The sequence below is a fragment of the Micromonospora saelicesensis genome, from assembly GCF_900091575.1.
GTDB classification, from domain to species: Bacteria; Actinomycetota; Actinomycetes; order Mycobacteriales; family Micromonosporaceae; genus Micromonospora; species Micromonospora saelicesensis.
Genome location: NZ_FMCR01000002.1, coordinates 216719 through 330574, shown reverse-complemented (window position 1 = coordinate 330574; position 113856 = coordinate 216719). Strand labels below are relative to the sequence as shown.

Here is a 113856-nt window from a genome sequence, read left to right as displayed (position 1 = left end):
GCTACGGCTCCGGCGCCTGCGACGTGGCGATGAACGTCGAGGGCGCGGCGGTGGAACGGCGGCTGGGCCGTACGATCATGCCCCGGTTCCACGCCGGGTGGAGCCTCGGCTCGGTGGCCGGAGCGGCGCTCGGCGCCGGGGCGGCCCGGTTCGACGTCTCGGTCGGCGCGCATCTCGTCGCGGTGGCGGTGGTCGTGTTGACCGGCACCGCGCTCGCCGCCCGGACGTTCCTGCCCGTGGGCAGCGATCACACCGGCGACCCGGCGGACGCCACCCCGGCCGCCCGTCGCCGGGCGCAACTCGCCGCCTGGCGGGAGCCGCGCACCCTGCTGATCGGGCTGTTCGTGCTGGTCGCGGCGTTCACCGAGGGCGCCGCCAACGACTGGCTGGCCGTCGCGTTCATCGATGGACGGGACCTGAGCGAGGCCGCCGGCGCGGCGGTCTTCGCGGTCTTCGTGGTGGGCATGACCGTCGGACGCACCGTCGGCACCATCGCGCTGGACCGGTGGGGTCGGGTGGCGGTGCTCAGCGGCACCATCGGCCTCGCCGTGGTCGGCGCCGGCCTGGCCGTGCTGGCGGGCTCCGGGCCGGTGGCCGTCATCGGTGTCGCGCTGTGGGGCCTGGGTGCGTCGCTGGGCTTCCCGGTCGGGATGAGCGCGGCGGCCGACGACGAGGCGCACGCGGCGGTGCGGGTGAGCGTGGTCGCGGTGATCGGCTACACCGCGTTCCTCGGTGGCCCGCCGTTGCTGGGGCTGGTCGGCGACGAGGTCGGCACCCTACGCGCGCTGCTGGCGGTGCCGTTGCTGCTGCTGCCGACCCTGCTGCTGGTGCCGGTGCTGCGCCCGCCGCACTCCGCTGAAACTGCTCCGTCGGTAGTTAAAAACTAACCCACTTCGCCGCCGGGCGGTATCGGGTGCGCGGCCGACTGCGCCGCGCACCCGCACTGGTTACGGTCGCCCGATGCCAACCGATGAGATCACCGCCGCCGCGGCGGGCACCTGGACCCTGGGCGACCGCACCGTGCACCGGATGGGCTTCGGCTCCATGCGGATCACCGCGAACCCCGAGCCCGACCGGGCCGTCGCCCTGCTGCGCCGCGCCGTGGAGCTGGGTGTCAACCACATCGACACTGCCGCGTTCTACGTCTCGCCCGGCGGCACCCTGCGCGTCGGCACCGGCCCGGCCCGCTACGCCACCGAGCTGATCCGCGCGGCGCTCGCCCCGTACCCGGAGGATCTGGTGATCGCCACCAAGGTCGGTTTCGGGTACGACCCGGAGGCGGGCTTCACCGAGGCGCTCACCCCGGCGCAGTTGCGGGCCCAGGTGGAGGAGAACCTTCGCCGGCTCGGCCGCGACCAGCTCGACGTGGTGAACCTGCGCCTCGGCCGGGGGCCGGGTGCGGTGCCGGTGGCCGACCGGTTCGGCGCGCTCGCCGAGTTGCGGACCGCCGGGCTGATCCGGCACCTCGGGCTCTCCAACGCCCGGCCGGAACAGCTGGACGAGGTGGCGGGCATCGCTCCGGTGGTCTGCGTGCAGAACAACTACGGGGTGGACGCCTACCGGGAGCAGGACGCGCTCGTCCGGCTCTGCGGTGAGCGGGGCATCGCCTACGTGCCGTTCTTCGCGCTGGCCGGCACCGGACGGGAGACGGGCGCGAGCACCGCCCAGGGCGAGGCCGTGGAGGCGGTCGCCCGCGCCCACGGCGTCACCCCGCAGCAGGTACGCCTCGCCTGGACCCTGCACCAGGGCCCCCACGTGCTCGCCATCCCCGGCACCTCGGACCCGGAGCACCTGGCGCAGAACGTCGCCGCTGGAGCCCTACGCCTGACCCCGGAGGACCTGACCCGTCTGCACTGATCGTCCACCCCGTCACCGCTCAGGCCCGCACGACGTGCACCACAACCTCCTGACCGTCGCCCACAGTGCCGGAGAACCCCTCCGACAGTGCGTCCACAACCGTCAGCTGGAGCGCGAGGGTCTCGTGTGCGATGAGCTTCTGATGTGTGGAGATCGCCGCCGCGACGTCCGCGGGGGCGGCGATCGACACCGTGATCCGGTCGGAGACCTCGAAGTCGGCGTCGCGGCGGGCCTGCTGGATGATCCGGACGACGTCGCGTGCGACGCCCTCGGCTGCCAGCTCGGGAGTGATCTCGGTGTCCAACGCGATCGTCGCGCCGCGCTGGGACTCCACGACCCAACCGGTGCGCGGCACCTCCGTGATCAGGATGTCGTCCAGGCCCACCTCGACCTGCGCACCGTCGACCGACAGCGGGTACGTCCCGTTCGCCCGGACGCCGTCGACCAGGTCCCGGGGGGCCACGGCGGCGATCGCCTTCGCGACGTGCTGGGTGCGGTTGCCGAACCGGCGGCCCAGGGTCCGGAAGTTCGCTTTGACCTGCACGTCGATGATCCCGCTCTGGGGATCGAGCGGCTGGAGGACCTTCACGTTCAACTCGTCGCCGATGTCGTCCAGCAACGCCTGCGGGAGAACGGTGCCGGTCGGCAGCCCCACGAGCGCCCGGCTCAACGGCTGACGGATCCGCAGACTGCTCGCCTTACGCGCGGACCGCCCCGCCTCAGCCAACGCCCGCGCCGTGGCCACCTGGGCCGACAACTCCGTGCTGATCAGTGTGGTGTCGGGTGTGGGCCAGGTCGCCAGGTGCACCGACTCCGGAGCCGACTCCGCACCGCGCCGGACGAGCTGCTGCCACACCTCCTCCGTGACGAAGGGAATGAACGGCGCCAGTAGCCGCGTGAGAATGTCGAGGCACTCGTACAGGGTGGTGAGGGCGTCGGGGTCGCCCTCCCAGAAACGCTGCCGCGACCGCCGTACGTACCAGTTCGACAGGTCGTCGATGAAGTCGGCGAGCAGTCGGCCGGCGCGCGCCGTGTCGTAGTTCTGCATTCGTTCGTCAACGGCGGCCGCGAGGGCGTGGACCTCGCCGACGATCCACCGGTCCAACACCGGTCGCTGGGCGACCGGCTGCGCCAGGTGCGGCGCCCACGTCGAGTTCGCCGCGTAGAGGGAGAAGAACGCCGCGGTGTTCCAGTAGGTCATCAACACCTTGCGGACGATCTCGTCGAGCGGGCCGGGCCCGATCCGGCGCGGCGACCACGGTGAGCCGGAGCACGCCATGAACCAGCGCACCGCGTCGGCGCCGTGCGTGTCCATCAACGGGATCGGCAGCAGGATGTTGCCCAGGTGTTTGCTCATCTTGCGGCCGTCCTCGGCCAGGATGTGCCCGAGGCAGACGACGTTCTCGTACGGGGACCGGTCGAAGACCAGCGTGCCCACCGCCATCAGCGTGTAGAACCACCCCCGCGTCTGATCGATCGCCTCGCAGATGTACTGGGCCGGGTAGGTGCGCTCGAAGATCTCCTTGCTGCCCGGCACGTGGGGGTAGCCCAACGACGCGAACGGCATCGCCCCGGAGTCGTACCAGGCGTCGATCACCTCGGGGACGCGGGTGGCGATCTGGCCGCAGTCCGGGCAGGCGAAGGTGATCTCGTCGACGTACGGGCGGTGCGGATCCAGCTCGGACAGGTCGGCGCCGGCCAGCTCCCCGAGCTCCGTACGGGAACCAACAGCTGTCACGTGGTTGTCCGGGCATCGCCACAGCGGCAGCGGGGTGCCCCAGTACCGGGCGCGGGACACCGCCCAGTCGATGTTGTTCTTCAGCCAGTCGCCGTAGCGGCCGTGTTTGATGTGCTCCGGGAACCAGTTGGTGTTCTCGTTCTCCCGCGTCAGCTCGTCGCGGACCTCGGTCGTCCGGATGTACCAGGACGGCTGCGCGTAGTACATCAGCGGCGTGTGGCACCGCCAGCAGTGCGGGTAGGGGTGCTCGAACGGTTCGTGCCGGAACAACCGACCAGACTTCTTCAGGCGGTCGATGAGCAACGCGTCGGCGTCCTTGAAGAAGACCCCACCGACCAGGTCGATGCCGTCGTTGAACCGCCCGTTCGGGGCGACCGGGTTGACCAGCGGCAACCCGTACGCGCGGCAGACGGCGAGGTCGTCCGCGCCGAAGGCCGGCGCCTGGTGCACCAGGCCGGTGCCGTCCTCGGTCGTGACGTACTCCGCGAGGACCACCTGGTGCGCGTCCGGGATGTCCACCAGGTCGAACGGCCGCTCGTACCGCAGACCCTCCAGGGCCGACCCCGGTACGGTCGCCAGGATCTCCGCGTCGTCGCCGAGGACCCGCTGGGTCAGCGGTTCGGCGACGACGAACGTGCCCTGCCCGGTGCGGGCGACGGCGTACGTCACAGCGGGATGTACGGCGACGGCGGTGTTGGACACCAGGGTCCACGGGGTGGTGGTCCAGACCAGCAGATCGACGCCGCCGTGGCCGGCTACGTCCCCGCGCAACGGAAACCGCACGTACACGGAGGGGTCGGTGACGGTCTCGTACCCCTGCGCCACCTCGTGGTCGGACAGGGTCGTGCCGTCGCGGGTGCAGTACGGCGCGACCCGGAAGTCCTCCACCAGTCGCCCGCCGTCGTGGATCTGCTTCAGTGACCACCAGACGCTGTCCACGTACTCCGGGGACATGGTCTGGTACGGATGCTCCAGGTCGATCCAGTAACCCATACGTTCGCTGAGCTGGACGAACTCGTCCACGTGCCGCAGCACCGAGGTGCGGCACAGGGCGTTGAACTCCGCGACGCCCATCTTCTCGATGTCGGGCTTGCCGCTGAGCCCCAGTTCCTTCTCCACCGCGAGCTCAACGGGCAGGCCGTGGCAGTCCCACCCGGCACGGCGCGGCACCGAGAAGCCCCGCATCGTCCGGTACCGGGGAAAGAGGTCCTTGAAGACCCTCGCCTCGATGTGGTGGGTGCCCGGCGTGCCGTTGGCGGTCGGCGGCCCCTCGTAGAACACCCACGGCGGGCCGTCGGCCGTCTGCTCCAGACTCCGGTTGAACACGTTGTTGGCCTGCCACCAGTCGATGACCGCACGGTCCATCCCACCAAGGTCGATCTTGGTGGGCAGTGGCACGAATGGTGACTTCAACGGACCGTCCGGCACCGACGTTCTCCCTACACTCCACGTCCGCTCGCGCGGGCATCAGCTCACTGCCCACGCGGGGACGAAGTGCCGGGCGTATGGCCAGGACTCCGCGGTACCACCCCGCTTGCGCCTCGATGGTGCAGGCGCCGCTCAATTTCGCGACGTGACGTGCCGCTACGTCCGGTTCTACTGGGGCGGCGGAGCTGCCCGTTCTTCCGGAGGCTCCCCGGTGATGGCCGGATCGGTGCCGATGCCGCCCAGCATAGCTGTCCGTGCGCGGAGCCCGTGGCCGGAGCGCTAGGCGTGCAGCCAGATGCGGAGAGGGCCGGTGGTGGTGAAGCCGGCGGAGAGCGCCGGCGTCAGGTCCGCTGTGGTTTCGTAGCCGACCAGCGGTGCGTCGGGCACTGTGGCGCACACCGCGCGCCAGATGTCCCGGGAGCTGTCGGTGCGGGTGAACAGGTTGGAGACGCCGTACGGGCCGTCGCCGCTGAGCACCGCTCCACCGATGATCACGCCCTGGTCGTCGCGGCGGGCGAGAACCCGTACCCGGGGGTCGGCCAGGAGCGCGGGGCGGAACAGCTCCCCACCACCGTGGGCCGCCGCCCAGGCCGCCAGCTCGTCGGGTGTGGTGACCGGGGCCAGCGGTGTGTCGACAGGTGGTGCCGACGGCGGCCGGTGGATCCACTGGGCGTCGAAGAGCACCCGGAACCCGTACCCGGACAGGTCGAGGTCGGCGAAGCTGTCCTTCACCGACGCGCCGGGCCCCGCGTCGATCCGGGCCAGCAGGGCCTCGGCGTCGACGCCCGGCCGCACTGTGACCGCGTCCGGGTACCACTGTGGCGAACGGTGGGGGACCGACCAGGCGTCGGCGTCGGTACGGCCGGTCAGCCCCTGGCTGCCGCAGACGATGTCGCACCATTCGGCGTTGTTGCGGGCCGCCGTCCGCACGTCCTCCAGCACGCCGGGCAGCCTAGCCGACCGGGGCACTGGCTCAAGGGGCGTAGACCAGGTCCATCGTGTCGGTGTGCCCGGACCAGCGCAGGTCGAGGCGCCAGCAACCGGCCTGCGGCAGGTCGATGATCGACGGACCGGGGCCGCCGGCGACCTCCCGGATCACCCGGGTGTCGGTGCCGTCCAGCCTCGCGGTGATCACCAGGGTTGCCGGTGCGGTCGGGTCGGGCGAGGTCGTGGCGGCGCGAGCCACCCAGAGGATCTTGTTGTTCGACCCGTCCGTCCGGACCTGCCGCAGGGGATGGGCGAACAGCACCGCCACGATGTCACCCTTCGCGCCGAAGACGTGCGGAACCCGCGCGTCCCCGCTGAACCCGGCGTCCGCCCAGTCGGGCAGGGACCCCGTCTCGACCCGCGCCGCGCAGGCGGTCGCGGTGCTCGCCGTGGTGGCCGCACCCGCCGTCGGCGCCGCGCCGCTGGTGGTGGTCGTGCACCCCGCCAGCAGGACCACCGAGGATGCCAGCATCAACCTGCCCCAGGAACCCATCTCGCCCCTTCCGGTATGCGCCGAGGACTCGTCGCACCTTTCCGACACCGCCCAGGCCCGCCGGGTTCCTAGTGCTCTGACCGGAAACGTTTACCGGCTTGGCCGCGGCGAGGCCAGAGGGGGCCGACCCTCACGGGCGCATGTGAGGATGCGTGGGTGGAACAGACACTGGGTCGGCAGGCGGCCTCGGACGCGGTCAGTGACCAGGGATGGCGGTACTTGCTGGGCGCGTTGCGCACGTCGGTCCGCGTCGGCTCATTGGTTCAGGCAACCGAGGTGGCGGCGCGTGTGGTGGCGGCGTGCGGTAGCGACGCCGACGGGCACCTACGCGCTGATATCCGGCCAGAGCGGGTCGTCCTGACCCTGCAGTCGTCGGATCGGGCGGCGCTCACCGCTCGCGATATCGATCTTGCGCATCGGATTTCCGCCGCCATGCGGAACGTCGGGCTACGGACGGAGCCTGAGATTGGTACGGGAGCGCCGCGGTCGGTGCAGCTCGTGGAGATCGCTCTCGACGCGCTCGACATCGCAGCGGTCCGGCCGTTCTGGAAGGCCGTGCTGGGCTACACGGACGAGGCGGGAGCCGACGGTCCCAAGGACCCGATCGTCGACCCGGTCGGACAGGGTCCGGCGCTGTGGTTTCAGCAGATGGACCAGCCACGCCCGGACCGGAATCGCATCCATCTCGACATTTGTGTCCCGCACGACGAGGCACCACGGCGGATCGAAGCCGCGCTGACGGCCGGTGGCCGACGTGTATCCGCGTCCCATGCTCCCGCCTTCTGGGTTCTCGCCGATATCGAGGGTAACGAGGCTTGTGTGACGACCTGGCAGGGCCGGGACGACTCGTAGACCGGGCTGACCGGCCAGGAACCACTGCTGTCCTGAGGCGTAAGTCAGGACGGCGCCGGGCGCTCGGCTGCCGACGCGTTCGTCCGACAAATTCGCTGTCCGGTGGCCGGAGCGTAGTGGTACACAACCGAAGTGCAGAACATGTTGGATTTCCCCGAGGTCCTGGGGCTGATCGAAGATCGCTCGGCCGCGGTCCGCGCCGCGATCGCGTCCGCCCCCGACCTCGACGTCCAGGTCCCGACCTGTCCGGACTGGACGCTGCGCGAACTGGCACAGCACCTCGGCGACGGCCGCCGCCGCCAGGCCGCCGTCATCGCGGCGGGCCCGGGCGCTGAACCCCCGGCGAGGACGGACCCCCAGGGCGCCCCGACCGCGCCCCGCGACCGCGAAGCCCTGGACGCCTGGCTCGCCGAGTCGACCGAGCTCATGCTCGACGCGATGCGCGCGGCCGGCCCGGACCGCGGCTGCTGGACCTGGTGGGGCCGCTCGCAGGCCCCGCAGACCAGCGGAGCTGTGGCCCGCCACCAGATCCAGGAGTTGGCCGTCCACACCTACGACGCCCAGCTCACCCAGGGGGCCGCACAGCCGCTGCCGACGGACGTCGCGGTCGAGGGCGTCGACGAGTTCCTGACGACCGTCGCGGCGACGACCGTCCCCTGGCCGTTCAAGCCGGCGACCATCGACCTGCACACGACCGAGGGCCGCTCCTGGCGCCTGACCCTCAACGCCGACGGCGTCCGCTGCGACGACCTCGCCGCCGACGCGGAGCCGGGCGACATGGCGATGCGAGGCGCAGCGAGCGACATGGTCCTCTACTTCTACGAGCGCGTCCCGCTCGACGACCTGGAGACCACCGGCGACATCCAGCCGATGGAGCAGCTCGCAGACTGGGACCCGAACGCGTACTAGGCCAGTGAGCGCGCGATCTCGATCGCCTCGGCCTTGGTGAGGGTGCCCTCAAGCCGGTAGCTCACGTCGTCGTCCTGCCAGATCAGGGTCGAGCCGGCAAGTCGGGCGGTCTCCCGGCGGATCCCGCCCGCCCGGTCCACGTAGGACAGGACGTGCGGGCCGTCGACCCAGACAGCGAAGTCGCCGTTGACCTGGACCCAGTTCGCGCCCGGCGGAGTGACCTCCTTGTGGAAGGCCAGGTCGAGGTGACCGTCGAACGCGTCGACGCGCAGCGCGCCCCCGTCGTAGAGCAGCGTCGCCACCCGGTACCGGCCCGTGGCGTCCGGGTCGGCGACCAGCACCTGCTCGGGCGTGCCCAGCATCGCCGGCAGGCGGATCGGAAACCGCACCGACCGTTGGGCCTCGTCCAGGGCGACGGCCCGCTGCCCGGGCAACGGCGACGCGGTGCTGCCGGGCGGCGTCGGGGCGGGTGAGGTGGCGATGCTGACCCCGGCGAAGCGCAGCAGCCCCGTGACGACGTCGGCGATCGCGGCCCGCGTCGGCGGCAACACCGCCACCAGCAGGGCGACGAGCGCCACCACGGCGAGCGACCGCCACCGGCGCCGCCGGGGCGCGGGCGTGCCGAGTCGTACGCGGACGCGGGCGGTCACGTCGGGCGGATCCGGGGTGTCCAGCCAGGCGGACAGGTCGCGCAGTTCCCGTTCGAGGTCACCCATGCCGGACCTCCTCACGGTCGAGCAGGCCACGAAGCTTCGCCAGCGCCCGGGACGTACGCGACTTCACAGTGCCCCGGGGCCAGCCCAGAGCCGCCACCGTCTCCTCCTCGGTGAGATCGAGGAAGAACCGGCAGACGATCACCTCGCGGTCCCGTACCGGCAGTTGCCGCAGGGCCTGCACCAGCGACGCCCGGCGCTCCCCGGCGAGGACCGCGCCGACCGCGTCGTCCTCGGCGATCTCGGACGTCGGGTCCGCTGCCGCCGCCCGCAGGACGAGCCCGTCGCGCCGGCCGCGGGAGCGGTGCAGGTTGCGGGTCTCGTTCGCGACGATCGCGAGCAGCCACGACCGGAAGGACGCGTCACCCCGGTAACGGGACAGCTTCCGGTACGCCTTCACAAACGCCTCCTGGATGACGTCCTCGGAGTCCGAGCCCGCGCCGAGCAGCACCGCGGTCCGGTACGCGGACGCGGTGTGCCGGGCGACCAGGAGGTTGTACGCCTCCAGGTCACCTGCCCGAGCGCGGGTGACGAGCGCCTCGTCGTCCAGGGGAGCCTCCGTTCGGATCACACTCATGACACCGCCCACCCGCCGGGGGTTCCACACGGATTTCCCAACGCAGGTCAGCTCTCTCCCATCCGGCGTGCAGCGTATTGCCAGGAACCGGTGCTGCACTGGAGGGACGTCGAGGAGAGGGGCGGGGCATGAGCTGGTTCAACCGCCGGTCACGGGGTGCCGAGGCGACCCCGACGAAGCTGGACCGGGAGGCGACCCGCGAGGACCTCGCGGCGCTGGAGGCGTTCGTGGCCACCCGCCGCGGGGTGGAGTTCTACCTGGAGCCGGAGACGACCGCGACGGACACCACGGTGGTGGCGATCGCCCACGACGGCGAGTGGATCCGCCGCCGTACCGGAACGCCCCGCGCGGCCGGGGGCATCGCCCGCAAGCACGCGGTGCCGCTGTACGAGGCGGCGCGCACCGGCTACCCGGAACGGATGCGGACCTGGAGCCGGGCCCACCCGGAACGCCACGCCCGCTGATCGGGGCGTCGACCGGTGTCGGTCGTCGCGCGTGGCGTGTTCGGTCCCGGGCATGTGCCGTTCGGCGCCTTTGGAGCTGAATCGTTGGCGACATCGCCGTAGGTCCGGACCTGAAGCCGAGGCGCGGACCGGGAGTCGAGGCGGCTGAATCGTCTACAACATCAGCTCCAAAGGGGCCGCGTGAACACTCCGCCCCCTGCCACGGGGCCAGTCCGCGTGGCCGATCAACCAGTTCGCCCAGCCCGCCATTGCGGCGAGAGGCATCCCCCGCGCGCCGATATTTTCGCAGGTCAATGTGGTGAGCGTGGTCGGGTGGGGGTGGGGTCCGCGTTGACCGGCGGCGCGACGGTGTGGCAGCATTCGCGGCCTGACGGCAGTGAAGGAAGTCGGTGCGAATCCGACGCGGTCCCGCCACTGTCACCGGGGAGCGATCCCCCCTCGTGAGTCACGGCCGTGTGTCTGCGGTTGGAAGGCCGGGGGAGAGCGTCGATCCGGAAGCCAGGATACTTCGGCCGTCGGGACGTACCCCAGGGCGTGGACACCCGAGGAGGACCCGATGACGCACGGCGTCTCATTCATCGACGATCATCGTCGTATAGCGCTCCAGGCAGTGCATTCCAAGGACACCGGCCACCGGCACCGCTGAGCTGATCGCTCGCGCTGACCGGCCCCGACCCATGCGTTGGTGCGCCGTTCGCTCGGGCCGTCGTACCGGCTGACGCCGCACCCACCCGCATCGCCCCGGTCGCCCCCGTGAGGGCCCAGGGCGTCACTTTCCGGAGCCTGCCGTGCGCATTCTGCTGCTGTCCACCGCCGACACCGACCTGCTGGCCGCCCGCGCCAGCGGTGCCGACTACCGGTTGGCCAACCCCTCCCGGGTCGCCGCCGAGGAGGTGCCCGCCCTGCTCGACGGGGTCGCCCTCGTCGTCGTACGCCTGCTCGGCGGGCGGCAGGCGTGGCCGGACGGCCTCGCCGCGGTGCTCGCCACCGGCGTGCCGACGGTCGTGCTCGGCGGCGAGGCGCTGCCCGACGCGGAGCTGATGGCCATCTCCACAGTGCCGTCCGGGGTCGTCACCCAGGCGCTGGCGTACCTGGTGGAAGGCGGCCCGGACAACCTCGGGGAGTTGGCCCGGTTCCTCTGCGACACGGTGCTGCTCACCGGCGAGGGGTTCGCCGCACCCGCGCCCACCCCGGCGTACGGCGTGCACGGCGAACACCCCGCCGAACCGGACCGGCCCACAGTGGGGATCGTCTTCTACCGGGCGCACGCCCTCGCCGGCAACACCGACTTCGTCGACGTGCTCGCGGACGCGGTCCACGAAGCCGGCGGCAACCCGCTGCCGATCTTCTGCGGCTCGCTGCGCGGGCTGACCGCGGGCGCCGGCCCACTCGGGCTCTTCGCCCGCTGTGACGCGCTGCTGGTCACTGTGCTCGCGGCCGGCGGTGCGGTCGCCGCGGACGCCTCCGGTGGCGGCGACGAGGACGCCTGGGACGTCGGCGCCCTGGCCGCCCTGGACGTGCCGGTCATCCAGGCGCTCTGCCTCACCAGCACCCGCGCGCAGTGGGCCGACAGCGACGCCGGCCTGTCCCCACTGGACGCCGCCATGCAGGTGGCCATCCCCGAGTTCGACGGCCGGATCGTCACCGTGCCGTTCTCGTTCAAGCAGATCGACGCCGACGGGCTCTCGGTCTACGCCGCCGATCCCGAGCGGGCCGCCCGGGTCGCCGGGATCGCGGTGCGCCACGCCCGGCTGCGGTACGTGCCGCACGCCGACAAGCGGGTCGCCGTGGTGCTCAGCTCGTACCCCACCAAGCACTCCAGGGTCGGCAACGCCGTCGGGTTGGACACCCCGGCCTCGGCGGTCCGGCTGTTCGCCGCGCTGGCCGAGGCCGGCTACGACCTGGGTGACACGCCACCGCCCGACGACGGCGACGCGCTGATCCACGCGCTGATCGCCGCCGGCGGTCACGACGTGGAGTGGCTCACCCCGGAGCAGTTGGCCGCCGCCGAGGCCCGGATACCGGGGCCGACGTACCGGCGCTGGTTCGACCAGGTCCCGGCCGAGCTGCGCGGGCGGATGCGGGAGCACTGGGGTGAGCCGCCGGGCGAGCTGTACACCGAGGGCGGCGACATCGTGCTCGCCGGGCTGCGCTTCGGCAACGTGGTGCTGCTGATCCAGCCGCCCCGCGGCTTCGGGGAGAACCCGATCGCCATCTACCACGACCCGGACCTGCCGCCCAGCCACCACTACCTGGCCGCGTACCGCTGGTTGACCGCGTCGGTCGCGGACGGCGGCTTCGGCGCGGACGCCGTGGTGCACCTGGGTAAGCACGGCACCCTGGAGTGGCTTCCCGGCAAGGGCCTCGGCCTGGCCGCCGACTGCGCGCCCGACGCGGTCCTCGGCGACCTGCCGCTGGTGTACCCGTTCATCGTCAACGACCCCGGCGAGGGCACCCAGGCCAAGCGGCGGGCGCACGCCGTGGTCGTCGACCACCTGGTTCCGCCGATGGCCCGCGCCGAAACCTACGGCGACCTGGCCAAACTGGAACAACTGCTCGACGAGTACGCGACAGTGCAGGCCCTCGACCCGGCCAAGGTGCCCACCGTGCGGGCCCAGATCTGGGACCTGGTGCGCGCCGCCGAGCTGCACCACGACCTGCACGCCGAGGCGATGCCCGACGCGGACGACTTCGACGACTTCGTGCTGCACCTCGACGGGTACCTGTGCGAGGTCAAGGACGTGCAGATCCGCGACGGGCTGCACATCCTCGCCGACGCGCCCACCGGCGAGCCCCGGGTCAACCTGGTCCTCGCGGTGCTGCGCGCACCGCAGATCTGGGGCGGCGCCCGGGCCCTGCCCGGCCTGCGACAGGCTCTCGCCGTCGCGTACTCCCTCGACGAGCAGGAGCTGCTCGCGTCGCCGGGACAGCGACTGGCGCTGCCTGCGGCGCTGACCGAGGTGGTGGACGGGCCGGCCGGCACCGCTGCCGACGCGATCGACCTCATCGAGGCCCTCGCGCGGCGGCTGGTCGTGGGCATGGAGACCCTGGACTGGGCCGTGGACACTGTTGACGCCGTGGTGAGGGAGGTGACCGGTCGGTCGATCCCGGACGTCGCCGCGGTGCTGCACTTCGCCGCCACCGAGCTGGTGCCCCGACTGGACCGGACCACCGACGAGCTGACAAACACCCTCGGGGCGTTGGACGGCAGGTTCGTGCCGGCCGGCCCGTCCGGCTCACCCACCCGGGGCCTGGTCAACGTGCTGCCCACCGGCCGCAACTTCTACTCCGTCGACCCGAAGGCCATCCCCAGCCGCAACGCCTGGGACGTCGGGGTGGCCCTCGCCGACTCGCTGCTGGCCCGGCACCTCGCCGACACCGGGGCGTACCCCCGCTCGGTGGGCTTGACAGTGTGGGGCACCAGCGCGATGCGGACCCAGGGTGACGACATCGCCGAGGTGCTCGCGCTGCTGGGCTGCCGGCCGGTCTGGGACGACAGATCCCGGCGGGTCACCGGAGTCGAGGTGGTGCCGACCGCGGAGCTGGGCCGCCCGCGCGTCGACGTCACGGTGCGCATCTCCGGGTTCTTCCGCGACGCGTTCCCGCACGTGGTGGCGCTGCTCGACGACGCCGTCCGGCGGGTCGCCGCCCTGGACGAGCCGGACGAGGAGAACTACCTGCGGGCGCACGTCGCCGCCGACCTCGCCGAGCACGGCGACGAACGGCGGGCCACCGCCCGGATCTTCGGCTCCAAGCCCGGCGCGTACGGCGCTGGGCTGCTGCCCCTGATCGACGCCCGGACCTGGCGCAGCGACGCCGACCTGGCCGAGGTGTACGCGGTGTGGGGCGGCTACGCGTACGGCCGGGGCCTGGACGGGCGGGAGGCGCGCGCCGACATGGAGCGCTCGTTCGCCCGGATCGCGGTGGCGGTGAAGAACCAGGACACCCGTGAGCACGACATCGTCGACTCCGACGACTACTTCCAGTACCACGGCGGGATGGTGGCGATGGTCCGCCACCTCACCGGCACGTCACCGCAGGCGTACGTGGGTGACTCGGCGATGCCGCACGACGTGCGCACCCGCACGCTGGGCGAGGAGACCCGGCGGGTGTTCCGCGCCCGGGTGGTCAACCCGAAGTGGATCGCCGCGATGCGCCGGCACGGCTACAAGGGCGCGTTCGAGCTGGCGGCCACAGTGGACTACCTGTTCGGCTACGACGCCACCGCCGGCGTGGTCGACGACTGGATGTACGAGCACCTGGCCGCCGCGTACCTCTTCGACGAGACCACCCGGGAGTTCCTGGAGCAGTCCAACCCGTGGGCGTTGCGCGGCATCACCGAGCGGCTGTTGGAGGCCGCCGACCGGGGGCTGTGGGCCAAGCCGGAGCCGGCCACCCTCGACCGGCTGCGCGACACGTACCTGGCCAGCGAGGGCGACCTGGAGGACCGGGCATGACCGCGATCACGACCTACCCGTTCAGCGCGGTGCTCGGCATGGCCGACATGCGGCTGGCGTTGCTGCTCAACGCGGTCTCCCCGGCGATCGGCGGGGTGCTGGTCCGGGGTGAGAAGGGGACCGCCAAGTCCACCGCCGTGCGGGCTCTCGCCGCACTGCTGCCCCCGGTGCGCCGGGTGGCCGGCTGCCGGTTCGGCTGCGACCCGGCCGAGCCCGACCCGGCCTGCCCGGACGGCCCGCACCCGGCCGACGCCGCCGCCGAGACTCGTCCGGCCCGCCTCGTCGAGCTGCCGGTGGGCGCCGCCGAGGACCGGGTGGTCGGCGCACTGGATCTGGAGAAGGCGATCGGCGAGGGGGTACGCGCCTTCGAGCCGGGCCTGCTCGCCGCCGCGCACCGGGGTGTGCTCTACGTCGACGAGGTCAACCTGCTGCACGACCACCTCGTCGACCTGCTGCTCGACGCGGCGGCGATGGGCCGCAGCCACGTCGAGCGGGAGGGCGTCTCGGTCAGCCACGCGGCCCGGTTCCTGCTGGTCGGCACGATGAACCCGGAGGAGGGGGAGCTGCGCCCGCAGCTGCTCGACCGGTTTGGGCTCACCGTGGAGGTGGGCGCCAGCCGGGACCCGGAGATCCGGGTCGAGGTGGTCCGCCGCCGGCTGGCCGCCGACGCGGACCCGGTCGGCTTCGCCGCCCGCTGGGCCGACGCCGACGCGGAGATCGCCGGCCAGGTGGCCGCCGCCCGCCGCCGACTTCCCGGGGTACGACTGCCGGACGCCGCGTTGCGGCAGATCGCCGAGGTGTGTGCGGCGTTCGACGTGGACGGGATGCGGGCCGACATCGTCACCGCCCGGACCGCCCTCGCCCACGCCGCCTGGCACGCCCGGGACCGGGTCACCATCGACGACGTCCGGGTGGCCGCCCGGCTGGCCCTGCCACACCGCCGCCGCCGCGACCCGTTCGACACCCCCGGGCTGGACGAGAAGCGCCTCGACGAGGCGTTGCAGCGCGCCCAGGACGCCCACCCCGACGACCCGGACGACGCCGGCCCGGACGACGCCGGCCCGGACGACCGCGGCCCGGACGACCGCGGCCCGGACGACCGCGGACCGGACGACCGCGGACCGGACGGCGGCCCGCAGAGCGGTGGCCCGGCCGGTGGCGGCGGCCCGAACGGGGGTGGACCAAACGAGGGCGGCCCGAGTGGCGGCGGCCCACAGGGCGGCGACGGCGGCGACCACTGTGAACCCGGGACGACCGGACACTCGGCGGCGCGTGACGGCGCTGGCCCCGACGGGCGCACCGACGGCCCGGACGGCACCGACGCCTGGCCGCAGCGCCAGCCGGGCGACCGGGGCGACGACGACGGCTGGCCGCAGCGCCAGCAGGGCGACCGGGGCGGCGACGGCCAGAACTCGCGCCCGCGCGGTGGCCGGCAGTCGGCGACCGGTGCCGACGACCCGACCGGCGGCGGGGAGTCCCAGCCGGTGGTCGTACCCCGGGGTGGACTGAAGGCGCGGGTGCTCACCGCGCCCGGCCTGGGTGACGGGGTGCCCGGCCGACGGTCGCGGGCCCGCACCGGACGGGGCCGCACCACCGGCGCCCGGGTGCCGGCGGGTCGGGTGAGCGCGCTGCACCTGCCGGCCACGATCCGCGCCGCCGCGCCGCATCAGGCGGCCCGGGGCCGACTCACCGGTCCACTGCGTCTGCGCCGGGACGACCTGCGCGAGGCGGTTCGTGAGGGACGCGAGGGCAACCTGGTGCTGTTCGTGGTGGACGCGAGCGGCTCGATGGGCGCCCGGCAGCGGATGACCACAGTGAAGGACGCGGTGCTCGCCCTGCTCACCGACGCGTACCAGCGGCGGGACAAGGTCGCGGTGATCGCGTTCCGGGGTGCCGGCGCCCGGACCCTGCTGCCGGCGACGTCGTCGGTGCTGGCCGCCTCGACCCGGCTGGCCGAGCTGCCCACGGGCGGGCGCACGCCGCTGGCCGAGGGGCTGCTCGCCGCCGCGGAGCTGTTGCGGGTGGAGCGCCTGCGCGACCCGAAGCGTCGCCCACTGGTTCTCGTCGTCACCGACGGGAGAGCCACGGCGGGCACCCGCCCGCTAGACCGGGCGGCAGCAGCCGCGAAGGTCCTGGCCGCCACCGGCGCCGCCTGCGTGGTCGTCGACTGCGAATCCGGCCCGGTCCGCCTGCACCTGGCGAACCGCCTGGCCACCCAGCTAAAAGCCCCCCGTCACCAACTAGAAGACCTAACCCAAGCCCCCGCCCCCGCCCCCGCCCGAGGAGATCTTGGAACGAAACGGCCCCTGGAAGGGCGGCTTCCTTCCAAGATCTCGACCGGCACCACCCTCACGCCCGACAGGAGCGTTGCCTGATGCCGCAGGGACAGCCGAGCAACGTGCCCGCTGACGGGTTGACGACCCGGCAGCGGCGGCACCGGCCACTGCTGATCGTCCACACCGGACAGATGAAGGGGAAGTCGACGGCGGCCTTCGGGTTGGCCCTGCGGGCCTGGACGGCCGGTCTGCCGGTCGGGGTGTTCCAGTTCGTCAAGAGCGCCAAGTGGCGGGTCGGGGAGGAGAACGCCTTCCGTGCGCTCGGCGAGGTGCACGAGCGCACCGGCCAGGGCGCGCCGGTGGCCTGGCACAAGATGGGCGAGGGCTGGTCCTGGATCCAGCGCGGCGGCGACGCCGACCACGCCGCCGACGCCCTGGAGGGCTGGCGGCAGATCCAGCGTGACCTGGCCACCGAGCGCTACGGGCTGTACGTGCTGGACGAGTTCACCTACCCGATGAAGTGGGGCTGGGTGGACGTCGACGAGGTGGTCGCCACCCTGGCCGACCGCCCCGGCTTCCAACACGTCGTGATCACCGGTCGGGACGCCGACCCGCGCCTGGTCGCCGCCGCCGACCTGGTCGCCGAGCTGACCAAGGTCAAGCACCCGATGGACGCCGGCCAGAAGGGCCAGAAGGGCATCGAATGGTGAGCGCGCACCAGTCGTTGCCCCGGGTGGTGGTCGCCGCCCCGGCCAGCGGCCACGGCAAGACCACGGTGGCCACCGGGCTGCTCGCCGCGCTGCGGCGACGGGGCCTGACGGTCAGCCCACACAAGGTCGGCCCCGACTACATCGACCCCGGCTACCACGCCCTCGCCGCCGGGCGGCCCGGGCGCAACCTCGACCCGTTCCTGGTCGGGGCCGACCGCATCGCCCCCCTGCTGCGACACGGCGCGAGCGTCCCCACGCCCGCCGACATCGCCGTGGTCGAGGGCGTCATGGGCCTGCACGACGGCGCGGTGGGCCGCCGCGACTACGCCTCCACCGCGCACGTCGCCCGGCTGATCGAGGCACCCGTGCTGCTGGTGCTGGACACCACCGCGCAGGGCCGGTCGGCCGCCGCGCTCACCCTCGGCATGGCCGCGTTCGATCCGGCGGTACGGATCGGCGGGGTGATCCTCAACCGGGTCGGCTCACCCCGGCACGAGACGCTGCTGCGCGACGCCCTCGCCGAGGTGGGCGTACCGGTGCTCGGGGCGGTCACCCGCGCCGCGGAGGTGGCCGCGCCGGCCCGGCACCTCGGACTGGTGCCGGTCGCCGAGCGGGCACCCGAATCCGTCGCGATCGTCACCGCGCTCGCCGAGCTGGTCGAGGCCACAGTGGACCTCGATGCTGTTCTCGACCTGGCCCGGACCGCCCCGCCGCTGACCACCCCGGCGTGGGATCCGGTCGCCGCCGTCGGCGGACCGGCCGGCGTCGAGCGCCCACGGATCGCCCTCGCCGGTGGTCCGGCCTTCACCTTCTCGTACGCGGAGACCGCCGAACTGCTCACCGCGGCCGGCGCGGACGTCGTCACCGTCGACCCGTTGCGCGACCCGGCGCTGCCCACCGGCACCCGGGCGGTGGTGATCGGCGGCGGCTTCCCCGAGGCGTACGCTCAGACACTGGCCGACAACACCGGGCTCCGCGCCGAACTGGCCGACTTCGACGGGCCGATCGTGGCCGAGTGCGCAGGGCTGCTCTACCTCGGGCGGTCCCTGGACGGCGTACCGATGTGCGGCCGACTGGACCTGACCGCCCGGATGACCGACCGGCTCACCCTCGGCTACCGGGAGGCCCTCGCCGTCACCGACTCCCCGGTGGCGCGCGCCGGCGAGCCGGTACGCGGCCACGAGTTCCACCGCACCACCACCGACCCGGGGCACGGCGACGCGCCGGCGTGGCGCTGGAACGACACCGAGCACGGCTTCGTCGCCGGCCGGGTGCACGCGTCCTACCTGCACACCCACTGGGCCGGCCACCCGGACGCTGCCCGCCGACTGGTCGAGGCGTGCCGATGAGCGCCGACGCCACGCTCACCGGGGTCGGCGTCGGCCCGGGCGACCCGGAACTGCTCACCGTCAAGGCGGTGCGGTTGCTGCGCGAGGCCGACCTGGTCTTCGTACCCGTGATGGCGGACCGGGTCGCGCCCACCGCGACCGCCGGTGCGACGCCGCCGGGTGCGGCCGCCGGGCGGGCCGAGGCGACAGTGCGTTCCCACGTCACGGCGGACCGGCTGCTCCGGCTGCCGTTGGCGCTGGACGACAGGGGTGGGGTCACCGCGCGCCGGGCAGCCGCCTGGGACGACGCCGCCCGGGTGGTGGTCGAGGCGATCGACGCGGGCGCACGGTCCCTCGCGTTCGCCACCATCGGCGACCCCAACGTCTACTCCACCTTCGGTTACCTGGCCCAGAGCGTCCGCGCGCTGCGCCCGGCGGTGCGGGTGGCGACAGTGCCCGGCGTCACCGCCATGCAGGAGCTGGCGGCCCGCAGCGGCACCCCGCTCTGCGAGGGACGCGAACCGCTCACCCTGCTGCCGGCCACCGCGGGCCTGGCGCTCTTCGCCGACGCCCTCGCCGGGCCGGGCACCGTGGTCGCCTACAAGGGCTGGCGGCGGCACCCGGAACTGCTCGCCGAGCTGCGCCGGCAGGGCCGCCTCGCCGACGCCGTGCTCGGACGCAGCCTGGGGCTCCCCGGTGAACGCATCGGGCCGGTCGACGACACCGAGCACGACCTGCCCTACCTGTCGACGCTGCTGGTTCCGGCCCGCCGCGAGCACCGAGGAGGAAAGCTGTGACCAGCGAGGGCAAGGTGTGGTTCGTCGGAGCCGGCCCGGGGGCGGCGGACCTGCTGACAGTGCGGGCCGCCCGGGTCATCGCCGAGGCGGACATCGTCATCTGGGCGGCCAGCCTGGTGCACGCCGACGTGCTCGACCACGCCCGCCCCGGCGCGGAGATCGTCGACTCGTCGCAGCTGCCCATCGAGGGGGTGCTGCCGCTCTACCAGCGTGCCGCCGAGCAGGGGCTGAGCGTGGCCCGGATCCACTCCGGAGACCCGGGGCTGTGGGGCGCGGTGCAGGAGCAACTGGATGTGTGCCGGGCGCTCGACCTGGCCGTCGAGATCGTGCCCGGGGTGTCCTCGTTCACCGCCGTCGCGGCGATCGTCGGACGGGAGCTGACAGTGCCCGAGGTGGCCCAGTCGGTCATCCTCACCCGCCTCGAAGGCGGAAAGACCCCGATGCCGCCCGGCGAACGGGTCCGCGACTTCGCCCGGCACGGCACCACCATGGCGCTGTTCCTCTCCGCCGCCCGCTCCGGGCAGGTGCAGGCCGAGCTGCTGGCCGGCGGCTACCCGGAGGACACCCCGGCCGTGGTGGCGTACCAGGCGACCTGGCCCGACGAACTGGTGGTGCGCTGCACGGTCGGCACCCTGGAGGCGACGGTCAAACAGCACAAGCTGTGGAAGCACACCCTCTTCCTGGTCGGGCCGGCCCTCGCCGCCGAGGGCACCCGCTCGCACCTCTACCACCCCGGGCACTTCCACACCTTCCGCAGGGCCGAGCCGGCCGCCCGCGCCGAGCTGCGCCGCCAGGCCGGCGCCCGCACCGGGGGGACAGCCACACCGGGGCACACACCATGACGTACGCCGAGCCGCCGCTGCGCGAGCCGGACCTGCCGCGCACCGCGAAGGTCCGGCCCACCGCGCTGCGCACCGGCTGGACCACCGGCACGTGCGCGACGGCGGCGGCGAAGGCCGCTGTCACCGCGCTGGTCACCGGCACCACCCAGCAGGAGGTGGAGATCGGGCTGCCCGCCGGACGTCGGGTGCGCTTCGGAGTGGAGCGCTGCGAGGTGACCGGCACCCCACCGGTCCGGGCCGAGGCGGTGGTGGTCAAGGACGCCGGGGACGACCCGGACGTCACCCACGGCGCCGAGTTGACCGCCACCGTGAACTGGACCGACGTGCCCGGCCTGCGGCTGGCCGGTGGTGCCGGCGTCGGCACCGTCACCAAACCCGGCCTCGGGCTCGCGGTCGGCGGCCCGGCGATCAACGACACCCCCCGCCGGATGATCGGCGAGGCGGTGGCCGAGGTGGTCGACCTCAGCGAGGTCGGGGTCCGGGTGGTGATCAGCGTGCCCCGGGGCGAGATCATGGCCCGCAAGACCACCAACCGTCGGCTGGGCATCCTCGGCGGCATCTCGATCCTCGGCACCACCGGGATCGTCCGTCCCTTCTCCACCGCGTCGTGGCGCGCCAGCGTCGTGCAGGCCGTGCACGTGATGGCCGCCCAGGGCGAGCCGACAGTCGTGCTCTGCACCGGAGGGCGTACCGAGCGGGCCGCCCGCGCGCTCCTGCCCGACCTGCCAGAGGTCTGCTTCGTCGAGGTCGGCGACTTCACCGGGGCTGCGGTGACCGCCGCCGTGGGTGACGCGATGACCGGGGTGGTCTTCGTCGGCATGGCCGGCAAGCTCGCCAAACTCGCGGCCGGCATCCTGATGACCCACTACACCCGCTCCAAGGTGGACCTCTCCCTGCTCGGCGCGGTGACCGCCGAGGCCGGCGGCGACCCGTCGCTCGTGGCCGCCGTGACCGAGGCGAACACCGGGCGGCACGCGTACGAGCTGTGGGAGGCCGCCGGGCTGCTCGCCCCGGCCGGCGACCTGCTCTGCCAGCGGGTCCGCCAGGTGCTGCGGCGCTTCGCCGGGCCGACGGTCACCGTGGACGTGGCGATGGTCGACTTCGCCGGAGCGCACGTCGTCGCCTCGTCCGGCCGGTGGCCCCGATGACGCGGACGGCCTCGGTGACGCCTGCGGCCCCGGTGACCGCCGTGACAGTGGTCGGCCTGGACGCGGCGGGCGCACCGCCGCACCCCGCACTCGCACCGGTGCTGGCCACCGCCGGGCTGGTTGTCGGGGCCGCCCGGCACCTGGCCGCGGTGCCCGTACCGGCCGGCGCGGACACCGTCACCCTCGGGCCGCTCGCCCCCGCCCTGCGCCGCCTCGCCGAGGCGGTCGACGCCGGGGTGCCGGCCGTGGTGCTGGCCAGCGGCGATCCCGGCCTGTTCGGCATCGTCCGACGGCTGCGCGCTGCCGGGCTTCCGCTGCGGGTGGTGCCGGCGGTGTCCAGTGTGGCCGCCGCGTTCGCCCGCGCCGGGCTGCCCTGGGACGGCGCCGCCGTGGTCACCGCGCACGGGCGCGACCCCCGAGCCGCAGTGAACGCCTGCCGGGCGCTGCCACTGGTCGCGGTGCTCACCGCGCCCGGCGCCGGCGCGGCCGAGCTGGGCGCCGGCCTGATCGGCTGGTCCCGCCGCCTGCTGGTCGCCGAGCACCTGGGCACCGCCGCCGAACGGATCCGCGCGGTGACCCCGGAACAGGCCGCCGCCGAGACCTGGGCCGACCCGCACGTCCTGCTCAGCCTTGCCGACCCCGTACCGGCCGGGTCCGCTCACGCCGACGCTGCGCCCGCCGACGCCGTTCTCGAGAGGGGCGCGGCCGGCGGGATGCGCGCCGACAACCAGCCCGCCGCCGCGCCGGCCGGAGGCTGGGCGCTGTCGGAGGCCCGCTACGCCCACCGCGACTCCATGATCACGAAGTCAGAGGTGCGCGCCCTCGTCGTCGCCCGGCTGCGCCCCCGACTGGGCCGGCTGATCTGGGACATCGGGGCGGGCAGCGGCTCGGTCGGCATCGAGTGCGCGCTGCTCGGCGCGGCCGTGGTCGCCGTCGAACAGGACCCCGAGGCCGTTGCCACCATCCAGGCCAATGCCGCCGCGCACGCCGTGCACGTCCGGCTGGTTGCCGGACGTGCCCCGGCGGCGCTGGCCGACCTCCCCGAACCCGACGCGGTCTTCGTCGGCGGCGGCGGCGTCGACGTCCTCACCGCCGTGGTGGCCCGCCGACCCGAGCGGGTGGTGCTCACCCTGGCCGCACTGGACCGGGTCGCACCGGCCGTCGGTCTGCTGCGCGCCGCCGGCTACACGGTCGAAGGCAGCCAACTCTCCGCCGCCCGCCTCGCCGACCTGCCCGGCGGGTCGATCCGCCTCGCGGCCACCAACCCGGTGGTCGTCCTCACCGGGGAGCGCCCGTGACCGACCAGAACCCGCCCGCCCGGATCGGCCTGGTGGCGGCCACCGCCGCCGGCCGCCGGCACGCCGACACCCTGACCGCCGCCTGGCCGCACGCCCGGCTGGTCGAGGCGCAGACCGTCGCCGACGCGCTGCGGACCGCCTGGGCCGGCTGTGACGCGGTCATCGCGTTCCTGGCCACCGGGGCGGTGGTGCGGATCGTCGCGCCGCTGCTCGACGACAAGCGCACCGACCCGGCGGTGGTGGTCGTCGACGAGGCGGCCCGGCACGCCGTGGCGCTGCTCGGTGGGCACGCCGGCGGGGGCAACGCGCTCGCCGAACAGGTCGCCGCCCTGCTGGACGCCCGACCGGTGATCACCACCGCCACCGACGCGGTCGACCTGCCGGGGCTGGACACCCTCGGCTGGCCCGTCCAGGGCGCGGTCGCCGCGGTGTCCCGGGCCATCCTGGACGGCGAGCCGGTCCGGCTGATCGCCGACGCCGACTGGCCGCTGCCCGCCCTGCCCCCGAACGTGCGCGCCGCCGACGAGGACTCGACGGACGACGGGTACCGGCTGCTGGTCACCGACCGGGTGGTGCCGCCCGACGAGCGGACCGCCGTGCTGCGGCCGCCGTCGCTGGTGGTCGGCGTGGGCGCGAGTCGCGGCGTACCCGCCGCCGAGGTGGCGGAGCTGCTGCACCGGGTGCTGGCCGAGGCCGGCCTCGACCCGGCGAGCCTGCGCTGCCTGGCCACCGCCGACATCAAGGCCGACGAGGCGGGCATCCGCAGCACCGTCGACGCGCTCGGCGTACCCCTGGTGACCTGGCCGGCGACGCGGCTGGCAGCGGTCGACGTGCCGCACCCCAGCGAGGTGGTCCGCGCCGCGGTCGGCACGCCGAGCGTGGCGGAGGCCGCGGCCCTGCTCGGCCCGGACGGCCGGGCCGACGACGCGACGCTGCTGGTGGGGAAGACCGCGACGGCGATGGCCACCGTGGCGGTGGCCCGGCACGCGCCGCGCGGCCGGCTGGCCGTCGTCGGCCTAGGGCCGGGCGCCGCCGACCTGCGCACCCCCCGCGCGGTCGCCGAGCTACGTCGCGCCGCCGTGGTGGTGGGCCTCGACCAGTACCTGGAGCAGGTCCGCGACGTGCTCCGCCCCGGCACCCGGGTGCTCTCCAGCGGCCTGGGCGCGGAGGAGGCGCGGGCGCGCGCCGCCGTCGCCGAGGCCGCCGCCGGCCGGGCGGTCGCGCTGATCGGCTCCGGCGACGCCGGGGTGTACGCGATGGCCAGCCCCGCCCTGGAGTACGCCGACGAGCGCATCGACGTGGTGGGCGTGCCCGGCGTCACCGCCGCCCTCGCTGCCGGGGCGCTGCTCGGCGCGCCGCTCGGCCACGACCACGCCTACCTGAGCCTGTCCGATCTGCACACCCCGTGGGACGTCATCGAGCGGCGGGTGACCGCCGCCGCCGAGGGTGACTTCGTGACCCTCTTCTACAACCCACGCAGCCGGGCCCGCGACTGGCAGCTCGGCAAGGCGCTCGGCATCCTCGCCACGCACCGGTCGCCGGACACCCCGGTGGGCGTGGTGCGCAACGCCAGCCGCCCCGGCGAACGGGTGCACCTCGCCACACTGGCCACGCTCGACCCGGCCATCGTCGACATGTACAGCGTCGTGGTCGTGGGCAGCAGCGACACCCGGTTGGTCGCCGGCCGGATGGTCACACCCCGGGGGTACCGGTGGCGTTCGTGACCATCGACGCCTGCCAGGGCTGCGGCGCCTGCCTGCTCACCTGCCCCACGCACGCGATCCGACCGGTCGCCGGTGGCCTCACGGTCCGCGCCGACCGGTGCACCGGCTGCCTGGAGTGCCTGGAGATCTGCCCGGTCGACGCGATCCGCGTCGTCGAGCCCGACCCCTGTAAAGGAGCCCGATGAGCCGGGTGGTGCACCCCATCGAGGCCGAGTCGTACCGCATCCTGCGCGAGCGCGTCGACCTGTCGCACCTGCCGCCGCTGAGCCGCGCGGTGACCGAGCGGGTGGTGCACGCCAGCGCCGACCTCGCGTACGTCGACGAGTTGGTCTGCGACGAGGCCGCCCTGGAATCGGGGCTGGCGGCGCTGCGCGCCGGTGCGCCAGTGGTCACCGACGTGGCGATGGTCGCCGCCGGCATCACCCGGGCCGGCCTGGAACTGGTCTGCCCGGTCGCCGAGCCGGCCGCCGCCGCGCTGGGCCGCTCGGCCGGGATCACCCGCTCGGCGGCGGCCGTCCGGATCGCAGTGGAACGGGTCGGGACCGGAGCGGTCTGGGTGGTCGGCTGCGCGCCCACCGCGCTCGTCGAACTGCTCAGCCTGGACGCCGCACCGGCGCTCGTCGTCGGCCTGCCGGTCGGCTTCGTGGGCGCCGCCGAGTCGAAGGCGGCGCTGCGGGCCAGCGGCCTGCCCGCCGTGTCCAACGTGGGGGAGAAGGGTGGCTCGGCGGTCGCCGCCGCCGCCCTCAACGCCCTGCTCTACGTCGAGGAGAAGTCATGACCGGGTTGGTCATCGTCGGGCACGGTACGCGCAGCGCGGCCGGGGTCGAGCAGTTCGCCGCTCTCGTCGAGCGGGTCCGCGGTCGCGGCGACATCGGCGACGTCGAGGGCGGCTTCATCGAGCTGGCCCGCCCACCGCTGACCGACGCGGTCGGCGCGCTCGTCGCCCGGGGGCACCGGGCGCTGGTGGCGCTGCCGCTGGTGCTCACCGGCGCCGGTCACGGCAAGGGCGACATCCCCGCCGCGATGGCCCGGGAGCAGCAGCGCCACCCTGGGCTGAGCTACCGCTACGGCCGCCCGCTCGGCCCCCACCCGCTGCTGCACGAAGCCCTCGAACAGCGCATCGACGCCGCACTGGCCGGGGCCGACCAGGCCGGCACGGAGCCGGCTGGTGCCGACCAGGCCGGCACATGGGTGGCGTTGATCGGGCGGGGGTCCACCGACCCGGACGCCAACGCCGAGGTAGCCAAGGTCGCCCGGCTGCTCTGGGAGGGACGCGGCTATGCGGGCGTGGAGCCGGGGTTCATCTCCCTGGCGTCTCCGTCGGTGCCGGCCGTGCTGGAGCGCCTGCGCCGCCTCGGCGCGCGGCGGATCGTGGTGGCGCCGTACTTCCTGTTCGCCGGGGTGCTGCCGGACCGGATCGTCGCCCAGTCGGCCGAGTTCGCCGCCGCCCACCCCGACCTGGACGTCCGGGTCGCCGAGGTGATCGGCGACTGTGACGCCCTCGCCGACCTCGTCCTGGAGCGGTACGCCGAGGCGCTGGGCGGGGACATCCGGATGAACTGCGACACCTGCGCGTACCGGGTGTTGATGCCCGGCTTCGCGGACAAGGTGGGTCGCCCGCAACGCCCGCACGACCACCCCGACGACCCGGTCGGCCACCATCACCACCACGGGCACGACCACCACGATCACGGGCACGACCACGGCTCGGTCGCCGTGGTCGGCGGCGGGCCGGGGCCCGACGACCTGATCACGGTACGCGGGAAGGCTCTGCTCGACGCGGCGGACGTCGTGGTGGTCGACCGACTCGCCCCGCAGGGGTTGCTCGCCGGGCTGCGCCCCGACGTGCTGGTGGTCGACGCCGCGAAGGTGCCCCGTGGCCCGTCGATGGCCCAGGAGGCGATCAACGAGGCACTGGTGTCGCACGCCCGCGCCGGTCGCCGGGTGGTCCGGCTCAAGGGTGGCGACCCGTACGTCTTCGGGCGCGGCCACGAGGAGGTGCAGGCCTGCGCGGCGGCCGGCGTCCCGGTGACCGTGGTGCCCGGGGTGAGCAGCGCGCTCGCCGCACCGGCCCTCGCCGGCGTGCCGGTGACGCACCGGGGCGTGGCGCACGACGTCACAGTCGTATCGGGGCACCTGCCGCCGGGGCACCCCGACTCGCTCGTCGACTGGGCGGCGCTGGCCCGGGCCCGGGGCACCGTCGTGCTGCTGATGGCCGTCGACACCATCGGCAAGATCGCAAGCGTGCTGATCGAGCACGGTCGCGCCCCGGAGACCCCGGTGCTCGCCGTGCAGGACGCCGGGCTGCCCGACCAGCGATCGGTACCCGCCCGACTGGACGAGATCGGCGCGGTCGCCGCCCGGGAGGGCGTCGGTCCGCCCGCTGTCTTCGTCCTCGGCCCGGTGGTCGCCCTCACCACCACCGGGCCGACGGCCTGACGACTACTCGCTGCGGGCGGTCTCCGGCCCGGTGATGCGTTCCAGCAACGGCAGGGTGGAGGCGATGACGCCCAGGCAGGCTGCCAACCCGACCACGACGATCACGTAGAAGCGTGGCTCCGGCGCGATCAGCGTGTAGCCCATCTGCGCCCGTAGGAACAGGTGGGCGGCGAGGAGGCCCATGCCGATGGCGACGGCCGCGACGGCGAGCATCGGCACGGCGCTCTCCAGCGCCACCACCCGACGCAGGACCCGCACCGGAGCGCCGCTGAGGCGCAGCAGGCTGAACGGGCGTCGGCGTTCGGTGAGACCGCCGATGACGCTGACCGCGAGGCTGCACCCGCCGAGCGCGAGGCTGGCGATGATGATGACGTTGGCCAGTTGTTCCCAGCCGCGCAGCGTGTCGGCGAAGTCCGACTCGAAGTCGCCGGGCACGTTCGGCCCCACCCAGAAGGTCGGGAAGGCGACCTCCAGCACGGTGCGGGTGCGCTCGATGGCGGCGGCGGAGCCGTCGGTGCCGACGACCATCGACACCACGGGTAGCCGCTGGAGTTCGTCGAGGGTGAGCGACGCGGCGGGCCAGACCGTCGCGGGCGATGCCGATTCCCGCCAGCGGCTGAGGCCCATCGGCACCTCGATGACGCTCGCGCCGTCGGCGCACCGGCCGTACGCGCTCGGCAGGTCGGTGCACGCGATCACCCCGACCTCGCCGGAGTCGGTCACCACCGGGTTCTCGCGGATGGCGGTCGCGGAGCGCACCCCGGTGATCGCCCGCAGATCGGCGAAGAGCGCGTCGGGCACCGACGGCACCTTCTCGTCGAAGACGGTGTTCACCGTGCCGGCATCGGTCGAACCGACCGGTGCCGGGCCGCGGTTGGCGACGATCGTGGTGATGACGCCGACGGCCACGCTCGTGACGAAGAGCGCGAGCATGATGCCGCTGATCGCCCGGAAGCCGGCCTTCGGATTGTCGGCGAGGCGTCGCGCGGCGATGAGCGTGGCCGGGCGGTTGGCGTACCGGGCCATCACCCGGGCACCGACCATCGTCAACCACGGGCCGGCGAAGACCAGACCGGCCATGATGAGCAGCAGACCGGGCAGGAACACCGCAGTCTGGCCGTCGGACGTTTCCGGTTTGAAGCCGATGGCGAAGACCAGCACGGCGACACCGAGCAGGGCCGGGATCAGCCGGTACGCGCGCGGCGCCCGGGGGGTGACCCGCCGGGTGACGCCCAGCGGCGAGATCCGTACCCGGCGTAGCGAGACCTGTGTCGCCACCGCCGCGCCGGCTGGCACGCCGAGCGCGACCAGCAGGACGTTCAGCACGCCTAGCGACATGTCGCTGGGGAAGAACGGCATGCCAGTGAACGGGATGCCCGCGAGCGGATCGCGGAAGGCGTAGAACAGGCCGAAGCCGACGGCGGTTCCGGCGACGGCGGCGGCGGCCGCCTCCACGGCGGCGACCATCGCGATCTGCCGGGGGGTCGCGCCGACCAGGCGCATCGCGGCGAAGCGTTGCTCCCGACGGGCGGCGCTGAGCCGGGTGGCGGTGCCGATGAAGATCAGCACCGGGAAGAGCAGCCCGCCGGCGACCACGCCCAGGATCAGGTTCACAGTGGTCTCGGGGAGGGCGGGGGTATCGCCGACGCTGGTGACCTGCTTCGCAGCGGGTAGCTTGGCGACCTGGTCGGGGGCGCCGCCGGCGATGACCAGCAGGGTGTCCGGCGAGGTCAGCGCGGCCGGGCCAACGGTGCCGAGGTCACGTCCGGGGTAGCGGTCGCCCAGTTGGTCGGCCGGGTGAGTGGCCAGCAGTTCTCGAAACGCGGGCGAGGCGTAGTACTCGCCGGGACCCGGGGTGGTCGGGATACCGACCGGGGTGGGCGCGGTCGAACCGGTCGCGGCGACATCGATCCGAATGATCTGCTCACCGTGGAAGTAGTCCTGCCGGGTCGACCACCACAGCGGGTCGGCGTCGCCGGTCGAGGCGTTGGGATACATCGACGCGTACCGGGTGAGCTGGGAGTTGACCGCGTTGACCCCGGCGAGGGTGGTCAGTAGCAGCCCGCTACCGATCGCGACGGCAGCGGCGATGACGACCAGCCGGGTGAGCGCCTCACGGCCACCGGCCACGGCGAGGCGGAGCCCGAAGCGGATCATGAGGCGATCCGGTCCGGCGCGTTCACGCGCCCGTCGCGGACCATGACCTCGCGGTCGGCGTACGCCGCGATCCTCGGCTCGTGGGTCACCAGGATGACGGTGGTGCCCTGCTCGCGGGCGGCGCCAACCAGCAGGTCCATCACCTGCTCGCCGGTGAGCGAGTCGAGCGCGCCGGTCGGCTCGTCGGCGAAGAGCACCTGCGGCTCGGCGACCAGGCCACGAGCCAGGGCCACCCGTTGCGCCTGCCCGCCGGAGAGCTCACCCGAGCGCCGCTGCTCCAGGCCGTCCAGCCCGAGGCGCGCGAACCAGGCTCCCGCCCGGGGGAGCGCCTGCTTGCGGTGTACGCCGCTGAGCAGCAGCGGCAGCGCGACGTTCTCCACAGCGGTCAGCTCGGGGACGAGTTGACCGAACTGGAACACGAAACCGAACCGGTCCCGGCGCAGGCTGCTGCGTTCGGTCTCGGCCATGGCGTGCACCCGGGCCCCGTCGAAGAGGATCTCGCCGGAGTCAGGCACCAGGATGCCGGCCAGGCAGTGCAACAGGGTGGACTTGCCCGAGCCGCTGGGGCCCATGACGGCGAGGATCTCGCCCGCCTCCACGGCGACGCTGGCACCGCGCAGGGCGGGGGTCTGACCGAAGGAGAACTCGACGTCGCGCGCTTCGATCACGACGCTCACGGCCGCACCTCTTTCCGTAGGGCGTCCAGTCGGGCGCCGGTCATCTCGATCCATCGGAGGTCCGCCTCCAGGTGGTAGAGGCCGTGGTCGGCGAGCAGCGCGTCGACCAGGCTGCCGGCGCGCTTGATCTCGGTCAGCTCACGCATCCGGTGCAGGTGCGCGCTGCGCTGCGTGTCGAGGTATTCGGCGGCCGGGCGGTCCAGCATCAGCGCGAGCACGACCTTGGCGAAGAGCACCGTCTGCAGGTGTGGTTCCGGGTCGACCGGTTGGGTCAGCCACTGCTCGACCTCGGTCGCGCCGACGTCGGTGATGATGTAGCGCTTGCGGTCGGGGCCGGAGCCCGGCGCGACATCGCTGATCACCACCTTGCCGTCGCGGGCCAGTCGGCTGAGGGTGGAGTAGACCTGGCCGAACGGCAGTGGCTTGCCCCGGCCGAAGAAGGCGTCGTAGTCGCGCTTCAGGTCGTAGCCGTGGCTGGGCTCGCGTTCGAGGAGTCCGAGGAGGGTCAGTGGCACGCTCATGCCAGGAGACTACACCGAGGGTATACCTCGCGTATATACCCTCGGTGTGTTCGTGGGGAACGCCTGGTCCAGGCGTTGCGGGGGATGGAGACGGACGCGGCGCGGCTGGTGCGCGGTCAGCCGATCAGGGCCCGGGCCAGGGCGTAGCCGGCGGTGGCCGCGGCGAGCCCGGCGGCCACGCTGCCGAGCGCGTTGGCCAGCGCGAGGAGTCGATGACCGCCAGTGGCCAGCCGTAGCGTCTCGTAGCTGAAGGTGGAGTAGGTGGTCAGCGCGCCGCAGAATCCGGTGCCGAGCAACGCGCTGACCGCCGGGCCGGCCGGCCACCCGACCAGGACGCCGAGCAGCAACGACCCGGCCACGTTGACGAGCAGTGTTCCCCAGGGGAACACCGAGCCGTGCCGGGACTGCACGGCCCGGTCGGTGAGGTAGCGCAGCGGCGCGCCGACGGCCGCGCCCAGGGCGATGAGCAGTACGGTCATCGGGTCGCCCGACGCAGCAGCCCGGCGGTGACGGCGTCGCCCACGGCGACCGCGACGAGTGCCCCGACCACCGTCGCGGCGAGATACGCCAGCGCGGTGCCCGGTGCGCCCACGACGATCGCCTGCTGGACGTCGACCGCGTAGGTGGAGAAGGTGGTGAACCCGCCGAGCACCCCGACCCCGAGGAACGGGCGAGCCAGCGGGGGGCCACCGTCGAGGTGCCCGAGCACCGCCATCAGCACGCCGATCAGCAGGCAGCCGGACGTGTTGATGGTGAACGTGGCCCACGGGAAGCCTGTCGGCGGATGCGGAACGGCGTGTTGCAGGCCGGCCCGGGCCAGCGCGCCGAGCACCCCGCCGGCCGCGATCGCGGCGAGGACCGTCGCGGGGCGCGCGGTCAGCTCGCGGCGGTCGGCGGGGACGCGCAGGTCGACGTCGGGGTCGGTACGCGGCTCGAACGGCTCTGGCACGGCTCCTGAGCGTAGTGCGGCGACGTCGGCGTCAGCGCACTGCTGGCGAGGGCGGCGTCAGCGGACTGCCGCGACAACGGCGTCCGGGCCACCTCGCCAGACCGTGCCGACCTCGCTGAAGCCCGCCGCGGTGAGCGCGGCCAGGTGCCAGGAGACCGGCGGGTTCCACTCGGGGCTGTGTCCGGTCGGGTAGATCTCGTGTCGCTGGGCGACCAGCGGGGCGAGCGCCGGATCGGCGCCGGCCCGCTCCCACCAGTCCGACCAGGAGAGCGTCGAGCCGGCGGCGTACCGGGCGTTGCGCCGGTCCCGGGCCCGGTCCATCAGCCGCTTGGTCAGCTCCGGCAGGGTGTCGTCGGGCATGTGGTCGGCGTTGACGAAGACGCCGCCCGGTCGGAGCACGTCACGCAGTTCGGCGTAGAGCTGCCCGAGCCGGTCGGCCGGCAGCCAGTGCAGGGCGGTGGCGGTGAGCACGGCGTCGTACTCCTGGTGGGGGAGCGTGGAACGCCACTCGGGGGTGCCGAGGTCGGCCGTGACGATGGTGGCCCGGCCGGCCAGCGAGGCGGCGGCGATGGCGAGCAGCGCCGGGTCGAGGTCGACCAGGGTCGGCTCCGCGGCGGGGAAACGCGCCAGCGTCCGCAGCGAGATGCTGCCGGTGCCGCCGGCCAGGTCGAGCACCCGCGGTGGCCGGCCGTCGAGGACCGCGTCGACGGTGTCGAGCATGGCGGTGAACCGGTGTTCCCGGTCCGGGAGGTAGGCCTCCTGCTGACGGTCCCAGCTCTCCTGCCAAGCCCAGGGATCCACAATGTAAGGACTCATGACGATCAGGCTAGTTACGGCACGAGCACGTTGTCGAGACCATGTTGCACATCTTTTGCAATTGCGAGACGATGGCAGGGCGATGATCAGAGCGACGCCGGGTCGGGCATCCGCCCGGCCCGGCGTCCTCCTTCCGGCGACGTCAGACCGGGGCGTCCACCAGGCTCGCGTCGGCCCGGGCCGGCTCGTCGGGGCGGGCCAGCCGCAGCGCGCCGAGGAGTACGCCCAGACCGATGAGGGTGAGTGCGGCCCCGGCCCAGATCGGCGAGGTGTAGCCGAGTCCGGCGGCGATGGTCACCCCGCCGATCCACGCGCCCAATGCGTTGCCGAGGTTGAACGCGGCGATGTTCGCCCCGGACGCCAGGGTCGGCGCCTGGTGGGCGTACCGCATGATCCGCATTTGCAGCGGCGGCACGGTGGCGAAGCCGAACCCGCCCATCAGCACCAGCGCGACGATGGTCAGCACCGGGTTCGTGGCGGTCAGCGCGAAGCCGACGAGCACCACGGTGAGCACCGCCAGGACGGTGACCAGCGTGCGCGACAGTGACCTGTCCGCCGCCCGGCCGCCGAGCAGGTTGCCCGCGAAGAGCCCCACGCCGAAGAGGACGAGCAGCCACGGCACGGTGCTGGTGGCGAAGCCGCTGACCTCGGTGAGCGTGTAGGCGATGTAGGTGAACGCGCCGAACATCCCACCGAAGCCCAGGACGGTGATCACCAGGGAGAGCCAGACCTGCGGGTGGGTGAAGGCCCGCAACTCGCCGCGCAGCCCGCCGGCCGGGCGGTCGGCGTTGGCGGTGGCGCCCGCCGGGATGAGCAGGGCCAGCCCGATCAGGGCGACCACCCCGATGGCGGTGATCGCCCAGAATGTCGACCGCCAGCCGAAGTGCTGCCCGAGGAAGGTGCCGAACGGCACGCCGAGCACGTTGGCGATGGTCAGGCCGGCGAACATCATGGCGATGGCGCCCGCCCGGCGGGCCGGTGCGACCAGACCGGCGGCGACCACGGCGCCGATGCCGAAGAACGCGCCGTGGCAGAGCGCGGCGACGATCCGACCGGCCATCATCACGGCGTAGTCGCCGGCGACGGCGGACAGCAGGTTGCCGATGATGAAGAGCACCATCAGGCCGAGCAGCACGGGTTTGCGCGGCAGGCGGGTGACCGCTGCGGTGAGGGCGACCCCGCCGACGGCCACGCTGAGCGCGTAGCCGGAGATCAACCAGCCGGCCACCGGCTCGGTGACCGCGAAGTCGGCGGCCACCTCGGGCAGCAGCCCCATGATCACGAACTCGGTGAGCCCGATGCCGAAGGCGCCGATGGCCAGCGCGATCAGGCCGGGCGGCAGGGACTTTGGGCGTACGGACATGGTCTTCCCATCGGGAGAGGGCAGATATGCGGCGCGTGCAACTACGCGCGCCGGCAACGAAATACTTGCACGCGCTTTATATCGGCGCAAGCGTGGTAGCCTGGGGTCCGTTCAGATCACACCGAGGAGGCCGGCATGGGCATCGCCGACGACGCGGTCGAGATCCGCGCGCAGGGCTGGCGCACCCTCGCCGCCCTGCACGGGCTGATCGAGACGTCCCTGGAGCGGGCCCTACAGGCCGGCCACGACCTCTCCGTCGTCGAATACACGGTGCTCGACGCGCTCTCCCGGCAGGACGGCTGGCACATGCGGATGAGCCAGCTCGCCCGCGCCGCCGCGCTGTCCGGCAGCGCCACCACCCGGCTGGTCACCCGCCTCGAACAGCGGGGGCTGCTCACCCGCATCCTCTGCGCCGACGACCGGCGCGGCATCTACACCGAGCTGACCCCGGCCGGCTCCGAGCTGCTCGCCCAGACCCGACCGACCCACGACCGGGTGCTCACCGACGCGCTCGCCCAGGCGGAGGCCACCCCCGAGCTGGCGCCGCTGGTCGACGCCCTGCACCGGCTGCCGGCCACCCGCTGACCGCCCGCCGGCCCGGGCGGCAGCGGGCGTACGGTACCCGCAGCCCCACCGGGACCGCCGCGCCAAGGAGGCAGCCGATGCAGGACCGCACCCCTCGTCCGGAGGAGCTGGAGCCGATCGAGCGCGCCGGCATCGACGAGCTGCGCGCCCTGCAACGCGACCGACTGCGCTGGTCGTTGCGGCACGCGTACGACAACGTGCCGCACTACCGACGGGCGTTCGACGCGGCCGGGGTGCACCCCGACGACTGCCGGGATCTCGACGACCTGGCGCGCTTCCCGTTCACCGGCAAGGCGGAGCTGCGGGAGAACTACCCGTTCGGCATGTTCGCCGTACCCCGGGAGCGGGTCGCCCGCCTGCACGCCTCCTCCGGCACCACCGGTAGGCCGACCGTTGTCGGCTACACCCGCGACGACCTGCGCACCTGGGCGCGGCTGATGGCCCGCTCGATCCGCGCCTCCGGCGGACGCCCCGGCGACCGGGTGCACGTCGCGTACGGCTACGGGCTCTTCACCGGAGGCCTGGGCGCGCACTACGGCGCCGAGGAGCTGGGCTGCACGGTCATCCCGGTCTCCGGGGGCATGACCGAGCGTCAGGTCATGCTGATCCGCGACTTCGAACCCGAGGTCATCATGGTCACGCCCAGCTACCTGCTGGCCATCGTCGACGAGATGCGCCGCCAGGGCATCGACCCACGGGCCACCTCACTGCAGGTGGGCATCTTCGGCGCCGAGCCGTGGACCGAGGACATGCGCCGCGAGATCGAGCAGCAGCTGGACATCCACGCCGTCGACATCTACGGGCTCTCCGAGGTGATGGGCCCCGGCGTGGCGACCGAGTGCGTCGAGACCAAGGACGGGCTGCACCTCTGGGAGGACCACTTCTACCCGGAGATCATCGACCCGGTCACCGGGGCCGTGCTGCCCGACGGCGAGCGGGGTGAGCTGGTGTTGACCTCCCTGACCAAGGAGGCGATGCCGGTCGTGCGCTACCGCACCCGAGACCTGACCCGGCTGCTGCCCGGGACCGCCCGCCCGATGCGCCGGATCGAGAAGATCACCGGCCGCAGCGACGACATGATGATCCTGCGCGGGGTGAACATCTTCCCCACCCAGATCGAGGAGCTGATCCTGCGCACCCCGCAGCTCTCGCCGCACTTCCAGTGCGTCCTCGATCGGCACGGCCGGCTGGACACCCTCACGGTGCGGGTGGAGCGGCGAGCCGACGTCGACGTGGACGCCGCCGAGCGGGCCGGCGACACGCTGGTTCAGCTGGTGAAGAACACCATCGGCGTGAGCGTGGCGGTCGACGTCCTCGCCCCCGACACCGTGGAACGGTCGATGGGCAAGATGCGCCGCATCGTCGACCAGCGGCCTGCCTCGATGTCGCCGTCGACATAGGATTCTGCCCATGCGCGTGCTGGTGGTCTCCGCCCCGCTCGTCGGGCACGTCTTCCCGCTGGTGCCGCTCGCGGTCGCCCTCCGCGACGCCGGCCACGACGTGCTGGTGGCCACCGGCGGCGGAGCTCTGGCCGCCGCCGACGCCGGTCTGCCGGTGCACGACATCGCGCCGGGCTTCGAGTTCGGCCGGATCGCGCTGCGGGTCTTTCCCCGCCATCCGCTGATCGCGCGGGCGGAAATGGCCGGCACCGCCGGCACCCGGGGCGCCGGCCTGCTGTTCGGCGCGCTCAACGACCAGCTCGTCGACCCGGTGGTCGCGCTGGCCACCCGGTGGCGGCCGGATCTGGTGCTGTACGAGCCGTTCGCGGTCGCCGGTGCGGTGGCCGCCGCGCGGCTCGACGTGCCGGCCGTACGCCAGGAGAACGCCCTCTTCGACGGCCGGGACCTGGTCCGCGCCACCGTCGCCCGACTCGGCGCGGCGCTGCGCCGCCACGGCCTCACCGAGCTGCCCGCGCCGGCCGCCGCCCTCGCCGTGGCCCCACCCAGCGTTGCCACCCAGGGCGGCTGGCCGATGCGCTACACGTCCTATGTCGGCGGCGGGAAACTGCCGGCCTGGCTGCGCGAGCCGGGTGAGCGCCCCCGGATCCTGGTCACCCGCAGCACCCTCACCGGCCCCGGCGACCGCGGGCCGATGCCCGCCGTGGTTGCCGCCGCAGCCGAGGTGGACGCCGAGATCGTGCTGGTCCGCCCCGACGAACGGTCGGCCCGCTCGGTGCCCGGCAACGTGCGGGTGGTCGACTGGATCCCGCTCGACGAGGCGTTGCCGGCGAGCGCGGCGCTGGTGCACCACGGTGGGGCGGGCAGTGCCCTCGGCGCTCTCGCCGCCGGCCTGCCCCAGCTGGCCACTACGGGTCCGGGGGACCGGCGCCACAACGCCGAACTGGTGGCCCGCCGGGGCGCCGGCCTGGCGTTGCGCCCCCGGGACATCACCGCGCGGGCACTGACCCAGCTGCTCACCGACGAGCGCCTGCGGACCGCTGCCGCGCAGGTCAGCCTCGAGATCGCCGAGATGCCGCCACCGACGGACCTGGTCGCGCGGCTGACGGCACTGGTCTGACTCGTAATCCGCGGGTCACGTCATGAGTCGACCCGGCTGGGACAACTGGAACAAGAGGAAGTAGCAGCCCCACCACGGAGCGCGCGGGGTGGCGTACCCACCCCGCACCCGTACAGGTTGAGGACACATGCGTACCACCGCGATCGGCGACGTGAAGGTTCTTCTGCCGGACCTCGAACCGGACGACCTCGACACCACGACGGACCTGGCCGGCGGCCTCACCGAGGCCCTCGTCGAGGGCGCGGCGTGGCACGGCTCGCACCTGGAGGACGCCCGCATTCGCAGCAGCCTGATCACCGGCGTGGACCTGAGCGAGAGCACCTGGGAAGCCGGCAGCCTCTATGGATGCGAGATAACCGGCACCGACTTCTCCGGCGCGACCCTGACCGGCATCACCATCGAACGCTGCGCCATTACCGGGTCCCGGTTCACCGGCACAAGGCTCACCGATGTACGCCTCAAGGACGTCCTGTTCGACGGCTGCCGCTTCGACTACGCGACCTTTCACCGCGTCGCCGCCGCCGGCTCGGTCGCGTTCACCGACTGCACGTTCACCAACGGCGCGTGGTCTTCCTGCCGACTACCTCGCATCGCGCTGCGGTCATGTGTCCTCGCCGGACTGGAGTTGGACTCCTGCCAGCTCGACGGCACCGACCTGCGGGGCAGCCGGCTGATGGGCCTCAAGGCGCCGTTGGACAACCTGCGCGGCGTCACCCTCGGCGAGGACCAACTTCCTGACCTCACCCAACTCACCGTGGCCGCCCTCAATCTCACAGTGCGCAACGACTGAAGCCGAGGTGGCATCGTGCTCGCTGAGCCCACTGGCAGCCCGGACACGATCCTCGTCTGCATTCGGGGCAACTCCGGCTCCGGCAAGAGCAGCATCGCCCGCGAGCTACGACGCCGGCACGGCCGGGGCTGCGCCCTGGTCGAGCAGGACTACCTGCGCCGCATCCTGCTGCGCGAGCGGGACAAGCCCGGCGGTGCGGCACCCGCGTTGATCGGGCAGACCGTCCGGCTAGCGCTTGACCACGGCTATCACGTCGTGCTGGAGGGCATCATGCACAGCAGCCGCTACCGAAGCATGCTGACCTCCCTGCGGGACGACCACCGGGGCCGGTCGCTGTTCTGCTATCTCGACGTGTCCCTGGCCGAGACCCTGCGCCGGCACCTCACGCGCCCGCAGGCCGGTGAGTTCACCGCCGAGGAGATGAGCGGCTGGTACGCCGCCCATGACGTCCTGGACTGGCCCGATGAACTCGTCCTGCCCGAGACCACCGGACTGAACGAGGCCGTCAAAGCCATCGCCGCTGTGGCTGGGATACCTCAGACCGGCCGCGACGACGACCTGCCTCCGAGCGTTCCGTCCCCGTAGAGCAGCTCAGCCGGCTACCTGTGTCGCCGCTCCGGCGCACCGTTCGCCAACATCAGTCCGGGTGGCTGCCCGATGACTCGACCATGATCATGCTTCCACCCCGCGTGGCCACCCCGGACGGCCGGTCGGCTGCGGCAGGATGACCGGATGCGACACGTCGTGCTGTTCCACTCCGTGTACGGGCTGCGACCCGCCGTGCGCGCCTTCGCCGACCGGTTGCGCGCCGCCGGGCACCAGGTCAGCACCCCCGACCTGTACGGCGTCCCGGCCACCGACACCGTCGAGGAGGGCTTCGCGCTACTCGACAAGATCGGCCAGGAGGTGGTGCTGGACCGGGCCCGCGACGCGCTGCGTGACCTGCCACCGGAGACGGTGCTCGCCGGCTTCTCGATGGGCGCCGGGGTGGCCGGGGCGCTGCTGGCCGAACGCCCGGACGCCGCCGGCCTGCTCCTGCTGCACGGCACCGGCGGCGCCCCCGACGCGGTCCGACCCGGGCTGCCGGTGCAGCTGCACCTCGCCGACCCCGATCCGTACGACGCGCCGGACGAGGTCGACGAGTGGCAGCAGGCGCTGACCGACGCCGGCGCTGACCTGACGGTCTTCCGATATCCGGGCGTGGGCCACCTGTTCACCGACCCGGACGTGGCCGAGTACTCCCCGGATGCCACCGCGGCGGCCTGGCCGCGCGTGCTGGCCTTCCTGGCCGCCCGCTGAGCACCCGTCCCGCACACCACGCTCGCGTGGTGCTCGCCCACCACACCGGATGGTTGGTCGCGCGGGCCCGGGTCAGGTGGACAGAGGTTGGGTGGGGCACCCTACGGCTTCAGCACGATCTTGCCTCGCGCATGGCGGGACTCACTCAACTCGTGGGCGGCGGCCGCCTCTTCCAAAGAGAACACGGACGCGACCGGCACTGTGAAACGAGCCCGCTCGGCGAGTTCGCCGGCGGCGGCGATTCCTTCGAGAGCCGGTGTGTCCGCGCCGGGGCCAGAGCCGCGCGACAGGTGCACGCCGTAGGCCGCGGCGTTGATGTCGGCGATGCTCACCACCCTGTCCGGGCTCGCGACCAGGCCGACCAGGTCTGGCATGGAACCAGAGCCGGCACAGTCGAGTACGACATCCACCCCGCCGGGCACCAGACTGTGGACCCGCTCGGCCAGCTTGGGGCCGTAGGTGGTCGGGATCGCCCCGAGCGAGGCGAGGAACTCATGGTTGCGGTCGCTGGCCGTGCCGATGACGGCCGCACCGCGAGCGACCGCGAGCTGGATCGCGGTCGTACCGACCCCGCCGGCCGCGCCCTCGATCAACAGCGTGGTGCCGTCCTTGACGCCCAACCGGTCGAGCACTCGGGTGGCCGTCTCGATGTTGCCCGCCGCGCCGCCGACCTGCTCCCAGGTCAGGGCGGTCGGCTTCGGTGCCCACGCGGCCAGGACGGCGTACTCGGCGTTCGCTCCGCCCATCCGGGCGTAGTCCGTGATCCCGAAGACCTCATCGCCTACCCGGGCCGTGGTCACCCCGTCACCGATCTCATCCACCACGCCGGCAGCGTCGACACCGGGCACGTGCGGCAGGCGGAGCGGAATCCACTCCTGGAATCGGCCGGCGCGCACGTAGGTGTCGGCCGGATTGACACCGGATGCCCGAACCGCCACCCGTATCTGGCCGGGTCCGGCGTGCGGTTCCGGCGCCTCCGAGACCTCAAGGACACTCGCGGGACCGTACTTCGAAAATTGCAAAGCCCTCATGCACACGGACGCTAACGCGCGCCGCTGTCCGCCTCGCTAAAGTGAGAGCCGTGACCGATCGTTTGCCTCACACTCTTCGCTCCGACGCCCTGGACAACCGCGAGCGCATCCTCGAGGCCGCCCGCGCGGTCTTCGCCGTTGACGGCCTGGACGTGCCGATGCGGGAGGTCGCCCGGCGTGCCGGGGTTGCACCCGCCACCCTGTACCGCCGATTTCCGACCAAGGAGATGCTGGTCACGGAGGCATTCACAGAACAGATGTACGCGTGTCGCGGCGTTGTCGACGAGGGCCTTGCCGATTCGGATCCATGGCGCGGTTTCTGTCTCGTGATCGAGAAAATGTGTGAACTGCACGCACGTGACCGAGGCTTTACCGCAGCTCTTATCTCGACCTTTCCCAAGGCAGTTGATTTCGAGGCGCGCCGTGAATATGCGCTCAGAGCGATCGACGAGCTGGCCCGCCGCGCGAAGGAAGCGGGTCGCCTTCGCCCCGACTTCGTCCTGGACGACGTCATCCTCGTGCTCATGGCCAACAGCGGTATCCACGCGACCTCGCCGACTACTCAGGTCAGCGCCTCCCGGCGCTTCGCCGCGCTCGCCATCTCGGCATTCCAAGCCTCCCCGGATGTCTCGCCGCTCCCGCCCGTGGCGCGGTTGGCACGCCCGGCGTCGGTTCCAGACGCGGCCAGGTGAGCTGGTGCTCCCGGCGACCCAGCCGGCCGGGATCCCGGCCAGCTGGGTCGATCATGTTCAGGGCGAGGTGAGATTTGGTCGCGAGGCCAACCAAGCGCGTCGGGCGAGCCGCCGACTCATCCGCGTCGGGCGAGCCGCCGACCTTGCTCAGCGGACGGTGGCGCCGATGCGCGGAGGCGTGGCGGTGCCGTGCACCCGCTTGGCGTGGCTGGCGAAGAGCCGGGGCGCGATGATCGGCATGAGCAGTCGGGCCGGCAGCGGAGCGTGCGCCAGCACCGCCTTGACCACCTCCGGGTCGCCCTCGTACATGGCCAGGCCGAAGGCCAGCGGGAGCTGCTTCTTCGGGGACTTGCTCATGCCGTGCTCGCCGAGCTGCATCCATTCCCGGGCGGTGACGTGCCGTTGCGCCAGCGGCAGGATCTCGCTCTCCTCCAGGGCCATGTGCTCGATCAGCGCGGCGCGGAGCTGCTCCAGGGCGTCCGCGAGCTGCTCACCGCCGCGTGCGGTGCGGCGCCACTGGGGGAGGAGGGCGACCACCGCCGCGTGGGCGTCCTCGATGGCGTGGTGCTGCGCCTCCATGGTGGGGACGATCGCCGCGGCCTCCGCACCGCCGCGCTCCAGCAGCCGGGGCCAGAGCAGCAGGTCCTCGCCCTCGTGGTGCAGGTGCAGGATGTGGCAGAGCATCTCGGCGTGGGCGCCGACGACCTCCGCGCGCGTGGCGTCGCCCGGGGTGACGTCGCGGACGAGCTGCGGCAGCAGGCTGAACTCGCGACGGAGCGCCGAGTGCGCCATGTACATGTCGCGTACGTCGGCCATGGCTTCGCGGTGGTTCTGGTTCACGGTGACCTTTCCGAGGGATCAACTGGCACAGATCTGTTGATCATGCTCGGTGCCACTTGGAACCGGCTTGGAACCCGCCAACCGTGACGGTCAGCGGGCCATCGCCGCCGTCGCCTCGGCCAGCCAGTGCGGCGACTCCCACCGGCGGGCCACCCGCGCGGCGAGGGTGAAGTGCCGGGTCGCCTCCTCGGTGCGGTCCACCAGCCGGAACAGCTCACCGAGCGTCAGCGCGACCGGCCGCACCACGGCCGCGGTGGTGGAGAAACCGGCCAGTTGGTCGCGTACCGGGAGCAGCGCGTCGATCACGGGTTGGGCCAGGTCCCGTCGACCCAGCGCCACGACGACCATTCCCCGTACGCTGAGCAGCGCCGACTCGAAGTAGTCCGGGCGGTAGGTGTGCCGCCCGATCGGCATGGCCCGCGCCTCGTCCAGGCGCCCGCTCCCGATCAGCGCCAGCGCCAGCAGGTCGTCCACGATCGGGCCCAACGACCCCCGTATCCGCCGGGTCGCCTCCAGGTGCTCACCGAACCGCCCCTGGCTGATCAGCAGGGTGCCCGTGGAGAAGTAGTGGAAGGCCTCGGCGTGCAGCGAACCCTGCCGCCGCATCTGCACCGCGACCTGGTCGTAGTGGCGCCGCGCGGCGGCGAAGTCGCCGGCGATGTGCGCGAGGGCGCCCAGCGAGCACAGGTTGATCGTCTGCGCCTCGTTCAGCTGGTACGTCTCGGCCAGCCATCCCTGCCGGGCAACGCTGAGGCGCAGTTCGTCCGGCTTGTTGAGCGCGGCAGCGCAGTGGCCCAGCGCCTGCTCGGCGACCGAACGGTAGGTCACCAGCGCGTGCTCGTCGGCGAGGTCACGCAGCTCGAGGGCGAAGGTCCGACGGTCGGGCGCCTCCCGCTCGTAGCTCATGGTGCGCAACCGTGCGGCCAGCCCGAGGGCGCGCAGCTCGGGGTCGTCCAGCCGCTGCGAGAGGGCCAGCGCCTCCCGTCCGGCCGCAACGCCGCGCGGATCGGACTCGCCGTCCAACTCCGTGGCCAGTGCCTCCAGCAGCCGGCAGCGGGCGACCGGGTCCAGGTCGTCGGCGCGCAGCAGCTGGGTGAGCAGTTCGACGACCCGGTGGTCCACCACGCCGTACTCGTGGGTCAGCCACGGGGTGGGGACGGTCCACGCGGTGAACGCCGCGACCAGCAGGTCGTCGCGGCCGGACGCCGCGGCGACGTCGATCGCCCGAGCGCGGGTCTGCCGGGCGGCCGCCACCGCGCCGGCCCGCGCCTGGGCGCGCAGCAGCCGCCCGAGCAGGTCGACCCGGAGCGCCTCGCGGTCACCGGCGACCGTGGCGGCGGCCTCGACAGCATTGCTGAGCAGCTCGATCGAGGCGTCGTACGCGTAGCGCCGCTCGGCCAGCTCGGCGGCCCGGATGGCGTAGTCGACGGCGAGCGGTGCGGTGTCGGCCGACGCGGCGCGGGCGTACTGGTGGGCCAGGGCGGGGTAGTCGTCGGGCCGCAGCCGGCGGGTGGCGTCGGCGATCCGCGCGTGCAGGCGGGCGCGGCGCAGCTGCGGCAGGTCGGTGTAGATGGTGTCGCAGACCAGGCCGTGCACGAACCGCACCCGCCCGGGCGCCGGTTCGGTGAGCAGCCCGGCGGCCAGCCCGGCTTCCAGTGCCCGCAGGACGGTGCCCTCGTCGGTGCCGGCGGCGTCGACGAGCGTTCGCACCTCGGCCTCCCGCCCCACGGCCGAGGCGAGACGCAGCACCGAGACGGCCGTCGACGGGAGGCGGGAGAGTCGCCGGCGCAGCACGTCGCGTACGCCCTCGGGCACGTCGGAGGTGGCCACGAGCGTGCCCTCGGCGGCGAGCAGTCGCGCCGACTCCCGGACGTAGAACGGGTTGCCGCCGGTCCGCTCGGCCAACGCGGCGACCGTTTCCGGGTCGACGGTGGTCCGGGCCAGCGCGCCGAGCAGCCGTTCGACCTCGGACGAGGTCAGACCGCCCAGCGGGATCCGATGCGGTGACCGACGGGCCAGGACGGCCATCGTGTCGGCGAGCCGCTCGGTGTTGTCGGCGGGCCGCAGCGCCGCGACGAACAGGACGGTGCCGGTGGTCATCTCGCTGACGCTCTGCAACAGCAGCAACGTCTCCGCGTCGGCGGCGTGCAGGTCGTCGAGGATCACGGTGACCGGCCTGCGGGCCGCGGCGGCGTCCAACCAGGCGCCGACGGCGCGGTGCAGCCGGAACCGGCCGGCGGTGACGTCGCCGCCGGGCTCGCCGTCGCCCCCACCGAGCAGCGGGGCGAGCGCCGGTGCGAGGTCACCCGGGGGTGCCTGTTCGGCGAGTTGCCGCAGCGCCTCGACCCAGGCCCAGGCCGGCGGGGCGCCCTCGGCCTCGGGGCAGCGGCCGACGGCGACCAGCCAGCCGTGAGCGGTGAGCTCGTCCCGAAACCGGGTGAGCAGGCTCGTCTTGCCGGCCCCGGCCTCACCGCTGAGCAGAGCGACTCGCGGCCCGCTCGCCACCGCCTCGGCGGCCGCCTGCCGGAGCGCCTCCAGCTCCGCCTCCCGGCCGACGAAGACCTCCTCCGACACCTGCCGCCGGCCACGTACCGCTGTCGCCACCACCGGTGGCAGCAGGTCGAGTCGCTGGCCCAGGATGGCGGACTCCACCTCGACCAGCGCCGGGCCGGGGTCCAGTCCGAGCTGGTCGGCCAGGGTCGCCCGGGCCCGGCGCAGCGCGGCGAGCGCGTCGCCCTGCCGCCCGGTACGCCACAACGCCAGCGCCAGCAGCCGCCAGCTCTCCTCCCGCAGCGGCGCCTGCCGGGTCAACAGCTCCGCCTCCGGCACCGCCTCGGCCGCGTCGCCGCAGCGCACCGTCACGTCGAGCAGCAGCTCGCGGGCACCGAGCCGCAGTTCCTCCAGCCGCAGCACCTCCGGCTGCGCCCACGGCTCACCGGCGAATTCGACGTACGCCCGACCGCGCCACAGATCGAGCCCGACGCTCAGCAACCGACGTGCCCGGCCCGGGTCGGCGGGTCCGACCGCACGCGCCTCGGCGAGCAGCGTCTCGAACCGACCGGCGTCGACGGCGTCGGCGGGCAGCCGCAGCGCGTAGCCCGGTGGCGCGGTGACCAGGACCCGGGCTGGCGCCCGGCGCTCGCGGGCCGGCTCCAGAAGGCGGCGCAGATGCGAGACGTACGCCTGGAGGGAGGCGATCGCCCGTGGCGGCGCGTCACCCCGCCACAGATCCTCGATCATCTGCCCGACGGAGAGCACCTCGCCGCGGGCCGCGAGCAGCAGCGCGAGCACGGCGCGTTGGCGGGGGCCGCCGAGGTCGACCGGCCCGCCTGTGTCGACCTCGACCTCAAGCGGCCCGAGCACCCGTAGCAGCATGGCGGACCAATCCTAGTCACCCTGGTCAGCGGCTCACCCGCTCCCACGGGACACCGGGCAGCCAGCTCGCGACAGATGCGGGCGGCGGCCCAGCAGCGCGCGGGGCTTGGAGACCCGGCCGGCGGCCATGATCAGCCGCATTCGTGCCCGTACGACGAGCTGACCGCCCGCTACCCGTGGCCCCGACGGCCTGCTCGCGCTGCCCACCGCGGCGCTGCTGGCCTCGGCGTCCGTACCGTAGCGGCCAGGGCGGCACCCGGCTCGCCTTCGATGCGGGGCATCCGGGGAGAATGCGGCGTGGAGTTTCTCTGTTACCACAGTGACCGGCCCGGCTCGGTGGCGTTGCGCGACGAGTTGCTGCCCGAGCACTGGTCCTACATGGACCGGTACGCGGCGGGAATGATCGCCCGTGGACCGACCTTCGTCGGGGACACGCCCACCGGCAGCGTGCACATCGTCGACGTGCCCGACCCGGCCGCCGCGCGGGCATTCGCGTTCGAGGAACCGAACTACCAGGCCGGCGTGTACCGGGACGTGCTGCTGCGTCGGTGGCGCAACACGCTGGGCCGCACCATGTGGGACTTCCCCGGCGGCCGGACCGGCGGCAACCGTTATCTGGTGCTCGGCCTCGGCGCCGGGCAGGCCGTCGACCTGGCCGTGCCGCCCGACCCGGACGAGCTGATCGCGTACGGGCCGCTGCTGGCCGACGACGGCGTCACCTGGCTCGGCACCGCCGCGCTGCTCCGGGCGCCGAACCCCGACGCGGCGCGCGCCATCCTCACGGTCGACCGGTACGCCGACATCGAGGTGCACAACTGGCAGTTCGGCGGGCGACCGTCCTGACCTTCCCCTGCTGACCACTCGTCGAGGGGCCGGTTCGGCTGCCGGGCATCAATTGATCATCGGAGTCAGGCGGAGGCGGGCAGGCCGTCCAGTGGGCGGATCAACGGTGGGCGGGGTATTGCCCGCACCACGCCCGGTGGAGTGCCGGCGTCGGCGAGTGTCCAGTGCACAGCCGAACTCGCCGGCGTGGGGCGGATCGGCGCTGCGGGCCGTCCGAGGTTCCGCAACGGGTTACCGCCCGCGCCGCGCGCAGGTCGGGACGCCACTGCGGCCGGCGTCGGCGGTACGTCGCCCGCCGAGGCGACGGCTCGGAGCCGGCGTGGGCCCGCCGTACGGTTGTCGTCGGGACCCGACGCGGCGGGACGGGTGGCCATCGTCGGGGTGGGGCTGCCTCGCCTCAGCGCGGTCGGGCCGGTGGCACCGCCCGGCCCTACCGTGGCCAGCGCCGCGAAGACGGCGTCGAGGCGGCCGGTCCGAGCGCCGACGGTGTCGAGCCGCACGATCTCCGCACTCCTCGCCGCCGAACCGTTGACCGCACCAGCGGGCGGGTTGGCGTCCCGGTGCACGGTGTCGAGGTGCGGCACACAGGCGGCCCGGCGTTGGAAGACGGCCCGTAGGGCGCGGGGCAACCGCTCGGCGGCGACCTGGCGCAGCGCCGGAGCGGCGAACGCGTACCCGTCGACGTGGTGGGGGAGCAGCAGCCCGCCGGCGACCAGCTTGCGGAGTGCGGGTGCGGACCGGCCGGGCGTCCAGCCGAGTGCCCGGTCCACGGTCGCCCCGGAGATCAGACCGCCGAGGGTGCCGGCGGCCATCAGCACCGCGCGCCGCTCACCGTCGAGGTGGTCCAGCTCCGCGCCGACGGCCCGGCGTACCGCCTCGGGCAGCGGGAGCGCCGCCGGGTCGGCGCCGTCCACCAGCGACGTGACGTACGCCGCCGCGTGCCCGGGGCGGCCTCCCACCAGCGGCAGCAGCCGGTCGACCAGGGCCACCGGCTGCCCGGCCCGGGTGAGCAGGTGGCGCAGCAGCCGTCCGGACTGCACCGTGGCCAGTGGTCCGATCGTCATCTGGCGGGCCGGACCGGGCCGGGTGTCGGCCCACTGCGGCTGGTGCACGGTGAGCAGGGCCAGCGGCAGTCCGCGCTCCGTCGCCGCGCCGAACAGCGCGTGCAGGAAGCGGCTCACCGCGGGCGCGGCCCGGTCCAGGTCGTCGACGGCCACGATCAGCGGCCGGTGGGCGGCCAGCCGCAGCAGGACCTCGCGGCAGATCGCCGCGCCGGCGAGAGCGGCGGCCGAGCCGTCCGGGGTGGTCAGCATCCGCTGGAGCGCCGGGACCGCTGTGGCCACCCGGGTCGGCGGAAACAGCGGCGTCAGGGCGGTGACGAGCCGGTCGTGGACCGCCGCCGGGCCGTCGCTGTGCCGGATCCCGGCGAGGCCGCGGAGCAGGTGCGCGACCGGCGCCAACACCTGATCGGGGTACGGCTGACAGGTCCCCACGCACCAGCGGACCGGCAATCCGTCCACCGTGGTCAGCCCACGGGTCAGCTCGTGCAGCAGCCGGCTGCGGCCACTGCCGGTGGGACCGACCAGTGAGATCCAACGTGGCGTCCGGTTTCGGATGGCCGCGCCCAACTGGTCGCGGATGGTGGCCAGTTCGCGGCGTCGACCGATCAACGGGCCGTCGTGCCGGTCGGCGCCGGGGCGTACCGGACCGACGGCGTGCCAGACCGGCACCGGCGGCACCCGGCCGGCGACCGGCACCGGCGTCAGCTGACGTTGGGTGATCAGGCCGGCGGTGGCCCGCGCGGTGGCCGCGCAGAGCGCGACGGCACCGGGTGCGGCGTACTCCTGCAGGCGGGCCGCGGTGGTGATCACCGCGCCGCTGGCCACGCCGTGCCCACCGGTGACGACGTCGCCCAGGTCGACCACGACCTCGCCGGTGGCGACACCGACCCGGACGCGCAGCCTGATGCCGTCGACCATGGGCCGTCGGTCCAGCGCGGCCTGGATCTCGAGCCCGGCGCGCACCGCCCGGTACGCGTCGAAGCCGTCAGAGTGCCGAGCGCCGAAGAGCGCCATCACGGCGTCGCCGACGTACTTCTCCACCACCCCGTGCCAGCGGTGCAGCACACCTGCGACGGTGTCGAAGTAGGCCCGCTGCAACGCTCGGACGTCCTCGGGGTCGAGCCGGTCCACCAGGGCCGTGGAGCCGACGATGTCCGCGAAGAGGACGGTGACGACGCGCCTCTCCTGAGGTACCGGCCAGAGCGGGGTGACGGTCCGTTGCGTGTCGACGATGATGCTGGTGGTCATGGGTGTCGCACCGGCCTTTCTCCCCGCTGTTGCCTGATCACCTCCGGAGATTGGCATTCCTGGGCCGACGGGGGATCTGCCGAACGACGTATGTCGGCCACCTGCAACCTTTAGTCGCAAAGTCGACGCGAGGAGTACCACAAGCGGCGGGCGGACGTAGAACGGTATGGGGCCCTGTGATTAGGCTGCGGGGCATGGCCAGCGATGTGGACACCGCACCGCTCGTGGGCCGAGCCGAGCTGGTGCAGACGGTTCGGTCCGCGTTGCTCGGTGACGCCGCGCACGGGCAGACCGCGGCGGTCTTCCTGACCGGCGAGAGCGGTGTGGGAAAGACCCGGCTGTTGGGCGAGATCGGCGACCGTCTACGGGACCGGGGCGCCGTGGTGCTCACCGGCAGCTGCCTGGACATCGGCGACGCCTCCCCGCTGCACCCGCTGTTGCAGGCGCTGCGCCGGTTCGACACCGAGGTGTCCACCTCGCCCGCCCGCACCTCCTCGGCGGTGCGGGGGCTGCTGCAGATGTTCGCCGACGAGACCGCCGGCCCGGACGGCGCTGGCGCGTTGCTGGAGCGGGTCTCCCGTGGCCTGCACCTGATCGCCGAGGGTCGCCCGCTGGTGCTGATCCTCGACGACCTCCAGTGGGTCGACCGCAGCACCCGGCAGCTCCTGCTCTATCTCCTCGCCGGCCTGGGTGATCTCCAGCTGTCGGTGCTGGCGGCGGTGCGTGCCGAGTCGTTGCAGGGCGCGCACCCGCTGCGCCGGGTGCTCACCGAGCTTCGTCGACTCCGCACGGTGCGGGTGCTCGACCTGGCGCCGCTGGGCCGGGCCGACACCGAGACACTGGCCGCCGCGGTGGTCGGCCGGACGCTGACCGCCGACGCGGCCGAGCAGGTCTGGCAGCGCAGCGGCGGCAACCCGTTCGTCATCGAGGAGCTGGCCCGGGATCTGCGCGACGGCCGCGACGGCCTGTCCGAGACGCTGCGGGAGATCTTCCTCGACCGGGTCGACGCGCTGCCCCAGCACGCGCACGCCGTGGTGCACGCGGTGGCCGCCGGGGTCGAGCCGGTGCAGCACTGGCTGCTGGCCGAGGTGCTGCGGATGCCGGAGGACGAGCTGATCGCCGCGGCCCGGGCCGCGGTGGCGCACCGGCTGCTGGTCGGCGCCGACGAGGGCTACCGGCTGCGGCACCGCCTCGTGGCCGAGGTGCTGGCGCACGAGCTGCTGCCGGCCGAGCGCTCCGGGCTGCACCGCCGCTACGCCGAGGCGCTGACCACCGCGCCGGGTGAACTGCACCAGGCCCGGCTGGCGCACCACTGGCGGCTGGCCGGCGAGCCGGCGCGCGCCCTGCCGGCGGCGGTGGCCGCCGCCCAGGAGGCCGAGCGGCTGCACGGTTACGCCGAGGCGCACCGGCACTGGTCGGCGGCGTTGCAGTTGGCCGCCGAGCCGGGCCCACTGACAGTGGACCGGGTCGAGCTGCTCGAGAACGCCGCCGAGGCGGCCCACCACTGTGGGGAGCACGCCCGCGCGTTGGCCCTGCTGGAGGAGTTGGCCACGCTGCGGGGTGGTGAGCCGAGCTGCGCGCTGCACATCCGCCGGGCCCGTTACCTGGCCGCCGCCGGTCGCTCCGCGCTGGCCGAGGAGGAATACCAGCGGGCGCTGAAGGCGGAGGACTGCTCCCCGCGGGACCGGGCCAGTGCCGCTGCCCGCCTGGCCGAGCTGCTGCTGCACCTGGGTCGCTACGCCGACGCCGGTGAGCGGGCCCGGGAGGCGTTGGCGTTGGCCGAGAACGTGGAAGGCTCGGCCACCGAGGTGGTGCTGGCCAGTTCGGCGTTGGGCTTCAGCGACGCCTGTCTGGAAGACCCGGACGCCGGTCTGGCGGTCATGCGCGACGCCCTCGACACCGCCGAGCGTGCCGGCCAGCCCGAGGACGTGGCCTGCGCGTACCTGCACCTGGCGGAGCTGCTGACCGGGCCGCTGAACGTCCTCGAAGAGGGCGTGGTGGTGGCCCGGCGGGGCGCCGAACGGGTGGCCGAGCTGGGGCTGGGCCGCACCTGGGGCACCCGGCTGCTGGCCATCGCCATCAACGGGCTCTTCCGGGTGGGCCAGTGGGCCGAGGCGGAGAAGGTGGTGGCCGCGGCCCTGCGGCACCGACCGTCCGGTGCGGACGCCGTGGAGCTGCTGTTGGCCCGGTGCCGGCTGTCGGTGGGCTACGGCGACATCGAGGCCGCCGGTCGGGACCTCGACGCGGTGGCGACCCTGCTCGCCGGCGGCGGGGCGCGACACGTCATTCCGCTGCTCACCCTGCGTTCCGGGCTGGCCATGTGGGAGGGCCGGCACGACGTGGCCCGCCAGGCGGTGCAGCGCGGTCTCACCGAGAGCCGTTCCGACGACGTGATGATCCTCTCCGCCCTGGTCTGGCACGGCCTGCGCGCCGAGGCGGAGGCGCACGCCAGCCGCACGGTGGAGGTGGACCCGACGGCGGTGCGCCGGCTGCGGGACGTGGCCGAGCGGGTGGCCCGCAAGAGCGCCGGGGCCGCCCGGCCGGTGCGCTCGGTGGTGGAGGGCTTCCTGGCGCTGTGCGCCGCCGAGGTGAGCCGCCTCGACGGCAGCGATCCGGAGCTGTGGGCCGCGTCGGCGGCCGAGTGGGACCGACGCAATCACCCCTATCCGGCGGCCTACTCGCGGCTGCGGCAGGCCGAGGCGCTGCTGGCTCGGCGCAGCCGGGTGGCCACCGCCGGCAAGCTCCTGCGGGAGGCGTACCGGGTGGCACAGGGGTTGGGCGCGGTGCCCCTGACCTCGGAGATCCGCGAGCTGGCCGGGCGGGCCCGGGTGTCGCTGGACGAGCGGGACAGCACGACCGGCACGCGCGGCGTCCCGGTCGAGGCGTCCGACGACGAGTTGGCGGCGCTCACCGCCCGGGAGCGGGAAGTGCTCGCCCTGGTCGCCGAGGGGTTGACCAACAGGGAGATCGGGCAGCGGCTCTTCATCAGCGAGCGAACCATCGGGGTGCACGTGTCGCACATCTTCGACAAGCTCCAGGTCCGTACCCGCGTGCAGGCCAGCGCGATCCAGTTGCGCAACCAACGGAGCTGACCGACCCGACCACTGACGTACGTATCCCGGCGCGTGTGCGCGCCGGGATACGTCGTTTTACTGATCCGGTGGCCCGGTGTCGGCTGAGAGGCTGGGCCGCGTCGACGACGGCACGGGGGATGCCGCCGACCACAATGGAGGAGAAATGATCGAACCGGTCTGGGGGCCCGTGCACCGGGACATCGTCGACCTGCTCGCCGATCACCCCGCGGACGTGCCGGCCGTGGTCGATCATCTGACCAAGCTCCAGGACATGCTGGTCCGGTTGCCACCGTTGGAAGCCAGTTGCCCCCTCGCTGACTTCAACAAGCTCTACCTGACCATCACCAGCAGTGTGCTGGACGGGCTGTACGACGACCGTTTCATCGATCCGGTCTTCCTCTCCCGGCTCGACGTCGAGTTCGCCGCCCGGTACTTCGACGCGATGCGGCTGTGGACCGACTCCAGCCCCGGCACCCCGAAGGCGTGGTCGTGCCTCTTCGAGCGGATGCGGGGGCCGGATGCCCGCCCGCTGCCGTCGGCGGCGGCCGGGGTGAACGCGCACATCAACTTCGACCTGCCGTTCGCCCTGGTGACCACGTTTGACCACCTGGAGTCGGAGCCGGTCGACGGTAGCGACCAGCACCACGACTACCTCGAGATCAACAACATCTTCGCGGACAAGATCCCCGGCCTGCGCCGGGGCTACCTGGAGCGGTGGCAACTGCTCATCGACATGCTCAATGGCGACATCGACGACTGGTACCAGGGGGAACTGGTCGAGTACACCCGCGATGTCGCCTGGCGTAACGCCCAGAAGATCTGGCGGTGCCGGCACGATCCGGACGCCCGCGAGTGTGAGCGCACACGGTTGGACGACAACGCCGCGGCGCTCGGCCGGTTGCTGCTCTCGCCCCTCGGGGCGTTCCTGCAGTAGCCGGGACGGGGGGCCCCCGCGCTCCGCCCCGTGGGGGGCGGCGGAGCGCGGGGGCGCGTCCCACCAGTTCCACCCCGCGTGGCCGCCCGAGGTCGGGTCAGTCACGCAGGGGACAGCCGGTCGGCCCGGGGGGTGTCGACCGTCTGCCACCGTCGGCCGGCCCGGGGGGTGCCGGCCGACGGTGGGGGAGCGCCGAACGGGGGGTACGTCGACGGCGTTCGGATCCGGGGGTGTCGGCGGGCTCGGATCGGGTACGCCCGCGCCATGACCGTCCTGGCCCGGCGCCGGCCCGCCGCCCGCCCCCGGCCCGCGCGGCCCGGCCCCCTGCGGCCGGGCGGCCCGGTGTCGCGACCCACCGCTCGGCCCGGCGCCCGATGACCGGCGTCGTGGCCCGGTTCCCGTTCCGCTTCGACCCGGTGTTCCGCCCGATGCTGGCGCTGCTGGGGGTCCGTCCGGCGACCGCCTGGGTCGTCGTCACCGAACGGGACCTGATGATCCGGTACGGCCCGTGGCGGCTGCGGACAGACCGGGACAACGTCACCGCCGTCGAACTGAGCGGGCCGTACCGCTGGTGGCGGGCGATCGGCCCGCACCTGTCGCTGGCCGACGGCGGCGCGACCTTCGGCAGCACTGCGGCCGGCGGGATCTGCCTGCGCTTCGGCGTACCGGTGCCGGCGCTGGTGCCCGGGGTGCGGCCCCGGCACCCGGCGGCCACGGTGACGATCGCCGACCCACCCGCGCTGGCCCGGCTGCTCGCCGTCACGGACCTGTCCTGAGCAGCCCGAACAGGTGCCCGGTTCCGCCGATCGGGCGCCGGGGCACCGCCTACCGTCAGATCAGGACCTGTGAGGGTGGGACTGGCGATGGCTGACGAGCACCAGGCGAAACCACGGCGCTGGAACGGGCGGCGCCACACGCCGAGCGGGCCGGACCCTGCGCTGCGGGCGGCCCGCGATCCAGCCCGCCCACACCGGGGCGGCCGGCAGGGCGTCGTGGTGCCCGAACGCGTGGCCACTCCGGCCCGCTCGGCGCCGCCGGCCAGCCCGCTGCGTCGGTGGCTCTTTCAGCACCAGGTGCAGCCGCCCGGCCCCGAGGCGACCGAGGGACAGAACCGCCGGCACGCCTGGTGGCAGGTGATGTGCCTGACCGGCGTCGACTACTTCTCCACGCTGTCGTACCTGCCGGGCATCGCGGCGGTGGCGGCCGGGGCGCTCTCCCCGCTGGCGACCCTGTTGATCGTCGTGCTCACCCTGTTCGGCATGCTGCCGATGTACCGGCGGGTGGCCCACGAGAGCCCGCACGGTCAGGGTTCGGTGGCGATGTTGGAGCGGTTGTTGCCGTTCTGGCGGGGCAAGATCTTCGTCCTCGTGCTGCTCGGCTTCGTGGCCACCTCCTGGATCATCACGATCACCCTCTCCTCGGCCGACGCCACCGTGCACCTGCTGGAGAACCCGTACCTGCCGGACGTCCTGCACGGGTCGCTGGTGCCGGTCGTGGTGACGGTGGTGCTGCTGCTCATCCTCGGCGGGGTGTTCCTGCTCGGGTTCCGCGAGGCGGTGGTCGTGGCCATCCCGCTGGTCGCGGTCTTCCTGGTGCTCAACGCCGTGATCGTCGTGGTCGCGGTGGCCCGGATCGTCGAGGACCCGGGCATCGTGTCGAACTGGACGGCCGCGGTGACCTCGACCGGTGGCGGTCCGGGCCAGGTGCTGTTCACCGCCGTGTTGGCGTTCCCGCTGCTGGTGCTGGGGCTGTCCGGTTTCGAGACCGGGGTCAGCATGATGCCCCTGGTGGCGGCCGACGGCCCGGACAAGCAGGCCCGGCTCGCCGCCCGGGTCCGCAACACACGTCGGCTGCTCACCACCGCCGCGTTGATCATGTCCGTGTACCTGATCTCGACGACCTTCGTGACCACTGCGCTCATCCCAGCGGAGGAGTTCCGGCCGGGCGGCGGCGCGAACGGGCGGGCGCTGGCGTTTCTGGCGCACGCCTACCTGGGGGAGGTGTTCGGCAGCGTCTACGACGTGAGCAGCGTGCTCATCCTCTGGTTCGCCGGCGCCTCGGCGATGGCCGGGCTGATCAACATCGTGCCGCGCTACCTGCCGTCGTACGGCATGGCGCCGGAGTGGGCGCGGGCGGTACGCCCCGTGGTGATCGTCTACACGGTCGTCAGCGTCGCCATCACGATCGCCTTCCGCGCCGACGTCAACGCCCAGGCCGGGGCGTACGCCACCGGGATCCTGGCCATGATGGTCTCCGGGGCGGTGGCGGTGACGATCTCCGCGGCCCGTCATCACCGGCGTGGCTCCGCGATCGGCTTCACCGTGCTGACCCTGGTGCTGCTGTACGCGCTGCTGGAGAACGTCATCGAACAGCCGGACGGCATCACGATCTCCGCGCTGTTCATCCTCGGCATCATCGTGGTCTCGTTGGTCTCCCGGGTCACCCGTACCACCGAGCTGCGCGCCGAGCGGATCGAGTTCGACGAGGCGGCCCGCCGGTTCATCACCGAGTCGCTGGCGCACGACGGGCAGCTGCACCTGATCGCGAACAAGCGGCAGAAGGGGTCGGTGAAGGAGTACACGCTCAAGGAGCGGGCGCAGCGCGGGATGAATCCGGTGCCCGGGGCCGCGGACGTGCTGTTCCTGGAGATCGATGTGGTCGATCCGTCGGAGTTCAGTCAGGTGCTGCGCGTGCACGGGATCGAGGTGGGGGGCTACCGGGTGCTGCGGGCCAACAGCCCGGCCGCGCCGAACGCGATCGCCGCGATCCTGCTGGCCCTGCGGGACGCCACCGGGGTCCGGCCGCACGCGCACTTCGAATGGTCGGAGGGCAGCCCGATCGCGCACCTGGCGCGCTACCTCATCCTGGGCCGGGGGGACACCCCGCCGGTGGTGCGGGAGATCATCCGCCGGACCGAACGCGACCCGCTGCGTCGACCCGGCATCCACGTCGGCGGGTGATCTCGATGCCGCCCTGGCAGCTTTGAAGATGAAAGAGGGCACTATTCACGTTCACACCTTCCTGTCCGTATTGCGGACCTATCGTGACGTTTGGTAGCCGGCGAACACGTCGAGCCCCCCGCGCCCGAATCGGCGCGCGGCCACGTCACGTACGCAGGAAGGTAGGCACCGTTGATGTCCACGTACCGAGAGGGAGACCGCGCGACCCGACCCAGACGGCGGTCCCGATGGTTCTTAGCCAGCGGCTTGCTGGCGGGGAGCCTGGTCGTGGGAGCGGCCGGAGCGGCCGCCGCCGCCGACCGCGCCCTCACCCTCCCCGGTCTGGCCCGGCTGACCCCGGCAGCCGACGACGACCGCCGCGACGACGACCGGCGGGGTCCGCAGCCCGGCCAGGACGACGCGGAGCGGGCCCGCCCGACCACCCCGGGCACCGGCAAGCGGGGCGTGGTTTCGGTGCCGTGCGACGCCGCGAAGCTGGTGGCGGCGCTGGTGGCGGCCAACGCCGAGGGCGGCGGCGAACTTCGGCTCGCGCCCAAGTGCCGTTACACCCTCACCGAGGCGTTCCACGAGACCGACCAGTACGACGGCGGGATCCGTGACGCCCGGGAGGCCGCCGACGCCGCGGAGACACCCGGCGACGCCGAGGCGCCGCCGCACAACCCGGCCGACGACACCGCTGGCCTGCCGGTGATCTACCAGCCGATCACGATCGACGGCGCGGGCGCCACCATCGCCCGGGCCGCCCAGGCCGCCTCGTTCCGCTTCTTCACCGTCCGCGACGGCGGCGAGCTGACCCTTCGCGACGTGGAACTGCACAACGGCCGCTCGGCCATCGAGGGCGGCAGCGTGCACGTGGTGCACGGCGCCACCGCCGTGGTCGAACGGGTCACCGTCACGCAGAGCACCTCGCTGTCGCCCGAGGGGGGCGGCGGCGGCATCTTCAACGACGGCAACATGGTGGTCACCGACTCCACGTTCGTCGGCAACAGCGCCTCCGGCGCCGCGGGCAAGGGCGGGGGCCTGCTCAACGGCGGCGTGCTGACGCTGAAGCGCTCGGAGTTCCACCGCAACAGCGCCAACGCCTACGGCGGCGGGCTGGGCAACTACCGTGGTGCCGCCGAGGTGGAGAGCGTCTCCTTCACCCAGAACAGCGCCGCCCAGGGTGGCGGCCTGGCCAGCTTCTCGGCCCGGACGAAGGTCTCCGACACCGAGCTGCTGAACAACACCGCGCAGGTCGGCGGCGGTGCCGCCAACTCCGACGCGGTGCTGGTGATGCGCACGATGACCATCCGCGGCAACACGTCCACCGTCAACGGCGGCGGCGTCTCGACAGTGAAGGGCCTGACGCCGATCGACGACAGCGTGATCGACGGCAACACCACCCACGGCCTCGGAGCCGGCATCTACGCCGAGAAGGCGAACCTGCTGGTCCGCGGCAGCGACGTGACCCGTAACGAGGCTGTCGGCGCCGCGTCCCAGGGCGGCGGCATCTACGCCAGCGCGGGCTCGGTGGCGATCTACACCAGCAAGGTCACCCACAACGCGTCGACGGTGAAGCCCGGCGGCATCTTCGGCATGCACGCCCAGGTCAAGATCGACGATGAGAGCGTGGTGGTCGAGAACGAGCCGACCAACTGCGAGGGCAGCCAGGTGCCGATCGCGCACTGCTTCCGCTGAACACACCCGCGCATCCATCCCGAGTGCACCGCCCGTCCGGACGATCGTCCGGACGGGCGGTGGCCGTCGTCACGGGACGAAGATCGCTGTGTATCGAGCGAGAGGACCGCGCCGATCTTGCAGTTTCCGTTGGCGACATGGGCGGATGTGCCCCTTGTGTCAGGGCAGAAAGCGCAAGATCGCGGAGCAGCTTCCTGCTCTTCATCACCTGATTAAGAAGCTGGCGTCATCCCATCGCCCGCAGACGGCCGGAGAGGTCGCCGGCGAAGAAGTCGAGGAAGCCGTCCGGGTCGGGGCCGGCGTTCTGCAGGACGATGTGGTCGAAGCCGGCCTCGACGTACGACCGGACCTTGGCGACGTGCGGTTCCGGGTCCGGGCCGATGGCGAAGAGCTGCCGGATGTGCTTCTCCTCGACGTACGCGCTGGCCGCGTCGAAGTTGACCGGGTTCGGCAGTTCGCTCATCACCTTCCAGCCGGTGACCATCCATCGGCTCGTCTGCAACACCGCCTGCACCGCCTGTTGCTCGTCGGTGGCCCAGGCCAGGGGCACCTCGGCGTAGCGCGGGCCCGCACCCTGGGCGCGGCGGTAGTGCTCGACGATCGACGCGTCCGGCTCGGTGGCGAACAGGCCGTCGCCCAACTCGGCGGCGAGCCGCGCCGACGCTTCACCGCTGGCCGCCACCGCGATCACGGGCAGCGTGTCCGGCAGGTCGAAGATCCGGGCGTCCTCCAGTTGCAGGTGCCGGCCCTCGTACGACTGGTAGCCGCCCTGCCAGAGCAGCCGGATGATCTCCAGCGCCTCGCGTAGTCGCTCGTGTCGCCCCCGCACGCTGGGAAAGCCCTGCCCGACCACGTGCTCGTTGAGCCGCTCTCCGGCGCCCACCCCGAGGGTGAACCGGCCGTCGGAGATCAGCGCCATGGTCGCCGCGGCCTGCGCGATGATCGCCGGGTGGTAACGGACGGTCGGGCAGGTGACCCCGGTGGCCAGGCGCAGGGTGCTGGTCTTGGCCGCGATGGCACCGAGCACGCTCCAGGTGAAGGACGAGTGCCCCTGAGTGTCCAGCCACGGGTGGAAGTGGTCGCTCATCTCGACGAAGTCGAAGCCGGCCCGCTCGGCCAGGACGGCCTGCCGGATGATCTCCTGCGGGCCGTACCCCTCCGAGGCCAGCTTGTAGCCGATCTGCATGCCCACACTCCCGATCCCGTTCGCTGACTGAGGCATCGGCGGTTCCCGGCCCCGGCGCGGACAAACGCTCCGAGCTGCAAACCAGCTTCCTAGGATGCCTTAGGCGGTGTGCGGTCCGCGACGTCACACGCCAACGACCGCCTTCACCACGGGCCAGCGTCAGCTCGGCCCGCCGTCACCGCACCAGCAGATCGATGACGCCCGTCAGGTCCTCCTCGCCGCCGCCCTCTGCCAGGCGGCGGCGCATCAGATCGAAGTAGGGGCTGAGCAGTTCGGGGCTGACGCCCTGCTGCTCGGCGGTGCGCAGAAAGGTCGGCGTGCCGGATACCTGCATGGCGAGAGTGGAGACGACCCCCGTTGTGTAGTCCCCGCTGCGCAGATGGTCGGCGGTCTGGTGAACCGCCGGGATCATCGCGCCGAGCCAGTCGGCGAGCAGTGGGGCGAGGGCCGCCGGATCGATGTCCTCCCGCCGGATCAGGGCGAAGGCGTGCGCGGCCCCGGCGAACATCCCGTACATAGCGCTGAGCAGGGCCACGTCGTGCAGGGCCGCGAACCCCGCGTCCTCGCCGACGTAGGTGGTGCCGACCGGGACGCCCAACGTCTCCCGGTGCCGTTCGAACAGCGCTCGCGAGCCGCTGTAGAAGACGTAGCCGCCGGCCTCCGGGACGCCGACCATCGGCGGGACAGCCATGATTCCACCGTCCAGGTAGCGCGCGCCGCGTCGGCGGGCCCATGCCGCGCGGGCGCGGGCCTGGGCAGGGGTGCTGGTGGTCAGGTTGACCAGATCCCGGTCGACCAGGTCCACGCCGGCCAGCACCTGGTCGACCGAGCTGTCGTCCAACAGGCAGACGACGACGAGGGCGCTCGCCGCCACGGCCTGAGCGGCGCTGCCGGCGACCCTCGCGCCTTCGGGCGCGAGCGCCGCAGCGCGGGCCGGGGTGCGGTTCCAGACGGTGAGCGGGTGGCCGGCGGCAAGCCAGGCGCGGGCCAGCGCGGTACCCATCGCGCCGAGCCCCAGCATCGTGACGGAGGACTTCTCCACAGTGTTCGGTTCCATGCCGATTAGGCTGGGCGTCGGCCCCCAGCTGATCAAGTACGCACTTCGGAGTGCGTGGTTACCCCGGGGTGAGCGAGCACGTCGGAGGGGTGGGTATGGCGACGGTGAACCGGCCGGGCACCGCGGATGGACACGCCTGCGGTATCGACACCGCGATGGAGGTGATCGGCGGCAGGTGGAAGGTGTTGATCCTCTGGGCGCTGCACGAGTACCCCTCGCGTCGCTTCGGCGAGCTGCGTCGACTGCTTCCGGGGATCACTGAGAAGGTGCTGGCCTCCCACCTGCGGGAGATGGAGGCGGACGGCGTCGTGCGCCGCGTCTCCCACGACGAGGTGCCGCCCCGCGTCGAGTACTCGCTGACCGAGGACGGCACGCGCCTCAACGACGCCCTCGAGCCGCTGGCCGCCTGGGGACGCGACAGGTCGACCGGTCCACGGTTGGGGGAGGAGCCGAGTTAGTGCTCCTGCGCGACCTGGCCGAACGGCACCGGCCCGTGCCCCCACTGCGGGGGCACGGGCCGGTCCACGTCTGTTGCCTACTTGGAGGGCTCGGGCAGCTTGCAGTCGACCTTCGGGTTGGCGCCGATGTAGTTCAACGGCCCGGCCACGATGGTGACCAGGATGGTGCCGGCCTCGGCGCAGTTGGTGTCGTCGCCGCTGTAATAACCGCGCTGGCCACCGGCGATGGCGCCGATCACCAACCAGATCACGACGATGACTCCGAGAATCGAGGTGCCGCGCATCGCTGCCTCCTGAGGTATGTGGTGGATCTGAGGTGCAGCCGTTGTACCCAATCGGGTCGCGCGGCTAACGGTTGCGTGCTACGACCCCCCGCCGGATCCCCCATCCGGCCGATGCCGTCCGCCGTTGTGTACCGCCCGGGCATCCGCCGCCCGCACCGGGTAGCGCCTGTCGGCTATCGGATCGGCGACCGACCTCGCCGTCATCCGGGTGACTGGACGTAGAACTGCCTCACGGCCCCGCCGAGGAGGACTCATGGACGCCCCGACACCGCCCCTCTACATCGACCGCCCCGAGGACGTCGCGGTCGCGGCCCGCGCGCTTGCCGGCGGCGCGATCGTCGCGGCGGCGTTCGCCAACTTCTACGTCATCGTGACGCGTCCCGACGCGGCGACCGTACGCCGGGTCAACCTGGCCAAGGGCCGACCGGCACACCAGGTCGGCAGCATCACCACCGCGATCGGCCGGATCCCCGGGATGTTCGACTGGACACGGATCTCGCCGCGGTTGCCGGTCGGTCGGGTACGGGCGCTGATGGACGCCCTCTACGGCGCCGGGCCGTTCGGCTTCCGCGGGCCCGCGGCGGATCGCCTCCCCGAGCACCTCACCCAGATCGACCAGGGGATGCGAACCACCCAGGTGATCGCACCGGGGCTGACCTGCCCGTCCAACGCCTTCTTCGAGCGGGCGCTCGCCGAGACCGGAACGGATCACCTCTACATCACCTCGGCGAACCGCTCCCGGCATCTCACCGGTGCGGCGGAGGAACCGGCGCACTGGAAGGCGGGTGCCCTCGCCGCCGACTTCGCCCACCTCGACGATCTGGTGGTGCTGGTCCACCGGGACGAGGCCGCGGCCCGCGCCGCGTACCCGGGCTACCTCACCACCTCGGTCACCCTGCTCTCGTTCCACGCGCCGGAGGGTGACCTCGAAGAACCGCCGGTGCTCACCGTGGACCGGCACGGATCGCTGCACCTGGACGACGTCCGCCGCGCCGCCGCGCCGCTCGGCCTGCAGGTGCGCCTGGCCGGAGGGGCCCGGGACCGATTGCAGGTCCGGGGGTACGCCAGGGCACTGGTGTGAGCGGCTACCGCATCGGCCTGGTGGTGCCCAGTTCCAACACCACAATGGAAACCGAGATCCCGGAGATGCTGCGCCGACGTGAGGTCGTCGATCCGACGGTCCGCTTCACCACCCACGCCAGCCGGGTACGGCTGCGTCAGGTGACCGCCGACGAGTTGGCCCGGATGAACCGCTCTGCCCTGCGGTGTGCCGCCGAGCTGGCCGACGCCCGCTGCGACGTGCTCGCGTACGCCTGTCTGGTGGCGGTGATGTGCGAGGGCGCCGGCGCGCACGAGCGGGCCGAGCGGCGGTTGGGCCGCGCGGCCGGTCGCGCCGGGCACGACATGCCGGTGGTGACCAGTGCCGGCGCGCTGGTCGCCGGGCTGCGGGCGCTGGGTGCCCGCCGGGTGGCCCTGATCGCGCCGTACCTGCCGCCGTTGACCGCGACCGTCGCGGCCTACCTCGCCGCGTACGGCGTACAGGTGACCGACGCGGTGAGCCTCTGCGAGCCGGACAATGTGGCGGTCGGGCGCATCCCCGCGGCGCGGCTGGTCGAGCTGGCCGATCGGCTGGACGTGACCGACGTGGACGCGGTGGTCCTCTCCGCCTGCGTTCAGCTGCCGTCGTTGGCGGCCGTGCCGCAGGTGGAGGCCAGTCTCGGCCGCCCGGTGCTCACCGCTGCGACGGCGACAGTGCATCAACTGCTCACCGGTCTGGGTGTCGAGCCGTACGTGCCCGACGCCGGCCGGCTGCTGGCCGGCCCGACGCCGCGGTGAATGGCGGGTTTGGTTCAGTGCGGCGGTGACGGGGCCTCCGGCGGCTTGCCGTGGCTACGCCGGAAGTCCGCGTAGGCAACGCCGACCAGCACCAGCAGCCCACCGAGGGAGGCGAACACCGGCGGCAGGTACAGCAGGCCGGGCGCGATGGTCAGCAGCGCCAGCACCCCGCCGGGTCGGGACCACGACACCCGGCTGAACACCTCGTACTCGAACGAGGCCCGGCCGGCCAGGAACAGCGCCGGGCCGCCGAGGATCACCGCCAGCCAGGCCGGGGGCGTTTGCCCGGTCGGCTCGTGCAGCACCAGGTGGAAGCCGGCCGCCGTGGTGACCACGCCGGAAATCATCAACAGATGGGTGTACGGCGCGCTGAACAGGAACTTGCTGGGCGACTCGGCGGCCTGGATGGCGGTCGGCAGCAGCTCGCCGGACTTGTGCACGTAGATCCGCCAGAGCAGCAGCGTGGTCAGGAAGGCCACAGCGAAGGCCCCGATGTTCTCGGCCTCGTTGTGCTCCATGCTGAACATGGTGCCGATCGTCAGGATCGCGTCGCCGAGCGCGATGATGAAGAACTGCTGGTAGCGCTCGGAGAGATGCTCCGCGGTGACGTTGCGCTGCTTCTCGGGCACCACCCCGAGCCCCGGCACCGGGTACGCGAGCCGGAAGCCGAGGTAGTCGATGGCGAGCGCGATGGCCCAGCACACGATCCGGGCGTCCCCGCTGACGAATGCGCCGATGAGCCACGGGATCGCCGAGATTGTGAACCAGACGAAGATGCGGGCCGCCCGACGCTGGGTCTGCGGTTCGCGGCGTACCGCCGGCATCAGGAACAGTCCACGCCCCAGGTGGATCGCCACGTAGGCGCCGGCGAAGACGAGCCCTCGATTGTCGAACGCCTCCGGGATCGCCGTGGTCATCAGCAGCGCGCCGAACATCACGGCACTGATCAGCAGCTTGATCTCGGTGCGTTCCGGGTTGTACAGGTCGGTGACCAGAGTGGTGATCGCCCAGGTCCACCAGACGGCGGCCAGCATGATCAGTGCCTCGGCGGCCCGGTGCCAGTCGAGTTGGTCGACCATTCCCCGCGAGATGAGGGCCAGTGCGACCACGTACACCAGGTCGAAGAAGAGTTCGAGGAGGGTGACCCGGCGCGGGCCCTCCGGGTCGCGCACCGGGGGACCGCTGGCCCGTGGCGATCCGGGCTCCGGCGCGGCGAGGTGCACGGGATACTCCTGCGGAACCGCTCGACTCGATGGACCTGTCCGGTCCACCTCTACGGACGGTAACGAGCGGGGGAGCGCGGGATCCCGCGTTCGCCCGCTCGTCCCCCGACCGGGTCGTGTCGGGTGGTTACCCCGCTTGCGGGGGTGTCGACGGCTTCTCGTCGCCACGGGGGGCGGCGAGGGCGTCGACCAGGCGGCGGGCCGAGCCGGCCAGGTTCCATCGTTGGGCGAGCTCGAGCAGCCGGTCGGGGTCGGCCGGCGCGCTCGGCAGCGCGGTGGGCAGCTCCGGCAGGGGCACGTCCAGGGCGACCCGGACCACCGTCGGTGCGACGCCCAGGTAGTCGCGCGCCGTGACCAGCTTGGCGCGCAGACCCGGTGCGAAGGACGAGTCGGAGTCGTCGAGCGCGGCCAGGATGCCGGCGATGCTGCCGTACCGCTCGATGAGCCGTGCGGCGGTCTTGTCGCCGACGCCGGCCACCCCGGGCAACCCGTCACTCGGGTCGCCGCGCAGTGCGGCGAAGTCGGCGTACCGGTCGGCGGGCACGCCGTAGCGGGCCCGTACGGCGGCGTCGTCGCAGTCGTCGAGCTTGGCGACGCCGCGCCCGACGTAGAGCAGTCGGACCGGTCGGGCGTCGTCGACGAGTTGGAACAGGTCGCGGTCGCCGGAGACCACCTCGACCGGGCCGGGCTGGGTCACCGAGAGGGTGCCGAGCACGTCGTCCGCCTCGTAGCCGGTCGCGCCGACCGCGGTGATGCCCACCGCGGTCAGCACCTCGAGGATCATCGGCACCTGCGGGGAGAGGGTGTCCGGAACGATCTCGCCGCCCTGCGGGGCGACCCGGTGCGCCTTGTACGACGGCAGCAGGTCGACCCGCCACGCCGGGCGCCAGTCGTAGTCCAGTGCGCAGATCATCCGGTCGGCGCCCCGCACCCGGATCAGGGTGGCGAGCATGTCGAGGAAGCCGCGCACCGCGTTGACCGGGGTGCCGTCCTCGGCCTTGGCGGCGGACTCCGGGATGCCGAAGTAGGCCCGGAAGTAGAGGCTGGCTGCGTCGATCAGCAGGATCGGGGGTCGGTGTGCCACGCCGGACAGCCTGGCACAACCGTCCGACGATCTGGCGTACGCCCGGCCGCTGGTTGGTGTCAGCGTCGCTCGTCGGGCCGGTAGACGGCCTCCCGTCGGGCCAGGTGCTGCACGACGTAGCTGGTCACCAGCAGCAGGACCGCGACCACCACCTCGACCCAGGCCGCGATGCCGTCGGCGACGGTGACGCCGATGACCAGCAGGACCAGGCCGACGAGCGCGAGGACCCCGGCCCACAGTTGGCGGCGACGGCGGGTCGCCGCCCTGCTCGCCTGGTTCGCTGCCACGTCGGTCCTCCCGGTCGGGGAGTCCGGGCGGCTCCCCGATTCCAGGCTATGGCTACCGGTGTCGTTCGATCAGGGAAACCGACGCGCGGACCGCTGCCGGTCGCCGGTGCAGAGCGTTCCAATCCGGAACGGACTATAGTCGGGACGGGACCAACGGAGGTAGCCGGTGCGGCGAGAGGATCTTGCTGATGCGGACTGCGGCATCGCGCAGGCGCTCGGCGTACTGGGGGACTGGTGGACGTTCCTCATCGTGCGCGACGTCGCCGGCGGGACGACCCGCTTCGACGCCCTCCAACGCGAGCTGGGTGTCAGCCGTCGGGCCCTGACCGAGCGCCTCGCCGCCCTGGTCGAGCACGGTGTGCTGGAGCGCAGACCGTATTCGCGACACCCACCCCGGTACGACTATCTGCTCACCACGAGGGGCGAGGGGCTGTTGCCGGTGCTGATCGCGCTGCAGGACTGGGGAACGAGGCATCTGATGGGCGACGGTGACGTGACCGCGACGGCCGACGCCGGCTCGGCCGAGGCGCGCCGCGCGCACGACCTGGTCGGCCGACGGTTGCCCGAGGTCGTCCTGCCCGCCGCCGACGGGCAGCCGGTGGCGGTGGCCTCGACCGCCGCGTGGACGGTCCTCTACCTGTTCCCCGGGGCGTACGCGCCGGGGACGCACGGCTATCCGCCCGGCTGGGCGGAGATTCCCGGCGCCCGGGGGTGCACCTTGGAGTCGACCACGTACGCCAAGCGTCATCCGGACTTCGTGACCGCCGGGGTCCGGGTGTACGGCATCAGCACCCAGCGGCCCGACCAGCTCGCCGACTTCGCCGCGTACGCCGAATTGCCGTTTCCGCTGCTGTCGGACGAGGACGGCCGACTGGGGGCGGGGCTGCTGCTGCCGGTGTTCCGCGCGGGCGGGGTGACCCGGTTCAAGCGGCTGACCCTGCTGGTCGACCCGACGGCGGTGGTGCGGGCCGTGCAGTTCCCGGTCACCGACCCGGCCGGCTCGGTGCAGGAGATGCTCACAGTGGTCGGTGAGCACGCCGGGGCCCCCGGCTGACGCCTTCGCGTCGACCGGGGGCACTACGAGCCAGCTGGTCCGGGGGACCCTGTGGGCGCTGCGTCAGGCCGGGAGCGTCCAGCGCTGGTTGGCGCCGGCGAAGCAGTCCCAGATCTGCAACCGGGTGCCGTCGGCGGAGCTGTTGTCGCTGGCGTCGAGGCACTTGTTCGACTGCGGGTTGCGCAGCGTGCCGTTGGACTGTGCCTGCCAGACCTGCGCGCCGCTGCCGTTGCAGTCCCAGAGTTGGACCTTCGCGCCGTTGGCGGTGGAGCCGCTGGTGATGTCGGCGCACTTGCCGAGGGCGCGCAGCGTGCTGTCGCTGGCCACGGTCCAGGTCTGCGCGTTGGTGCCGTTGCAGCTCCAGAGCTGGATGGCGGCGCCGTTGGCGGTGCTCGCCGAGGCCACGTCGACGCACTTGCCGGCGATCCCGGTGATCTGACCGGTGCGCCCGGTCGGCGGCGGGGTGGTGCCGCCCATGATGGTGTCGTACATGGCGCTGAGCAGCGAGGTCGAGCCGCTGGTGTCCTGCGACAGTTCCCAGTTCATCACGCCGCCGGCGTTGGCCAGCGCCCACTGCGTCTTGCGCTTGACGGTCGGAATACCGTTCCAGCACTGCTGGCTGCCGCCGATGGTGGCGCAGTCCCGGTTGGCGTTCGCCGGGTCGAGTCCGACCAGGTACGAGTAGTTGTAGTAGACGGGGCGGCTGTAGAACGGGATGCCGAGGACGGCCTTGCTGGCCGGCAGGCCGCGGGCCTTCCACAGGTTGATGCTGTTGATCGACCAGTCGTAGTTGGCGTGTGGGCTGCCGCCGTCGTACGCCATGATGTTGAGCCAGTCGACCTGGTTGAACACGGCCGTCTGGACGCCCTGGACGCTGCCGCCCTCGCTGACCACGGCGGCGGTGAGCAGCTTGCCGCGACTGTGCAGGGCGCTGCTGAGCTGCGTCATGAGCGCCGTGTAGTTGTTGGCCGAGGCGCCCGCGTCGGGGTACTCCCAGTCCATGTCGACGCCGTCGAGGTTGTACTGGTTGACGAAGTTGACCAGGTTGTTGACGAAGTTGGTGCGGCTGGTGGCGTTGGCGGCGAGCGTCTCGAAGGCCGAGTCGTTGCCGTCGTTCCAGCCGCCGACGGCGATGGAGACCTTGACGTTGTTGGCGTGCCCCTGCGAGACCAGCGAGGAGAGCCGGGCCCCGTCCACCCCCTGCAGGGTGCCGTTGCTGTTGGGCAGGACGAAGGCGTAGTTGATGTGGGTGAGCTTGTTGTACTGGATGGTGTTGATGTTGCCGGCCCAGGAGGGCATGTAGCCGACGCTCTTGAAGTTGTTCGGCAGCACGACGGCCTGCGCGGGGGCGCTGGTGACGGTGAGGGTGGCGCCGGCCGTGGCCAGCGCGAGCAGGCCGGCGGCGAGGGCGCGGCGCAGTGGTGAGGACATCGGGGGCCTTCCCGTGGGCGAGGGACGACACCCGCCCGCGCAGGGTTGTCGCGGGCGGGGGTGCGGGGGACGCAGGGACGGGTGGGCCTCGAGGCAGCCAAATCTTAAAGAGTGTTAACTGTCCGCGTCAATCAACGTCGATGGATTTTCCGACGATCGGTGTCGATATGGGGTTTGCCCAAACGACCGTTAAGCTGACGGGGTGGGAATCGACGAGCTGTATCCACCGGACCGGTTGATCGCCGCGCAGCGCGCGACGGCCGCAGCCGGCCTGGACGCCCTGCTGCTCACGCCCGGCTCCGACCTGCGGTATCTGACCGGGTACGACGCCCACGCGGGGGAGCGACTGACCTGCCTGGTGCTGCCCGCCGAGGGCGAGCCGACCCTCGTCGTGCCCCGGCTCGAACGCCCGGCCGCCGAGGCGTCCCCCGCGCCGGCGACCGGAGTGCGCATCGTCGACCACGGCGACGGCACCGACCCGTACCCCTTGGTCGTCGCCGCCCTCGACGGCCCGGTCACCGCGGTCGGGCTCGCCGACCGGATGTGGGCCGAGCAGGTCCTCGGCCTGCGCGCGGCGCTGCCCGACGCCGCGCAACGGCTCGCCGGGGAGGTGCTGCGCGAGTTGCGGATCCGCAAGTCCCCGGCGGAGGTCGCGGCGCTCGCCGAGGCCGGCGCGGCGATCGACGAGGTGCACCTGCGGATGGGCGAGTGGCTGCGCCCCGGTCGCACCGAGGCCGAGGTCGCCACCGACATCGCCGCGGCGATCCGCGCCGTCGGGCACGTCACCGTCGACTTCGTCATCGTGGCGGCCGGGCCCAACGGAGCCAGTCCGCACCACGGCACCTCGGACCGGCCGATCGGCGTCGGCGAGCCGGTGGTGGTCGACATCGGCGGCACGATGGCGTCGGGCTACCGCTCGGACTGCACCCGCACCTACCTGGCGGGCGGGTCGGCGCCGGCCGACTTCCTGGACTACTACGCGGTGCTGTGCGACGCCCAGCGCGCCGCCGTCGCGGCGGTGCGGCCCGGGATCACCGGCGCGGCGGCCGACGACGCCGCCCGGGCGCCGATCGCCGCCGCCGGCTACGGTGCCGCGTTCCTGCACCGCACCGGCCACGGCATCGGTCTGGACGGTCACGAGGAGCCGTACCTGGTGGCCGGCAACGACCGACCCCTTGAGGCCGGCATGGCGTTCTCCATCGAACCGGGCATCTACCTGTCGGGCCGGCATGGCGCCCGCATCGAGGACATCGTCGTCTGCACAACGGACGGCGTGCAACGGCTCAACACCACCCCCACGGAGCTCATCGCGCTATGACTGTCGACCGGATCCTCCCCACCGACGAGGCCCACGACCTGCTGGGTCTCGCCACCGAGCTCGCCGACGGCGAGCTCGCGCCGAAGGCCGCGGCCTTCGAGGAACGCGCCGAGTTCCCCCGTGAGGTGCTGCGCACGCTGGGCCGCGCCGGCCTGCTCGGCCTGCCCTACGCCGAGGAGTACGGCGGCGCGGCGCAGCCGTACGAGGTGTACCTGCAGGTGCTGGAGATCCTGGCCAGCCGTTGGCTCGCGGTCGCCGAGGCGGTCAGCGTGCACACCCTGTCCTGCTACCCGGTGGCGGCGTTCGGCAGCGACGAGCAGCGCAAGCTGCTGCCGGACATGCTCGGTGGCGAGTTGCTGGGCGCGTACTGCCTCTCCGAGCCGCAGGGTGGCTCGGACGCGGCGGCGCTGACCACCCGGGCGGATCGCGACGGCGACGCGTACCTGGTCTCCGGCACCAAGGCGTGGATCACCCACGCCCGCACTGCCGACTTCTACAACGTCTTCTGCCGCACCGGCGGACCCGGCCCGAAGGGGATCTCCTGCCTGCTCGCCGACGCGGGCACGGCCGGCATCACCCCACAGGCGGCCGAGCGGACGATGGGGCTGCGCGCCTCCCCGGTGGCGCAGATCGCCTTCGACGAGGCGCGGGTGCCGTCCGACCGGTTGATCGGCGGCGAGGGGATGGGCTTCACCATCGCGATGTCCGCGCTGGACTCCGGCCGGTTGGGCATCGCGGCGTGCGCGGTCGGGTTGGCCCAGGCCGCCCTGGACTACGCCGTCTCCTACGCCCGGGAGCGCCAGCAGTTCGGGCGTTCCATCATCGACTTCCAGGGGCTGGGGTTCATGCTCGCCGACGCGGCCACCCAGATCTCCGCCGCCCGCGCGCTGACCCTGGCGGCGGCCCGGCTGCGCGACGCCGGCCGCCCGTACTCGATCGAGGCGGCCAAGGCGAAGCTGTTCGCCACCGACATGGCGATGCGGGTGACCACCGACGCGGTGCAGGTGCTCGGCGGCGCGGGTTACGTGGCCGACCACCCGGTGGAGCGGTACATGCGTGAGGCGAAGGTGTTGCAGATCGTGGAGGGCACCAACCAGATCCAGCGGATGGTGATCTCCCGGGCGCTGACCAAGGGCTGACGACGGTACGTGGTGGTGGGGCTGCGGTGGGTGCGTCACGGCCCACCGCGGTCCGCCACTCGGGTACCTCGTCGCCGTGCGACGGTTTTCCCGGTAGGTTGCACGCCGTGGAGGAGATCGACCGCGCTATCGTCGCCGCGCTGACCGCCGACGGCCGTCTGTCGTACACCGACCTGGCCGAGCGGGTGGGGCTGTCGGTGTCCGCCGTGCACCAGCGGGTCCGTCGGTTGGAGCAGCGCGGGGTGATCAAGGGGTACGCCGCCCGGGTGTCGTTCGAGGCGCTGGACCTGCCGCTGACCGCTTTCGTGGCGATCCGGCCGTTCGATCCGTCGCAGCCGGACGACGCCCCGGAGCGGTTGGCCCACCTGCCGGAGATTGACTCCTGCTATTCGGTGGCGGGGGAGGACTTCTATCTGCTGCTGGTGCGGGTGGCCAGTCCCACCGACCTGGAGCGGGTGCTCCAGGAGATTCGCACCTCGGCGAACGTCACGACCCGCACGACGGTGGTGTTGTCCACGCCGTACGAGAACCGGCCGCCGAAGATCAGCTCTGCGGCACCGAGTCGGTCGCGGTCCCGGGCGCCGGAGGAGCCGGCTGGTTCCACCGCAGGATGACCTGCCGGCCGTGTTCGTGACCGAGCGCGCTGACCGTGGCGGTCTCCAGGCGTAGCCGTCCGCCGGCGGACGGGGGCAGGCCGATCCAGCGGGCACCGAGCACCCGCAGGCTGTGTGCGTGCCCGACCAGCGCGACGGTGCCACGGTCGAGCAGCGGGGTGACGCGGGCCAGCACCCGGTCGAGCCGTTCGCCCACCTGCGCGGGGGACTCCCCGCCGGGGCAGCCGTCGGTCCAGATGTTCCAGTGCGGATCGTCGGCGTGGATGTCGACGGTGGTGCGGCCCTCGTACTCGCCGTAGTTCCACTCGCTGAGGTCCTCGTCGACGGCGTCGACGGTGAGCCCGGCCAGCTGCGCGGTGCGCAGCGCCCGGGAGCGGGGACTGGACAGCACGGTGACGAAGCGCCGGCCGGCCAGGAACGCGGCCAGGGTGCGGGCCTGTCGCTCGCCGTCGGGGGTCAGCTCCAGGTCGGTGTACGAGGTGTGCCGCAGGCTGGCGCTCCAGGTGGTCTCGCCGTGTCGGATCAGCAGGAGCTCTCCCATGCGGTCAGTTAACCATCGTGAGGCGTGGCCGACAGGCGACCCTCCCACTACCTATCTTCCTAGGATGCCTTACCGGGTGTGCCGACCGGCACCGCCGGTTTCGGCACCCGGAGACCGGGCAAGCGAGCCGGGACAACCGCCAGACCGAGGAGGCGCGATGAGCTTCACCGAGAAGGCAAAGAACAAGGTTGAGCAGATGGCCGGCGCCGCGAGGGAGCGCGTCGGCGACATGACCGACAACGAGCGGATGCGTGGCGAGGGCGCCAGCCAGCAGAGCGACGCGCGCGCCAAGCAGGCCGGTCAGAACGTCAAGGACGCCGGTCGCAACGTGAAGGACTCCTTCACGAAGTGACCTGAGCGGTCCACGGGTCCCCGGGTGCACCGTCGCCCGGGGACCCGTCGTGCTGCGTTACCTGGTGCTTGGCCCTTTTTCCTGCTCGGCGTGGCGCTCACCCTGTACGCCCCGCACGGCCCCGCGTGACCCAACTGCGGTGGCGGCCTCGGCACCCTCTCGGGCGGGAGAACCCTTGGTGAGCCATATACCTGGGAGTCATATTTATGCCTCTGAGGTATATCGCTTACCGGAGCGGCACCGCCCCGACGCTCGACGCACGCAATGCCCGCGTCGCCAGGGGGCCACTGCCTGCTCGGGATGAGGTGGGCGAGGTGCGTCCGCCGGCGTTCGAGACGGGGCGCGCGGGACAGTGAGGCGCTTTCGCGTCTGCGATGATCTGCGGCGTGATTCGACCCCGCCTCCGCCCATTGTGGTGTGGCGTACTGGTTGCGGCGGCCGTTGTCGGCAGTGTCGCGTGCACGGCGTCCCGGGTGCCACCGCCGGAGGGGCCGGTCTTCGTCGGCTCGTCCGCCTCTGCGCCCGCGCCGCCGGCCAGCGCATCGGCGGTTCCGACGCCAACGGCTCCCGCCACCCCGCAGAGTGTCCCGACACCGACGGTTCCGGCTGTCCCGGCCCTCCCGGGGGCGACGCGGGTGGGGAGCAGGGCGCCGGTGGTGGATCACGGCCCGCGCACCGGTGCCAAGGTCGCGCTGACCTTCGACGCGGACATGACCGACGGGATGTTGGCCAGCCTGCGGACCGGCCGGGTGAAGTCGTACGCGAACCTGCGCATCCTCGACCTGCTGGAGCGCGAGCAGGTACCGGCGACGTTCTTCCTGACCGGCAAGTGGGTCAAGCGGTATCCGGACGTGACCCGGCGGATCGCCGGCAACCCGCGCTTCGAGTTGGCCAACCACACCTACGGGCACGCGGCGTTCACCGCCGACTGTTACGACCTGCCCCGGCTGCCTGTCGACGAGCTGGCCGGCGATGTGGCGAAGACGTTCGAGGTGATCGCGCCGTACGGGGGTCGGCAGACCCGGTACTTCCGGTTTCCGGGGCTGTGCCACGACGCGGCGGCGTTGGACGCGTTGGCGCCGCTGGGTGTGACGGTGGTCGACGGGGACGTGGTCAGCGGCGATCCATTCGCGACGGCGTGGAAGCCGTTGGTGCGGGCGGTGTTGGACCACGTTCGCCCCGGGTCAGTCGTGATCATGCATGTGACCGAGGCGAACGCGGCGATGACGGATGAGGCGTTGCCGCACATCCTGGCCGGGTTGCGGGAGCGGGGGCTGGTGCCGGCGCCGTTGTCCGAGGTGCTGACCGATGGCTGAGGCTCAGCTTTCCTGAACGTCGTCGACGGTCAGGACGATCTTTCCGCGGCGGGATCCGTGCTCGGCCGTATGGTGCGCGTCGGCCGCCTTCGCGAGCGGGAAGGTCGCTTCGATGGGCACCCTGAAGCGGCCTTCGGTGACCAGTTCGGCGGCGGCGGGCAGGCCGTGGCGGCCGTCGGGTTCGCCGGCCAGCTGCCCCATGGACAGGCGGACGCCGTGGGTGGGCGCGGTGAAGTCCGCCAGGGTGAGCACCGCTGTCGGGTCGCCGGTGAGGTGGAGCAGCTCGGTCAGGGACCCGGCGCCGGCTACGTCGAGGGCGCGGTCGATCCGGGTCACGCCCAGGGCGTCGAGGCGGTTGGGGAGGTCGGGGCCGTAGGTGACCGGTGTCGTCCCGAGCTGGCGGAGGAGGTCGTGGTTGTCGGCGCGGGCAGTGCCGATGACGTGGACGCCGCGGGCGGCTGCGAGTTGGACGGCGATGCTGCCGACGCCACCGGCGGCGCCGTCGACGAGGAGCGTCATGCCGGGCCGTAGGTCCAGCAGGTCGAGGGCCCGGGTGGCGGTCTCGATGCTGGTGCCCGCCGCGCCCGCCTGGGCCCACGGCATGGCTGTGGGCTTGTGCGCCCAGAGCTGTAGTACCGCGAACTGTGCGCTCGCGCCGCCGAGTCTGGCCAGCTCGACGATGCCGAAGACATGGTCGCCGAGGGTGACTCCGTCGACGTCGTCGCCGATCTTGTCGACGATGCCGGCGGCGTCGACGCCGGGGATGTGTGGCAACGGCAGTTGGGCGCTCATCGGGGTGCGGCCGGAGCGGAGGCCGACGTCGACGGGGGAGACGCCGGCGGCCTGGACGCGGATGCGGATCTGGCCGGCCCGGGGCTGTGGCGCGTCGGTGCTGCCGAGGTGGAGTACCTCGGGACCGCCGAACCGGTCGTACTGCACGGCGAACATCAGGGGCTCCTCTGCCTGGTTGACGGGGTGGTAGTCGTACCGTAGGCCGGAAACGGAGCAGGCGTTCCGCTGTGGGGTCAAGTGAGAGGGTGGTCGGTCGGGGATGTCTCAGATGCAGCGTGCCGATGCCCGGTTCAACCGTGATCGGGTGGTGGCGGCGGCACGGGAGGCGTTCGCGTCGGCGGGGCTCGAGGTGCCCATGCGGGAGGTGGCGCGACGGGCGGGGGTGGGTGTGGCGACCCTGTACCGGCACTTTCCGACGCGTACGGAGTTGGTGGCGACGGTCCTGGCCGAGCGGGTGGAGGACTGCGGTGTGCAGGTGCGCCGGGCGCTCGATGACCCGGACCCGTGGCGGGCGCTGTCGGGGGTGGTGCGCGAGTTCGCCGAGCGGCAGATCCATGATCGGGCGCTGAATGAGGCGTTGTTGGGGCCGGGTGAGGTGAGTGCGGCGTTTCAGCGGGAGCGGCGGGAGCACGCGCAGGCGTTGAACGTGCTGGTCGGGCGGGCCCGGGCGGCGGGTGTGCTGCGCGACGGCGTCGACGCGGACGACGTGCGGGCCGGTCTGTTGGCCATCGCGTCGCTTCGACGGTTGCCGGCAGCGACGAGCGCCCGGGTGATCGGTCGGGTCGCCGATCTGGTGCTCGCCGGTATCCGCGCCTGACCGGTGCGGGCTGTCACGGTTGTCGTCGCACCGGACATGGACTGGACGTGAGCTCAGGGACAGAGCATGACGAGGACCGCTTCCGGCGGGTCTACGCCGAGGACTTCGAGTCGTTGTTGGCGTACGCGTTGCGTCGTGTCGCGCATCCGGAGGATGCGGCCGACGTCGTCGCCGAGACCTTCCTGGTGGCGTGGCGTCGCCGGCAGGACATTCCGGTCGGCGGTGAGGCTCGGCTGTGGCTGTACGGGGTGGCCCGGCGGGTGTTGGCCAACCAGCACCGCGGTGGCGTTCGCCGGCAACGCCTCGGTGAGCGGTTACGACAGCAGCTCGTCGTTTCGGTCGCCGATCCGGGGAGTGAGGTGCCGGAGCGGCTTGCCGTTCGGGCGGCGTTGGCGGGCCTGGCCGAGGTGGACCGGGAGGTGCTGATGCTCACCGTGTGGGAGGGTCTGCGGCCGCACGAGGTGGCCGCGGTACTGGGGGCGACTCCTGCCGCGGTGCGGACCCGGCTGTCGCGGGCACGGGCGAGGTTGCGGGGGCTCGTCGGTGACGACCCGGGGCCGCCCGGACATGTGCTCGACGTGCTGACCGCATCCACCGGGAAGGAGGACTGATGAGCGTCGAGGAGCAGTTTGACCGGCTGGTTCGGGACGCCGACCCGGGTCGGCTCGGTGTGCTGGGAGACATCGACGGGGTGAAACAGGACCTGCTGGAGGAAATCCTGTCCGAGTCGAAGCTCGATCGTGTCATCGAGATGCCGCAGCGGCGGTTGCGGGTGCGTGGTTTCGCCGGCGTCGTCGCGGCGGCAGCCGTCCTCGTCAGTGTCGTGCCCGTGTCCATCGTGGTGCGTGGCCAGTCCGAGGGCCGAGGGGTCTCGCCGATAGCCACTGTCGATCCTGGTGTGGTCTTTTCGCCGTTGGTGATGGCGGCGGCGCAGCGGAACCCGCGGCTGCTGATCGATCGGTCTGGCTGGAAGGTGACTGATCTGTCGGGGTTCACCGAGGAGCTGGGCATGATCCGTTTTCGCCGGGGTGGGCAAGAGTTGGAGATGAACTGGTATCCGGCGTCCGGTTATGCGGGTCGTTATGCCGGTCTGCTCCAGGTGAATCGGCCGAAGTCGGTGCGGGTCGATGGCTGGCCGGGTGACCTGTTCGAGTATTCCGGCAGTGATTTTGCCGTGCTGACGCGTCCCCGCGAGGACGTGTTCGTGGAGATGAGGACGGAGGGGGACTGGTCGCGTAAGGAATTCGCTCGGGTTCTCGCGGACATCGTCCGGGTGGACGCGCGGACGTGGTTGGCCGCGCTTCCGGCGGAGATGGTCATGCCGGTGGGGGAGCGGGCGGCGAAGGTGCTCGTCGATGTGCCGCTGCCGCCCGGGTTCGACGTCGCGGCGCTGGAGGACATCGGCGTGAGTGACTCGTACCACTTCGGTGTGGATGTGACGTCCCGGGTCGGCTGCGGGTGGATCGCGGAGTGGCAGCGGGCGCGGGCGAGCGGCGACGAGGCCGCGGTGCGGCGGGCCGCGGACGCGTTGCGGGGCAGCCATGGGTGGCGGGTGCTGCGGGATCTGGACCGGGCCGGTGACTGGGCGGAGGTGTTCTGGGAGTACGCCGACGAGGTCGCGGCGGGGACGGTGCGGGCCGGGTACGTGGGGGCGCTGGGCTGCCGTTGACGGGGGACGGCGAAGCCCCCAGGTGAGGAATCCCGGGGGCTTCGCCGTCGGTGGGTCAGTCGTCGCGGTGGTCGTGCCACCACTGCTGGCCGCCCTCGGGCAGGGTGTCGATCGGGTCGTAGTAGGCGTAGCGCTTGTTGAGCGCCTCCAGGTCGGCCGATTCGATGGAGGTGCGGTAGTTCTTCGTCCAGTAGGAGATGCCGCGCTCACGGTCGTAGTCGGTGAGCATGTGCACCCAGCGCTTACCGACGAAGGGGACGTCGCAGACGATGCGGGGGGTGGCGTAGCCGGGAAGGTAGCCCATGATGTCGTGCTGGAGTTGCTGGGCGTGCCAGACCGGCACCCGCCAGTGTTCGGCGTTGGGGATCATGTCGCACATGTAGAAGTAGTACGGCAGGATCCCGGCTTCGCCTTGGAGGGCGAAGCAGAGGTCGAGCAGTTCCGGGGTGGTGGCGTTGACGCCGCGCATGAGGACGCCCTGGTTGCGGACGTCGCGGACGCCGACGTCGAGGGCGGTCTGGGCGGCCTTGGCGACCAGTGGGGTGAGCGACTGGGCGTGGTTGACGTGGGTGTGGATGGCGAGGTTGACGCCGCGGCGGGCGGCGGTGCGGGCCACCCGCTCCAGGCCCTCGACGACGTCGGGCTGCAGCCAGTGCTGGGGCAGGCCCATGAGGGCCTTGGTGGCGAGCCGGATGTCGCGGACCGTCTCCAGTTCCAGCAGGCGCATGAGGTACGACTCGAGGTTGCGCCAGGGGACGTTGGCCACGTCGCCGCCGGAGACGACCACGTCGCGGACGCCGGGGTGGGCCTTGAGGTAGGCGATGTGGGCGTCGTAGCGGTCGACGGGCTTGAGGGTGAGTTTGAGTTTGTCGACGGCGGGGGTGGAGTTGCCGACGAGGTCCATGCGGGTGCAGTGCCCGCAGTACTGGGGGCAGGTGGAGAGCAGCTCGGCGAGGACCTTGGTGGGGTAGCGGTGGGTGAGCCCTTCGGCGACCCACATGTCGTGCTCGTGGAGGCTGTCGCGGCTGGCGTAGGGGTGTGAGGGCCAGTCGGTGCGGCGGTCGGAGGCGACCGGGATCATGTAGCGGCGGATGGGGTCGGCGAGCAGCGCCTCGGTGGTGAGGGTCGCGAACGGCACCATCGTGTTGATCATTTGTGGTGGCACCAGCATGGACATGGTGGCCAGGGCCAGCTGGTCGGCTTCGAGGTCGGCGTAGAAGGACTCGTCGATCAGGTCACCGAAGACGGCGCGGAGCTGCTTGATGTTCTTGACGCAGTTGACGCGCTGCCACTGGGCGGATTCCCACTGGTCTCGGGTGACGTGGCGCCAGCCGGGGAAACGGGTCCAGTCGGGTTCGACCAGGGGGCGGCGGTGGTACTCGTAGGGCTGCCCGGCGGTCGGTACGGCGACCGGGGCGTGACGGGGCTGAGGGATGGTCTCAACCGGTTGGGTCTGGGTCACGGCCCCTCCTCGGTGTTGCGGCTGATCATCGGAGCCCGAAGGCTACTGGAAAATATTCGGTACAGAAACTAGTCTGCCGTAAGTTTTCCCGTTACGCGAGCCTTGACCGGGGCTTCGAACGGCTGGCAGGGGGAGGTTGGCGTGACGTCACCGGTGGGACTGCACCGCGTCGTGCAACCGGCGGGGGTGCTGCCGCAGGCGGCCTGGCGCCTGGACACGTCGGCGGCGATCGCGCCGAACGAGGTGCGGATCCGGGTGCAGCGGCTCAACCTGGACGCGGCGAGCTTCCGGCAGTTGTCGGAGAAGCACGGCGGGGACGGTGACGCGGTCCGCGCCGAGGTGCTGGAGATCATCGCGACCCGGGGGAAGATGCAGAACCCGGTGACCGGGTCGGGCGGGATGCTGATCGGCACGGTCGAGGAGGCCGGTCGGCGGTCCCCGCTGGGGCTCACGGCGGGGGAGCGGGTCGCCACCCTGGTGTCGTTGACGTTGACGCCCCTGGTGATCACCGATGGGTTGGCCCGCTGGGACGGGCGCAGCGAGCAGGTGCCCTGTGACGGGTGGGCGATCCTGTTCGCGCGCTCCATCGCCGCGGTGCTGCCCGACGACGAGGACCCGCAGTTGTCCCTCGCCGTGCTGGACGTGTGCGGGGCGCCCGCCCTGACGGCCCGGGTGGTGTCGCGCTACGTCGAGGAGCGTCGGCGCACCGGTGACGCGACGCCGGTGCGGGTCGCGGTGATCGGTGGGGCGGGTAAGAGCGGGTCGCTGTCTCTCGCGGCGGCGCGACGGGCGGGCGCCGCGCGTACCGTCGGGGTGGTGCCGGTGGCGGCGGAACGCGACGCGCTGACGGCCGCCGGTCTGGCGTCGATGGTGGCGTTGGCCGACGCGCGCGACCCGGTGGCGTTGTCCACGGCGGTGACCACCGCGCTGGGGGTGCCGGCGGACGTGACGGTGGTCTGCGTGGACGTGCCGGGCTGCGAGCACGGGGCGGTGCTGGCCACCGCGGACGGCGGCACGGTGATCTTCTTCTCGATGGCGACGAGCTTCTCCGCTGCCGCGTTGGGCGCGGAGGGGTTGGCGGCGGACGTGACGATGCTGGTCGGCAACGGGTACGTGCCGGGGCACGCGGAGTTGGCGCTGGGGCTGCTGCGGGCCGAGCCGGGGGTGCGTCAGCTGTTCGCGGCGCGGGTCGCGGCAGACTGAGGTCATGACGAACCCCTCGACGTTGTATCGCGGCGGCGTGCTGCACTGCCCCGCCGACCCGAGCGCCACCGCGCTGCTGGTGTCCGGTGGGCGGATTGCCTGGTTGGGGACCGACGGTGACGCGCCGCCGGCCGACCGGGTGGTGGACCTGGGCGGGGCGTTGGTGACGCCGGCGTTCGTCGACGCGCACGTGCACGCCACCGACACCGGGTTGGCGCTGTCCGGGTTGGCGTTGTCCGGGGTGCGCTCGGCGGGGCAGCTGCTCGACGCGGTGGCGGGGTTCGCGGCGGGTCTGCCGGCGGACGCGGTGGTGCTGGGGCACGGCTGGGACGAGTCGGGTTGGTCGGATCCGACGTTGCCGGACGCCGCGGCGCTGGACCGGGCCGCCGGTGGTCGGCGGGTGTACCTGTCGCAGGCGTCGATCCACTCGGCGTTGGTGTCCTCGGCGTTGCTGGCGGCGTGCCCGCAGGCGGCGCAGGCGGCCGGATACGACGCGTCGGGCTGGTTGCGGCGCGACGCGCACCACGTGGTGCGGGCGGCCGCGCAGGCGTCGGTGAGTCGGGCGCAGCGGGTCGCGGCGCAGCGGGTGGCCCTGGCCCACGCGGCGTCGTTGGGGATCGCGGCGGTGCACGAGTGTGGTGGCCCGGAGATCTCCGACGAGGAGGACTTCACCGGTCTGCTGGGCATCTCCGGCGCGGGGTTGCCGGAGGTGTACGGGTACTGGGGTGAGTTGGGTGGTGCGGCGCGGGCCCGGGAGTTGGGCGCGGTCGGCGCCGGTGGGGACCTGTTCGCCGACGGGGCGTTGGGCTCGCGCACGGCGCACGTGTCGCAGCCGTACGGCGACGGTGACGGCTGCGGGCACGGGTACCTGTCGGTCGAGCAGGTGCGCGATCACCTGCTGGACTGCGCGGCGCACGGCATGCAGGGCGGTTTCCACGCCATCGGTGACGCGGCGATCGGCACCGTCCTCGACGGGTTCGCGGCGGCGGCGCGGACGGTGGGGGTGGAGCGGTTGCGGGCGGCCCGGCACCGCATCGAACACGCGGAGATCATGAGCAAGGCGTTGATCGCGCGGTTCGTGGAGTACGGGGTGGTGGCGAGCATGCAGCCGGCGTTCGACCGGTTGTGGGGTGGCGCGGGCCGGATGTACGAGACGCGGTTGGGGTTGGACCGGTCGTTGGAGTCGAACCCGATGGGTGCGATGCACTCGGTGGGGGTGGCGTTGGCGTTCGGGTCGGATTCGCCGGTGACGCCGCTGGACCCGTGGGGGTCGGTGCGGGCGGCGGTGGCGCACCACAACCCGGCGCAGCGGATGAGTGTGCGTTCGGCGTTCGCGGCGCACACCCGGGGTGGGTGGCGGGCGGTGCACCTGGACGTCGAGGGGGTCCTGGCGTTGGGTGCGCCGGCGACGTTCGCGGTGTGGTCGACGCCGGCGGGGGTGGAGCGGGGTCTGCCGGTGTTGCAGGCCGAGGACCCGGAGGCGCGGGGTCCGGACGACCCGACGCCGCTGCCGGTGTGCCGGCGCCTGGTGCTGCGCGGTGAGGTCATCTATGAGGAAGGGTCATCATGACCGGGAAGCTTGATCTTGATCCGGTGCTGGTGGCGCGGGCGCGGGAGTTGGCGCGTCGGGCCGGGCAGCCGGTGGTGGACCTGGCGCGCAGCCACACCACGGTGTCGGTGGAGCGGGCGGTGCTGCGGTTGGCGGGGGTGACCGGCGCCGACCCGGACGGCATTCCGTGGGTGAACCGGCTCGTCGACGCGGTCGCCGCGGACGTGGGGTTGGGTCACGGGGTGGCGGTGCCGGTGTTCGACGCCCTGGTCCGTGAGGGCAGCACCGACGTGACGTTGCTGGCGCAGAAGGCAGCGGCCGGGTCGGTGCGGTTCACCCAGCCCACCGGGCGGGCGGCCACGGCCGCCCGGTCGGCGGCGCGCAAGGCCGTCGGCGCGGGCATTCGGCGCATCGACCGGCGGCGCGCCGAGCGGGACCGGCTGGTGAAGCGCCACGGTGACCCGGCGCAGCGGCCGTGGATCTACCTGATCGTCGCCACCGGTGACATCTACGAGGACATTCCGCAGGCGCAGGCGGCGGCGCGCGCCGGCGCGGACGTGATCGCGGTGATCCGCTCCACCGGGCAGTCGTTGCTGGACTACGTGCCCGAGGGCGCGACCCGGGAGGGGTTCGCCGGCACGTACGCCACCCAGGAGAACTTCCGGCTGATGCGCGCGGCGTTGGACGAGTCGTCGAAGGAGGTGGGCCGCTACGTGCGGTTGACCAACTACGCCTCGGGGCTGTGCATGCCGGAGATGGCGACCCTGGCCGGGTTGGAACGCCTCGACATGATGTTGAACGACTCGATGTACGGGATCCTGTTCCGCGACATCAACCCGGTGCGCACGTTCGTCGACCAGCGGTTCTCCCGGCAGGTGCACGCCCGCGCCGGGATCATCATCAACACCGGTGAGGACAACTACCTGACCACCGCCGACGCGGTCGACGAGGCGCACACGGTGACGGTGTCGCAGTTGCTCAACGAGTTCTTCGCGCATGAGGCGGGGTTGGCGGACTGGCAGTTGGGGTTGGGGCACGCGTTCGAGATCAACCCGGAGGTGCCGGAGTCGTTCCGGTTGGAGTTGGCGCACGCGTTGCTGGCCCGGGAGTTGTTCCCCGACGCACCGTTGAAGTGGATGCCGCCGACGAAGCACATGACCGGTGACGTGTTCCGGGGCAACCTGCTCGACGGGTTCTTCAACCTGGCCGGCGCGCTGACCGGTCAGGGCATCCTGCTGGTGGGGATGATGACCGAGGCGGTGGTGACGCCGTGGTTGTCCGACCGGGACATCGCCCTGCAGAACGTGCGTTACGTCCTCGGCGCGGCCGGTGGGCTGCACGAGGACTTCGTGCCGGCGCCGGGCGGGTTCATCCGCCGCCGCGCCAACCAGGTCCTCGGTGAGGCACTGGACCTGCTGGAGCGCATCGGGGAACAGACGCTGCTCACGGCGATCGCCGAGGGCACCTTCGGGATCATGAAGCGGCCCGCGGACCGCGGCAAGGGCCTGTCCGGGGTCGCCGCGCACGAGGCCGACTACTGCAACCCGGCCACCGACATCCTGGAGGCCGCCGCGTGAGCGGGGAGAAGCAGATCGTGCGCCCGTACGGGGACACCACCGGTGACGGCATGGTGCAGGTGTCGTTCACCCTGCCGGTGACCCACGACAAGCGCGCCGAGGGCGCGGCGGTGCAGTTGGCCAACAAGATGGGCATGGACCCGGCGATGGTGGTGCACGCCAAGCCGATGGGCGACGGGTTCACGTTCTTCGTCGTCTACGGGCGGGTCAACCACCTGGTCGACCTCAACGCCGTGCAGGTGGTGGAACGGGACTTCGCGCTGCTGTCGGCGAAGGACGTCAACACGGTGATCAAGCAGCGGTTGCGGCGCAAGCTGTCAGTGGTCGGGGCGTGCATCGGCACCGACGCGCACACAGTGGGCATCGACGCGATCCTCAACGTCAAGGGCATCGCGGGGGAGAAGGGCCTGGAGTACTACCGGGAGTTGAAGGTCACCAACATGGGCGCGCAGGTCAGCGTGCCGGAGCTGGTGGAGACCGCCCGGGCGGAGAAGGCCGACGCGGTGCTCGTGTCGCAGGTGGTCACCCAACGCGACGCGCACCTGCACAACACCCGGGAGATGTCCGCGGCGTTCCGGGAGGCGATGCCGGCGGGGCGGCGGCCGCTGCTGATCGTCGGTGGTCCCCGCTTCGACGAGACGATGACCGACGAGTTGGGCGTGGACCGGATCTTCGGTCGGGGCACCACGCCCGGCGAGGTGGCCAGCTACCTCGTGCACGCCCTGATCACGCAACGGAAGGCGATGGCATGACCGACGCACGGCTCGGGTTGACGGTGACGCACCGGCGGTATGTGCCGTACTCGCACGCCCACTACGCCGGCAACCTCGTCGACGGGGCGTACGCGCTCGGGTTGTTCGGCGACGTCGCCACTGAGGTGTGCATCCGCACCGACGGCGACGAGGGCCTGTTCGCCGGGTACGCCGACGTGCGCTTCCACGCGCCCGTCCAGGCCGGGGACGTGGTCGAGGTCACCGCGCGGGTGTCGCGGGTGGGCACCCGTAGCCGCTCCCTGGAGTTGAGCTGCGCGGTGGTGTGCCGGGGTCGCCCGGAGCGCTCCGCGTCCGCCGCCGAGGTCCTCGACCCGCCGATCGTGGCGGTCACCGCGACCGGCACCGTGGTCGTCCCCGCCGCGTCGTGACCCTGGCGGTCTGCGCCGACGTCGGTTCCACGTACACGAAGGTGGCGGTGGTGGACCTGGCCGCCGGTGTCCTGGCCGGCGCGGCGTCGGCGCCCACCACGGTGGGCACCGACGTGCTGCACGGCCTGGACGCCGCGGTCGCGGCGGCCACCGCCGGTCTCGGGGTGCGCGACGTGCCGTGGTACGTGTGCTCGTCGGCCGGTGGTGGGCTGCGGCTGGCCGTGATCGGCTACGAGCCGCTGGTCACCGCGCAGGCCGGCCGGCGGGTCGGGTTGTCCGCCGGCGCGCACGTGGTGCACGTCGCGGCCGGGCGGCTCGGCGCCGCCGACCTGACGGCGTTGCGGGCGGCCCGCCCGGATGTGGTGCTGCTCGTGGGCGGCACCGACGGCGGCGACGCCGACACGATCACCCACAACGCCACCCGCCTGGCCCGGGCCCGGTGGCGCCGGCCCGTGGTGTACGCGGGCAACGCCGACGCGCGCGAGCAGTTGACCGGGCTGCTGCGCGACGCGGGTGTGCCGGTCACCGACGCCGACAACGTCCTGCCGCGCATCGGGGTGCTCGCCCCGGCGTCGGCGCGGGCGGCGATCCGGGCGGTGTTCCTGCGCCACGTCATCGGCGGTAAACGACTGTCGCGGGGTGCCCGGTTCGCGCGGTTGGTGCGGGCGGCCACCCCCGACGCGGTGCTCACCGGTGTGGAGGTGCTCGCCGACACCCTCGGCGGCGACCTGGCCGTGGTGGACGTGGGTGGGGCCACCACCGACGTGTACTCGGTGCTCACGCCCGACGAGCGGGCCACCGGGCCGGGCCGGGAGGTCGCCGGCAGCCTGTGGCGGGCCCGCACCGTGGAGGGCGATCTGGGCATGCGCTGGAGCGCCCCCGGGGTGGTGCGGGCCGCCGTGGAGGAACGGCTGCTCGCCGCCGGCGAAGCCGACGACCTGGCCGCCGCGGCGGCGCGACGGGCGGCCGACCCGGCGTTCCTGGCCGTCGACGACGTCGAGCGGGCCGTGGACCGGCGTATCGCCACCCTCGCCGCGACGGTGGCGCTGCGCCGGCACGCCCGGGGCGCCGCCACCGGTGAGCGGGCCGGGCGGGACCTGCGCGACGTGCGGATGCTGGTGGGCTCCGGTGGTGTGCTGCGGCACTCGCCGGCGGACGTGTCCGGGCAGGTGCTGACGGCGGTCCTGGCCGACCACGCCGGCGGGTGGGCGCTGCCGCGCGCCGCCGCTGCGGTGGTCGACGCCGACTACGTGCTGGCCGCCGGAGGGCTGCTCGCCGAGGAGCACCGGGCGGCCGCGCAGTCGCTGCTGCGTCAGCATCTGCGTACGCATTGAGACTCGCCGACCCGACACGCCGTGTCGCAACACACGACAGGCCGGCTGCGGGTTGACAACCGACGGGGGTCGGCACGTACCGTCTTTGAGTCCTACCACGGGAAGCGGCTGTTGTTCGCTTCGTCCCTTCGTCCGCTGGCCGAGCGACATGTTTGAGCGTCATCGTCGCGGCGGCCAGGTCCAGCGGGCGGGGGTCGGCGGGGCGGCGCGAACCGGCCGCGGTTACCGGTGTACGGGCAGGGTGAGGTGCACGGCCAGTAGACAACGGCCCGGCGGGGGCAGCCAGTCCACGTCCGGTCGGTCCGAAGGTCGTCGTGCCCCATCCTCGCCACACCGGCCGGGAAGGGCCTGGGAGCATCGGGGCGCGGCGCGAGCCGCGCCCCGATTTCATGTCCCCCGGGCGGTTCGTGCCCGACGGCCCGACGCGGCCGGTTCACCCGCCAGCCAGGTAACCTTCGCCCCGTGATCGAGGTGAAGCGGTGACGACCCTGGACCGGGATGAGACGCACACCCCGGCGGCGCAGCCCCGGCCGGTCGTTGCCGGTCGGCCGCTGCCGCTGCGGGTCGCCGTACCCCTGGCCGTGGCCGCCGGGCTGGCCCTGCTGGTGGCGTTCCCCCCGTACGGGGTGTGGCCGCTCGCGCCGGTCGGGGTGGCGCTGCTGGCCGCCGCCGCGCACCGACGGCGGTTGCGCGCCGGCGCTGGCCTGGGCTTCCTGACCGGGGTGGCGTTCTTCGCCCCGCTGCTGGCCTGGACGAACCTGCACACCGGCTACCTGCCGTGGGTGCTGCTGTCGCTGCTGCAGGCCGGCTACCTGGCGTTGCTGGGCGCGGCCACCGCCTGGGTGTCGCCGCTGGTCGACCGCGCCCGCTGGGCGTGGCCGGCGCTGACCGGGCTGCTCTGGGTCGGGCAGGAGGCGCTGCGCGACCGCACCCCGTTCGGCGGGTTCCCGTGGGGGCGGTTGGCGTTCAGCCAGGACAGCTCACCGCTGCTGCGGCTGGCCGCGCTGGGCGGCGCCCCGTTGATCACCTTCGTCGTGGCCCTCATCGGCGGGTTGCTGGTCACCGCCGTGTGGCAGGGCTGGATCACCGCCCAGCGCCACGCACCTGAGCCCACCACCACGCCAGGCGACGCCGTCCCGGGCGCTGACGGCCCGCTGGACGGCCCCGCACGCCCCGGGGGTGCCGTGGCGCGGCGGTGGACGCCTGTGGTCGTACCGGCCGTCGTGGCCGTCGCGCTGACCGCCGGGGGTCTGCTGGTGCCGGTCGCCACCGCCGGGTCCGGCGACACCGTCACCGTGGCGATCGTGCAGGGCAACGTGCCGCGGCTGGGCCTGGACTTCAACGCCCAACGGCAGGCGGTGCTCAACAACCACGTCGACGCCACCATCGAACTGGCCGAGCGGGTCGCCGCCGGGCAACAGCGGCGACCCGACCTGGTGGTGTGGCCGGAGAACTCCAGCGACATCGACCCGCTGCGCAACCCCACCGCCGGCGCGCGGATCTCCCAGGCCGCCGACACCATCGGCGCGCCGATCCTGGTCGGCGCGGTGCTGCTGGGCCCCGACGCCGGGCAGGTCCGCAACGCGGGCATCCTGTGGCGCCCCGGCACCGGCGCGGACCTCGAGCAGCTGTACACGAAACGCCACCCGGTGCCGTTCGCCGAGTACGTGCCGCTGCGCGACGTGGCCCGGATGGTCAGCAAGAAGGTCGACCTCATCCGCAACGACTTCGTGCCCGGAAGCACCCCGGGCGTGGTACGCGCCGGGCCCACCGTGCTCGGTGACGTGATCTGCTTCGAGGTCGCCTACGACGAGGTGGTCCGCGACACCGTCACCGGCGGCGCGCAACTGCTGGTGGTGCAGACCAACAACGCCACCTTCAACGTGGCGGAGGCCCGCCAGCAGATGGCCATGGTGCGGCTGCGGGCGGTGGAGCACGGACGGCCGGCGTTGATGGCCTCCACGGTCGGGGTGTCCGGGTTCGTCGCACCCGACGGGCGGGTAAGCGATGCCACCGGGTTCAACACCCGGGAGGTCGTGGTGCGGCAGTTGCGGCTCGACGACGGACGCACCCTCGCCACCCGCCTCGGCTGGTGGCCCGAGGTGGCGCTCGCCGCGCTGGCCGCGGCGGCCCTGGTCGGCGCGGCGGTGCTGCGTCGGCGGCAGCGGGTCAGGCCCGGATAGCAACAGCCGGTACGCCGGCGGGAGCGGAGGAACCGTGATCCAGGCGACCGATACGATCCGACGCGCGGACGAGGTGCCCGGGGTGGGCCGGGTGCTGGTGGTGATCCCCACCTACAACGAGGCCGACAACATCGCCGTGATCGTGGGCCGGGTCCGGCGGGCCGCCCCGGCGGTGCAGATCCTCATCGCCGACGACAACAGCCCCGACGGCACCGGCGCGATCGCCGACGCCCTCGCCGACGGCGACGCGCACGTGCAGGTGCTGCACCGCCAGGGCAAGCAGGGCCTCGGTGCGGCGTACCTGGCCGGGTTCGGGTGGGCGCGCGAGCGTGGCTACCAGGCGGTCGTGGAGATGGACGCGGACGGCTCGCACGCCCCGGAGGACCTGCCGGCGTTGCTGGACGCCGCCCGCGACGCCGACGTGGTGATCGGCTCCCGGTGGACCACTGGCGCGCGGGTGCTCAACTGGCCGCTGCGGCGGCTGCTGCTGTCGCGCGGCGGCAACCTGTACGCGCGCCTGGCGCTGGGCATGCCCGTCTCGGACGCCACCGGCGGTTACCGGGTGTACCGGATCAGCGCGTTGGACGCGATCGACCTGGATTCGGTGACCTCGCAGGGCTACTCGTTCCAGGTGGAGCTGTCGCGGCTGGCGCACCGGGCCGGGGTGCGGATCGTGGAGGTGCCGATCACCTTCGCCGAGCGGGAGCGCGGCGACAGCAAGATGAGCCCGAAGATCGTGGCCGAGGCGCTGTGGCGGATCACCGCCTGGGGGGTGCGCGACCGGCGCCAGGCGGTACGCCGGGGCCTGCACGGCACCGCCACCGGCCAGGCACGGTGGCCGTGAGCGGGTCAGGCACGGTGACCGTGGGCGCGGCCGTGTCATGCTGGATGAGTGGAACACGTCCGTGGTGTCCGCAGGAATGGCGATGAGGTGAGATGCGCCGAGGACTGAGGTTCGTACCGTTGGCCCTGTTGCTGGCGGTGGTGCTGGAGCTGGCGGTGTTCGTCGGCGTGGGGCGGGCGCTGGGGTACGGGGCGGCGGTGTTGCTGGTGTTCGCCGCGTCCCTGCTGGGGTTGGTGCTGCTGCGCCGCGAGGGGATGCGCGCCTGGCGTGGTTTCCGCGCCTCGGCGGCGGCCGGGCAGCCCCCTGGTGGGCAGGTGACCGACGGGCTCGTCGGGCTGGCCGGTGCGCTGTTGCTGGCGGTGCCCGGCCTGGTCAGCGGGGTGGTCGGGCTGCTGCTGCTGGTGCCGCCGGTGCGTCGACTGGCCCGCGCAGGGGTGCGCCGCGCCACCGAGCGGCGGGTGTCGTCGATGGTCGCCGGTGACCTGTTCGGGCCCCGCACGGTGCGGGTGCGCCAAGGTGCGCCGCAGCCGACCCCGCAGCCGGAACAGCCGGTGGTGGTCGACGGCGGTCGGGCCATCGAGGGCGAGATCGTCGAGCCCGGTCGGCACTGAGACCAGGCCACCTACCGCGCTCAAGGCAGACACGACGGCGCCCCCGGGGAAAACCCCGGGGGCGCCGTCATCGTGCGTCGTGCGGCTCAGGCGCGGCCGCGGCGGGTCCGAACCTCCTGCAGGCGCTCCTCCAGGATGTCCTCCAGCTCGGCGATGGAACGCCGCTCCAGGAGCATGTCCCAGTGGGTACGCGGCGGCTTGGCCTTCTTCTGCTCCGGCTCGTTGCCGTCGACGAGTCGGGCGACGCTGCCGTCGAACTTGCATTCCCAGGTCGTCGGGACCTCGGCGTCGACGGCGAACGGCACCTCGAACTGGTGGCCCTTGGCGCAGAGGTACTCGCGGGTCTGACGCGGCGCGAGCTCCGTGTTGCGGTCGGATTCATAGCTCACCGCGCCAAGGCGGCTTCCGCGCAGCATACGCTCGCCCATGATCGACTTCCCCTCGTTCGTGGTGCTGGTCTTCTGGGTGTAACGGTGCGTCCCCGTCGAGCCATTCCCGCCCGAGGGCGTGAGGCGTCCACGGGTGGGCCGGGACCAAGGGTAGCCGGCCGGGACGCTCACCCGGTGAGGTGATCCCCAGGCGGGTCGGGACAACGGTGTGTGTCCGCTGCCACCGGGGAGGTTAACCGCCTGAGCCTACCGAAGGTTGCGCCACGATCATCAGGTGGCGTCGCCGGGAGCGGCGGCGCCGAGGCGGGCCAGCGCCAACGCCAGGTCACTGACCTGGTCGCCGAGCTGCGCCACCCGCCGCTGGGCCAGGTCCCGGTCGGTCTCGGCGGCGTCGAGTCGTACCGTCAGGGCGGTGCGGTGACCCTCGGCGGTCGCCGCGGCCTGCCGGGCCACGGTCAGCTCGGCGGTGAGCGTGTCGCGCTGGGCGGCCAGGGCCGCCACCTCCGCGCGCAGCCGCGCGGCCAGCTCCGCGGCCTCCTGCCGGGCGTCGTCGGCCTGCCGGGCGGCGACCTCGGCGCGGTCGCGGGCCCGGTCGGCCTGCTCGCGCGCCCGGGCGGCGTCGGCGGCCTCGGCGCGGGTCCGCGCCGCGTCGGCGCGGGACCGCTCGATCTGGCGCCGGACGTCCTGCACCTCGGCCTGCCACCGCCCGGCCCGCTCGGTCGCCTCGGCGGCGGCCCGGCTGGCCCGTTCGGCCTCGGCGCGCAGCGCGTCGCGTTCCACGCTCAGGTCGGTCACCCGCTGCCGTTCGGCGTCGCGCTCCGTGCGCAGGTCCCGCGCCTCGGCGCGGGCCTGGTCGCGGTCGCGCTCGGCCTGGGCGCGCAGCGCCTCGGCGGCGCTGGCGTCGTGGCGCGCCTGGTCGCGGGCGGTCTCGGCGTGCCGCGCCCGCTCGTCGGCGGCGGTGGCCTGCCGCTGCGCCAGTTCGGCGCGCTGGCGGGCGTCGTCGGCCTCGGCGCGGGCCTCGCGGGCCTGCTCGCGGGCGCGCGCCGCGTCGGCCGCCGCGGTCTCGGCGTCGTCGCGGGCCTCGTCGCGTTCGGTCTGCGCCGCCGCGATCTCGGTGGCGGCCTCCGCGCGGACCTGTGCGAGCTGCCGCTGCACACCCACCGGGGACAACTCGGCGTGCAGCGACTCGGTCAACGTCTCGACGATCTGGTCGAGTCGGTCCACCGCCTCCCAGGTGCGGGCCACCTGCCCGGGCAGACCGGGAGCGTTGCGGTGCCGCATCCGAGTGTTGCGGGAGGCGCGCTGGCAGGCGCCGTCGTTGTCGCGGCAGTAGCGAAACGGCCGACCCGCGCCGACACGCTGCGGCACCGGCGCTCCACAGTGGGCGCACGGGCGGGTCTCGGTGGTGCTGGGCTGGGCGTCCATCGAGGGCGAAGTCTAGTGCCGGCCGATCAGCTCGCCGCCCGGGCTGTCGCGTCCAGGGTGTAGCGGCGTTGCAGCAGCAACGCCGCGAGCATCGCCACCGCCGGCAGCAACCCGAAGCCGTAGCGGACCGCCGTGAGCGCGGCGTCCGGCTGCACCGGCGACTCACCGGCCGTCGAGGCCACGAAACCACCAACGGTCAGGCACAGCGCGTACGCGTAGGGGCCCAGGGCCGCGCCGGTGGCCTCGGTGGCCGTCCACACCCCGGTGTAGGTACCGGCCCCGGTGCTGCCGGAGTTGCTGGCGGCGCGGATCACGTCGGGCAGCATCGAGAACGGCAGCAGTTGCATGCCGGCGAACGCGAACCCGAGCACCGCCACCGCGGCGACCAGCACCGGCAGGCCGGCCGGCCGGCCCACCGCCAGCACCAGGGAGCCGATCGCGAACGCGCCCTGCGCGCCGAGCAGCGCCCGCTGCTTGCCGACGCGTCGGGCCACCACCAGCCAGGCCGGGGTGACCAGCAGCGCCGGCGCCACGAACGCGGCCACCAGCACCGTGGTCAGGCCGGGGGCGCGCAGCTCGTACTCGGCGTAATAGGGCACCCCGGCGAGCACCAGGTGGGTGGTGGTGGACATCGCCAGGTACGCGGCGACCAGCCACCGGAACTGCCTGTCGCGCAGCGCCGTGCGCAACGCCCGCCACCCGCCGTGCCCGGACGCGGTGCTGGCCGGCGCGGACCCGCGCAGCCGGGCGATGCCGGCGACACCGACCAGCATGGCCACCAGCATCCCCACGGCCAGGACCACGCCCATCCGCTGGTAGCCGCCCCGCGTCGCGGCGTCGCCGCCGGTGAGCAGCGGGGCCAGCAGCCCGGAGACCAGGATGCCCAGGGTCAGCACCACCATCCGGAACGCCATCAGCCGGGTGCGTTCGTGGTAGCCGATGCGCAGGTCGGCCGGGGTGGACAGGTAGGGGACCTGGTAGGCGGCGAAGAGCAGGTTGCCGGCGATGAAGAACACCGCCACCCACGCCGCGGCCGGCGCGCCGGTCAGGCCGCCGGGCACCGCGAAGAGCGCGGCGAACGCGACCGGCAGGGCGCAACCGAGCAGCAGCAGGCGACGACGGTTGCCGCGTCGGGTCTGCTCGACGTCGGCGCGGTGCCCCACCCAGGGGTGCAGCAGCACGTCGGCGATCTTCGGCAGCAGCAGCGCCAGGCCGGCCAGCCACGGCCCGACGGCCAGCACGTCGGTGAGGAAGTAGAGCAGCAGCAGGCCGGGAACGGTCACCCAGACACCCATGCCGAGCGAGCCGGCCGCGAAGCCCGCCAGGGGCCCGCGCGGCAGCGTCGCGTCGGTGGCGGCCGCGGGCCGCCGGTCCAGCCCGGTCATCGCCGCATCCTCTCCGCAATCCAACGGTTGCTGGATTCTAGGGGCAGAATGGCGGCCATGACCATGCCCCGCCGCCGCCCGGGTCGGCCCCGCCGCGATGAGACCCGGCCGACCCGCGAGGTGGTGCTCACCGCGGCGACCGCGCTCTTCGCCGAGCGGGGTTTCGACGCCGTCGGGCTGCGGGAGGTCGCCGCCGCCGCCGGGGTCGACGTCGCCACTGTCGCGCACCACACGGGTACGAAGGCAGCGCTCTACGACGCGTGCTTCGCCCGGGTGTTCGCCGCCGAGCGGGACGTGCTGACCGAGGCCGCCGAGCAGGCCCGCACCGCTCTCGACGCCGGTCCGGACGCGGCGCGACGGGCCCTGCACGAGCTGGTCGACGTCTTCGTCGACTTCCTGGAGGACCGCCCCGAGACCACCGCGCTGTGGCTGCGCCGCTGGTTGGAACCGCAGCGGCACGCCGAGCTCGACCAGCGCTACGCCGACCCGTTGTACCGGCTGGTCGCGGAGCTGCTCACCGCCGCCGCGGCGACCGGCGCCCTCGCCGAGCCGACCCCGCACATCACCGTGCGCAGTCTGGTGTGGGCGACGCACGGGCACGTGGTGGCGCTGGCCGCGGGCGCGCCCGGCGCTCGGGAACGGCGCGAGTTCCGGGCGTTCGTACACCGCCTGCTCGACGGGCTGTACGGATCACCGACCCCTTGACGGGCCGCCGCCGCGCGACGATTATCCATCGGACGTTGGATTAATGGGGGCGGCAATGGGCGTACCACCTCGGGTGGCGGTGATCGGGGCCGGCGCCGCCGGGCTCGCCGCGGTCAAGGCACTGCGCGACGCCGACGTGCCGACGGTGGGCTTCGAAGCCGCCGAGCAGGTCGGCGGCCTCTGGGTGTACGGGGCACCCGACTCGCCCGCGTACCGCACGCTGCACCTCAACACCAGCCGTGGTCGCACCCAGTTCGCCGACCACCCGATGCCGACCGACTGGCCCGACTACCCCGACCACCGTCGTGTCGCCGGTTACCTCGCCGACTACGCCACGCGCTTCGGTCTGGCCGACACCATCCGGCTGCGCCACACCGTTGAACGGGTCACCCAGCATCCCAACGGCACCTGGACGGTGGCCGCCAGCGGCCCGACCGGCCCGGTCGAGGTCACCGTCGACGCCGTGGTCGTCGCCAACGGGCACAACCGGGTGCCCCGGCTGCCCGACCCCGGCTACCCCGGCACCTGCACCGCCGAGCAGATCCACAGCCACGACTACCGGGGTCCGGAGCAGTTGGCCGGCCGGCGGGTCCTGGTCGTCGGCGGCGGCAACTCCGCGATGGACATCGCCGTCGACGCGTCGTACGCCGCCACCCGTACCCTGCTGTCGCTGCGCCGGGGCGTCTGGGTGGTGCCGAAGTACCTGCTGGGGCGCCCCTCGGACACCCTCAACGGGGCGTTGGCCCGCCGGCTGCCGTGGCGTCTGCGCCAACGCATCAGCCAGACGATGCTGAGCGCCACCGTCGGCAACCCCGCCCGCTACGGGCTGCCCGCACCGACGCACGGCTTCCTGCAGGACCACCCGACGCTCTCCGACGGGTTGCTGTCGCGGCTGACCCACGGTGACGTCGAGGCCCGACCCGGTGTCGCCGCCCTCGACGGCGACCGGGTGGAGTTCACCGACGGCCGCAGCGACAGCGTCGATCTGATCATCTGGTGCACCGGCTACCGCGTGGACGTCCCGTTCCTCGACGCGGCGCTGCTCGCCGGAGGCGCCGACACCCTGCCGTTGTACCGGCACGTGTTCCACCCCGACGCCCCCGGGCTGAGCTTCGTCGGGTTGATGCAGTCCACCGGCTCGGCGTTCCCCCTGGTCGAGGCGCAGGCCAAGCTGATCGCCGCGCACCTCGCCGGCCGGTACGCGCTGCCTGACCCGGAGCGACAGCGCGCCGCGTGCCGGGCCGAACTGCGGGCCGCGACCGCCCGCTGGGGTCAGCGCCGCCCGGCGATGCGGGTGGACTTCGACGTCTACCTGGCCGAGCTGGCTCGGGAGTTGACCGCCGGGACCCGCCGCGCCCGCTCCGGCACGGCACCCTCGGTGGGGGCACCCCGGTGAGCGGCCGAACACTTGCCGGTCGGCGAGTGCTGGTCACCGGGGCGAGTGGGACCTTCGGCCGCCACCTCGGCGCCGCGCTGAGCGCGGCCGGCGCCCGGGTGGTGGGGCTCGACCTGCACGCCCGTCCCGACGACGACGTGCCGGTGCTGGGCTGTGACCTGACCGACCCGGACGCCGTACCGGCGGCGGTGCGGGCCGCCGTCGACCGGCTCGGCGGGCTCGATCTGCTGATCAACAACGCCGGGGTCGGTGGTCCCGCGCCGGCCGAGTTGCCACCCGACGAGGTGGTCCGCCGGCAACTGGAGGTCAACCTGCTCGCCGCCTGGCGCACCACCGCCGCCGCGCTGCCCCCGCTGCTCACCGCACGCGGACGGGTGATCTTCGTGGCCAGCCGGATGGCGGTGCTGCCGCTGCCGCTCGCCGCCGCGTACGGGGTGAGCAAACGGGCCCTGGTCGCCTACGCCGACGCGCTGCGCCACGAGGTGGGCACCCACGTCGGTGTCAGCGTCGTCTACCCGAGCATGGTCGCCTCACCGATCCACGACAGCACCACCGAGGCCGGGCTGTCCCTGCAAGGGGTGTCGCGCCCCGAGCCCGTCGAAGGGGTGGTCGCGGCGATACTGCGGACCGCCACCGCCCGGCGGGCGCCCCGGGACGTGGCGACCACCGCACGCGGCCGGCTGGAGATGGCCGTCGGCCGGCACGCGCCCGCGCTGGCCGACCGGCTGGTACGCCGTACCCTCGCCGCCCGGCTCGCCGCCGGTGACCTGGACGCCGCGCCGCTGGCCGCCGGGATGCTCGGCCGCCACCGGGGGCGCTGACCGCCCGGGTCAGGGCGTGGCGACGGCCGCGCGCGAGCGGTCGGCGGCGATGCGCACGGCCAGCGCCGCGAGCGCGGTGCCGGTCACCCAGCGCTGCACCCGCAACCACACCGGTCGGCGGGCGAAGAACCCGGCCAGCGAGCCGGCGCTGAGCACGATCAGCGCGTTCACGCTCAGCGCCACGACGATCTGGGTCAGACCGAGCAGCAGGCTCTGCGTGGCCAGGTGCCCCCGCGTCGGGTCGATGAACTGCGGTAGCAGCGACACGTAGAGGATCGCGATCTTCGGGTTCAGCAGGTTGGTGACCAGGCCCATGGTGAACAGCCGCCGGGGCGGGTCCGGCGGCAGCGGCGCGGGCCTGAACGGCGAGTGCCCACCCGGACGCAGCGTGCGCCAGGCCAGCCAGAGCAGGTAGCCGGCGCCGGCCAGCTTCACCACCGCGTACAGCGTCGGCACCAGGACGAAGACGGTGGCCAGGCCGGCGACCGCCGCCGCCAGGTAGACGCCGAAGCCTGCGGCCACCCCGAGCAGTGAGACCAGCCCGGCCCGGCGGCCCTGCGCCACCGAGCGGGACACCAGGTAGACCATGTTCGGGCCGGGCGTGAGCACCAGCCCCAATGCCACCAGCGCGATGCCCAGCAGTGCACCCGTACTCACCACGACGTTTCCCCCCCGTCCGATGGATCCCACACCGACCGTAATCGGGATGAACATCCCGACCCAGGGCCACCTGGCAGGCCGTGGCCTGCGATCCGGGGTGATCCACTCGCGTTCGGTGCGACGGCGGCACCGTTGGCGGGAATGCGCACCGTCGCGAGCGTGCTGACCCCTGGCAAGTGCGTGTCGCCGGCCGGAGGCGGCGCGTTACGGTGGCCAGGGAGGTGCCGCACGGTGACCGAGGCGTGGGAAGCGTCAGTGGAGGCGAAGATCCAGGATGCCGTTCAGCGCGGCGAGTTCGACAACCTGCCCGGCATGGGCAAGCCGATCCCCGGTCGGGGGGCGCCGTACGACGAGGCGTGGTGGATCAAGAGCTTCCTGGAGCGCGAGGCGCTCCCCAGTGACCTGCTCCTGCCCACGTCGCTGCAACTGCGCCGACGCATCGAGCAGGTCCCCGACGAGGTCCGTGACCTGCCCACCGAACAGTCCGTCCGCGACTTCGTGGGGCAGTTGAACACGCAGATCGTGGCGTGGCTGCGCTTCCCCGACGACGGCCCCCGGGTCGCGGTGCGCCCGGTGAACACCGAGGACGTGGTCCGCCGGTGGCGCGCCGAGCGGGCCCGGCCCGAGGTCACGACGACCGTCACCGAAGCGGCGGCCGTTCCGCCGCCAGCGCGCCGGCCCCGCCGCAGCTGGTGGCGGCGGTGGCGCCGACGGGGCTGACCGGCGGGCCACGGCCACGGCAGACTGTGCCGATGCTGATCGAATCGCGGTCACCCGACACGCCCTCGACGCCGGGAGTCACGCTGCGTCAGTGGTGCGCCGACGACCTGGATGAGCTGGTGCGGGCGTACCGGGATCCGGTCCTGCGCCGCTGGACGAGAGCTCCGGTGACCACCGCCGCGGAGGCGCGACGGTGGCTGGACGGCGCGCTGCGCGACTGGACCGACGGCCGGCGGTACACCTTCGCCGTCGTCGAAGAACAGGCCGGCGGCGCTCGGTTGGTGGGCAACGTGGTGCTCAAGGGGATCACGCCGGAGCGCCCGGCCCCGGAGGTCGGCTACTGGACGGCGTCGTGGGCACGCGGCCGCGGCGTCGCCCCGCGCGCGGTCACGGCGCTGAGCCACTGGGCGTTCGACCGGTTCCCCGAGGTGGCGCGTCTCGACCTGCTGCACCAGGTGGACAACGTCGCGTCCTGCCGGGTGGCGCAGAAGTGCGGCTTCGTGTTCCAGGAGGTGCTGCCGGCCCGGCCGCCCTTCCCGCTCGACGGCCACCGGCACTCCCTGCACGCCGGCTAGCCGGGCGGCACGCTCGACACCTCCCCGCGCCGACCGCCCGAACCTGTCGCGAACGGATCCGAACAGGTCCGAACGCCTGCTCCCGGCCTGGACGGCGCGAACGCGGATACGGTCTGGGCCGAGCGCCCAGACGACCGCCGGCGCGGGAGGGACGGGGCGAAGTGACCGAGCGCGCCGCGACGTACGCCGAGGTGTTCGCGGTGCGCGAGTACCGTCACCTGTTCGGTGCGTACCTGCTGTCCCTGGCCGGCGACCAGCTCACGGCCGTGACCGTGGCGTACCTCGTCTTCAGCGAAACCGGCTCGGCCGCGCTGGCGGCGGCCGCCTACGCCAGTTCCTACCTGGCCTGGCTCACCGGCGGACCGCTGCTGTCCGGTCTGGCCGACCGGTTCCCCCGACGAAGCGTGATGATCGCATGCGATCTTGGTCGCGCGGCGCTCATCCCGCTGGCGGCGCTGCCGGCCCTCCCCGCGCCGGCCCTGGTGCTGCTCCTCTTCGTGGTCAACCTGATGCGGCCACCGTTCGTGGCGGCGCGGGCGGCGTTGATGCCGGAGGTGCTCGACGGCGACCGCTACGCGGTGGCCAACGGCGTGGACAACATCTGCGCCCAGGTCGTGCAGGTGGTCGGCTTCGCCGTCGGGGGGAGTCTCGTGGCGTTGCTGTCGCTGCGCGGCGCCCTGCTGGTGGACGCCGGCACCTTCCTGGTCTCGGCTCTTCTGATCGGGATCGGCGTGCGTTCCCGCCCCGCGCCTCGACCGCCGTCGAGTCCGACCGGCCAGGGCCGGGCGGTCGGGCTGCGGGTGATCTTCGCCGATTCCCGGCTGCGGTCCTACGTGCTCGTCCTGTGGACGGCCAGCGCCTTCACCTACGCGGCCGAGGGGTTGATGGCACCGCTGGCCCGACAGTACGGCGGCGGCGCCGGCACCGTCGGGCTGTTGCTGGCGGCGGCGCCGTTGGGGATGGCACTCGGCGGGGTCGCGCTCACCCGGTTCTGTCCACCGGCGGCCCGGCCACGGCTCATCCTGCCGCTGGCCGCGATGTCGGCCGGGGTGCTGACGGTGGCTTGGCTCGTCCCTCCGCTGTGGTTGATGCTCCTGCTGTTGGTGCTGGCCGGCGCCGCGAGCGCCTTCGCCATCCCCCTGAACGCGTTGTTCGGCCGGGCGGTGCCGACGCAGTACCGGGGACGCGCGTTCGGGGTGGCCATCACCGGTCTCAGTGGGCTACAGGGGACGGCGATGGTCCTCGCCGGTCTGGGCGCCGACCGGTGGCCGGCCACCACGGTGATCGGGTTCAGCGGATTGTCGGGCGCGGTGGCGGTTCTCGCCGTCGTGCCGCTGTGGCCACGGCGACCCGACTCCAGACCCTCGACGTCCGAGTCTCCGGTCGAACAAGCCCGAACGACTCCGAACGCCGACATCCCTACCGCCGAAGCAGGCCGTGGCCGACGCTGAGGTCACCTGGCGGGCACGGGGGCCGTCACCAAGGGGAGAGGAGAAGGGCATGCGCAGCGTTCGCAACCGTGGCATCAGCTGGACCTGACCCTGAGGCTCCAACCGGGTGGTCGCCCGGCAGGCGGCCACCCACCCCTCAATGCTGGCGCGAGTCAGTCGACTGCGGCCCGCCAGCTCCAGGAGGTGCGCCTCGCCCGGCCGGGCAGCTCACCACGGCCGGTCATCCAGAGCAGCACCTCGGGCGCCGCCCCGGGCGGGGCGTCCGGGAAGAGTCGGCGCAGCACCAGCGCGCTCAGCCGCTGCGACGGCTGCCACGGCACACCGAGACCGAGGGTGATGTCGCGGGTGTGCAGCAGGGTCTCGGCCACGCCCATGGCGGCGAAGCCGGCCGGATCGCACGGGCCCCAGTGCCAGGCCCGCGTGTCCGGCGGGGCGGCGTCGACGGCGGCGGCGAGCAGCCCGGCGCAGGCCCGCACCACGGTGAGCACCTGCGCCGGGCTCGCGTCGGGGGAGACCCGCAGGTCGTACGGCAGATAGCCGTCATCCGGGCGGCCGGTGACCTGGCCCGCGTACGCCAGGAGGTCGTGCGCGACGTGCGCCGCGGTGGTCCAGCAGCTCCAGCTCAGCGAGCCGGCCGGCACCGACCAGTCGCGATCCCGGTGTGGCAGCAGCACCCGGGTCATCTCGTCGGCCGCCTCCCGCAGGTCGGCGCCGGTCACGGCCGACATTCGCCAACCCGCCGGGTAGCACCGGGCATGGGATTCCCATCGTGGGTAAAGACAGTCGAGGCATGCAAGAATTCATCCTCGCATGTGGGGGAGGCGAGCAGGGTGTTGCCCAACCTGGTGGTGGACACGACGGTCCTGCCCCCGGCGGACCGGTTCGCGTTCTGGTATGCCCTGGTCGCTCAGGAGACGGCGCCGGCGCACATCAGCAGCGGCCAGCTGGACAACTTCGTCGCCTACGTCCAGGCCATCGATCTCGGTCGCATTCGGATGACCTCGCTGCGGTACCCGTCCCTGGACGCGATCCGCCCTACCAAACTGGTTCGCAGCGCCGAAGGGGACGTGTACCAGCTCACGCTGCCACTGACCGGTCACAGCACCCTGATCCAGGACCGCACCGAGTCCACGCTGGAACCCGGCAAGCACTTCACGCTCCTGGACCCCGCGCGGCGGCACGTCGCCCGGCACCGCGCGGACGGCGCCGGTCTCGCCACCACGATCACCGTGCAGGTACCGCACGCGGCGCTGCCCCTGGCACCGGATCGGCTGCGCCGCCTGCTGGCCACGCCGATACCGTCACACCTCGGCGTGGGCGGCCTGCTGGTCCACCACCTGCGCAGCATCGCGGCGCACCCGGAGCAGTTCGAGCCGGCCCAGGCCGAGATGCTGGGTGGGGTGGCGGTGGACCTGCTCACCGCCACGCTCGCTCAGTACCTCGACATCGAGGACACCCTGTCACCGGAGGCCCGGCACACCGCGCTGCGGGCCCGCGTCGTCGACTTCATCGACCGCCACCTCGACAGCAACGAGCTCAGCCCGGGTAGCGTCGCCGCCGCCCACCACATCTCGCTGCGGTCGCTGCACCGCCTGTTCGAGGCGGAGGCGACGACGGTCGCCGAACTCATCCGCGCCAAGCGTCTGGAGCAGTGCCGGCGTGATCTCGGCAACCCGCTGCTGCGGCAGCCGGTCCATGTCATAGCCGCCCGCTGGGGTTTTCCGGACCGGGCCCACTTCAGCCGCCTCTTCCGTGCCCACTACGGACGTTCGCCGCAGGAATACCGCACCGGCGTCGCTCGCCAGGATCGGTGACCCGCCCGACCGGCCGCTACCGCCGTCGGTCGGTCGGATCGTCCGCGACGAAGTCCCGGACCGCGTCGCGGATGCTCTCGCCGTACGGGTCGTCGGGTAGCCGCACCAGGTGTTCGCGGGCTCGGGCGAGGTACTCGCGGGCCGGGCCGACGTTGCCCAGGCGTCGGTGGCAGTCGGCCAGGTTGAGGTACAGCGACGGCAGGAACGCCTGGACCTGGAGTGAGGGCAGGTATTCCTGGGCGCGTTCGTCGGTCAGCTCGGACACGGCGGCCAAGGCTCGTTCATCCCAGGCCAGTTCCGCCTCGGTGGTGTCCTGCAGGTCGGCGAGATAGTGCGCCAGGGTGCAGCGGTGCAGGGCGTCACCGGTGGGGCCGAGCTCGTCCCACAACGCGGTGAGCAGTTCCCGGGCCCGGGCAGATGCGCCGCTCTGGCCGAGCTGGACAGCCTCGATGATGCGGGTCATGGTCGGATCGGCGGTCGCCTGGTCGGTCATGTCACCGATGGTCGGGCCTCAACCCGGTCGAGGGTCAAATTGCGCCGCCCCTGGTTCGCGGGCGGCACCATCCCGTGCAACGTCTCAGCTCCGCGCCGGTGACCACCCGTCGGCGACGAACCGGGAGGCGTCGGCACCCTCGCCGGAGAAGAGCATGCCGTGCCGGTCCGCCGCTACGACCCGGTCGACGTAGACGCCACGCCCCTGGCCGGAGCCGTCGGTGCTGCTGCTGAACCGCAGGTGGGTGGCCTGATCGGGCAGCGCCACCGTGACCTGCCACCACACCCGACCCCCGTAGCCGGTGACCGTGCCGTCGGCGCTCCACCGGCGGGCGGCGTCGCGAAGCTGCATCGTCGCCGGCGTCCAGGTCTGACCACCGTCGGTGGAAACCTCGAATCGCGCGCTGTCGAAGCGGGGCTCAGTGTCGTACCAGAGCAGGAAACTCGCCGCCCCGCCACGGCCTGGCCGACGCAGCGGCGCCGTGAGCGTGCTCGTCGCGGAGTCGCGTGGGTTGGCCCGCCAGGCGCTGGCCGAGCGCGGCCGTACCGGCATCGCCTCCGCGAGGTCACGCGCGACGGCCCGTCGGGCGACGTTGTTGCTGCCCCAGCCCCGGTCCGGGTGCACCCGGTTGCTGAGCATGACGACGAACGAGTGGGAGAGCGGGTCGATGACGATCGACGTGCCGGTGAAGCCGGTGTGCCCGAAGGCCACCGGAGAGGAGAGCCCCATCATGTACCAGTGCTTGTTCAGCTCGAAGCCGAGCCCGCGGTCGCTCTCCGGGTAGGCCGACTCGAGCGGCGCGTTGTGGTTGACCAGCATCGCGCGCACCGTTTCCGAGCGCAGGATCCGCCGGCCGCGGTATTCGCCGCCGTTGAGCAGTGACTGGCAGAGCACGGCCAGGTCCGCGGCCGTGGAGAAGACCCCGGCGTGCCCGGCCACCCCGCCGAGCGACCACGCGTTCTCGTCGTGCACCTCACCCCACACCATGCCGCGTCCGGCGTACGGCTGGTATTCGGTCGCGGCGATCCGTGACCGCCGCTCCGGGCCGGGGTTGTAGCCGGTGTCGGTCATGCCCAGCGGCCCGCTCACGCCGTCGTGGACCAGGTCGGCCAGTGGCCGACCGGTTACCCGCTCCAGCAGGACGCCCAGCGCGATCAGCCCCAGGTCGGAGTAGACGTACTGGCCACCGGGCGTCGCCCCGGTGGTGAGCGGCGTGGCGAGCGCGGCGGCGAACCGCTCGGCCGGTGTCGGGTACCTGCTCCACAGTGGTGTGAACGCGGGCAGACCCGATGTGTGGGTGAGCAGCATCCGCACGGTGACCGCCGCCTTGCCGCCGGCGGCGAACTCCGGCACGTACCGGGCGACCGGCGCGTCCAGCTCCACCCGTCCCCGCTCCACCTGCTGCATGGCGACGATCGTGGTGAACAGTTTCGACACCGACGCCAGGTCGAAGATGGTGTCGGGACGGGTCGCGATCTGCTGGTCGGCGGGGAGTTCCACACCGACCAGGCCGGGTGGTGGCCCGACGGAGGCGTACTTCACGGCACTGCCCACGGCGGCGTGCTGAACGATCACACCGTCCTTGGCGGCCAGGACCACCGCGCCCGCGTACGTCGGGTAGCCGGGGTGGTCCGGGGTCGGCCGGAGATACGCCGCCAGGTCGGCGGGCAGGCGATCCACCTGGTCGGGGAGCAGTCCGACCTGGCGGGCGCTGCCGCGCCGCAACGTGTCGTGGCGGAACTGGATGTCGGCGGGGGTGATGGTCGGCGGGCCGGACGTGGGTGTCGCGGCGACCGCCCCGGTGGTGGGCAGTGCCGTGCCCAGGATCACCAGAGCGAGGCCGAGCGCGAGTGAGCCGAGCGGACGACGAGCCGACCTGGTCATGACCGCACTCCTCAGTAGAGCAGGTAGGGCCGGCGACGCCGGTTGAAGGTGGCCAGCTCCTCGGCCCAGGCGCCGACGACATCGTCCACGTCGGCTCCGGCGTCGATCTGGGTGCGCAGTCGCGGCGACCCGGTGAGCTTGTCGATCCAGTACGGACGCACGGTGTCCCAGGAGTCGCGTCGCCAGGCGAACGCCGGGTACCTGTGCGCCTCCACGAGCATGGCCACGCCGGTGCGGATCGGGTCGTACACGGCCCGGTCGACGACCTTGACCTCGACGCCGGCGCAGAGCTTGTTGAGCAGGTCCGGCTTCTGCCCGGCCGAGGTCGGCGAGAAGTACGCCTCGCGGAACTCGACCCCGGGCAGGTTCCGGGCGTTGAGCCGGTCACCCCAGTGGTGGTCGAAGTCCGTTGCCAGCCCGCCGATCAGCTCGAACGGGCGGCACGTGCCGCGCCCCTCGGTGATCGACGCGACACCCTCGAACAGCCCGGTGCCCGGGTAGACCAGAGCGGTGTCCGGGGTGGGCATGTTCGGGCTGGGCATCACCCAGGGCACGCCGGTGTCGGCGGCGAGGGCGTCGCGCTTCCAGTGCCGGCACCGCACCACGTGCAGGTCGACCGGTCGTCCCGCCTCGGCCGGCAGGAACGTGGCGTTGAAGAACCGGGCCAGCTCTCCGACGGTCATCCCGTGCTGCTGGATGATCTCCTTGAGACCCACGCCCGAGGTGTACGGGCTGGTCATCATCGGCCCGTAGGCCCGCCCGCCGACGGGGTTGGGCCGGTCCAGCACGACGTAGCGTCTGCCGACCCGGGCCGCGGCGACCATCGAGGTGTACATCGTCCAGATGTAGGTATAGAAGCGGACTCCGACGTCCTGGATGTCGAAGACCACGGTGTCCACCCCGGCCTCGGTGAACATCGCTTCCCACCGGGCCTGCGAGGCGCCGTACGCGTCGTACACCGGGATGCCGGTGCGTGCGTCGACGCCGGTTCCCTCGCTGCCACCGGCCTGGGCGGAGCCGCGGAAGCCGTGCTCGGGGCCGAACGCCGCGACCAGTTGCACCCGACCGGAGCCGTGCATCAGGTCGACGAGGTGCCGGTAGGACGCATCGACGCCGGTCGGGTTGGAGATGACGCCCACGCGCTGACCGGCGAGTTCGGCGAACCCGGACGACACCAGCTCGTCGAGGCCGGTGCGGACCCGACGGTCACGGGAGTTGGCCGCCGCCGGTCCGACACCGAGCGTCGCCGCCCCCAGCGCGCCCGCACCGACCGCGCCGACCAGGAAATTCCTCCGCTGCATGCTTGCCTCCTACCAGCTCAGGCCGTGGCCGTAGGGGTAGAGCACGGAGCCCGCCCCCTCGGCCGTGGGGATCGTGACGGGCAGCCGTCCGCTCGGGGACAGGTCGCCGTGCAGCGCGCGGACGAGGGCGTCCATCGCCGCGCGGGTGTACGAGTACGTCGCCAGGTAGGTGGTGACACCGGGCAGGTACGCGATGTCGTACGGGTCGCGGACGGCCACGACGATCACGGGTTTCCCGGTGCCCAGCAGCGCCGCGACGAGGCGCTGCTGGGTGGCTCGCGGGTCGGTGACGGCGGTGTCCCACGCCTTGTTCACGAGCACGACGGTGAGGTCGTGCTCGGCGGCCTGGCTCGCCGTGGCGGTGATCGTCGCGTCGGAGGGCAGGGTCGCCGGTCGGGCGGTGACGCGGGCACCACGCGTGGTGAATCCGGCGGCGACCGTCGCGACCGGGGCGAAGGCGGCGCTGTCCCAGCCGGTGATCAGGACCGACCGGTCGGCGTGGGGCAGGGGCAGCAATCCGGCATCGTTGCGGACGGCGGTGAGCGTCGGGTCGGTGACCTGGGTGACGGCGGCGAGGTGCTCCGGAGCGCCGACGGTCCGGACGGCCTTCTCGACGTCGACCAGCGGCGAGCGGGCGAGTCCCTGGCGATACTTCACGCCGAGGATGCGCCGGACCGACTCGTCGATCCGACGCTCGGTGAGCTCGCCGGTGTCGACGGCCCGCAGCACCGCGTCCCGCGCCAGCGCGAGATTCGGCGGCATCAGGAGCTGGTCGGCGCCGGCCTTGAGCGCCAGTACGGGCACCCGCTCGTCGCCGTACTTCGCCCGCACGCCAGCCATGTTCAGCGCGTCGGTGACGATGACGCCCTGGAAACCGAGCTCACCGCGCAGCACGCCGGTGAGGATCGTCGGCGACAAGGTCGCGGGGTCGCCGGACGGGTCGAGCGCCGGGACCACGATGTGCGCGGTCATGATCGTGTCGACACCGGCGCGGATGGCACGCTTGAACGGCGGCGCGTCGATCCGATCCCACTCGGCGCGGCTGTGGTTGATCACCGGGAGACCGGTGTGGCTGTCGGTGGCCGTGTCGCCGTGCCCGGGGAAGTGCTTCGCCACGGCGGTCACCCCGGCCCGGTCCTGGAAACCGGTGACCTGGGCGGCGGTGAGGTCGGCCACGAGGGTGGGGTCGGCGCCGAAGGACCGCACGCCGATCACCGGGTTGCCCGGGTTGACGTTGACGTCGGCGATCGGCGCGTACGGCTGTTGGATGCCGACGGCGCGCAGCTCGCGTCCGGTGACCTCCGCCGCCGTCCGGGCGGCCCGGGGCGACCGCCCCGCGCCCAGCGCCATCGACCCGGGGAACTGGGCGGCGGGGGAGGGCATTCGCACCACTGCGCCCTGCTCCTGGTCGGTGGAGATGAGCAGTGGCACCCTGCCCTTTGCCCCGTCGCCACGGGCAGCCGTCTGCAGTCCATTGGAGAGGGTGGCGATCTGCCGGGGGCTGTCCAGGTTGTGCGACCAGGAGAAGTAGCAGACGCCGCCCAGGTGGTACCGCTCGATCACCTCGGCCGGTGTCTCCACACCGAAGGCGGCGAGGTTCGCGGCCCGGTCCGCGGCGCTGGGGTCCGTGGCGTCACCGCCGTAGACGTAGGTGGCGAAGAGTTGTCCGACCTTCTGCTCCAGGCTCATGTGTCGCAGCGTCGACGTGACCCAGCCGTGCTCGGCGGTCGGTGGGCGCACCGGCGTGGCGGCTTGGGCAGGCACTGAAGCGAGGGTGGCCGCCAGTGTGGCCGCCAGGGCGGTCGCGGTAACGAGTCGGGTCTGCATAGACGCCTCTCAGTCCGGGTGGCTGAAACTTAGCTACGCGTCAGCCGCCCGTCAAGAAGACAACCTACAAATCCCCGCGGGCCGAAGGGCGAAAGGACACTCGATGCGAAGTCCGTCGACGGCGAGGCCGCCCTCGCCACGGTGCACGCCATGTCGCTCAGGCCGCTCACCGCAACCCTCATGGCCGTCGGTGGGCTGGTCACGTCGGCCTGGGTGCTGCTGGCCCTGTTGCGCTGACGACCACCGCGTCATCGACCCCTCATCGCTGGGCGACGATGGCCTCGAGCACCGTGCGGACGGGCGTCGGGCGGTGGCCGATGACCGCCTCCAGCGTCGGATCGGTCACCGCGAACTCCTTTTCTCGCGCCGCGCGGTACAGGCCGAGAGTGAAGTCGGCCGCCGCGGCGGGCATGCCCCGCTCGATGGCGGACGCCCGCCACTGGTCGTCATCCGCGACGACACGTTCGACGGTGCGGCCCGTGATGTCGCTGAGGATGGCGGCCACCGCTTCGAGGTCGAGCATCTCCGAGGCGGTCAGCGGTGCCGTGACCCCGTCGAGTACGCCATCGTCGGTGAGAGCGACGGCTGCCGCCTCGGCCAGGTCGGCGTGCGCGGTCCAGGAGACCGGGCCGTCCGCCGGCGCCACGAGTTGCCCGGTCTCCAGCGCCGTGCCGATGGAGAAGCTGAGCGTGCTCGCGTAGAACCCGTTACGCAGGGCGGTGAAGGGAACCCCCAGTCCGGCCAGGTGCTCCTCGGTCGCGGCGTGCGTGGGCTGGGCGGCGAAGAGCGAGTCCCGGGAGGCGGCCTGGTGGCTGGTGTAGAGGATTCGATTGACTCCGGCGGCGCGGGCGGCGTCGATGGCGGCGCGGTTCGCGACGAACGCGCCGGGGCCGCGGATGGCGGCGGAGACGATGAGGACCTTGTCGGCGCCCTCGAAGGCGTGCCCCAGCGTGGCCGGGTCGGTGAAGTCCGCGGCGCGCACCCGCACCCCGCGCTCGGCGAGGCCGGCGGCCCTGTCGACGTCGCGCACGCTCACGCCCACGACCTCGGGTGACAGGCGGTCGAGCAGCCGGTCGACGATCTGCGACCCCAGTTGGCCAGTGGCACCGGTGACGACGATCATGATGAACACTCCCTTGTTATCGGCGTTACGCCGCGAACGTTAGCATCGATAATTCATGGATAACAACTCACTGTTAGCATCGGTTCATGGTGACGACGCAGGACACCCGCGACGACGTCCGTGCGGGCATCGTCGCGGCAGCGACCCAACTGCTGCGCGAGAAGGGCGCGAACGCGGTGACGACGCGCGCCGTCGCCCAGGCCGCGGGCGTGCAGGCGCCGACCATCTATCGCCTGTTCGGCGACAAGGACGGTCTCATCGACGCCGTCGCCGAGCACGTCATGGCGACCTACGTCAGCGGCAAATCGGTCGCAGCGGACGGCGACCCGGTCGCGGACCTGCGCGCCGGATGGCGCGCGCACGTGGAGTTCGGCCTGACAAACCCCGAGTTGTACGCGCTGATGGCCACCCGGGGGAGCGGTACACCCTCGCCGGCAACGATCGCCGGCCTCGACGTGCTACGCCGCCGCGTCCGACGACTCGCCGCAGCCGGCCTCCTCCGGGTCGACGAGGAGCGCGCGCTGATGATGATCCACTCTGCGGGCAACGGAACCATCCTCACGCTGCTCGGAATGCCCACCGGGCAGCGCGACCTCGGCCTGGGCGAGGCCATGCTCGATGCCGTGCTCACCAGCATCCTGGCGACAACTCCGGTAACACCCGACACCACCGCGAACGCGGTCGCGGTGACCTTCGCGACCGTGCTGCCCGACCTCCCGGGGCTCACCGACGCCGAACGCGCGCTGATGGCCGAGTGGCTCCACCGATCGCTGACCCACCAGACGCCGTGATCACGTGGCGAGGAAACAACTCGACGGGATCACGCTGGGGGATATAGCTTGCAGGTGACCGCGACACCGCCCGAGGAGGTGAGACCCATGAACGTTGTAGCGATGTGGGTGCTCCCCCTTGCCGTCACGGTCGGGCGATTGACGTAGGTGTCGCCGGGAGCGCCTTGCCACCACGGCACTCCCGAGAGGCAACACCTATGCACCCTCCGCGATTCACCGCCGACGCACCGTCGACCGATCCGGTCGAGCGCGACTCCACGGTGGGCGACGTCCGCCCAGCATCGTCGGCCCTCACCACCGATCGTGCGCTCCACACGTACGACGTGATCATTGCCGGATGCGGGCCGACCGGTGCGATGCTCGCCGCCGAACTGCGGCTGCACGACGTGCGGGTCCTCGTTCTGGAGAGGGAGACCGAGCCGGCGTCTGCCGTCCGCATCGTCGGCCTGCACATCCGCAGCCTCGAGCTGATGGCGATGCGCGGGCTGCTGGACCGCATCCGCCCGCACGGGCGGCAGCGTCCGGCCAGCGCCTTCTTCGCCGCCATCGCCAAGCCCGCGCCCAAGGGCCTGGATTCCCGGTACGCCTATCTGTTGGGCATCCCGCAGCCGGTCATCGAACGTCTGCTCGAAGAGCACGCCATCGAACTGGGCGCGCAGGTCCGGCGCGGTCTGGCGGTCGCCGGATTCGAGCAGGACGACGAGGGTGTGACAGTCGCGCTGGCCGACGGGGAGCAGTTGCGCTCGCGCTACCTCGTCGGCTGCGACGGCGGGCGCAGCACGGTGCGCAAACTGCTCGGCGTCGGCTTTCCCGGCGAACCCGCCCGGACCGAGAGTCTGATGGGTGAGATGGAAGTGGGCGTCCCGCAGGAGGAGATCGCCGCCACGGTGGCCGAGATCCGCGAGACCCATCAGCGGTTCTGGCTCCGGCCCGCGGGCGTCGGGGTCTACAGCGTCCTGGTGCCCGCCGCCGGCGTCAGCGACCGCGCCGAACCGCCCACCCTCGACGACTTCAAACACCAGTTGCGCGCCATCGCCGGGACCGACTTCGGCGTGCACTCCCCGCGCTGGTTGTCCCGCTTCGGCGATGCCACCCGGCTGGCCGACAGTTATCGGGTCGGGCGGGTGCTGCTGGCCGGCGACGCGGCGCACATCCATCCGCCCATCGGCGGACAGGGCCTCAACCTGGGCGTCCAGGACGCGTTCAACCTCGGCTGGAAGCTGGCCGCGCGGATCCGCGGCTGGGCGCCGGAGGCACTGCTGGACACCTACCAGGCCGAACGCCGTCCGGTCGCCGAGGCGGTGCTGGACAACACCCGAGCCCAGACGGAGTTGCTGTCCACCGAACCGGGCCCACAGGCGGTGCGCAGGCTGCTCACCGAGTTGATGGACTTCGACGAGGTGAATCTCCATCTGCTGAAGAAGATCACCGCCATCGGCATCCGCTACGACTTCGGCGCCGGCCCCGACCTGCTCGGTCGCCGTCTGCCCGACATGGACATCAAACAGGGCCACCTCTACGGTCTGCTGCACCGCGGCCGCGGTCTGCTGCTCGACCGCACCGAACGCCTCACGGTTGGCGGCTGGTCAGACCGGGTCGATCACCTCGCGGATTCCACCGCGGCGCTGGACGTTCCCTGTGTCCTGCTGCGCCCCGACGGCCACGTCGCCTGGATCGGCGACGACCAGCAGGACCTGGACGACCACCTCTCCCGCTGGTTCGGCGAGCCCGCCCACTGATCTCGGGCCGGCGGCCTCGAGGTTGAGGAACTATCAGTGACCGGGCTCGGGGTGACCCTCTGGGTTGCCCCGTGCCCGGTCACTGATGAGGTGAGGCTGGACGTGCCGGTGACGGTTCATGACGCAGCCCGGCAGTCAGGTGCGGTTGAACCGCCAACGGGTCGCGGTCAGCCCGTCCGTGCCGTAGCCGAAAGCCCGGACGGGGGAGACCTCGTAAAAGGCATACTGGGGCGATCCCGGCAGACTCTCGTCATGGACTCGGCCGTCCCTGATGGCGAACGCCCAGGCGTACTTCGTTGCGAAGGCGGCGGCCACCCGGCGCAGCGCGGTGTCTCCCGACACCTGGTGAGCTTCGCCGCTTACCACCAGGTCGAGGTCTTCGCTGCTCACAGTGATGACAGCGCCGGGGTTGCCGGCCAGGTTCCGGCTCTTGCGGGAGCTCGGGCGGCTCGCGATGCACGGCGCACCATCCACCAGCACCACCATCACCGGTGCGGCGTGTGGACGGCCGTCCGGTCCCACGGTGGACAGCCAACACTTGTGCGCCGACTCCAGACAGGCCAATGCCTGCCTCCAAGGCTTGAGTGTCGCCACGTCGGTGTCGAAGGGTGTCGCATCTTCCTGCCCGAAGAGCAGCTCAGCGACTGGCGTGTCGACTGTCATGACGGGTCCTTGGTCGTGTCGTACTCGTCGTGCAGCCGCCACCACTGGTATGGCTGGGTCTGCGGCCAGCCTTGCGGCGAGTCCTCCCAGGTCTCCTGTCTGCCGTATGGCGTCAGGTCGAGGAAGGACCAGTTGCTGCCGAGCCGTTCCACGCCCCGGGCGGTGGTGGTGTAGGTGCGGAAGATCCGGTCGTCGGCGCGGAGGAAGACGTTCAGCGCGAATCCGTCGCCGGTTCCCATGTCGGCGTTGAAGCTGTTGTTCAGCGACGAGTACCAGGGCAGCGCCCAACCCATTCGCCGCCGCAGCGCCAGTAGGTCGTCGAGTGGGCCATGGGACGTCAACGCCAGGGTGACGTCGCGGGCATTGAGGTGGGCCGGGTGTCCGACGTTGTCGGTGAACATCGAGCAGCCGGAGCAGACAGCGTCGACGCCGTGCCACATGAAGGTGTACACGATGAGCTGGCGGCGGCCCTGGAACAGGTCGGTCAGACTGGCAGGCCCGGACGGGCCCTCGAACACGTAGTCCTGCTCGACCGGCGTCATCGGTAGCCGGCGACGCGCCGCGGCCACTGCGTCGAGCTGGCGGGTGAGTGCTTTTTCGTGGACTCGCAAGGTGTTCACTGCCTCTTGCCAGTCCCCGGTCGGCACGATCGGCGGATGGTTCATACGGGCCTCTTTCGGCTTCCATACGCGTGTAGAGGGGGCTTGAACCAGTCCGTCTCCTGAAGGAACGGACTGGTTGTGACGCTAACAGAGTCAGTTCCTTGAAGGAACCGCCTTGCGTATCGTGACGTCATGCAGCGAACGCAATTCGGCGCCATGGCATGCTCGATCGCCCGCACCCTCGACGTCATCGGCGAGCCGTGGTCTCCGCTGATCTTGCGGGACGTCTACGCCGGCACGCACCGCTTCGAGCAACTCCAGCGGGGCCTCGGCATGTCCCGCAAGGTGCTCGCCGAGCGGCTGAACTGGCTGGTCGAACAGGGAGTCCTGGCCCGGCGTGAGTATTCCGCCCGGCCGCTCCGGCACGAATACCTGCTCACCGAAAAGGGCAGGGAGCTGTGCGACCTGCTGCTTGTCATGGTGCGGTGGGGTGACCGGTGGACGGCGGGCGAGGCCGGCCCGCCGGTGCTCTACCGCCACCACGCCTGCGGCAAGATCAGTCATGTGGAGCTGCGGTGCTCGGAGTGTGAACAGCCCATGCGGGCAACTGACATCGACCTGTTGCCCGGGCCCGGAGCCCACCCGGGATCTTGACCATCGGATCGGTTGGCTTACTGGTTGTGGCCGCCGATCGATCGCGGGCACTCTCGGTGAGAATCGGATGCGTCGATCCAGTACCGGACCGACGCATGACGTTCTGTGGACGCTGGCAGACTCATCACATGACGGGTCTGACAGCCGAACTCGTGGCCGATGGTCGCGCCCCGCAGGCCCCGGCGCTCGCACCGAACGGCCGCTTGCTCTGCTACGTCCTCGCCCCCCTCAGCCGGAGCGGTGACCACCTCGACACCGAACTCTGGCTCGTCGACACCGATGCCGCCGTCGCGTCACGCCGGGCGACCGCCGACACCGCAACCGAATCCCAGCCACGCTGGTCGGCCGACTCGGGAACGCTGTTCTTCCTGTCCGACCGCGCCGACCGCGGTACCCCGCAGCTGCACGGGCTCACCCTCGCCGACCGCACGATGACCCCATTGACCAAGTGGCGTGCCGGCATCGTCGACCACCTGCCGCTCAGCGACCCCAACCTGGTCGCTCTGCTCGCCGAGGACGAACCCACCGAGCAGGACACCGACCGTGCCCGCGACCGCGACGACGCCATCGTCGTCGGCGAGCGCGAACCGCGTGCCCGACTGCGCCTGCTCGACCTGCGCACCGGCCGGGTCACCAGCCCGAGTGTGTTCGGTGACCGGCACGTCGTGGAACTGCGCCAACGTCCCGACGGCGGCCCAATTGCCGTGCTGACCTGGGCCAGCGCTGACAACGACCACGGTCCACGCACCGGCCAACTGCACCTGTTCGACCCCACGACCGGGACCGAGGAGAACCTCGGACCGGTCGAGGTTGACGCACGATCTCTGGCCTGGTGGCCGGGCTCGGACGGTTGGCACCTCGGTTACATCGCGCTCACCCCACCGACTCTGCAGGCCGGCACCGCCGTGTTCGACCTGGCCGTGGACAGCCGCGTCCTGCGCAACCGCACCGCTGGTCTCTCGATGTGCCCCACCCAACTTCGCCAGACCGACGCTGCACCGCTGGTGGTGTTCGCCGACGGCCTGAACACGACCCTGGCCCGGCTCGACCCCACCGACCTCACGACCCTGTCGCATCACCCCGGACGCCTCGACAACCTCACCACCACCCGTACCGGCGACAAAATCGCGGTACTGACCGGCACCCGCTACCAAACCCCGAACGTTCACATCGGAGCGCCAACCGGGCCGCTGCGAAGAATCACCAACACCCGGCCGGAACTCGACGGCGTCCCGCTTGGCACGCAACAGCCGCTGGCCTACCGCGCCGCCGACGGCCTCGACCTGGACGGCTTGCTCGTGCTGCCGGTCGGAAAGACCGCATCGGAAGGCCCGTTCCCGCTGGTCACGATCGTGCACGGAGGCCCGTACGATCGCTACGCCGATCGGTGCCAGCTGTTCTGGTTTCCCAGTGCGCAGTGGTTGGCCGCCGCCGGCTACGCGGTGTTGCTGCCGAACCCGCGCGGCGGTCAGGGCCATGGCCACCAGTTCGCCGCCAGCGTCGCCGGCCGGGTCGGGCAGCAGGAGTGGACTGACATCCTGACCGGCATCGACCTGCTAGTTGCCGAGGGCATCGCCGACCCCGACCGGCTGGGCATCGCCGGCTGGAGCCACGGCGGCTTCATGTCCGCCTGGGCCATCGGCCAGACCGACCGCTTCCGCGCCGCGCTGGTCGGCGCCGGCGTCATCGACTGGGGCATGCTCGCCGCGACCGGGGAGCACGGCCAGTTCGAAGCCGCACTCGGCGGCAGCACCGGCTGGTCGGGTATCGGCCCACACCCACACGACGCGGTCAGCCCAATCTCCTTCGCCAGCAACATCCGCACTCCGGTGCTCATCCTGCACGGCGCCGAGGACACCAACGTCCCCCTCGGACAGGCCGTGTACCTCCACCGGGCGCTGCGCCACTTCGACGTCGAGCACGAGTTCGTGATCTACCCGAGAGAGGGCCACTCGATCCGGGAACGCAACCACCAACTCGACGTCCTGCGCCGGACCCGCGCCTGGTTTGATCGCTGGCTCCGGACCTGACCTGAGCTGACCGCGAGGCTGGACGGGCTGTACGCCACCAGCGCCCGCAGGTCCCGGCCGGGTTCGTGTCGGTGAGCTCTACCGTGGCCACATTCCCGCTCGCCCCAAACCGATCAAACCAGTTTGATGTATCTTGTGGTCATGGTGCCGCCGAGTCACACTGCGCCGCCGTTCGTCCGGCTGGCCGCACACCCGCTGCGCTGGCAACTGCTGACCGCACTCGCCGGCAGTGACCTGCGGGTCCGCGAACTGGTCAGCCTCGTGGACCAGCCGCAGAACCTTGTCTCCTACCACCTGCGGCTGCTGCGCGACGGCGGCCTGGTCACCGCCACCCGCAGCAGCTTCGACGGTCGCGACACCTACTACCACCTCGACCTCGACAACTGCGCCCACGCGCTGGCAGGCACCGGCGCCGCCCTGCACCCCGCCCTGCAGTTGGGCAGCACTCCACCGGCCCCGCCGGTCCACCCGCCGCGAACCGTGCTGTTCGTGTGCACGGGTAACAGCGCACGTTCCCCCATCGCCGAAGCCCAGCTCCGACGGCACACCGCCGGGCACGTGCAGGTGACCAGCGCAGGAACCCGCCCCCGACCGCAACTACACCCCCATGCCGTGCGGGTGCTTCGCGACCACGTCGGCGTCGACGTCGCGAGCCGGCACCCGCGGCACCTGGACACGCTCACCGGCCGCCGCTTCAACTACGTGATCACCCTGTGCGACAAGGCCCGCGAAGTCTGCCCTGACTTCGGCAACCCGGCCGGTCAGCTGCACTGGAGCATCCCCGACCCCGCCGCAGCCGGCACCCGGGACGACTACCCCGCCTTCTTGCAGGTCGCTGCCGACATCGACACCCGCGTGCGGCATCTGCTGCCCGTCCTCGCCACCGATCCCCAGGAGACCAAACCGTGAGCACACCTGAGCAATACGTCAGCGTCCGCTACCTCGTCGACGATGTTCACGCCGCCGTCGACTTCTACACCGCCCACCTCGGTTTTCACCTCAAGACCAGCGCGGCCCCCGCCTTCGCCGACGTGGTCCGCGGCCCGCTACGACTGCTGCTGTCCGGACCCGCCAGCTCCGGCGCCCGCGCCACCCCGAACGACGCCACCAGCCCCGGCCGCAACCGCATCCACCTCATCGTCGACGACCTGGACACCGAGATCGACCGGCTCCGCGACGCCGGCCTGGCGTTCCGCAGCGAACTGGTCTCCGGGCCCGGCGGCCGTCAGATCCTGCTCGCCGACCCCGCCGGCAACCTCATCGAACTTTTCCAACCCGCCGGCGAAGCCACCCCCGCCAACATCTAAACCCAGTCGGGCCAAGGCAAAGTCGGTGCTCCTCAGCGCCGACTCCGCCCGCAGCCCAGCCGTTCATGCGCGGGAACTCGCGCATCCAACGCACGCCGTGCGGCACCAATGGGGGCACTGGTGGGCTAGGCGACAGCCCGGCCCAACTGATCGCGGTGCGCGGTGATCCACCTCGCGTCGCGTCGGTAGAGCCCGACGTGACTGCGGATGTTCTCCTGTCCCTGATCAGCCCGCGCCTCGGTGAAGGCGGCGAGGTCGTGTAGTCGATGGACCGCGATCTGGAGGACGTGAACCGGGTCTTGCCCCGAGCCGTAGGCATCGCAGAGCACTCGCAGCCGACGTGCCCGCTCGCCCAGGTCACTGTCTATTGCGTCGCCGTTGTTGGGATGGGCCAGCGGCACCAGCCGGTAGGCAAGGTAGGCCAGATCCCACGACCGGGGACCGGGCGACGCGGTGTCCCAGTCGATGACTCCGGTGAGCCGCCGGTCGGTGAAGACCATGTTGTACGGCGCGAAGTCGTTGTGACAGATGACCTCAGCTGGCTGCCGTACCGGGAACTGCCAAACTCCGCCGACGGTGTCGAAGCTGGCGCTGGCGTGGTGAAGTTGTGCGAGGTAGGCACCTGCATCGGTGAGGACGCCATCGCTCCAGATCCAGTCCGGCAACGGGTACTGCGGCACGATGCCCGGCAGGTACGAGACGCTGTCGCGTCCGTGCTCATCGGTCCCGAACGGTTGGGGAGCCCAGGTGACGCCGCGCTCATGCAGATGTCGTAGCAGGCGTTGAACCGTCGGGCTCCATGCTCCGGCACCGCGTCGAACAGTGGCACCGACACGTGTTGCACCCCCCATGTTGCCCCCGGATAGCGCTTCCTCCTGCTCGCCGACCGCGTGCGCGCTGTGGTCATTCATGCCGACATCTTCAGCGCGTGGGGGCCGGCAATGCCACCGCGTTCCCCGAGGCGGGCTGACGCCGGTGGTAGGGACCGGGGGAGCCAATTACCGGATTACCGTTAACGATAATCCGGTAATTACCTGGGACGAAAGGTACGAAGCGTACATGCATCATAATGACAGTTCTTGTGCGTAAGGAATCAGGATGTTGTGTTGACGCACCCGCACGACCCTGGCCGCCCGCTCACGTGCCGACTCATCCGCTTCGAACGGAGGCGGGTGGCGTACGGGTTCACCACAATGGCGTGGTGTGGTGGTGGTTGGGTCTCGCCGACGCCTGTGCCATCTGGGCTGTCGCCGTCGCCATCAAGACGCGAACTGCTCAGCGGACTTCGCGCCT

102 protein-coding genes, 1 pseudogene and 1 riboswitch (1 of these 104 running past the window's edge) are annotated in these 113856 nt (G+C 72.5%); of the genes and pseudogenes, 64 read left to right on the top strand and 39 right to left on the bottom strand.

All coding sequences use genetic code 11. The features are described 5' to 3' along the window. Nucleotides 1–887, top strand: partial view of an MFS transporter gene (locus GA0070561_RS09465; RefSeq protein WP_091398457.1) — the 3' portion only. 376 nt of this gene lie to the left of the window's left edge; only the last 887 of its 1263 coding nucleotides appear in the window; the start codon falls outside the window, past its left edge; it ends in the stop codon at nucleotides 885–887. 73 nt (nucleotides 888–960) lie between these two features. Beyond that, nucleotides 961–1857: an aldo/keto reductase gene (locus GA0070561_RS09460; RefSeq protein ID WP_091398454.1), complete on the top strand. Its 897-nt coding sequence runs from the start codon at nucleotides 961–963 to the stop codon at nucleotides 1855–1857. A gap of 19 nt (nucleotides 1858–1876) precedes the next feature. Here the strand turns inward: GA0070561_RS09460 and ileS are convergent, their stop codons facing one another. The 3 genes from ileS to GA0070561_RS09445 form a co-directional block, all read right to left on the bottom strand. After that, a complete protein-coding gene (ileS, locus tag GA0070561_RS09455; RefSeq protein WP_279616356.1) occupies nucleotides 1877–5023 on the bottom strand; it encodes an isoleucine--tRNA ligase in 3147 nt (1048 codons plus the stop codon). Between the two features lie 279 nt (nucleotides 5024–5302). Beyond that, complete coding sequence (locus GA0070561_RS09450) at nucleotides 5303–5965, bottom strand: hypothetical protein (protein WP_091398451.1); 663 nt, start codon at nucleotides 5963–5965, stop codon at nucleotides 5303–5305. Between the two features lie 31 nt (nucleotides 5966–5996). Then, nucleotides 5997–6482 carry a hypothetical protein gene (locus GA0070561_RS09445; protein WP_244166131.1) on the bottom strand — a complete coding sequence of 162 codons (486 nt, stop codon included), beginning with the start codon at nucleotides 6480–6482 and terminating at the stop codon, nucleotides 5997–5999. 177 nt (nucleotides 6483–6659) lie between these two features. Here GA0070561_RS09445 and GA0070561_RS09440 point away from each other — a divergent pair, with 177 nt between their 5' ends. Beyond that, entirely contained in the window at nucleotides 6660–7355 is a 696-nt protein-coding gene (locus GA0070561_RS09440; protein WP_091398445.1) for a VOC family protein, read from the top strand. 141 nt (nucleotides 7356–7496) lie between these two features. Beyond that, nucleotides 7497–8264 carry a maleylpyruvate isomerase family mycothiol-dependent enzyme gene (locus GA0070561_RS09435; protein WP_244166192.1) on the top strand — a complete coding sequence of 256 codons (768 nt, stop codon included), beginning with the start codon at nucleotides 7497–7499 and terminating at the stop codon, nucleotides 8262–8264. On the opposite strand, the gene GA0070561_RS09430 is transcribed toward GA0070561_RS09435, so the two are convergent. Further along, on the bottom strand, nucleotides 8261–8980 hold the full coding sequence (locus GA0070561_RS09430) for a hypothetical protein (protein WP_091398436.1): 720 nt from the start codon (nucleotides 8978–8980) through the stop codon (nucleotides 8261–8263). The genes GA0070561_RS09435 and GA0070561_RS09430 overlap by 4 nt on opposite strands. Then, entirely contained in the window at nucleotides 8973–9554 is a 582-nt protein-coding gene (locus tag GA0070561_RS09425; protein ID WP_112588106.1) for an RNA polymerase sigma factor, read from the bottom strand. The genes GA0070561_RS09430 and GA0070561_RS09425 overlap by 8 nt, the downstream gene beginning before the upstream one ends. 128 nt (nucleotides 9555–9682) lie before the next feature. Here GA0070561_RS09425 and GA0070561_RS09420 point away from each other — a divergent pair, with 128 nt between their 5' ends. From GA0070561_RS09420 to cobA, 13 genes and pseudogenes are all read left to right on the top strand, one after another. Next, nucleotides 9683–10018, top strand: coding sequence for a hypothetical protein (locus GA0070561_RS09420; protein ID WP_091398432.1), 336 nt, complete (start codon nucleotides 9683–9685; stop codon nucleotides 10016–10018). A gap of 354 nt (nucleotides 10019–10372) precedes the next feature. After that, nucleotides 10373–10549: riboswitch (cobalamin riboswitch) on the top strand. Nucleotides 10550–10806: 257 nt separating this feature from the next. Next, nucleotides 10807–14475 (top strand): cobaltochelatase subunit CobN, encoded by a 3669-nt coding sequence (gene cobN / locus GA0070561_RS09415; RefSeq protein WP_091398429.1) that lies wholly within the window; start codon nucleotides 10807–10809, stop codon nucleotides 14473–14475. Continuing rightward, a pseudogene (locus GA0070561_RS09410) lies at nucleotides 14472–16787 on the top strand (magnesium chelatase subunit D family protein); the annotation flags it as partial. The gene cobN and the pseudogene GA0070561_RS09410, both read left to right, overlap by 4 nt. Nucleotides 16788–16849: 62 nt before the next feature. Continuing rightward, nucleotides 16850–17461 (top strand): cob(I)yrinic acid a,c-diamide adenosyltransferase, encoded by a 612-nt coding sequence (gene cobO, locus GA0070561_RS09405; RefSeq protein ID WP_091398426.1) that lies wholly within the window; start codon nucleotides 16850–16852, stop codon nucleotides 17459–17461. Next, entirely contained in the window at nucleotides 17455–18810 is a 1356-nt protein-coding gene (locus GA0070561_RS09400) for a cobyrinic acid a,c-diamide synthase CobB (protein WP_091398422.1), read from the top strand. Before cobO ends, GA0070561_RS09400 begins: the two co-directional genes overlap by 7 nt. Further along, complete coding sequence (gene cobI / locus GA0070561_RS09395; protein ID WP_091400098.1) at nucleotides 18807–19586, top strand: precorrin-2 C(20)-methyltransferase; 780 nt, start codon at nucleotides 18807–18809, stop codon at nucleotides 19584–19586. The genes GA0070561_RS09400 and cobI overlap by 4 nt, the downstream gene beginning before the upstream one ends. Beyond that, a complete protein-coding gene (cobM, locus tag GA0070561_RS09390; RefSeq protein ID WP_208603720.1) occupies nucleotides 19583–20428 on the top strand; it encodes a precorrin-4 C(11)-methyltransferase in 846 nt (281 codons plus the stop codon). The genes cobI and cobM overlap by 4 nt, the downstream gene beginning before the upstream one ends. Next, nucleotides 20425–21576: a cobalt-precorrin-5B (C(1))-methyltransferase gene (locus GA0070561_RS09385; protein ID WP_091398419.1), complete on the top strand. Its 1152-nt coding sequence runs from the start codon at nucleotides 20425–20427 to the stop codon at nucleotides 21574–21576. Before cobM ends, GA0070561_RS09385 begins: the two co-directional genes overlap by 4 nt. Further along, nucleotides 21573–22874, top strand: a complete 1302-nt coding sequence (cbiE, locus tag GA0070561_RS09380; protein ID WP_091400094.1) for a precorrin-6y C5,15-methyltransferase (decarboxylating) subunit CbiE — start codon at nucleotides 21573–21575, stop codon at nucleotides 22872–22874. The genes GA0070561_RS09385 and cbiE overlap by 4 nt, the downstream gene beginning before the upstream one ends. Beyond that, nucleotides 22871–24598, top strand: coding sequence for a precorrin-3B C(17)-methyltransferase (cobJ, locus tag GA0070561_RS09375; protein WP_091398415.1), 1728 nt, complete (start codon nucleotides 22871–22873; stop codon nucleotides 24596–24598). The genes cbiE and cobJ overlap by 4 nt, the downstream gene beginning before the upstream one ends. After that, complete coding sequence (locus tag GA0070561_RS09370; protein WP_091398412.1) at nucleotides 24586–24783, top strand: DUF362 domain-containing protein; 198 nt, start codon at nucleotides 24586–24588, stop codon at nucleotides 24781–24783. Before cobJ ends, GA0070561_RS09370 begins: the two co-directional genes overlap by 13 nt. Continuing rightward, the gene (locus tag GA0070561_RS09365; RefSeq protein ID WP_091398407.1) at nucleotides 24780–25376 is read left to right on the top strand and encodes a precorrin-8X methylmutase; all 597 of its coding nucleotides are present in this window, start codon (nucleotides 24780–24782) and stop codon (nucleotides 25374–25376) included. Before GA0070561_RS09370 ends, GA0070561_RS09365 begins: the two co-directional genes overlap by 4 nt. Further along, on the top strand, nucleotides 25373–27037 hold the full coding sequence (cobA, locus tag GA0070561_RS09360; RefSeq protein WP_091398403.1) for a uroporphyrinogen-III C-methyltransferase: 1665 nt from the start codon (nucleotides 25373–25375) through the stop codon (nucleotides 27035–27037). The genes GA0070561_RS09365 and cobA overlap by 4 nt, the downstream gene beginning before the upstream one ends. Before the next feature lie 3 nt (nucleotides 27038–27040). Here cobA and GA0070561_RS09355 read toward each other — a convergent pair whose 3' ends face one another. The 7 genes from GA0070561_RS09355 to GA0070561_RS09325 all read right to left on the bottom strand — a co-directional run bounded on the left by GA0070561_RS09355 (nucleotide 27041) and on the right by GA0070561_RS09325 (nucleotide 33520). Next, nucleotides 27041–29194 carry an FtsX-like permease family protein gene (locus GA0070561_RS09355; RefSeq protein WP_091398399.1) on the bottom strand — a complete coding sequence of 718 codons (2154 nt, stop codon included), beginning with the start codon at nucleotides 29192–29194 and terminating at the stop codon, nucleotides 27041–27043. Further along, the gene (locus tag GA0070561_RS09350; protein ID WP_091398396.1) at nucleotides 29191–29871 is read right to left on the bottom strand and encodes an ABC transporter ATP-binding protein; all 681 of its coding nucleotides are present in this window, start codon (nucleotides 29869–29871) and stop codon (nucleotides 29191–29193) included. Before GA0070561_RS09350 ends, GA0070561_RS09355 begins: the two co-directional genes overlap by 4 nt. Next, entirely contained in the window at nucleotides 29868–30392 is a 525-nt protein-coding gene (locus GA0070561_RS09345; RefSeq protein WP_091398392.1) for a PadR family transcriptional regulator, read from the bottom strand. Before GA0070561_RS09345 ends, GA0070561_RS09350 begins: the two co-directional genes overlap by 4 nt. Nucleotides 30393–30508: 116 nt before the next feature. After that, a complete protein-coding gene (gene crcB, locus GA0070561_RS09340) occupies nucleotides 30509–30871 on the bottom strand; it encodes a fluoride efflux transporter CrcB (protein ID WP_091398389.1) in 363 nt (120 codons plus the stop codon). Next, nucleotides 30868–31341, bottom strand: coding sequence for a fluoride efflux transporter FluC (locus tag GA0070561_RS09335; protein ID WP_091398387.1), 474 nt, complete (start codon nucleotides 31339–31341; stop codon nucleotides 30868–30870). Before GA0070561_RS09335 ends, crcB begins: the two co-directional genes overlap by 4 nt. Nucleotides 31342–31398: 57 nt before the next feature. Beyond that, nucleotides 31399–32157, bottom strand: a complete 759-nt coding sequence (locus GA0070561_RS09330; RefSeq protein WP_091398384.1) for a class I SAM-dependent methyltransferase — start codon at nucleotides 32155–32157, stop codon at nucleotides 31399–31401. 142 nt (nucleotides 32158–32299) lie between these two features. Then, nucleotides 32300–33520 (bottom strand): MFS transporter, encoded by a 1221-nt coding sequence (locus tag GA0070561_RS09325; RefSeq protein WP_244166130.1) that lies wholly within the window; start codon nucleotides 33518–33520, stop codon nucleotides 32300–32302. Between the two features lie 135 nt (nucleotides 33521–33655). On the opposite strand from GA0070561_RS09325, the gene GA0070561_RS09320 reads away from it, so the two are divergent. The 6 genes from GA0070561_RS09320 (at nucleotide 33656) to GA0070561_RS09295 (ending at nucleotide 38711) form a co-directional block, all read left to right on the top strand. Next, nucleotides 33656–34105: a MarR family winged helix-turn-helix transcriptional regulator gene (locus tag GA0070561_RS09320; protein WP_091398381.1), complete on the top strand. Its 450-nt coding sequence runs from the start codon at nucleotides 33656–33658 to the stop codon at nucleotides 34103–34105. Nucleotides 34106–34182: 77 nt separating this feature from the next. Next, nucleotides 34183–35505, top strand: coding sequence for a phenylacetate--CoA ligase PaaK (gene paaK / locus GA0070561_RS09315; RefSeq protein WP_091398378.1), 1323 nt, complete (start codon nucleotides 34183–34185; stop codon nucleotides 35503–35505). Nucleotides 35506–35515: 10 nt separating this feature from the next. Then, on the top strand, nucleotides 35516–36622 hold the full coding sequence (locus tag GA0070561_RS09310; RefSeq protein WP_091398375.1) for a nucleotide disphospho-sugar-binding domain-containing protein: 1107 nt from the start codon (nucleotides 35516–35518) through the stop codon (nucleotides 36620–36622). A gap of 127 nt (nucleotides 36623–36749) precedes the next feature. Continuing rightward, nucleotides 36750–37412, top strand: coding sequence for a pentapeptide repeat-containing protein (locus GA0070561_RS09305; RefSeq protein ID WP_091398372.1), 663 nt, complete (start codon nucleotides 36750–36752; stop codon nucleotides 37410–37412). A gap of 15 nt (nucleotides 37413–37427) precedes the next feature. Beyond that, entirely contained in the window at nucleotides 37428–37997 is a 570-nt protein-coding gene (locus GA0070561_RS09300) for a kinase (RefSeq protein WP_091398369.1), read from the top strand. 147 nt (nucleotides 37998–38144) lie between these two features. Beyond that, nucleotides 38145–38711: a dienelactone hydrolase family protein gene (locus GA0070561_RS09295; RefSeq protein WP_091398366.1), complete on the top strand. Its 567-nt coding sequence runs from the start codon at nucleotides 38145–38147 to the stop codon at nucleotides 38709–38711. 101 nt (nucleotides 38712–38812) lie between these two features. On the opposite strand, the gene GA0070561_RS09290 is transcribed toward GA0070561_RS09295, so the two are convergent. After that, a complete protein-coding gene (locus GA0070561_RS09290; protein WP_091398362.1) occupies nucleotides 38813–39742 on the bottom strand; it encodes an NADP-dependent oxidoreductase in 930 nt (309 codons plus the stop codon). A 50-nt stretch (nucleotides 39743–39792) separates the two neighbouring features. Between GA0070561_RS09290 and GA0070561_RS09285 the strand changes: the two genes are divergently transcribed. Continuing rightward, nucleotides 39793–40434, top strand: coding sequence for a TetR/AcrR family transcriptional regulator (locus GA0070561_RS09285; protein ID WP_091400091.1), 642 nt, complete (start codon nucleotides 39793–39795; stop codon nucleotides 40432–40434). A gap of 147 nt (nucleotides 40435–40581) precedes the next feature. Here GA0070561_RS09285 and GA0070561_RS09280 read toward each other — a convergent pair whose 3' ends face one another. Both GA0070561_RS09280 and GA0070561_RS09275 read right to left on the bottom strand, forming a co-directional pair. Further along, the gene (locus tag GA0070561_RS09280; RefSeq protein ID WP_091398360.1) at nucleotides 40582–41274 is read right to left on the bottom strand and encodes a hemerythrin domain-containing protein; all 693 of its coding nucleotides are present in this window, start codon (nucleotides 41272–41274) and stop codon (nucleotides 40582–40584) included. A gap of 90 nt (nucleotides 41275–41364) precedes the next feature. Further along, on the bottom strand, nucleotides 41365–44649 hold the full coding sequence (locus tag GA0070561_RS09275) for an ATP-binding protein (protein ID WP_208603719.1): 3285 nt from the start codon (nucleotides 44647–44649) through the stop codon (nucleotides 41365–41367). Between the two features lie 297 nt (nucleotides 44650–44946). Between GA0070561_RS09275 and GA0070561_RS09270 the strand changes: the two genes are divergently transcribed. After that, nucleotides 44947–45492 carry a YciI family protein gene (locus tag GA0070561_RS09270; protein ID WP_091398357.1) on the top strand — a complete coding sequence of 182 codons (546 nt, stop codon included), beginning with the start codon at nucleotides 44947–44949 and terminating at the stop codon, nucleotides 45490–45492. Nucleotides 45493–45557: 65 nt separating this feature from the next. On the opposite strand, the gene GA0070561_RS09265 is transcribed toward GA0070561_RS09270, so the two are convergent. After that, a complete protein-coding gene (locus GA0070561_RS09265; protein WP_091398354.1) occupies nucleotides 45558–47801 on the bottom strand; it encodes an adenylate/guanylate cyclase domain-containing protein in 2244 nt (747 codons plus the stop codon). Between the two features lie 194 nt (nucleotides 47802–47995). On the opposite strand from GA0070561_RS09265, the gene GA0070561_RS09260 reads away from it, so the two are divergent. The 5 genes from GA0070561_RS09260 to GA0070561_RS09240 all read left to right on the top strand — a co-directional run bounded on the left by GA0070561_RS09260 (nucleotide 47996) and on the right by GA0070561_RS09240 (nucleotide 56446). Next, the gene (locus GA0070561_RS09260; RefSeq protein WP_091398352.1) at nucleotides 47996–50893 is read left to right on the top strand and encodes a helix-turn-helix transcriptional regulator; all 2898 of its coding nucleotides are present in this window, start codon (nucleotides 47996–47998) and stop codon (nucleotides 50891–50893) included. A gap of 145 nt (nucleotides 50894–51038) precedes the next feature. Further along, nucleotides 51039–51809, top strand: coding sequence for a DUF5995 family protein (locus GA0070561_RS09255; protein ID WP_091398349.1), 771 nt, complete (start codon nucleotides 51039–51041; stop codon nucleotides 51807–51809). Nucleotides 51810–52183: 374 nt separating this feature from the next. Then, nucleotides 52184–52585, top strand: a complete 402-nt coding sequence (locus GA0070561_RS09250; RefSeq protein ID WP_091398346.1) for a hypothetical protein — start codon at nucleotides 52184–52186, stop codon at nucleotides 52583–52585. A gap of 87 nt (nucleotides 52586–52672) precedes the next feature. Next, nucleotides 52673–54769, top strand: coding sequence for an APC family permease (locus GA0070561_RS09245; RefSeq protein ID WP_091400088.1), 2097 nt, complete (start codon nucleotides 52673–52675; stop codon nucleotides 54767–54769). A 174-nt stretch (nucleotides 54770–54943) separates the two neighbouring features. Further along, nucleotides 54944–56446 (top strand): right-handed parallel beta-helix repeat-containing protein, encoded by a 1503-nt coding sequence (locus tag GA0070561_RS09240; RefSeq protein ID WP_091398343.1) that lies wholly within the window; start codon nucleotides 54944–54946, stop codon nucleotides 56444–56446. A 226-nt stretch (nucleotides 56447–56672) separates the two neighbouring features. Here GA0070561_RS09240 and GA0070561_RS09235 read toward each other — a convergent pair whose 3' ends face one another. Both GA0070561_RS09235 and GA0070561_RS09230 read right to left on the bottom strand, forming a co-directional pair. Continuing rightward, nucleotides 56673–57632, bottom strand: a complete 960-nt coding sequence (locus GA0070561_RS09235; RefSeq protein WP_091398340.1) for a TIGR03557 family F420-dependent LLM class oxidoreductase — start codon at nucleotides 57630–57632, stop codon at nucleotides 56673–56675. Nucleotides 57633–57807: 175 nt separating this feature from the next. Then, a complete protein-coding gene (locus tag GA0070561_RS09230) occupies nucleotides 57808–58689 on the bottom strand; it encodes an NAD(P)-dependent oxidoreductase (RefSeq protein WP_091398338.1) in 882 nt (293 codons plus the stop codon). Between the two features lie 95 nt (nucleotides 58690–58784). Between GA0070561_RS09230 and GA0070561_RS09225 the strand changes: the two genes are divergently transcribed. Next, nucleotides 58785–59147, top strand: a complete 363-nt coding sequence (locus GA0070561_RS09225) for a winged helix-turn-helix transcriptional regulator (protein ID WP_091398335.1) — start codon at nucleotides 58785–58787, stop codon at nucleotides 59145–59147. Between the two features lie 77 nt (nucleotides 59148–59224). Here the strand turns inward: GA0070561_RS09225 and GA0070561_RS09220 are convergent, their stop codons facing one another. Further along, nucleotides 59225–59431 carry a hypothetical protein gene (locus tag GA0070561_RS09220; protein WP_007460667.1) on the bottom strand — a complete coding sequence of 69 codons (207 nt, stop codon included), beginning with the start codon at nucleotides 59429–59431 and terminating at the stop codon, nucleotides 59225–59227. A gap of 253 nt (nucleotides 59432–59684) precedes the next feature. Between GA0070561_RS09220 and GA0070561_RS09215 the strand changes: the two genes are divergently transcribed. After that, complete coding sequence (locus GA0070561_RS09215) at nucleotides 59685–60512, top strand: hypothetical protein (RefSeq protein WP_091398332.1); 828 nt, start codon at nucleotides 59685–59687, stop codon at nucleotides 60510–60512. Beyond that, complete coding sequence (locus tag GA0070561_RS09210) at nucleotides 60509–61267, top strand: maleate cis-trans isomerase family protein (RefSeq protein ID WP_091398325.1); 759 nt, start codon at nucleotides 60509–60511, stop codon at nucleotides 61265–61267. The genes GA0070561_RS09215 and GA0070561_RS09210 overlap by 4 nt, the downstream gene beginning before the upstream one ends. 14 nt (nucleotides 61268–61281) lie before the next feature. Here GA0070561_RS09210 and GA0070561_RS09205 read toward each other — a convergent pair whose 3' ends face one another. The 3 genes from GA0070561_RS09205 to GA0070561_RS09195 form a co-directional block, all read right to left on the bottom strand. After that, nucleotides 61282–62490, bottom strand: coding sequence for a low temperature requirement protein A (locus tag GA0070561_RS09205; protein WP_091398322.1), 1209 nt, complete (start codon nucleotides 62488–62490; stop codon nucleotides 61282–61284). Nucleotides 62491–62617: 127 nt separating this feature from the next. Beyond that, on the bottom strand, nucleotides 62618–63574 hold the full coding sequence (locus tag GA0070561_RS09200; RefSeq protein WP_091398315.1) for a 5'-3' exonuclease: 957 nt from the start codon (nucleotides 63572–63574) through the stop codon (nucleotides 62618–62620). A gap of 59 nt (nucleotides 63575–63633) precedes the next feature. After that, nucleotides 63634–63861 (bottom strand): hypothetical protein, encoded by a 228-nt coding sequence (locus GA0070561_RS09195; RefSeq protein WP_091398307.1) that lies wholly within the window; start codon nucleotides 63859–63861, stop codon nucleotides 63634–63636. A 166-nt stretch (nucleotides 63862–64027) separates the two neighbouring features. Here GA0070561_RS09195 and GA0070561_RS09190 point away from each other — a divergent pair, with 166 nt between their 5' ends. Next, nucleotides 64028–64915 carry a winged helix-turn-helix transcriptional regulator gene (locus GA0070561_RS09190; RefSeq protein WP_091398302.1) on the top strand — a complete coding sequence of 296 codons (888 nt, stop codon included), beginning with the start codon at nucleotides 64028–64030 and terminating at the stop codon, nucleotides 64913–64915. 63 nt (nucleotides 64916–64978) lie between these two features. Here GA0070561_RS09190 and GA0070561_RS09185 read toward each other — a convergent pair whose 3' ends face one another. Continuing rightward, on the bottom strand, nucleotides 64979–66346 hold the full coding sequence (locus GA0070561_RS09185; protein WP_091398299.1) for a glycosyl hydrolase family 18 protein: 1368 nt from the start codon (nucleotides 66344–66346) through the stop codon (nucleotides 64979–64981). 202 nt (nucleotides 66347–66548) lie between these two features. Between GA0070561_RS09185 and GA0070561_RS09180 the strand changes: the two genes are divergently transcribed. The 3 genes from GA0070561_RS09180 to GA0070561_RS09170 all read left to right on the top strand — a co-directional run bounded on the left by GA0070561_RS09180 (nucleotide 66549) and on the right by GA0070561_RS09170 (nucleotide 69417). After that, the gene (locus GA0070561_RS09180; protein WP_091398296.1) at nucleotides 66549–67664 is read left to right on the top strand and encodes a M24 family metallopeptidase; all 1116 of its coding nucleotides are present in this window, start codon (nucleotides 66549–66551) and stop codon (nucleotides 67662–67664) included. Continuing rightward, on the top strand, nucleotides 67661–68803 hold the full coding sequence (locus GA0070561_RS09175; RefSeq protein ID WP_091398293.1) for an acyl-CoA dehydrogenase family protein: 1143 nt from the start codon (nucleotides 67661–67663) through the stop codon (nucleotides 68801–68803). Before GA0070561_RS09180 ends, GA0070561_RS09175 begins: the two co-directional genes overlap by 4 nt. Before the next feature lie 107 nt (nucleotides 68804–68910). Further along, nucleotides 68911–69417, top strand: a complete 507-nt coding sequence (locus GA0070561_RS09170) for an Lrp/AsnC family transcriptional regulator (RefSeq protein ID WP_091398289.1) — start codon at nucleotides 68911–68913, stop codon at nucleotides 69415–69417. On the opposite strand, the gene GA0070561_RS09165 is transcribed toward GA0070561_RS09170, so the two are convergent. Continuing rightward, nucleotides 69347–69958: a histidine phosphatase family protein gene (locus GA0070561_RS09165; RefSeq protein ID WP_091398285.1), complete on the bottom strand. Its 612-nt coding sequence runs from the start codon at nucleotides 69956–69958 to the stop codon at nucleotides 69347–69349. The genes GA0070561_RS09170 and GA0070561_RS09165 overlap by 71 nt on opposite strands. A 157-nt stretch (nucleotides 69959–70115) precedes the next feature. On the opposite strand from GA0070561_RS09165, the gene GA0070561_RS09160 reads away from it, so the two are divergent. Beyond that, the gene (locus GA0070561_RS09160; protein ID WP_088989634.1) at nucleotides 70116–70310 is read left to right on the top strand and encodes a CsbD family protein; all 195 of its coding nucleotides are present in this window, start codon (nucleotides 70116–70118) and stop codon (nucleotides 70308–70310) included. A 653-nt stretch (nucleotides 70311–70963) separates the two neighbouring features. Then, complete coding sequence (locus GA0070561_RS09155; RefSeq protein WP_091398281.1) at nucleotides 70964–71626, top strand: polysaccharide deacetylase family protein; 663 nt, start codon at nucleotides 70964–70966, stop codon at nucleotides 71624–71626. Nucleotides 71627–71629: 3 nt separating this feature from the next. On the opposite strand, the gene GA0070561_RS09150 is transcribed toward GA0070561_RS09155, so the two are convergent. After that, nucleotides 71630–72574, bottom strand: a complete 945-nt coding sequence (locus GA0070561_RS09150; protein WP_091398278.1) for an NADP-dependent oxidoreductase — start codon at nucleotides 72572–72574, stop codon at nucleotides 71630–71632. A 112-nt stretch (nucleotides 72575–72686) separates the two neighbouring features. On the opposite strand from GA0070561_RS09150, the gene GA0070561_RS09145 reads away from it, so the two are divergent. From GA0070561_RS09145 to GA0070561_RS09135, 3 genes are read left to right on the top strand one after another with little or no spacing between them, the layout of a single operon-like run. Continuing rightward, the gene (locus GA0070561_RS09145; RefSeq protein WP_091398275.1) at nucleotides 72687–73235 is read left to right on the top strand and encodes a TetR/AcrR family transcriptional regulator; all 549 of its coding nucleotides are present in this window, start codon (nucleotides 72687–72689) and stop codon (nucleotides 73233–73235) included. Between the two features lie 47 nt (nucleotides 73236–73282). Continuing rightward, nucleotides 73283–73846: an RNA polymerase sigma factor gene (locus GA0070561_RS09140; protein WP_091398272.1), complete on the top strand. Its 564-nt coding sequence runs from the start codon at nucleotides 73283–73285 to the stop codon at nucleotides 73844–73846. Beyond that, on the top strand, nucleotides 73846–74904 hold the full coding sequence (locus tag GA0070561_RS09135) for a hypothetical protein (RefSeq protein ID WP_091398269.1): 1059 nt from the start codon (nucleotides 73846–73848) through the stop codon (nucleotides 74902–74904). Before GA0070561_RS09140 ends, GA0070561_RS09135 begins: the two co-directional genes overlap by 1 nt. Before the next feature lie 55 nt (nucleotides 74905–74959). On the opposite strand, the gene GA0070561_RS09130 is transcribed toward GA0070561_RS09135, so the two are convergent. Beyond that, nucleotides 74960–76366: a KamA family radical SAM protein gene (locus GA0070561_RS09130; RefSeq protein WP_091398267.1), complete on the bottom strand. Its 1407-nt coding sequence runs from the start codon at nucleotides 76364–76366 to the stop codon at nucleotides 74960–74962. Between the two features lie 141 nt (nucleotides 76367–76507). On the opposite strand from GA0070561_RS09130, the gene kdd reads away from it, so the two are divergent. The 9 genes from kdd to GA0070561_RS09085 all read left to right on the top strand — a co-directional run bounded on the left by kdd (nucleotide 76508) and on the right by GA0070561_RS09085 (nucleotide 86808). Further along, a complete protein-coding gene (gene kdd, locus GA0070561_RS09125) occupies nucleotides 76508–77569 on the top strand; it encodes an L-erythro-3,5-diaminohexanoate dehydrogenase (RefSeq protein WP_091398265.1) in 1062 nt (353 codons plus the stop codon). 4 nt (nucleotides 77570–77573) lie between these two features. Next, complete coding sequence (locus GA0070561_RS09120; protein WP_091398263.1) at nucleotides 77574–79139, top strand: amidohydrolase; 1566 nt, start codon at nucleotides 77574–77576, stop codon at nucleotides 79137–79139. Beyond that, the gene (gene kamD / locus GA0070561_RS09115; RefSeq protein WP_091398261.1) at nucleotides 79136–80695 is read left to right on the top strand and encodes a lysine 5,6-aminomutase subunit alpha; all 1560 of its coding nucleotides are present in this window, start codon (nucleotides 79136–79138) and stop codon (nucleotides 80693–80695) included. Before GA0070561_RS09120 ends, kamD begins: the two co-directional genes overlap by 4 nt. Further along, nucleotides 80692–81447: a lysine 5,6-aminomutase subunit beta gene (gene kamE / locus GA0070561_RS09110; protein ID WP_091398259.1), complete on the top strand. Its 756-nt coding sequence runs from the start codon at nucleotides 80692–80694 to the stop codon at nucleotides 81445–81447. The genes kamD and kamE overlap by 4 nt, the downstream gene beginning before the upstream one ends. After that, nucleotides 81444–81836, top strand: a complete 393-nt coding sequence (gene kal / locus GA0070561_RS09105; RefSeq protein WP_091398257.1) for a 3-aminobutyryl-CoA ammonia lyase — start codon at nucleotides 81444–81446, stop codon at nucleotides 81834–81836. Before kamE ends, kal begins: the two co-directional genes overlap by 4 nt. Beyond that, nucleotides 81833–83170, top strand: coding sequence for a glutamate mutase L (locus GA0070561_RS09100; RefSeq protein WP_091398254.1), 1338 nt, complete (start codon nucleotides 81833–81835; stop codon nucleotides 83168–83170). Before kal ends, GA0070561_RS09100 begins: the two co-directional genes overlap by 4 nt. Before the next feature lie 479 nt (nucleotides 83171–83649). Then, a complete protein-coding gene (gene lnt, locus GA0070561_RS09095) occupies nucleotides 83650–85353 on the top strand; it encodes an apolipoprotein N-acyltransferase (RefSeq protein ID WP_091398252.1) in 1704 nt (567 codons plus the stop codon). Between the two features lie 34 nt (nucleotides 85354–85387). Beyond that, nucleotides 85388–86197 (top strand): polyprenol monophosphomannose synthase, encoded by an 810-nt coding sequence (locus tag GA0070561_RS09090; protein ID WP_244166128.1) that lies wholly within the window; start codon nucleotides 85388–85390, stop codon nucleotides 86195–86197. Between the two features lie 92 nt (nucleotides 86198–86289). Continuing rightward, nucleotides 86290–86808, top strand: coding sequence for an FxsA family protein (locus GA0070561_RS09085; RefSeq protein ID WP_091398250.1), 519 nt, complete (start codon nucleotides 86290–86292; stop codon nucleotides 86806–86808). A gap of 86 nt (nucleotides 86809–86894) precedes the next feature. Here GA0070561_RS09085 and GA0070561_RS09080 read toward each other — a convergent pair whose 3' ends face one another. From GA0070561_RS09080 to GA0070561_RS09070, 3 genes are all read right to left on the bottom strand, one after another. Continuing rightward, nucleotides 86895–87236 carry an RNA polymerase-binding protein RbpA gene (locus tag GA0070561_RS09080; protein ID WP_091398247.1) on the bottom strand — a complete coding sequence of 114 codons (342 nt, stop codon included), beginning with the start codon at nucleotides 87234–87236 and terminating at the stop codon, nucleotides 86895–86897. Between the two features lie 231 nt (nucleotides 87237–87467). Then, on the bottom strand, nucleotides 87468–88622 hold the full coding sequence (locus tag GA0070561_RS09075) for a coiled-coil domain-containing protein (RefSeq protein ID WP_091398245.1): 1155 nt from the start codon (nucleotides 88620–88622) through the stop codon (nucleotides 87468–87470). Nucleotides 88623–88648: 26 nt separating this feature from the next. After that, on the bottom strand, nucleotides 88649–90007 hold the full coding sequence (locus GA0070561_RS09070) for an MFS transporter (protein ID WP_091398243.1): 1359 nt from the start codon (nucleotides 90005–90007) through the stop codon (nucleotides 88649–88651). Nucleotides 90008–90064: 57 nt separating this feature from the next. Between GA0070561_RS09070 and GA0070561_RS09065 the strand changes: the two genes are divergently transcribed. From GA0070561_RS09065 to GA0070561_RS09055, 3 genes are read left to right on the top strand one after another with little or no spacing between them, the layout of a single operon-like run. After that, nucleotides 90065–90712 (top strand): TetR/AcrR family transcriptional regulator, encoded by a 648-nt coding sequence (locus GA0070561_RS09065; RefSeq protein ID WP_244166127.1) that lies wholly within the window; start codon nucleotides 90065–90067, stop codon nucleotides 90710–90712. Nucleotides 90713–90767: 55 nt separating this feature from the next. Continuing rightward, nucleotides 90768–92108: a flavin-containing monooxygenase gene (locus tag GA0070561_RS09060; protein WP_091398241.1), complete on the top strand. Its 1341-nt coding sequence runs from the start codon at nucleotides 90768–90770 to the stop codon at nucleotides 92106–92108. Further along, nucleotides 92105–92929 (top strand): SDR family NAD(P)-dependent oxidoreductase, encoded by an 825-nt coding sequence (locus GA0070561_RS09055; protein ID WP_091398239.1) that lies wholly within the window; start codon nucleotides 92105–92107, stop codon nucleotides 92927–92929. Before GA0070561_RS09060 ends, GA0070561_RS09055 begins: the two co-directional genes overlap by 4 nt. 9 nt (nucleotides 92930–92938) lie before the next feature. On the opposite strand, the gene GA0070561_RS09050 is transcribed toward GA0070561_RS09055, so the two are convergent. Then, nucleotides 92939–93589: a LysE family translocator gene (locus GA0070561_RS09050; protein ID WP_091398236.1), complete on the bottom strand. Its 651-nt coding sequence runs from the start codon at nucleotides 93587–93589 to the stop codon at nucleotides 92939–92941. Between the two features lie 231 nt (nucleotides 93590–93820). Between GA0070561_RS09050 and GA0070561_RS09045 the strand changes: the two genes are divergently transcribed. The 3 genes from GA0070561_RS09045 to GA0070561_RS09035 all read left to right on the top strand — a co-directional run bounded on the left by GA0070561_RS09045 (nucleotide 93821) and on the right by GA0070561_RS09035 (nucleotide 96335). Then, the gene (locus GA0070561_RS09045; RefSeq protein WP_091398234.1) at nucleotides 93821–94309 is read left to right on the top strand and encodes a DnaJ family domain-containing protein; all 489 of its coding nucleotides are present in this window, start codon (nucleotides 93821–93823) and stop codon (nucleotides 94307–94309) included. 32 nt (nucleotides 94310–94341) lie between these two features. Then, on the top strand, nucleotides 94342–94884 hold the full coding sequence (locus GA0070561_RS09040; protein ID WP_091400083.1) for a GNAT family N-acetyltransferase: 543 nt from the start codon (nucleotides 94342–94344) through the stop codon (nucleotides 94882–94884). A gap of 161 nt (nucleotides 94885–95045) precedes the next feature. After that, entirely contained in the window at nucleotides 95046–96335 is a 1290-nt protein-coding gene (locus GA0070561_RS09035) for an MFS transporter (RefSeq protein ID WP_167362366.1), read from the top strand. 152 nt (nucleotides 96336–96487) lie between these two features. On the opposite strand, the gene GA0070561_RS09030 is transcribed toward GA0070561_RS09035, so the two are convergent. Next, nucleotides 96488–97063, bottom strand: a complete 576-nt coding sequence (locus GA0070561_RS09030) for a maleylpyruvate isomerase N-terminal domain-containing protein (RefSeq protein WP_181539222.1) — start codon at nucleotides 97061–97063, stop codon at nucleotides 96488–96490. A 102-nt stretch (nucleotides 97064–97165) separates the two neighbouring features. Here GA0070561_RS09030 and GA0070561_RS09025 point away from each other — a divergent pair, with 102 nt between their 5' ends. Further along, nucleotides 97166–98149, top strand: a complete 984-nt coding sequence (locus GA0070561_RS09025) for an AraC-like ligand-binding domain-containing protein (protein WP_167362365.1) — start codon at nucleotides 97166–97168, stop codon at nucleotides 98147–98149. Nucleotides 98150–98165: 16 nt separating this feature from the next. On the opposite strand, the gene GA0070561_RS09020 is transcribed toward GA0070561_RS09025, so the two are convergent. The 5 genes from GA0070561_RS09020 to GA0070561_RS09000 form a co-directional block, all read right to left on the bottom strand. Next, nucleotides 98166–98642, bottom strand: coding sequence for a hypothetical protein (locus GA0070561_RS09020; protein WP_091398222.1), 477 nt, complete (start codon nucleotides 98640–98642; stop codon nucleotides 98166–98168). Between the two features lie 84 nt (nucleotides 98643–98726). Beyond that, nucleotides 98727–100526, bottom strand: a complete 1800-nt coding sequence (locus tag GA0070561_RS09015; RefSeq protein WP_091398218.1) for a serine hydrolase domain-containing protein — start codon at nucleotides 100524–100526, stop codon at nucleotides 98727–98729. An 11-nt stretch (nucleotides 100527–100537) separates the two neighbouring features. Then, nucleotides 100538–101827: an exo-beta-N-acetylmuramidase NamZ family protein gene (locus tag GA0070561_RS09010; protein ID WP_091398215.1), complete on the bottom strand. Its 1290-nt coding sequence runs from the start codon at nucleotides 101825–101827 to the stop codon at nucleotides 100538–100540. A gap of 9 nt (nucleotides 101828–101836) precedes the next feature. Then, nucleotides 101837–103591, bottom strand: coding sequence for a glycoside hydrolase family 3 protein (locus GA0070561_RS09005; RefSeq protein WP_208603717.1), 1755 nt, complete (start codon nucleotides 103589–103591; stop codon nucleotides 101837–101839). Nucleotides 103592–103913: 322 nt separating this feature from the next. Continuing rightward, nucleotides 103914–104777: an NmrA family NAD(P)-binding protein gene (locus GA0070561_RS09000; RefSeq protein WP_091400079.1), complete on the bottom strand. Its 864-nt coding sequence runs from the start codon at nucleotides 104775–104777 to the stop codon at nucleotides 103914–103916. A gap of 86 nt (nucleotides 104778–104863) precedes the next feature. Between GA0070561_RS09000 and GA0070561_RS08995 the strand changes: the two genes are divergently transcribed. Together GA0070561_RS08995 and GA0070561_RS08990 are read left to right on the top strand one after the other, a co-directional pair. Next, nucleotides 104864–105568 carry a TetR/AcrR family transcriptional regulator gene (locus GA0070561_RS08995; protein WP_091398207.1) on the top strand — a complete coding sequence of 235 codons (705 nt, stop codon included), beginning with the start codon at nucleotides 104864–104866 and terminating at the stop codon, nucleotides 105566–105568. A 356-nt stretch (nucleotides 105569–105924) separates the two neighbouring features. Then, entirely contained in the window at nucleotides 105925–107307 is a 1383-nt protein-coding gene (locus tag GA0070561_RS08990; protein WP_244166190.1) for an FAD-dependent monooxygenase, read from the top strand. A 135-nt stretch (nucleotides 107308–107442) separates the two neighbouring features. On the opposite strand, the gene GA0070561_RS08985 is transcribed toward GA0070561_RS08990, so the two are convergent. Together GA0070561_RS08985 and GA0070561_RS08980 are read right to left on the bottom strand one after the other, a co-directional pair. Beyond that, nucleotides 107443–107970 (bottom strand): pyridoxamine 5'-phosphate oxidase family protein, encoded by a 528-nt coding sequence (locus tag GA0070561_RS08985; protein WP_091398199.1) that lies wholly within the window; start codon nucleotides 107968–107970, stop codon nucleotides 107443–107445. Continuing rightward, the gene (locus tag GA0070561_RS08980; RefSeq protein ID WP_091398194.1) at nucleotides 107967–108635 is read right to left on the bottom strand and encodes a DUF899 domain-containing protein; all 669 of its coding nucleotides are present in this window, start codon (nucleotides 108633–108635) and stop codon (nucleotides 107967–107969) included. The genes GA0070561_RS08985 and GA0070561_RS08980 overlap by 4 nt, the downstream gene beginning before the upstream one ends. Before the next feature lie 129 nt (nucleotides 108636–108764). Between GA0070561_RS08980 and GA0070561_RS08975 the strand changes: the two genes are divergently transcribed. From GA0070561_RS08975 to GA0070561_RS08960, 4 genes are all read left to right on the top strand, one after another. Then, the gene (locus GA0070561_RS08975; RefSeq protein ID WP_091398190.1) at nucleotides 108765–109226 is read left to right on the top strand and encodes a winged helix-turn-helix transcriptional regulator; all 462 of its coding nucleotides are present in this window, start codon (nucleotides 108765–108767) and stop codon (nucleotides 109224–109226) included. Between the two features lie 128 nt (nucleotides 109227–109354). Continuing rightward, nucleotides 109355–111256, top strand: a complete 1902-nt coding sequence (locus GA0070561_RS08970) for a S9 family peptidase (RefSeq protein ID WP_091398187.1) — start codon at nucleotides 109355–109357, stop codon at nucleotides 111254–111256. A 141-nt stretch (nucleotides 111257–111397) separates the two neighbouring features. Next, nucleotides 111398–112165 (top strand): arsenate reductase/protein-tyrosine-phosphatase family protein, encoded by a 768-nt coding sequence (locus GA0070561_RS08965; RefSeq protein ID WP_091400077.1) that lies wholly within the window; start codon nucleotides 111398–111400, stop codon nucleotides 112163–112165. After that, on the top strand, nucleotides 112162–112563 hold the full coding sequence (locus tag GA0070561_RS08960) for a VOC family protein (RefSeq protein ID WP_091398184.1): 402 nt from the start codon (nucleotides 112162–112164) through the stop codon (nucleotides 112561–112563). The genes GA0070561_RS08965 and GA0070561_RS08960 overlap by 4 nt, the downstream gene beginning before the upstream one ends. 125 nt (nucleotides 112564–112688) lie before the next feature. On the opposite strand, the gene GA0070561_RS08955 is transcribed toward GA0070561_RS08960, so the two are convergent. Then, nucleotides 112689–113474 (bottom strand): phosphotransferase, encoded by a 786-nt coding sequence (locus tag GA0070561_RS08955; protein WP_091398179.1) that lies wholly within the window; start codon nucleotides 113472–113474, stop codon nucleotides 112689–112691. Nucleotides 113475–113856 lie beyond the last annotated feature (382 nt).

Coding starts and splice junctions, on each gene's coding strand:
- GA0070561_RS08980 (WP_091398194.1), bottom strand. CDS start 108,635: ATGAACCATCCGCCGATCGTGCCGACCGGGGACTGGCAAGAGGCAGTG.
- GA0070561_RS09295 (WP_091398366.1), top strand. CDS start 38,145: ATGCGACACGTCGTGCTGTTCCACTCCGTGTACGGGCTGCGACCCGCC.
- GA0070561_RS09265 (WP_091398354.1), bottom strand. CDS start 47,801: ATGACCACCAGCATCATCGTCGACACGCAACGGACCGTCACCCCGCTC.
- GA0070561_RS09160 (WP_088989634.1), top strand. CDS start 70,116: ATGAGCTTCACCGAGAAGGCAAAGAACAAGGTTGAGCAGATGGCCGGC.
- GA0070561_RS09135 (WP_091398269.1), top strand. CDS start 73,846: ATGAGCGTCGAGGAGCAGTTTGACCGGCTGGTTCGGGACGCCGACCCG.
- GA0070561_RS08985 (WP_091398199.1), bottom strand. CDS start 107,970: ATGACAGTCGACACGCCAGTCGCTGAGCTGCTCTTCGGGCAGGAAGAT.
- paaK (WP_091398378.1), top strand. CDS start 34,183: ATGCAGGACCGCACCCCTCGTCCGGAGGAGCTGGAGCCGATCGAGCGC.
- cobO (WP_091398426.1), top strand. CDS start 16,850: ATGCCGCAGGGACAGCCGAGCAACGTGCCCGCTGACGGGTTGACGACC.
- GA0070561_RS09325 (WP_244166130.1), bottom strand. CDS start 33,520: ATGTCCGTACGCCCAAAGTCCCTGCCGCCCGGCCTGATCGCGCTGGCC.
- kamD (WP_091398261.1), top strand. CDS start 79,136: ATGACCGGGAAGCTTGATCTTGATCCGGTGCTGGTGGCGCGGGCGCGG.
- crcB (WP_091398389.1), bottom strand. CDS start 30,871: ATGACCGTACTGCTCATCGCCCTGGGCGCGGCCGTCGGCGCGCCGCTG.
- GA0070561_RS09235 (WP_091398340.1), bottom strand. CDS start 57,632: ATGCAGATCGGCTACAAGCTGGCCTCGGAGGGGTACGGCCCGCAGGAG.
- GA0070561_RS09040 (WP_091400083.1), top strand. CDS start 94,342: ATGCTGATCGAATCGCGGTCACCCGACACGCCCTCGACGCCGGGAGTC.
- GA0070561_RS09150 (WP_091398278.1), bottom strand. CDS start 72,574: ATGTTCGCCGTGCAGTACGACCGGTTCGGCGGTCCCGAGGTACTCCAC.
- GA0070561_RS09010 (WP_091398215.1), bottom strand. CDS start 101,827: ATGCAGCGGAGGAATTTCCTGGTCGGCGCGGTCGGTGCGGGCGCGCTG.
- GA0070561_RS09020 (WP_091398222.1), bottom strand. CDS start 98,642: ATGACCGACCAGGCGACCGCCGATCCGACCATGACCCGCATCATCGAG.
- GA0070561_RS09260 (WP_091398352.1), top strand. CDS start 47,996: ATGGCCAGCGATGTGGACACCGCACCGCTCGTGGGCCGAGCCGAGCTG.
- GA0070561_RS09420 (WP_091398432.1), top strand. CDS start 9,683: ATGAGCTGGTTCAACCGCCGGTCACGGGGTGCCGAGGCGACCCCGACG.
- GA0070561_RS09075 (WP_091398245.1), bottom strand. CDS start 88,622: ATGGACGCCCAGCCCAGCACCACCGAGACCCGCCCGTGCGCCCACTGT.
- cbiE (WP_091400094.1), top strand. CDS start 21,573: ATGACGCGGACGGCCTCGGTGACGCCTGCGGCCCCGGTGACCGCCGTG.
- GA0070561_RS08955 (WP_091398179.1), bottom strand. CDS start 113,474: ATGAATGACCACAGCGCGCACGCGGTCGGCGAGCAGGAGGAAGCGCTA.
- GA0070561_RS09345 (WP_091398392.1), bottom strand. CDS start 30,392: ATGAGCGTGCCACTGACCCTCCTCGGACTCCTCGAACGCGAGCCCAGC.
- GA0070561_RS09255 (WP_091398349.1), top strand. CDS start 51,039: ATGATCGAACCGGTCTGGGGGCCCGTGCACCGGGACATCGTCGACCTG.
- GA0070561_RS08990 (WP_244166190.1), top strand. CDS start 105,925: ATGCTCGCCGCCGAACTGCGGCTGCACGACGTGCGGGTCCTCGTTCTG.
- GA0070561_RS09400 (WP_091398422.1), top strand. CDS start 17,455: ATGGTGAGCGCGCACCAGTCGTTGCCCCGGGTGGTGGTCGCCGCCCCG.
- GA0070561_RS09305 (WP_091398372.1), top strand. CDS start 36,750: ATGCGTACCACCGCGATCGGCGACGTGAAGGTTCTTCTGCCGGACCTC.
- GA0070561_RS09185 (WP_091398299.1), bottom strand. CDS start 66,346: ATGTCCTCACCACTGCGCCGCGCCCTCGCCGCCGGCCTGCTCGCGCTG.
- GA0070561_RS08995 (WP_091398207.1), top strand. CDS start 104,864: ATGGTGACGACGCAGGACACCCGCGACGACGTCCGTGCGGGCATCGTC.
- GA0070561_RS09080 (WP_091398247.1), bottom strand. CDS start 87,236: ATGGGCGAGCGTATGCTGCGCGGAAGCCGCCTTGGCGCGGTGAGCTAT.
- cobI (WP_091400098.1), top strand. CDS start 18,807: ATGAGCGCCGACGCCACGCTCACCGGGGTCGGCGTCGGCCCGGGCGAC.
- GA0070561_RS08970 (WP_091398187.1), top strand. CDS start 109,355: ATGACGGGTCTGACAGCCGAACTCGTGGCCGATGGTCGCGCCCCGCAG.
- kal (WP_091398257.1), top strand. CDS start 81,444: ATGACCGACGCACGGCTCGGGTTGACGGTGACGCACCGGCGGTATGTG.
- GA0070561_RS09250 (WP_091398346.1), top strand. CDS start 52,184: ATGACCGGCGTCGTGGCCCGGTTCCCGTTCCGCTTCGACCCGGTGTTC.
- GA0070561_RS08965 (WP_091400077.1), top strand. CDS start 111,398: ATGGTGCCGCCGAGTCACACTGCGCCGCCGTTCGTCCGGCTGGCCGCA.
- GA0070561_RS09330 (WP_091398384.1), bottom strand. CDS start 32,157: ATGAGTCCTTACATTGTGGATCCCTGGGCTTGGCAGGAGAGCTGGGAC.
- GA0070561_RS09320 (WP_091398381.1), top strand. CDS start 33,656: ATGGGCATCGCCGACGACGCGGTCGAGATCCGCGCGCAGGGCTGGCGC.
- GA0070561_RS09460 (WP_091398454.1), top strand. CDS start 961: ATGCCAACCGATGAGATCACCGCCGCCGCGGCGGGCACCTGGACCCTG.
- GA0070561_RS09240 (WP_091398343.1), top strand. CDS start 54,944: ATGTCCACGTACCGAGAGGGAGACCGCGCGACCCGACCCAGACGGCGG.
- GA0070561_RS09000 (WP_091400079.1), bottom strand. CDS start 104,777: ATGATCGTCGTCACCGGTGCCACTGGCCAACTGGGGTCGCAGATCGTC.
- GA0070561_RS08975 (WP_091398190.1), top strand. CDS start 108,765: ATGCAGCGAACGCAATTCGGCGCCATGGCATGCTCGATCGCCCGCACC.
- GA0070561_RS09215 (WP_091398332.1), top strand. CDS start 59,685: ATGGACGCCCCGACACCGCCCCTCTACATCGACCGCCCCGAGGACGTC.
- GA0070561_RS09425 (WP_112588106.1), bottom strand. CDS start 9,554: ATGAGTGTGATCCGAACGGAGGCTCCCCTGGACGACGAGGCGCTCGTC.
- GA0070561_RS09120 (WP_091398263.1), top strand. CDS start 77,574: ATGACGAACCCCTCGACGTTGTATCGCGGCGGCGTGCTGCACTGCCCC.
- cobA (WP_091398403.1), top strand. CDS start 25,373: ATGACCGGGTTGGTCATCGTCGGGCACGGTACGCGCAGCGCGGCCGGG.
- GA0070561_RS09065 (WP_244166127.1), top strand. CDS start 90,065: ATGACCATGCCCCGCCGCCGCCCGGGTCGGCCCCGCCGCGATGAGACC.
- GA0070561_RS09275 (WP_208603719.1), bottom strand. CDS start 44,649: ATGCTGCTACGGGTGCTCGGGCCGCTTGAGGTCGAGGTCGACACAGGC.
- GA0070561_RS09355 (WP_091398399.1), bottom strand. CDS start 29,194: ATGATCCGCTTCGGGCTCCGCCTCGCCGTGGCCGGTGGCCGTGAGGCG.
- GA0070561_RS09085 (WP_091398250.1), top strand. CDS start 86,290: ATGCGCCGAGGACTGAGGTTCGTACCGTTGGCCCTGTTGCTGGCGGTG.
- GA0070561_RS09015 (WP_091398218.1), bottom strand. CDS start 100,526: ATGACCAGGTCGGCTCGTCGTCCGCTCGGCTCACTCGCGCTCGGCCTC.
- GA0070561_RS09070 (WP_091398243.1), bottom strand. CDS start 90,007: ATGACCGGGCTGGACCGGCGGCCCGCGGCCGCCACCGACGCGACGCTG.
- GA0070561_RS09175 (WP_091398293.1), top strand. CDS start 67,661: ATGACTGTCGACCGGATCCTCCCCACCGACGAGGCCCACGACCTGCTG.
- GA0070561_RS09030 (WP_181539222.1), bottom strand. CDS start 97,063: ATGTCGGCCGTGACCGGCGCCGACCTGCGGGAGGCGGCCGACGAGATG.
- GA0070561_RS09060 (WP_091398241.1), top strand. CDS start 90,768: ATGGGCGTACCACCTCGGGTGGCGGTGATCGGGGCCGGCGCCGCCGGG.
- GA0070561_RS09365 (WP_091398407.1), top strand. CDS start 24,780: ATGAGCCGGGTGGTGCACCCCATCGAGGCCGAGTCGTACCGCATCCTG.
- GA0070561_RS09430 (WP_091398436.1), bottom strand. CDS start 8,980: ATGGGTGACCTCGAACGGGAACTGCGCGACCTGTCCGCCTGGCTGGAC.
- GA0070561_RS09230 (WP_091398338.1), bottom strand. CDS start 58,689: ATGGAACCGAACACTGTGGAGAAGTCCTCCGTCACGATGCTGGGGCTC.
- GA0070561_RS09310 (WP_091398375.1), top strand. CDS start 35,516: ATGCGCGTGCTGGTGGTCTCCGCCCCGCTCGTCGGGCACGTCTTCCCG.
- GA0070561_RS09385 (WP_091398419.1), top strand. CDS start 20,425: ATGACGTACGCCGAGCCGCCGCTGCGCGAGCCGGACCTGCCGCGCACC.
- GA0070561_RS09245 (WP_091400088.1), top strand. CDS start 52,673: ATGGCTGACGAGCACCAGGCGAAACCACGGCGCTGGAACGGGCGGCGC.
- GA0070561_RS09145 (WP_091398275.1), top strand. CDS start 72,687: ATGCAGCGTGCCGATGCCCGGTTCAACCGTGATCGGGTGGTGGCGGCG.
- GA0070561_RS09290 (WP_091398362.1), bottom strand. CDS start 39,742: ATGAGGGCTTTGCAATTTTCGAAGTACGGTCCCGCGAGTGTCCTTGAG.
- GA0070561_RS09225 (WP_091398335.1), top strand. CDS start 58,785: ATGGCGACGGTGAACCGGCCGGGCACCGCGGATGGACACGCCTGCGGT.
- GA0070561_RS09435 (WP_244166192.1), top strand. CDS start 7,497: ATGTTGGATTTCCCCGAGGTCCTGGGGCTGATCGAAGATCGCTCGGCC.
- GA0070561_RS09220 (WP_007460667.1), bottom strand. CDS start 59,431: ATGCGCGGCACCTCGATTCTCGGAGTCATCGTCGTGATCTGGTTGGTG.
- GA0070561_RS09445 (WP_244166131.1), bottom strand. CDS start 6,482: ATGCTGGCATCCTCGGTGGTCCTGCTGGCGGGGTGCACGACCACCACC.
- GA0070561_RS09165 (WP_091398285.1), bottom strand. CDS start 69,958: ATGGGAGAGCTCCTGCTGATCCGACACGGCGAGACCACCTGGAGCGCC.